This is a genomic window from Nonomuraea sp. NPDC049421 (assembly GCF_040677005.1).
GTDB classification, from domain to species: Bacteria; Actinomycetota; Actinomycetes; order Streptosporangiales; family Streptosporangiaceae; genus Nonomuraea; species Nonomuraea salmonea.
On the sequence record NZ_JBFAQA010000006.1, the window covers coordinates 223,976 to 334,955 of the forward strand.

Consider the following 110,980-nt stretch of genomic DNA (forward strand, 5'->3'; position numbering starts at 1 on the left):
CCGACCCCGACGCGCCCACCGGGCTGATGATCAAGGGCAGGCGCACCGCCGACCTCATCGACGTGCGCTACTACCGCAGGGACAGCGCGGGCTCGCGGCTGCGCGCCGATGACCTCGACCCCGCCCTCATCAGGTCGGCCAGGATCCTGCACGTCTCCGCGATCACGCCTGCCCTTTCGGCGTCGGCGCGCGAGGCCGTACGCCACGCCATGGCCGTCGCCAGAGACGCCGGGGTGCCGATCTCGCTGGACGTCAACTACCGGCGCGCGCTGTGGAGCCCCGAGGAGGCCGGGGCGTGGCTGCGCGAGGTGATCGGCGAGGTGGACGTGCTGTTCGCCACCGAGGCTGAGGGCCGGCTGATCGCCGACGTCGAGGGCGCCGATGAGCTGGCCGCCGAGCTGGCCGGCCGGGGGCCGAAGCACGTGCTGATCAAGTTCGGCGCCGAAGGGGCCATGGAGCTGTCCGGCGGGGCGGTGCTGCGGGCGGAGCCGTACCAGGTGACCGAGGTCGACTCGGTCGGCGCGGGCGACGCGTTCGCGGCGGGCTGGCTGGCCGACTGGCTGGCCGGGGCCAAGCCCGCCGACCGGCTGGCCACGGCGTGCGCGGCGGGGGCGTTCGCGGTCACCTCGCAGGGCGACTGGGAGAGCCTGCCCCGCCGGTCCGACCTCGACCTGCTCCGCAAGCCGGCCGACGGTGTGAGTCGTTAGCGCGTACGTGACCAAGCCTTAACATGTGGGGCATGAGACGCCCCCTCGGAGACCTCGAGTCCACGATCATGGACAGGATGTGGGCCCACCGCAGGCCCGCCTCCGTCCGCGACGTGCTCGAAGACCTCCGCAAGGAGCGCGAGATCGCCTACACCACGGTCATGACCGTGATGGACAAGCTGCACACCAAGGGCCTGCTGCGGCGCGAGCCGGTCGGGCGGGCCTACGTGTACGAGCCCATCGCCACCAAAGAGGCCTACACCGCCGAGCTGATGCGCCACGCGCTGGCGGCCAGCGGCAACCAGGCCGCCACGCTGGTCCACTTCCTCGAACGGCTCACTCCCGAGGAGGCGACCGCGCTGGAGACCGCGCTCCAGGTCGTGCCGCCCGGCAGCCGCCGCGCCTAGCCGTTCCTCCCCCTGTTTTCGTCCCTGCCTCGCGGGCAGGCGGACAGGACGACGCAACGGGGAAGGAAACGGCACGATGACCGACGTTTCGGGCCAAGGCTCACAGCCGGAAGACCAGCGCCCCATCCTCACCAACCGGCAGGGGCACCCGGTCTACGACAACCAGAACCAGCGGACGGTCGGCCCGCGCGGCCCGGCGACGCTGGAGAACTACCAGTTCCTGGAGAAGATCAGCCACTTCGACCGCGAACGCATCCCCGAGCGCGTCGTCCACGCGAGGGGCACGCTCAGCTACGGCTACTTCGAGTCGTACGGCAAGCTCGGCGACGAGCCCATCGCCCGCTACACCAGGGCCAAGCTCTTCCAGGAAGAAGGCAAGCGCACCGACGTGGCCGTGCGCTTCTCCACGGTGATCGGCGGCCGCGACTCGGCCGAGACGGCCCGCGACCCGCGCGGCTTCGCCGTCAAGTTCTACACCGAGGACGGCAACTGGGACCTCGTGGGCAACAACCTGGCCGTCTTCTTCATCAGGGACGCCATCAAGTTCCCCGACGTGATCCACGCGCTCAAACCGGATCCCGTGACGTTCCGCCAGGACCCGAACCGGATCTTCGACTTCATGTCGCAGACGCCGGAGAGCCTGCACATGCTGGTCAACCTGTTCAGCCCGCGCGGCATCCCGGCCGGCTACCGGCACATGCAGGGCTTCGGGGTCAACACCTACAAGTGGGTCAACGCGGCGGGCGAGTCGCGGCTGGTCAAGTACCACTGGATGCCCAAGCAGGGCGTACGCAGCATGACCGAGGCCGACGCCGCCGCCGTCCAGGCGCACGACCTCGGCCACGCCACCAAGGACCTGCACGACGCGATCGAGCGCGGCGAGTTCCCCGAGTGGGAGCTGCTCGTGCAGATCATGACCGACGACGAGCATTCCGAGCTGGACTTCGACCCGCTCGACGACACGAAGGTCTGGCCGGAGAACGAGTTCCCCGCGCTGCCGGTCGGCCGGATGGTGCTGAACCGCAACGTGGACAACCAGTTCGCCGAGAACGAGCAGTCCGCGTTCGGCACCGGCGTGCTGGTGGACGGCCTCGACTTCTCCGACGACAAGATGCTCATCGGCCGGACGTTCTCCTACAGCGACACCCAGCGTTACCGGGTCGGGCCGAACTACCTGCAGCTCCCGGTCAACCAGACCAGGGCCGAGTGCCGGACCAACCAGCGCGACGGCCAGATGACGTACTTCGTGGACACCGGCGGCGAGGACCCGCACATCAACTACGAGCCGTCACTGCGCGACGGGCTGCGCGAGGCGCACTATCCGCACCCCGACGAGGTGGGCCCGGTCATCTCCGGCCGGCTGACCCGCAAGCGGATCCCGCGTACCAACGACTACACGCAGGCCGGGCAGCGGTATCTGCTGATGGAGGAGTGGGAGCGCGACGACCTCGTCCGCAACTTCGTCACCAACCTCAAGCAGTGCGACCGCGCCATCCAGGAGCGCATGGTCTGGCACTTCCTGCTCGCCGAGGACGACCTCGGCCTGCGCGTCGGCGAGGGCCTCGGCATCACGCCGGACGACGTGGCCCACCTGGAGCCGCTGCAGAGCCAGGACCTCACCGACGAGGACCGCAACCGGCTCACCAAGCTGGGCAGGAACGGCCCCCGCGACGTCGAGAACCTGAAGATGACCCACTGCGTGCCCGACGAGCGGGCGGTGCACGCGGAGTCGTAGCTCACCGGTGCGAGCGGGCCCTCGACGCGGGGCCCGCTTCCCGTGCGTCAGGCCGGCCAGCGCTCCACCCGCCGCCATCGCCCGCGCCAGTCGCCGAACCACTGCGCGAACCACGGATGCGCCCCCGCCAGCGGCATGACGTACGCCACCGTCTCCAGGTAGTAGCGCCGCTGGAACCGCCACGGCATCCGCTGCAGTTCCTGCACGTTGCTCACCCGGTCGGCAAGCTTGACCAGCACGGCCTTGGGCGGCGCCTTCACCAGCGAGGCGAGATGGTCCGCCTTCGCCCCGCCCGGCGGCTTCGTCACCCACCGCACCAGCGCCCCCACCTCGGGCCCGAACCTGCGCGCCACCTCCGCCTCGGTGCAGGCCGTGTCCTCCAGGACGTCGTGCAGCACGATCGACACCAGCACGTCCCTGTCGCTCAGCCCCGCGCCGCGCACCGCCACCTCCAGCGCCTCCAGCAGATGCTCGAGGTACGGCCGTCCCGTGGGACGCTGCTGGACCCCGTGCCGGCGCCGGGCGAAGGCGACCGCGTCACGCAGGGCGTCCACGGTGCGCTCCGGGAGCGCCGCGGCCAGCGGGCCCTCCGCGTGCGCCCAGGACGGCCAGCTCGTGAAGATCTCCATCCCGCTCCTTCGTCTGTGATCGTGCCGCGAGCGTGTCCTAGGCTGAGAATATGGCCGAGATCGCGGTGCCCGACGGGCAGTGGACGTTCAATGGCGAATTACTGCGGATCGTCCCCGGCAGCGACAAACGCGTCGATGAGCTGCGCAGGACGCTCGGTGAGGTCGAGGTGCCGCTGGAGGCCATCGCGGGGGCGGCGTTCGAGCCCGGGCGCAAGGGCGGCCACCTCCGGCTGCGGCTGCGCAAGGGGGCCGACGCGCTGTCCGACGTGGTGGCGGGGGCGCTGGCGGCGCCGGCCGATCCGTACCGGCTGGCCGTGCCCAAGGCGCGGGCCGGGGCGGCCGAATACTTCGCCGACGAGGTCCGCGACACCCTGCGGGTCTTCGAGACGCCCAGCGGCCCCTGCGACGACTACCTCCTGCGCGTCCCCGACGTCCCCATCACCGCCACGGCCGGCGACGGCCAGGTGTTCTTCGACGGCGAGCGCATCCGCCTCGAGTGGACCGGCTGGGCCGGCAGCGACAAGGAGAAGATGGGCACGCAGGAGTTCCCGCTGACCGACGTGGCGGGCGTGGAGTGGAAGCCGCAGTCCGGCATGGGCTACGGCACGCTGCGCTTCCGGGTCAAGGGCGGCGGGCCCTCCCTGCCGCCGCAGAAGGACCCGCGCTGTGTGGCGTGGAGCGTGCAGCGCTTCGGCGGCACCACCGCGCTGGTGGCCGCGGCCGTCCTGGCCCGCCTGCCCCGCGAGCTGCCCGAGCTGCCGCCCGCGCCGGCCCCCGACGACGACGTCCACGACGCGGTGCTGCGCCGCCTGGCCGAGCTGGGCCGGCTCCACCAGTCGGGCGTGCTGACGGACGACGAGTTCGCCGCCGCCAAGCAGGCCATGATCCGCCGCCTCCAGGAGTCGTAGCGGTGGCATGAGAGGCTGCTGTGACCCGACATACCGATGAGGAGCTGGTCATGGTGACACCTGACGAGGAGCGCCTGCTGCGCCGCGCGATCGAGCTGGCCGCCGAGGCACGGGAGGGCGGCGACCCGCCGTTCGGCTCGCTGCTGGCCGCCGCCGACGGCACGATCCTGGCCGAAGAGCGCAACAGCTCGCTCACCGACCGCGACATCACCGCCCACCCCGAGCTGAAGCTGGCCCGCTGGGCCGCCCGCGAGCTCGACCCCGGGACGGCGGCGGCCACCACGATGTTCACCAGCTGCCAGCCCTGCGGCATGTGCGCCGGCGCCATCGCCCGCTCGGGCCTCGGCCGGGTGGTCTACGCCCTGTCGGGCGAGCAGCTCGACGGCCTCAAGCCCCCTGGCACCGCCTTCACCGACCCGCCCGCGTCCGGCCCCGCCCTGTACGACGAGGCCCGCACTCCCGTCGAGGGCTATTACCGCTAGGCAGGCTGCGACTCCTCGCTTACGATCGACTACGGAAAGTAACGTTCGATCGTTCGTCCAGGAGGGGCAATGTCCAAAAGGATGTGGATCGCGGCGGCCGGCGCGCTCGCGCTGCTGACGACGGGACTCACCGCGTCACCGGCCGCCGCGGCCAACCACCTCAACTGCCACACCTTCGTCCACGAGAACGACCGCGACCTCGGCATCGCCTCCTGCTCCAACCCGACGGGCGGCACCTGGATCTTCCGCGCCGTGGTGGTCTGCGGCCGCGCCCCCGACGTGGTCGGCGAATGGGTCCGCCTCACCCCCGGCGCATCGGGCCAGTCGCAGGGCTACTGCGGCGGCATCTTCACCAGCGGCGTCGGCGCAGTGGGCGTCGACGAACGCCCCGCCTGACGAACAGCGAAAACCCCAGCTCACTGTGCTGAGCTGGGGTTTTTCTGTAGCGTCCGCCAGCCATCTCCAGCGCGCGGGCCAGACCACAGAACCGTCCGTACTCACGACCCATCATGCTGCACACTCTCCATGGAACTTCAGTTGACAAACTGTACTTGCAAAAGACAAGCTTACTGCTCGTTCGGCCAGCCGGCCGGACCGGCCCGCCCGTAATCCATGGAGCAAGTAGCCCCTCATGACGCAGACGATCCAGCCCTCAGCCGCCCCCATCCGTCCCGCGCGGACAACTCGTCCGGCAGCCCGCCTCCTGCTCGGGTGCGGTATCGCCGCGGGCCCACTGTTCCTTACGGTCGGTGTCCTTCAGGGCGTGTTCCGTGACGGCTTCGACTTCACCCGCAACGCCATCAGCCAGCTCAGCCTCGGTGATCTGGGCTGGATCCAGGAGACCAGCTTCGTACTCACCGCAGCGCTGATCATCGCCGGCGCGATGGGGATGCGGCGGACGCTCGACGGCGGGCCCGGCGGCACCTGGGCGCCCAGGCTCATCGCTGTGTTCGGGACCTCGTTCCTGGTCAGCGCGGTGTTCCCCGCCGACCCCGGCGCGGGCTTCCCCGCCGATGCCCCTGAAGGCCCCGACGCCTCAATCAGCACCAGCGGCATCGTCCACATGCTCGGCGGCATGGTCGGCTACCTGGCGCTGTGCGCGGCGTTCTTCGTGCTGGCCCGCCGCTTCTCGGGCCAGGGCCGACGCGGCTGGGCGGCGGCCTGTCGGATCGTTCCGTTGGCGGTCCTGGCCGGCTTCGCCGGATCCGCGACCAGCGTGCTGGCCTTCTTCACGGGGGCGGCGCTGGGCCTGCTGTGGCTCACCGCGACAACCGCACGGCTCGCCACCGCACCGCCGGCCGAACGGTGAACACGAACCGCTGGACGAGCCGGATGGACAGCGGCGTCGACGGAGGGTGCCGGTCTTTCCGCACGGCGCCCTCTGGTCATGGAAGGTGGGGCCGGCCCACCTCGCGCTCGGTACAGCGCCCGCGGTGACCTTCCCGAACGCAGCTGAACAAGCAAGATGCGAACGCGTGACAGACCTCGTGGCCGCGAGGGGGCACGCGTGCGAGATCCGGAGTGACGATGAGCATGGCGAGCCTGGGGTTGACCGCCGAGCAGGAGCGTCTCTATCGCTACCTGCTGCGCCATCCCCATGCGGACCCAAAGGCGGCCGGGGCCGAGCTGGTCATGCCCGGCGTGCGGCTGGTGCTGGCGGAGCTGCGTTCGCTTGAGCTGGTGGACGGCACGCTGACCGCGCTACCTCCGGCCGCCGCAATCGACGTACTGGTACGGCGACGCATCGAGCAGACACAGCGCCAGCTCACTGAGCTGACCCTCGCCTGGGAGGTGCTCACCGAGCTGACGGAGGAGCACCGTAGCGGCCGGCAGGTCCAACTGGTCGAGCACATCCCTGAGGGCGCGGCTGTCACCCGTCGCATGCGTACGCTGCTGGCCGCCGACCCCGGCGAGTTCGCGCACCTGAAGATCCGCGCCATCAACGCCTCGCCCGGCTACGACGACCGGCCGTTCCGACGGCTGCTGGCGCGCGGGTTACGCAGTCGCACCCTGTTCCCCGCGGACACGCTGGAGAACCGGGACGAGGAGTCGCACGCACGGACCTTGCACGCCCTGGGCGACTTGCACCGGGTGACCACCGAGCCGGTGAGGCACCTGGCCATCGTCAACCGCACGATCGCCTTCGTCCAGGCCGACCCCGCACGGGCGAGTGCGGGGGCGTTGCAGATCCGGCAGCCGGGCGTGGTGATGATGCTGGCCGACGTCTTCGACGGCATGTGGGCGCGAGGCCGTGACCTGGATGACCTGCCGCTGTCACCGATCGAGCAGCAGGTCCTGCACGCGCTGACCCGGCACGACAACGACGAGGCCGCCGCCCGGTCGATCAGCGTGTCGGTGCGCAAGTTCCGCGCGCACGTGGCGGAACTGATGGCCCGCCTGGACGCGGCCACCCGCTTCCAGGCGGCCCTGCGCGCCAAGGAACGTGGCTGGCTGTAGGGGCGGCGCCGGTTGTGATCAGGGCCGGTCAGGGCAAGGTGCGGCTGTAGGCCGTGATCATTCGATTCTGCGGGTGTAGACGACCCGGTCGATGAGGCGTTCCCGCTGCCCCGGCGGGGTGAAGTAGAGATCGAAGGTCGGCCTCTTGCCCATGCCACGGGAGACGATCGGCTTGCTGGACAGCACGTAGTTGGTTTTGGTCACCTTCCAGGTGCCCACCAGCGGATCCAGGGCTTCGTGGAAGCGGCCGGGCGCCAGGTTGTCGATGGGCGCGCTGCCGGACGTGGTGGCTGAGGCGCCTGCCGTACCGGTCAGGGCGATGATGACGGCAGCGGCCGTCCAGGCGAGTTTCCTGATCATGAAGGTTGCTCTCTGAATGCGGCGGCGTGGGTGGTGGCCCACTGTGTGAAGGTGCGGGGCGGGCGGCCGGTGAGGTTCTCCACGGTGGGGTGGACGGTGCTCTCGTCGATGATGTGGCCGCGGTAGAAGCTGAAGAACGCCTGCACGTATGCGATCGGTGTGGTGGCGCTCATCCACGTCCAGGCTTCCTCGTCGGTCTGCGCCTCGAAGCGCAGATCGCGGCCGAGTGCCCGACCGAGGATATGGAGGCGCTCGGCAGGTAGCAGGGCCTCGGGGCCGCTGAGGGAGTAGGCGCGTCCCTCGTGTGCCGGCTCCAGCAGCGCCTTGGCGGCCACCGCCGCGATGTCGGCCGGGTCGATACTGGCGATCGGCACGTCGCCGAAGGCGTCGCTCACGACGTCGCCCGCTCGCAGTTGGGGCAGCCAGCGCAGGGTGTTGGACATGAAGGCGGTCGGCCTCAGGAACGTCCAGGCCAGGCCGGACTCGCGGACGGCCGTCTCGGAGTCGATCATGTAGGCCGAGACGGCGTTGGCGGAGTCGGTGGCCACGGCGGCCTGGCCGGACAGCAGCACCACCCGCTCGACCCCGGCGGTGGCGAACTCGGCGGCCAGCCCGCGCATGTCGCGATAGCCCGGTAGCAGGAACACCGCCCGCACCCCTTCCAGCGCGGGACGCAGCGAGGCGGGGTCGTCCAGGTCGGCCCCGGCCGTCCGCGACAGGCCGCGCACCGGGACGCCGGCCGCGGTGAGCTGCGCGAGCACCTCACGGCCGACGTTGCCGGTGGCTCCGGTGACGAAGATCATCGCAGCGTCCTGCGGAAGTGCGCGGCCACGGTGTCGGCCGAAACCGTCACCTGCGGTTCCTGGTCGTAGAAGTCGAACTGGGTGCCCTGGGTCCACAGGATGTCCTTGGGCCCGGCCAGCCCGGTGTGGAAGCGGCGCGCACCGTCGGGGATCGCGGCGTCCTGGCTGTGCACGAGCAGGGTGGGCTGGGTGATCCGCGAGGCCGGCGCGATGGAGTCGTAGGTGAGCCAGTCCGGCCATGCCATCACCGCGAACCGGTTGGGCCAGGCCGGGATGCCGCCGCGGGCCGGATCGAGGTAGAAGTCGATGGCGTACGGCATGGCCGCCCGCGGGTCCGTGGCACTGACCACCGGCACGTAGTCGATCTCACCGGTCTCGTCGTAGCGTGAACGGGCTTCCCGCCCGGCCTTGATCTTCTCGGCCACCGCCGCCGCGCCCCCGTAGGCGGCCTCGCAGATGGCGGCGTCATGCAGCCAGGGCGCCACCAGCGCCAGCGAGGTCACGCGGGGATCATGCGCGGCGGCGTCGGCCATGTACATCGCCGCCGCGCAGATGCCCAGAGCACCCACCCCGTCGCCCTCGACCGCCGGGTGGGCGGTCAGGAAACCGGCCGCGTTGCGGATGTCGCGGACCTTGCGTGCCGGGTTCTCCACCTCCCGCGGCTCGCCGCCTGAGGCGCCGAAGCCGGTGAAGTCGAACGACAGCGCCGCGAAGCCGCGCTCGGCCAGGCGCTGCGCGTAACGGTCGGCCATCAGCTCCTTGACGCTGGTCCAGGTGCCCGCCACCACCACGCCCGGAGCCCGTTCCACCCCTTCAGGCAGGAACAGGTTGCCGGCCAGGGTGACGCCGTCGCTGTCGAAACTCACGTTCACGCGTACTCCAAGGTCGCTTGGGTGATCAATCCATCGGTGATGTCGAAGTGGTAGTTCGCGCGGAAGCCGCCCACGCCTCCGGGCTGGAAGCGGACCAGCATGCTCACCCCGCCCGCGCGCGGCGTGCTGCCGAGCAGCTCGTACACGCCGCCGATGACCTCGTCGGCCGCCCATCGGCGGATGGCGTCGCGGCCGCGGATCTCCCGGCCGAGGTCGACGACCAGGCCGTCGGGCGCGAAGGCGGCGGCCAGCGCGTCGGCGTCCCGCGCGGCCACCGCGTCCAGGTAACGCCGCGCCGCCGGGTTCAGCTCACGCCGTGCCGCCGGGTCCGGCCGGCCGGGTGAGGCGGCGGGCGCGGGCGGAGATTGGGCGGAGCCGGCGGCACCCGCGCGCAGGAAGTCGCCGCCGGCCACGACTGCGATGCCGCCGACGACGAGGACGGCCACCGCCGTACCGGCGATGACGGGACCCGTCCTCACCGCACGCCGTCGTTCCAGGCCGCGGCCATCACGACCGCGGTGATCCGCCAGCCGCTGCGGGTGCGCGCCAGCTCGAAGCGGTACGTACCGCCCAGCGTCCACGAGGTGTCATCACTTTTGCGATGGGTGGCCTGGAAGGGGGCGGTGCACAACGCGGTGTCGCCGTCGACGACGACCAAGGGGTGGCTCAGCAGGTGCTGGGTGGCCGCGTAGCCGCCGAGCACGGCCTGCCAGCCGCCGACGATCTGCGCCGGGGTGAGCGTGGCCGGCTCGCCCCCGTCAAGGCTCGTATAGTCGAGGGTCACCTGGTCCGCGAACACCTCGGCCAGCTCGGCCCACTGCCGCTGATCGGCATACCAGGCCATCTTGACGCAGGTGTCGATGACGTCGAATCGTTCCATGCGTCCAAGAATGTCGGCCTCGTTCGCCCGGCTGAGAGAGGGAGAAGTTGCAGCGTCGGCTGCAGGTGCCTGCAGCGCCGCCTGCCTCGGCATAGCCGCAACCGGCGAACCGCCTGAAGGCGTGACGTCGTCATGGCGCGGTCGGATGGTCGTCATGGCGCGGTCGGATGATGGAGAGTGGAAGCCTCGTCCGGGAAACGATCACGTCGATCGTGGGAATAGCGATCTTCTTCGCCTCTCCTCCACCCAGGCCGAGCCTCTTCGTGAGCACCCGAACCTCATAGGGCGGTTTCCGGTCATCGATGATGACGACCGTTCCCTCATCGGTCGCCGAAACCCGCCTGGCCGTCAGGGGGTGCACTGGACAGCCTGGCATCGGTCAGCAGAGTGCGTAGGGTCTCGTATCCCTCGATCACGACTGTCTGTCTGTCGGTGCTCATGCCGTTGCCTCTCCTGCCTTGGGGCGGTTGACGGTTCGGGGCAGCAGCGCCAGCAACGCCACCAGGACGAGGGCGGCCGGTGCGCCCCAGAACAACACGTCCGGGATGGCAGCGGCGGTCGCCTGGGGCGCCGGGGCCTGCCCTTGGAGTTCGCGGGTGAGGAGGCTGCCGAAGAGGGCCACGCCGAGCGAGAGACCCAGGCCGCGGACGGACACCGCGGCGGAGGTGGTGGCGGCCAGGTCCGCAGGGGAGACGGCGTTCTGCGCGACAACCACGAGGTTCTGCATCAGCAGCCCGAAGCCGACGCCGAGCACGCCGATCTCTACGGCGAGCAGGGCGTAGGGGGTGTCGGGCTGAAGCAGGCCGAGCAGGGCGAATCCCAGGACCGCGATCAGTGAGCCGGCGAGCAGATAGGGCTTGTACCGGCCGCCGGCGCCGATGCGGGTGCCGGCCAGCGAGGAGACCACCATGAACGTCAGGACGTACGGGTTGAGCGCCAGCCCCGCCTGGGTGGCTCCCATGCCGTAGGCGCCGTGCAGGTAGGTGGGCAGGTAGACGATCGATCCGCCGAGCAGTGCGCCGAGCAGCGCGGTGGCGGGCAGCGCGACGCGCAAGGTGGGGTCGGCGAACAGCCGTAGCGGCAGCAGCGGGTTGGCCGCGCGTCGTTCCCGCCACACGAACAGCGCTCCCAGCACTACCAGGGCAGCGATCAGTGTGAGGATAACGCCGGAGTTCCACGCGTACGTGCGGCCGCCCCATTCGGCCACCAGCAGCAGGCTCACGGTGGCGCCGGCGATCAGCACGGCCCCGGCGAAGTCGATCCTGCCGTCCCCGCCGGTCCTGGGCAGCCGCAGCGCGAACGCGACCAGCGCCATGGCGAGCAGGCCGAGCGGCAGGTTGATGTAGAAGATCCAGCGCCAGCCCCAGGCGTCGGTGATCGCGCCGCCGGCGAGCGGGCCGCCCACGCTGGCGAGGGCGAAGACGCCGCCAGTGAAACCCTGGATCCGGCTGCGCAGGCGGGGTGGGTACAGCTCGGACAGCGCGATCGTGGGCAGCACGAACAGCGCTCCTGCGCCTATGCCCTGCACGGTCCTGGCCGCGATCAGCTGGGGCATCGTCTGGGTCAGGCCGCACAGTGCGGAGCCCGCGACGAAGACGGCGACCGCGGTGAGGAACACCGTACGTCGGCCGAACCGGTCGCTGAGGCGGCCGTACAGGGCTCCGGTCGCGGTCGAGGCCAGCACGTACGAGGTGACGACCCAGCCGATCGCGTCCATACCGCCCAGGTCGGCGGCGATGTCGGGCAGGGCGATGGCCACCACCGTCTGGTCCAGCACCGACAGCAGCATGCCGATCAGCAGGCCGGCCGTGGCGAGCGGCACATTGCTGCCGTCCTTCGACGGGAGGCCGGTGGCGGTCTGCGTGAGATCCGCGGACACCGTGATCAGGCCCTTGCCTGCGCGAACGGGCTGGGCAGGTCGAAGTCGGCGCTCAGCAGGTCCTGGTCGATGACCGCTGCGGCGAGGGTGCCGCCGGCAGCCGCGGCGATGACCGCGGCCATCGGCACCGGCATGCCGGCCCGGCGCGCCATGTCACCTGCGGCGTACACGCCGGGCACACTGGTCTGGCCGAACTCGTTCACCTCCACGCACCCGTCGGCGAAGCTCGCGCAGCCTAGGCGGGCGGCGAGGTCGGAGCGCTGGCGCGGCACGTTGACGACGAACACCGCGTCTCGGGCCAGGGATGGGCCGGTCTCGAACACGATCTGTTCCAGCCGTCCGTCCGTGCCCTCCAGGCGGGCGACGGCCTCGCAACGCACGCCGACACCGTGATTGTCCAGCGTGGCGTGCGCCGCGGGGTCGAGCGGCCGGCCGCCGGTGCAGAGTGTGACGTCGGCGGCGAACCGGCTCAGCTGCAGCGCCAGCCGTACTCGGGCCGGGTCCGTGCCGAGCACGGCGACCTGCTGGTCGGTGCATTCGTAGCCGTGGCAGTAGGGGCAGTGGAAGGCGGAACGGCCCCACAGCGCTTGCACCCCGCTCGGGCCGGGAAGCTCATCGGTCAGCCCGGTGGCCAACAGCAGCCGCCGTGCCTGGGCCGTTTCACCTCCGGACAGGTCCAGTCGGAAGTCGTTGCCGTCCAGCACGCGGACGTCGGTGACCGTCCCCGTCCTTGTCTGTAGCGCCGGGTATCCGGCCAGTTCCTCGCAGCCGAGCTTGCGCAACTCGGCGGGTGGCGTGCCGTCCCGGGTGAGGAAGTTGTGTACGTTCTCGGCGGCGATGTTGCGGCCTTCTCCGGCGTCGACCAGTAGCACCGTCCGGTGAACCCGTCCCAGGGCCAGCGCGGCGGCCATGCCGGCCGGGCCTCCCCCGACAATGATGACGTCGAACATCTCTTGCCTCCATAAAGCGCGATCGCTTGACGTGAAGGCAAGTCTGCAAGTTAATGTCAACATGAAGTCAAGCGAATGGATGCGGATCGGGGAACTCGCGGAGCAGTTCGACCTCGCCCCACATGTCCTGCGCCACTGGGAGGCCATGGGTCTTCTGGCCCCCGCCACCAGAGTCAACGGCCGCCGCCGCTACACCCGCGACCACGTCGTACGCGTCCTGACGATCGTTCGCGCCAAGGCAGCGGGCATGAGCTTGGAGCAGATCCGGGAGATCCTCACCGTCTCCGGACAGGTCGAGCGCCAAGCCCTCCTCCAGCAGCACCACGCGGAACTGGAACACCGGCTACAGGAGATATCGGCCTCCAAGGCGCTGATCGAGCACCTGATGGAGTGCACCGCGGACGACTTCACCCGATGTCCTGCCTACCGGCGGATGGCGGAGAGCGCGGCCGGACTCCACAACCTCGGCAAGGACGGCTGCGTGCTCTGAAACACCGCCTTTCCGCCCGCCGGAAGGCCCCGGCGGCCCGCTGCGGAACGTGATCCGCGAGCCACGGCCCGTACAAGCTTCGTCATGGCCGCCATGATGGCCCGGTGGCGATCGCGCGGCAGAGCCGGTCCGCGTCCCACGCGGGTTCTCCCAGGTCGAGCCGGTCCGGCGCCCGGAACCCGTCCAGCGCCAGGTGAAGGTGGCGCCGCCACAGGGACGGGGCGGCGTGCCGGGTGGCCTCGGCTACCGTGCTGCTCGCCCACAACAGCAGGAAGAGGTCGGCGCCGGTGACGTCCGGGCGGACGACGCCGGCCGCCTGCGCCCGCCCCAGCACCCGTTGCGCGAGCGCGCAGATCTCGCCGTGCGCGGTCTCGGTGCGGTCGTCGCCGGGGAAGCGCCGAGCCAGGAAGTCGGCGAACGCCCGGTCCCCGGCCTGGGCCGTACACAGGACTTCGAGCAGGGTGCGGAAGGCGTGCCACGGATCCTCCAGGTCGAGCGCGGCCTCCACCTCCTCGATCACGTGGCGCAGCTTCGGCTCGAGCACCATGCACAGCAGGTCCAGGCGCGTCGGGAAGTGCCGGTAGAGGGTGCCGACCACCAGGCCCGCCTCGCGCGCGATGCCGTCGAGGGCGGCCTGCGCGCCCTGCCCGGCGAACGCGCGCCGGGCGCACTCGAGCAACCGCTCGCGATTGCGGCGGGCATCCCGGCGAGCGGGCAGCGGGTTCCCCGTGGCAGGCATGAGGTCACCGTAGCAAAATGCGATACGTCTCAACTTTGAGGGTGCTCTCATCTTCGCTACAGTCAGCAGCACAAAAAATGAGAGCACGCTCATTTTCGAGACAAGGAGAGCGACATGGCGAAGCTCGGCGGGAAGGTCGCGGTGATCACCGGCGCAACCTCTGGGCTGGCACTGGCGACGGCGAAGCTGTTCGTCCAGGAGGGCGCGCACGTGGTCATCACCGGCCGCCGCCAGGACCGGCTGGACGCGGCGGTGGCCGCCATCGGCCACGGCGTGACCGGCGTGCTCGGCGACGTCGGCCAGATCTCCGACGCGGCCCGCCTGGCCGAGGTCGTGGCGGCCGAAGCGGGCCGGGTGGACGTGCTCGTCGCCAGCGCCGGCGTCTGGACGTGGAACGAGCACATCGGCGACGTGACCGAGCAGTCGTTCGACGCCGTGTTCGGGGTGAACGTGCGGGGGACGTTCTTCACCGTACAGAAACTGCTGCCATTGCTGTCCGACGGCGCCTCGATCGTGCTCATCGGATCGGGCGCCGCGGACAAGGGCGATCCGGGAACGACCGTCTACGCCGCGAGCAAGGCGGCGCTGCGATCGTTCGCCCGGACCTGGACCACCGACTTGAAGCAGCGCGGAATCCGGGTCAACGTCCTCAGCCCCGCCGCGATCGACACCGCCGCGTTCGCGGACCTCCCGCCGGGGTTCAAGGAGCAGATTGCCTCGCGGGTGCCCGTCGGCCGCCTCGGTGACGAGCACGAGATCGCCACCGCGGCGCTCTTCCTGGCCTCCGCGGACTCGAGCTTCGTCACCGGCATCGACCTGCCCGTCGACGGCGGGATCGGCCAGGTCTGACCACCGGCAAGGCGCCGAAGGCCAAGAGGCGGGGCTCCGTCCGTACCCCCCGCGGGCCTGGGCTCCGCCGCCGGCCCCTGCTCCGGCACCGCTCCCGCCCCGCCTCGGCCAGGCGGTCGCGGCTCGACCTCGCCCGAGCCGCTCCGAGAACCAAGAAACCCCAGCTCAGCGGACTGAACTGGGGTTTCTGCGGTGGTGCGCCGCCAGGGACTCGAACCCCGGACCCGCTGATTAAGAGTCAGCTGCTCTGACCAACTGAGCTAGCGGCGCAACAGGGATAACTGTATCAGCCGCCAAACAGTGCCCGCGCCGCCCGGACTCTCTTCCCTACGCCAGGCGGGCCGACAGCTTCTCGTACGTCCCCAGCACCAGGTCCCAGAAGGCCGGGACGTCCATCGCCGTGGCCACCAGGGCGTTCGCCTGGCTTGCGTCGATGCGGAAGTCGGTGACCGTCATGCCCCTGGTGTACTCGCCCGCCGTCTCCACCTTCACCACGGCGGGCACACAGGTGAACAGGCTCGGGCGCAGCACGTACGCCACCGCGACGGCGTCGTGGATCGCCGGGCCGCCCTCGGCCGAGACCACCCCGTAGTACTGGGCGGCCGGCACCAGCAGGTCCGACAGCCGGCCGAGCGGGCGCATCCGGTCGAGCACCTGCGAGGTCACGGCGGCGGTCAGCGTGACGTCCAGGCCGAACATCTTGACCGTCCACCCTGCCTCGAACACGATCGCGGCGGCCTCGGGGTCGGCCAGCATGTTGAACTCGGCGGCCGGGTTGTGGTTGCCGCGCGTGTACGAGCCGCCCATGATGACGAAGTCGCGGGCCCACTCGACGATGCGGGGCTCGCGGCGTACGGCGAGCGCGATGTTCGTCAGCGGCCCCACCGCGACCAGCGTGATCTCGCCGGGGGCGGCCCGCAGCGTCTCCACGATGGAGTCGACCGCGTGCCCCTCCGACGGCCCCCGCGAGGGGGCGGGCAGCACCACGTCGCCGAGCCCGGTCGGCCCGTGCACGTCGGTGGCCCTGACCGTGCGCCGCAGCAGGGCGCCCGCGCTGCCGGGCGTCACCGGCACGTCGCCGAGCCGCAGGAACTCGCGCAGGGCGAGGGCGTTGGCGGTGGTGAACTCCAGGTCGACGTTCCCGCCGACGGTGGTGATGCCCACCAGGTCGATGTCGTCCGCCGAGCCGGCGGCCAGCGCGAGGGCGAGTGCGTCGTCTATGCCCGGATCGCAGTCGATGAGAACTTTCTTCACTCATCGGAGCTTACGCATGGATCGGGCCGGGCAGTTCCCCCAAATCTGCCCGGCCCGATCGGTGGCGGTCCAGGCCGGCGCTTTCCCCCAAAAACGCCGGCGGTCCCGCACTTTGCGAACCGCGGTCCCCCTCCGCGCTCGCATCGGTGAAGGTCCTCGTGGTCAGTCGCCAGTGCTCCTGACCTGCTCCTACGCTACCGAGACGAATGCAACGGTCGCGTCATAACGGGGTCGAATATCTGTTTAATCCACCTACGGAAGCTCCAACCGAACTTCAGTGCCGTCCTGCAGTGATCTGCTCACCGTGCAGTACTTCTCGTGCACCCGGTGGGCGACCGCGTCGAACACCTCGCCGGCCTCCTCCGACGGGAGCTCGACGTCGTACGTGACCGTCACCGGCCCCAGCTTGTTGGGCTCGACCTTCTCCGACTCGACGGTCATCGCCAGGCGTACCAGCCGGTGACCGCGCTTGGCGGTGAGCGGCTCGACGGTCACGATGTTGCACCCGCCCACCGCCGCCAGCAGCAGCTCGACCGGAGTGAACACGCCCTCCTGGTCTCCGCCGCCTATCGAAACCTCGGCGCCGCGGGCGTTGGTCGCCCGGAATCCGCCCTCTTCAGTCCGCTCCACGCGCACGTTAGCCATGTTTCTAGACCCTACTCAGAATGCTTTCATGTTCGATCCGCAAGGTTGATGACATGGCTAGCGAGGCGAATGCTCATCAGGGGCCGATCCTCTTCTGGAGCGGCGTCGCGATCGCCGAGTTCGGGGCGATCCATCCGGGTTCCGGCCATCCGTCGGCTCCTTCTGCCTACGCCGCCGCGGCGCTGCTCGTCGCGGTCGGCTTCCTCACCGTCGTGGCCGCCGACCACCTCCGCACCGAGGAGGCCAGGCAGCGCCTGCGGCTCGGCGGCTATCTCGCGGGCGCGCTGCTGGTGGCCCACCAGTTCAGCGTCACCACCCAGGCCACGGGCTTCACCCGGGTGGCCTCCCTGCTCCTGTACGCGGCAGCCGCCGTGATGGCACTCCGGAGCCACCGCGTCCCCGGCCGCACGCGGCCGATCCTGCTGATCGCGACCGGCCTCGACCCCCGCGAGCTGGGCGAGCGCCTGGCCGGCGAGCCGGACACCGTCGCGGTCTACCGGACCGAGCGGGTCACCGACGAGCTGCGCGAGCTGCAGTCCCGCTACGGCGTCATCCTCGTGGTGGGCGCCGAGCACGATCCGCGCGTCAAGGAGCGGGTGAGCGCGTCCGGGCTCGGGCGCGAGGTCCCCGACATCGCCGAGCGCGAGGTGGTCGTGGCCGGTCCGCGCCGCTTCCAGCGGTACGTCGGGGGCGCGCTGTCCCGCCTGGCGGTGCCCAGGTCACAGGTTCATTTCAGATCTGAGCTCAAGGCTTAGGCTGAGCATACGAGCGATCTGACAGCGTGGGCGACGGACAAGGAGGCAAGATGACGACTTCCAAGGCCACCGGGTCCGTGACGACTTCCAAGGTCACCGAGTCTGCGACGACTTCCCATATTGCACAAGCCCCGACGGCGTTCCCCGGCAGCAGCCGGGTCGAGACGGTCATGGGCCGGCCGGTCACCATCGACATCCGCACCCCCCTTCCCGCCCGCGAACTGACCCCGCTCCTGGACGACGCGTTCGCCTGGCTGCGCTGGGTCGAGGACACCTTCAGCCCCGGCAAGGAGGACAGCCAGATCAGCCGCCTCAACAGGGGCGGCACCATCGAGCAGGTCCCCGAGCTGATCGAGGTGCTGCACCGCTGCGACGAGCTGAGCGAGGCCACCGGCGGCTGGTTCGACGCCCGCATCAACGGCGTCACCGACCCCTCCGGCTACGTCAAGGGCTGGGCGCTGGAGCGCCTGTCGCGCGCGCTGGTGCAGGCGGGCGCGGGCGACCACCGCATCACGGCGGGTAACGACGTGCGGGTGCGCGGCTCGGCCGCTCCTGGCAGGCGCTGGCGGGTGCCGGTGCGCGACCCGCGTACGGGCGAGGTCCGCAGGACGGTGCGGGCCCACGACCTCGGCATCGCCACCTCGGGCGGGTCCCGCGTGCTCGACCCGCACACCGGCGAGGTGCGCGACGCGCTGGGCGCGGTCACGGTCATCGGCCCCGACCTGGGGCTCGCCGACGCGTACGCCACCGCCATGTACGCCATGGGCCCCGTGCAGGCCCGCCGCTACGCGACCGAGCTGGCCGGGAAGGGGCCGTACGAAACGCTGATCGTGCTGCACGACGGCCAGGAGCTCACCACGCCGGGCTTCGCGACGTACGGCGGCCCCAGGGAACGCCTCGCGGGCTGAGCCGCACCTCCCACGCGTTCAGGCGTCAGGATGTTGACGCAGGTAGTCGAGGTAGACCGGGCGCAGCGCTTCGCCCAGCTTGCCTTCGCCCGCCGCGAGGGCGTCGCTGAGCAGCGCGGAGACCTTGCTGAGGTCGTTGGCGGACTCCGTCGAGTGCCCGCTGGCGGCCTCGGCGGCCGGGATCACTTTCAGCAACTCCCATAGGAACCCCAGGTCCCCGTGGCGTACGGCGTAGCGCACCGCCCGATCGTGCAATTCGGCGGCCGGCAACGACTCGAGCCCGTTCGTGTCCATGTCGGTTCCTCCCCTGCACGCCTCTTCCCCGCGTCGTCCGGCGATAACCGGTGACCACCCGGCGACTACGGAAAGTGATCGGCGGGCATCGTTCTGACGGCGCCCCTATCGAGCACTGATCTCAAGTGGGAGGATCAACCAGCGTGAGATTCATCATCAGAACGCTCGCAGCGGCAGTGGCGCTGTGGGTGGCCATCCAGTTCCTCGACGGCATCTCCGTCGACGCCCCCACGAACTCGGCCCGATACTGGGGCGTCCTGCTCCTGGTGGCGTTGATCTTCGGTGTCGTCAACGCCATCGTCAAGCCGATCGTGAAGGCGCTCGGCTGCGCGATCATCGTCCTGACACTAGGCCTGTTCCTGCTGGTCATCAACGCGGCGATGCTGCTGCTGACGAGCTGGATCGCGGGCGAGTTCGGCATCCCCTTCCACGTCGACAACTTCTACCCGGCCGCCTTCTGGGGCGCGATCATCGTCAGCGTGGTGAGCTGGGTGCTCAGCGCGTTCATCCCCGACGGAGACTGACCCCCACGTTCATGGAGCTCGACGGTGCCGGCCTGACGTGCGCGCGGGTGCACGAGGCCGCCTACGGAGGAGCCCGGGTCGCGATCGCCTCCCTCGATCGGGCCCGGGCCGCGTGGGCCACCGCCCAGGAGCTGACCGGGCCGGTGTACGGCAGGAGCACGGGCGTGGGCGCGAACCGGGACGTCCTGCTGGAGGGCGGCGGCCTCGACCTGCTGCGCAGCCACGCGTGCGGCGCGGGTCCGCGCGTCGATCCGGGCCGGGCCAGGGCGATGCTGGTGGTGCGGCTCAACCAGCTGCTCGCGGGCGGCTCGGGCGTGGACCCGGGGGTGTGCGAGGCGCTGGCGTACGCGATCAACCACGGGTTCACGCCGCCGCTGCGCACGTACGGGGCGATCGGCACCGGTGATCTGACCGCGCTGTCCACGACGGCGCTCTGCCTGCTCGGCGAGCTGCCCTGGGACAGCGCCGAGCCGGTGGACAAGGAACCGCCGCACTACCCGCTCGCCTCCAGCGACGCGTTGCCGTTCATCAGCTCGGGCGCGGCCACGCTGGCCGACGCCGCCATCGCGGTGCACCGCCTGCGCACGCTCATGGAGGCCGCGATCACGGTGGCCGCCATGTCGTTCGCCGCCGTGGACGCCTCTGCCGAGCCGCTGGCCGCCGTCGTGCAGGAGGCGCGCCCGCATCCCGGCCAGGCGGCGGTCGCGGCGGCGCTGCGCGGGCTGGCGTCGCACGAGCCGAGCACCCGCGTCCAGGACCCGTACGGTTTCCGCGCCTTCGCCCAGGTGCACGGTGCCGCCGTGGACGCGCTCGGCAGGGCGGTCACCGCGATCGAGACCGACCTCAACGCCGCCGCCGAGAACCCGCTCTTCGCCGGCTCACTCGCCTGGCACAACGGCAACTTCCACTCCGCGCCCGTGGCGCTGGCGCTGGACGCGCTGCGCCCGGCGCTCGTGCAGGCGGCGCAGCTCAGCGCCGCCCGCCTGGCCACGCTGATGGACCCGGCCTACACCGGCCGGCTGCCCTTCCTCGCCGACCGTCCCGGGGCGTCGGGCATGCTGATCCTGGAGTACGTCGCCCAGGACGCCGTCGCCGAGCTGCGCCACCTCGCCCAGCCGGTGACGACGGGCACCGCGGTGGTCTCGCGCGGGGCCGAGGACCACGCCGGGTTCGCCACCCAGGCGGCCCGCCACACCCTGCGCTGCCTGGAGCCGCTGGAGATCGTGCTGGCCTGCGAGCGCACGGCCGCCGCCCGCGCGCTCGACGCCCCCGCCCCCGACCGCCCGCTCACCGCGGACCTGGAGGAGTCGCGCCGGGCCCTGACAGGAGCTCGAACGTCAGGAGCCTGAACATCAGGAGCCCGAACGTCAGGAGCCTGGACATCGGGAGCCCGAATATCGGGAGCCTGGACGTCAGGAGCGCTGAGCCACCGAGCCGCGCTCGCGCAGCGTCGGCTTCTGGACCACCCGCCGCCGGCGCGCGCCGCCGTCGGCCGCCGCCGAGATGAGCCGCACGGCGGCCCTGACGATGCCGTCGATGTCCCAGTCGACGGTGGTGAGCCCCGGGCTGAGCAGGCCGGACATCGGATGGTCGTCGTAGCCCATGACGGACACGTCGCCGGGGATCGACAGGCCGAGGTCGGCCGCCGCCGCGTAGACGCCGTAGGCGATGGAGTCGCTGAAGCAGAAGACGGCGCTCGGCTGCTCGCCCGACAGCACGCGGTGGGCGGTCGCGGTGGCGCCGGCCAGGTCGTGGGGCGCGGTGGTGAGCTCGATGTCGAGCCCGAGCCGCTCGGCCTCGGCCGTGACGTGGACGTCGGCGGGCCGGTCGGGCGTGCTGGGCCGGGTGGGCGTGAGCACGGCGATGCGGCGGTGGCCGAGGGCGAGCAGGTGCTCGAGGGCGAGCGTGACGCCGCGCCGGTTGTCGAAGACGACCTCGCCCGCCGTGCCGGCGATGGAGTCGCCGATGGCCACCACCGGCACCGACTCGCACAGCTCGGCCCAGAACGCGGCGGCGGGATCGACGGGCTGCACGATCATGCCGTCGACGCGCTGGTCGCGCAGCTGCCGGCCCAGGGCGCGTTCGCGGGCGGGGTCGCCGACCGCGTCGAGGATCAGGGCGTAGCGGTCTTTCTCCCGCAGGCCCCTGCTGATGCCCACGGCCAGCGACTGCTGCCACAGGTCCTCCAGCGAGCCGCAGAGCAGGCCGATCATGCCGGTGCGCCCGCTGGCCAGGGCTCTGGCGATGGGGTCGGCCTCGTAGCCGAGCTCGGCGGCGGCGGCGCGGACCCGCTCCATGGTTTCTTCGGAGACCTGGAGGCCGCGCAGCGCGTAGGAGACGGCCGCCGGCGACAGACCCGTGGCCTGTGCCACCTCACGGATCGTGGCTCTCTTCCGAGGCATTAGGCCAGCCTATTGCGTGACACCGACAGAAGCCGTCTTCCCGCCGGCGCTTGTCGGTCTTGTGGCGGGGGCGCCCATTGACAGCCCTGTAGTGAAGCGGTTCACTGAACCGTATCACTGAAACGGTTCACTCCTCTGGCCGCGCAGGCCGGACGGTTTACATGTATTGTGAGTAGGAAATAACGGAAGGAGGGCCGCGGACGATGAGCATCGACGTGCACCAGCACCTGTGGACACCGGCGTTCATCGATGCCCTGCGCGCCCGTACGAGCCCGCCGTACCTCGACGGCTGGACGCTGGTCCTCGACGGCGAGCCGCCCTACGAGGTGAACCCGGCCGACCACGAGCGGCGTGACACGACCGGCCTGGAGCTGGCCCTGGTGTCGCTGTCGAGCCCGCTCGGCATCGAGTTCCTGCCGCCTGACGACGCCTGGCCGCTGATCGACGCCTACCACGACGGCGCGCTCGCGCTCGGCGAGCCGTTCGGCGCGTGGGCGGCCACCTGCCACAGCGAGCTCGACCCCGACCACCTCGCCAAGGACCTCGACCGCGGCTTCGCCGGCCTGCAGATCCCGGCCACCGCCGTCCCCGACGACCGGCTGCTGGAGGTGCTGACCGCCAGGGACCTGCCGCTGTTCGTGCATCCCGGCCCGGCCGCGCCGGCCCCCGGCACGCCGCCGTGGTGGCCCGCGCTGGTGCCGTACGTGCAGCAGATGCACGCGGCGTGGCACTACTTCCACGCGGTCGTGCGGCCCAGGCACCCCCGGCTGCGGGTCTGCTTCGCGCTGCTCGCCGGCCTCGCCCCGCTGCACTCCGAGCGCCTGATCGCCAGGGGCGGCGGCGGGCGCGGCCAGGTCGACCGCGACTTCTTCGTGGAGACCTCCTCCTACGGCCCGCGCGCGATCGACGCGATCGTCCGCGAGCTCGGCATCGACGTCGTGGTCAACGGATCCGACGCCCCCTACGCCACCGCACCCGACCCCGGGCTCGGCGCGGCCGCCGGTCACGCCGTCCGGGTCGTCAACCCCCGTCGTCTGCTGAACAGAAAGGAGACTCGTACGTGAGCACTGACCGGATCCAGGACGGGGGCACCTGTGCCGGCCTCCCCGAGCGCACTCTCGACCGGCGTGAGTTGCGCGACCTGGTGAACGAGCTGGCCGCCCATCCGGAGGAGTGGCGCGACCAGGTGGACTTCCCCGCCGACGGCGGGCGCCACTACGCCTCCCTCTACCGCGACGCCTACGTGGACGTCTGGCTGCTGTGCTGGCGTCCCGAGGACGACACGGGCTGGCACGACCACGACACCTCCTCAGGGGCGGTGCACGTGGTGCAGGGCGCGCTGCTCGAATGCAATCCGCGCATCGGCGGCGAGCACCTGGAGACGGTGGTGACGGAGGGTCGGTCGTTCTCGTTCGGTCCCGACCACATCCACCGGCTGACCGGCGCGGTGGACGAGAGCGTGTCCATCCACGCGTACTCGCCGCCGCTGTGGCGGCTCGGCCAGTACTCCATCGACGGCACGGGCGTCATGCGCCGCGTCTCGGTCAGCTACGCCGACGAGCTGCGTCCCATCGACGAGACCATCGACGAGCCCGCGGGACAGCCCGTCGGATCAGTCGCCTGACGACGCCCTGGCCTTGGGCAGGAGCACGCAGCAGCTTCCGCAGGGCTCCACGTCGGGCAGCGTGATCCACAGACAGCAGGTCCTGCGGAAGTAGCCGTCGCCGGCGGGCTCGATGAGCCCGTCGAGCGGCGGCCCGATGCGGCGCAGCAGCTCCATGTAGTCGCCCGGCACGATCGTGGTCAGCGGGTGGGCGAACGCCTCGGCCGTCGAGCCCCACAGCGTGCGCTCCCCCACCTTGGCCAGCGCGCCGATCGCCGCCACCAGCGGGCGCTGCGACTCCTCCAGCGCCTCGCGGATGGCGCCTTCGCCGGTCTCCCACCGCACGCTCGTGGCGGCCAGCGTCACCCCGGCGTCCGACACCTTGACGTACGTCTCCCCGAACGGCATGACCGGCACCCGCCCGTCGAGCGCCCACCCGAGCGCCATGGGCAGCGCGTGCCAGTAGCCGTAGGTCTTCCAGAACAGCGCCGCGCCGACGTGGCGCGGGGCGTTCCAGCGCGCGGCGGTCTCGTCCACCAGCCGCGACAGCGGTGTGTACGGCTCGCGCACCAGCTCGGCGACCGGGGTCCACGACGCGTCGGGCTCGATGACGAGCTCGGGCACCACCCCGAGCACCCCGCCGCGCTCGTCCGCCAGCCGGCGAAGGACGTCGGTCAGCACGCGGGGCCCTGCTTGTGAGTCATCGTCTCCAACGTAGCAGGGCGGCCGGCCAGCCAACCGGCCACGAGCTGCACCACCAGCACGCCGAGGCCGACGGTCAGCGGCACCGTCCAGCCGCCCGACACCTCCCGCAGGAAGCCGAACAGCAGCGGGCCCAGCGCCGCGACCACGTAGCCGACGGACTGGGCGACGGCCGACAGCGCGGTCACCGCCGCCGGGTCGGCGGGGCGCAGCGCGATGATCAGCAGGGCCAGCGCGAACGCGGCGCCCTGGCCGACGCCCAGCACGATCATCCACGCCCACGGCAGCGTCGTGGGCGCCAGCAGCACGCCCAGGTAGCCGAGCACGGTCAGCAGGCACGCGCCCACCACGTACGGGACCTGCGAGGCGCGCCGGCCCGCCAGCACGGGCACCGCGAGCGAGGTGCCGACCTGCACCAGGTTCGTCAGGCTGAGCAGGTAGCCGGCCTGGTCAGCGGGGAGCCCGGCCTCCAGGAAGATCGTGGGCAGCCAGGCCAGCATGACGTAGAAGGTGAGGGACTGCAGGCCCATGAGGGCGGTGACGTACCAGGTGACGCGGCTGCGCAGGACGGCGCCGAAGGGGCGGGGGCCGTTGGCGGCCGCCTCCGGCCTGCGCAGCGCCTGCGGCAGCCAGAGCAGCGCCGCCAGCAGCGCGGGCACGGCCAGCAGCGCCGTGACGCCGCGCCAGGAGAACCCGGTGCCGTGCTCGATCGGGATCACCAGCGCGGAGGAGAGCGCGGCGCCGGCGACCACGCAGGAGACGTAGACGCCGGTCATGAGGTTGACCCGGTCGGGGAAGTGCTGCTTGACGACGCCGGGCATGGAGACGTTCATGACGGCGATGGCCGTCGCGGCCAGGGCGGAGCCGAGGTAGAGCAGCGGGGCGCCGTCGAGCCCGCGTACGGCGACGCCCGCCGCGATGACGAGCAGGCCGGCGAGCAGCGTGCGGTCGAGGCCGATCCGGCGCGCCAGCAGCGGCGTGACCGGCCCGAACACGCCCAGGCAGACCACCATGACCGTGGTGATCGCGCCGCCGCCCGCCGGGCTGAGACCCACGTCCTCCATGATCTCGCCGAGCAGCGGGGAGACGCCCGCGATGGCCGGGCGTAGGTTGAGCGCGGCCAGGGCGACCCCGGCCACGAGCAAGGCGGATCTCAGCGACATAGACGACCACTCTCGCATAAGCGCTTGACAACGTTGTCCGCCCCTCCCGAGTAGGAAATGATCCAGACGTGAGACCGACGATGAAGGACGTCGCCTCGGCGGCCGGCGTGGCGCTCAAGACCGTCTCGCGGGTCGTGAACGGCGAGCCAGGCGTCCACCCGGCGACCGCGGAGCGGGTGCGGGCGGCCATCGAGCGGCTCGGCTACAGCCGCAACGAGAGCGCGCGCGTGCTGCGCAGGGGCAGGACCGCCACGATCGGGCTGGTCATCGAGGACGTGGCCGACCCGTTCTACTCGGGGCTGAGCAGGGCGGTGGAGGACGTCGTGATCGAGCACGGCTGCCTGCTGCTCAGCGGCTCGTCAGGCGAGGAGCCGGGCAGGGAGCGCGAGCTGGTCGAGACGTTCTGCGCGCGGCGGGTGGACGGGCTGATCGTGGTCCCGGCCGGCGACGACCACACCTACCTGCGGCCCGAGCTGGAGGCGGGGACGCCGGTGGTGTTCGCCGACCGGCCGCCGGGCGTGGGGCTCGACGTGGACACCGTGCTGGCCGACAACGCCGGCGGGGCGCGGCAGGCCGTACGTCACCTGATCGCGCACGGGCACCGCAGGATCGCCTTCCTCGGTGACGACCCGGCCATCTTCACCGCCGCCGAGCGGCTGCGCGGCTACCGGGACGAGCTGGGCGAGCTGTACGACGAGCGGCTGGTGGCCATGCGGGCGCCGTCGGCCGATGCGGTGCGTACGGACCTGGAGCGGATGTTCGCCCTGGACGAGCCCCCGACGGCGCTGTTCACCGGCAACGGCCGCTACACGGTGACGACGCTGCGGGCGCTGGCGCGGCGGCGGGTGGCGCTGGTCGGGTTCGACGACTTCGAGCTGGCCGACCTGCTCGACCCAGGGGTGAGCGTGGTGGCGCAGGACCCCGCGTGGATGGGGCGGGTGGCCGCCGAGCTGCTGTTCCGCCGCCTGGGCGGCGACACGGGCCGCTCTGAGCACGTCGAGCTGCCGGTACGCCTGATCGTGCGCGGCTCGGGCGAGGTTCCCCCTTGAGGCTTCCCCCTTAAGGCGCAAGGCTCAAGGCGCCGGCACGGCGACGGGAACGGCCGGCGGGCGGAGCACGCGGACCAGCGCGAGCGCGACCAGCACCCCGGCCGCCCCCGACGCGGCCATGGCGTACCCGGGGGCGACCACCTCGCCGAGGGCGCCGATCAGCGCCGCGCCGGCCGCCTGCCCGGTCATCAGCCCGGCCGACTGCAGCCCGAACGCCTGCCCCCGCACCTCCTCCGGCACCGCGTCCACGAACCGCCGCTGCAGCCCGAGCTGGTACGACAGCCCCGCCGCCCCGAGCGCGGCGAGCACCGCCGCCCACCCGATGCCGGGCTGCAGGGCGAAGGCGATCCACGGCACCGCGATCAGCACGGCGAGCGGGAACGACAGCCGCTCACGCAGGGCGGGCGCCGCGAACCGGCCCACGGCGAACTCCCCCGCCGCCATGCCGACGGCCGCCGCCGCGAGCACCATCCCGGCCTGCCCCTGCCCGCCGAGGTACGGCACCACCATGGCCTCCGCCCCCGCCATGCACACGCACGGCAGCCACCCGGCCAGCAGCAGCCCCCGTACCCGGCGATCGGCCAGCAGCCGCCGGTTGACCCGCAGCGTCTGGCGGACCGCGCCCGACTCACCGGCCTTCCGCGCCGCCGTGTACGGCAGCCCGTACCGCAGGACGAGGGCCGCCACCACGGACAACCCTGCGGTGACGGCGAGCGCCCCTGAGGGCCCCGCGACGGCGAGGAACGTGCCGCCCGCGGCCAGCCCGACGACCTGCGCGCTCGCCGAGGCCACGTTGAGCAGCGAGCGCCCGAGCACGAACGCGTCACCGGGCAGCACCTCGGGCAGCATCGCGGCCCGCGCCGCGAAGAACACCGGCGACAGCAGCCCGGAGCCGACGACCAGCGCCAGCATCGCCCACACGGGCAGCCCGGCGTAGGCGAGCAGCAGGCAGGTGACGGCCCTGAGCAGCTCTCCGGCGATCATCAACGCCCGCGCCGGCAGCCGATCGGCCAGGGAGAGCAGGAAGAGCCCGCCGAAGATGTACGGCAGCCACCCGGCCATGTACGCCGCCGCCGACAGCCCGGCCGACCCGGTCCTGGCGTAGACGAGCACGGACAGGGCCAGCATCTTGATCGAGTCACCGGCGATCAGCAGCGCGAAGCTGCCGAACAGCACCCGGAACTCCTTGACGGCGAACACCTCGCCGAACGTCGCACCTTTCACGGCCACGATGCTGCGGCCCGCCCCGAGCGCCGGGCGACTTCTTCGGATATAACCGAAAGGTGGTGGCGATCGCAGTGGGCCCGCAGGACGTGATGGCCAGCAGGTTCGCGATCTCGCCGCTGATCGAGACCATGCACGCGCAGTGGGTGCTGGCCGGACACTACCGGGCGGGCCCCCACCAGGCGTGGGTGGCGCGGTGGCGGGAGACGTACCTGCGGCTGACGCGGGAGCTGCCCGCCCTGCGCGCGGCCGGCGCGATCACCGGCAACAAGGGCAGTGCGAACGTCGACTTCATCGCCCCGCCGCCGACGGCCGTGGACGTGCCGTTCGAGACGGAGCTGGCCGCCGTGCGGGCCACGCCGGTGGCGCGGGCGCACGCGGACATCGAGCGGGTGCTGGCCGAGCGGCCCCCGGTGACGCCCTGGGTCAGGGAGCTGCTGTTCGGGCCCGACGTGGTCGCGCTGGTCGCGCGGGCGTACGAGGCGCTGTGGTCGGAGATCCTCGTGCACGAATGGCCGCGGCTGCGGGCGGTGCTCCAGCGGGACGTGGCCTACCGGGCGGGGCGGCTCGCGGCGTACGGGTGGCAGGCGGCCCTTGAGGACCTGAGCCCGCAGCAGGTGCGCTGGCGGGGCGGGCGGATCGAGGTGAAGCTGCACAGCATGAAAGGCGAGGAACGGCGGCTGGGCGGCAAGGGGCTGCTGTTCCTGCCGTCGGCGTTCATGGAGAGCGTGGGGGCATACCTGGAGGAGGGCTGGCCGTACGCGCTGGTCTATCCGGCCAGGGGCATCGCAGCCGTTCCCGCCGCGCCCGACCGGCGGCTGGCGGCGCTGATCGGCCGCAGCAGGGCCCGCATCCTCGCCGAGCTGGCCGAGCCGGCGACCACCACGCAGCTCGCCGCGCTGCTCGGGCAGAGCGTCGGCACGGTCGGCGAGCACATGGCGGCGCTGCGCGGCGCGGGCCTGATCGCGGGCACCCGCACCGGCCGCAGTGTCGTGTACGCGCGCACCCCGCTCGGCGACGCCCTGATCGGCGGCTAGCCTGTCCCCCGGGACGTGCAGGAAGCACGTGGCTATAGTGGTTGCGCATCAGTTCTGCAAATCTGTTCACCGAGGAGCGCGTGCATGAATGCCGCCGACGTCGCACCCGAGGCGCAGGCCAGATTTCCCCAGGAGCTGATGTACACCGCGGCCCAGCAGTACTACCTGGAGGACGCCACCCAGGGCGACATCGCCAAGCGGCTCGGCGTCAGCAGGGCGACCGTGAGCCGGCTGCTCACCGAGGCCCGCAGGCAGGGCATCGTCGAGATCAGGGTGCACCGCCCGGCCGCACTGGCGGACGGCCCGCTGGCCGCCGAGGTGGCCGAGGCGCTCGGCCTCGACCGCGTCCACCTGGTGCCCAAGGCCAACGGCCCGGCCCTCGGCCCCTGGCTGGCGCCCGGCGTGGCCCGCGCGCTGGCCGGCGCCGGGCTGGTGTCGGGCGACGTCGTGCTGGTCTCCTCCGGCACCACCGTCTACGAGTGCGCCCGCGAGGACCTCGGCCGCCATCCCGGCGTGACCATCGCCCCCGCGGTCGGCGGCCAGGAGGAGCCGCAGCCCTGGTACCAGACCAACGAGACCACCCGCATCCTGGCAGAACGCGTCGGCGGCGTGCCCGCCTACCTCTACGCGCCCGCCCTGCCGGGCCCCGAGCTGTTCTACTCGCTGCAGCACGAGCCGTCGGTGCGCCGGGTGATGGACCTGTGGGAGCGGGCCAAGTGCGCGCTCGTCGGCGTCGGCTCCGCGCCGCTGATGCGGCAGATGGTGCCCTCGCTCATGCCCCGCGACGCCGACAGCCTGCGCCAGGCGGTGGGCGACGTGTGCATGCGCATCTACGACCGCGACGGGGCGCCGGTGACGTATCCGGGCAGCGAGCGGCTGGTCGCGGCCAGGCAGGAGGACCTGCGGCGCATCCCGCACACGATCGCGGTCGCGGTGGGCGCCGAGAAGGTGCTCTCGATCGTGGCCGGCGCCAGGGGCGGCTACTTCAACCAGCTCGTCACGGACACGCCCACGGCGGAAGGGCTCGTCGCCGCCGCCCACCAGCTCTGAACATCTGTGCTGGACAAAGTTTCTGACAGCGCGCTAACGTGAGCCGCACCACAGGGTGTGCGCTCCTGTGCGGGCATCCCTGTCTCGGGGACGGCATGCGTTCAGAAACCTGGCGTAAGTGAGGTAACAACCCGTGAACAGAGCTCAGACGCGGACCTCCGCGTTCGCCGCGGCGGCCGTGCTCGCCACCTCCGTGCTGGCCGCCTGCGGCTCCGGCGCCGGCTCGACCGGCGGGGACACCGCGGGAGGCGGTGACCTGCAGAACGCCAAGGTCGCCTTCCTCATGCCCGACCTCGCGTCCACGCGCTACGAGCTGCAGGACAAGCCGCTGTTCGAGGCGAAGATGAAGCAGCTCTGCCCGACCTGCGAGGTCATCTACCAGAACGCCGACTCCGACGCCTCCAAGCAGCAGCAACAGGCCAACTCCGCGCTCGCCCAGGGCGTCAAGGCCATCGTGATCGACCCGGTCGACTCCGCCGCCGCGGCCACCATCGTCAAGTCGGCCCAGTCGCAGCAGGTGCCGATCATCGCCTACGACCGGCCCATCCCGGCCACCCCCGCCGACTACTACATCTCGTTCGACAACGAGAAGATCGGCCAGCTGATCGCGCAGTCCCTCGTCGACCACCTCAAGGAGGAGAAGGCCGAGGGCGGCATCCTCCAGGTCAACGGCTCCCCCACCGACGCGGCGGCCGGGCTGATCAAGAAGGGCATCCACAGCGCGGTCGACCCCAGCGGCTTCAAGCTGCTGGCCGAGTACGACACCCCCGACTGGCAGCCGGAGAAGGCCCAGACCTGGGTCAGCGGCCAGATCACCCAGTTCAAGGACCAGATCGTCGGCGTGGTCGCGGCCAACGACGGCACCGGCGGCGGCGCGATCGCCGCGTTCAAGGCCGCCGGCGTGAAGGTGCCGCCGGTCACCGGCAACGACGCCGAGACCGCCGCCGCCCAGCGCATCATCAACGGCGACCAGTACAACACGATCTCCAAGCCCATCAAGATCGTGGCCGAGGCGTCGGCGAACGTGGCCTGGGAGTTCATGCAGGGCAAGAAGCCGGCCGGCAAGACCACGCTGTACGACACGCCGTCCGAGCTGTTCGTCCCCACCGTCGTCACCAAGGACAACGTCAAGGAGGTGCTGTTCGACAGCGGCATCATGAAGGCGTCCGAGGTGTGCACCGGCGAGTACGCCAAGGGCTGCGACGAGCTCGGAATCAAGTGATGAGCGTTCTGTCCCTCCGGGGGATCAGCAAGACGTTCGGCGCGGTCGCCGCGCTCACCGGCATCGAGCTCGACGTGGACGCCGGCCAGGTCGTGGCGGTCGTCGGCGACAACGGCGCGGGCAAGTCCACGCTGGTCAAGATCCTGTCGGGGGTGCACCCGCCCGACTCGGGCACGATCACGTTCGAGGGCCGCGAGGTGCACATCCCCACCCCGGCCGCCGCGCACCGGCTCGGCATCGCCACGGTCTTCCAGGACCTCGCGCTGTGCGAGAACCTCAACGTCATCCAGAACCTCTTCCTCGGCCAGGAGATCCGCCCGCTGCGGCTCAACGATGTGGCCATGGAGACCCGCTCGTGGGAGCTGCTGCGCCAGCTCTCGGCGAAGATCCCGAGCGTGCGGGTGCCGGTCGCGGCCCTGTCGGGCGGCCAGCGGCAGACTGTCGCCATCGCGCGGTCGCTGCTCGGCGACCCCAAGGTGATCATCCTGGACGAGCCCACCGCCGCGCTCGGCGTGGCCCAGACCGCCGAGGTGCTCAACCTGGTCGAGCGGCTGCGCGAGAACGGCCTCGGCGTCATCATGATCAGCCACAACATGGCCGACGTGAAGGCCGTCGCCGACACCGTCGCGGTGCTGCGGCTGGGCCGCAACAACGGCGTGTTCGCCGTGGACGAGGTCACCACCGAGGACATCATCGCGGCCATCACCGGCGCCACCGACAACGCGGTGTCCCGCCGGGCCCAACGCGACCCGGCCCAACGCGACCCGGCCCAACGCGACCCGGCCCAACGCGACCCGGCACAGCGCGGCCCCCAACGTGAGCAGGGACAGGAAGGACAGGTGTCATGACCGCCGTGACCACCGACCGCCAGGACGAGCGGCTGCGGCAGAGCGAGGGCCTGCGGGGCGCGCTCTCCGACGTGGTGGAGCGGGCCCGCGGCGGCGACCTCGGCGTCATCCCCGTCGTGGTGGGCCTGATCGTCATCTGGTCGGTCTTCCAGGCACTCAACCCGATCTTCCTGTCCAGCGCGAACCTGGTGAACCTCACGCTGGAGTCGGCCGCCGTCGGCGTCATCGCGCTCGGCATCGTGTGCGTGCTGCTCGTCGGCCAGATCGACCTGTCCGTCGGCTCGGTCAGCGGCCTGTCGGGCGCGGTGCTCGCGGTGCTGTTCGTCGGCCAGGGCCTGCCTGTGTGGGTGGCGATCGCCGCGTCCGTGCTGATGGGCGCGGTCATCGGCTGGGTGTACGGGCAGCTGTTCAACCGGTTCGGGGTGCCCAGCTTCGTGATCACGCTGGCCGGGCTGCTCGCCTTCCTCGGCTTCCAGCTCTACGTGCTGGGCACCAAGGGGTCGATCAACCTGCCGTTCGACTCGGGCCTGGTGAACTTCGCGCAGCTCGACTTCGTGCCCGCCTGGCTGTCGTACACGTTCGCGGTGATCGCGGCCGGCTGGTTGTTCGCCGGCGGCTACCTGCACGCCAGGCAGCGGCGCGAGGCCGGGCTGTCGGCCCGCGGCACGACGACACTGGCCGTGCGGAGCGTGGCGCTGCTCGCGGTGCTGGCGTTCGTGGTCTGGTACCTCGGGCAGACGCGCGGCGTGGGCTGGATGTTCGTCTTCTTCGTGGCGCTGGTGCTGATCATGCACTACCTGCTGTCGCGGACGAAGTGGGGCAGATCCGTGTACGCCGTCGGCGGCAACGTCGAGGCCGCGCGCCGGGCCGGCATCAACGTCCGGGCCGTCTACACCTCGGTGTTCGTGCTCTGCTCGACGTTCGCCGCGGTCGGCGGCATCCTGGCCGCGGCCAGGCTGGCGGCGGCCAACCAGAGCAGCGGCGCGGGCGACGTGAACCTCAACGCGATCGCCGCGGCGGTGATCGGCGGCACCAGCCTGTTCGGCGGGCGCGGCACCGCGTTCGGCGCGCTGCTCGGCATCATCGTCATCCAGTCCATCTCCAGCGGCCTGACGCTGCTCAACCTCGACTCCTCCATCCGGTTCGTGGTGACCGGCGCGGTGCTGCTGCTCGCGGTGATCGTCGACTCGGTCTCGCGCCGGTCCAGGACCTCGCACGGCAGGGCATGATGGCGATCATCTGCGTGGACGCCGGCACCACGGTCATCAAGGCCGTCGGGTACGACGACGCCGGCGCCGAGGCGGCCGTGGCCCGCCGCGCGACCGTGGTCACCAGGCCCGCGCCCGGCCACACCGAGCAGGACATGCACGCCGTCTGGGACGCGGTGGCCGAGACCGTGCGCGAGGTCGCCGCGCAGACCGGCGGCGCCGAGTTCGTCGCGGTCACCGCCCAGGGCGACGGCTGCTGGCTGGTCGACGCCGCGGGCGAGCCCACCGGCCCCGCCATCCTGTGGAACGACGCCAGGGCCGCCGCCACCGTGGCCGCCTGGACGCGCGATGGCCTGGCCGGGACGGCGTTCCGCCGCAACGGCTCGTCGGCCGCCTCCGGGCTGCCGCACGCCATCCTCACCTGGCTGCGCGCCCACGACCCCGATCGCCTCGGCCGCTCCAACGCCATGCTGACCTGCGGCGGCTGGATCTTCTCCCGGATGACCGGGGAGATCGCGGCCGACGAGTCCGACGCCTCGGCGCCGTTCATGGACCTGCGGGAACGGGCGTACTCGCCCGAGCTGCTGCGCATGTTCGGCCTGGAGTGGGCCGAGCGGCTGCTGCCGCCGATCACGCCGACGCCGGTCGCCGGGCTCACCGCGCGGGCCGCCCAGACACTGGGGCTCGCGGCGGGCACGCCGGTGGTCATGGCGCCGTACGACATCGCCGCCACGGCACTCGGCTCCGGCGCGGTCCGCCCGGGGCAGGCGTGCGGCATCCTCGGCACCACGCTGTGCACCGAGGTCATCGCCGCCGCGCCCGACCTCGACGGCCCGCCGACCGGCATCACGATCGCGCTGCCCGGCGGCTACCTGCGGGCCTTCCCCACGTTCGCGGGCACCGAGGTGGTGCAGTGGACGTGCCGCCTGCTGGGCCTGTCGGCCCCCGACGAGCTGGGCGAGCTGGCCATGACGAGCGAGCCTGGCGCGGGCGGGCTGGCGTTCCTGCCGTACCTGTCGCCGGCCGGTGAGCGGGCGCCGTTCTCCGACCCGCTGGCCAGGGGCGCGCTGCTCGGCATGTCGTTCGAGCATGGCAGGGGCCACGTCGCCAGGGCCGTGCTGGAGGGGCTGACCATGGTGATCCGCGACTGCCTGGCGGCGACCGGGGCGGCGCCGACCGAGCTGCGGGTGTGCGGCGGCGGCGCGAACAGCGCGGTCTGGCTGCAGCTCATCGCCGACGTCACCGGGCTGCCCGTACGCCGCTCCACCGACACCGAGGTGGGCGCGCGCGGGGCGGCGCTGGTGGGGATGGCCGCCACGGGCGGGGCGCCGTCGGTCGCCGAGGCGGCGGCCCGGCACGTACGGCTGCGCCAGGCCGTCGAGCCCGACCCCGGCCGCAGGGCACTCTACGACGACCTCTTCGCCGCCTTCCTAGCCCTGCGCGGCGGCACCGCCGAGAACTGGCCGCTGCTGGCCGAGCTGAGGGACCGTACATGAGCGTGTGGATCGGCATCGACCTCGGGACCCAGAGCGTGCGCGCGCTGGCCGTGGCGGGCGACGGGCGGGTGCTCGGCACCGGCAGCCGCCCGCTGAGCAGCCACCGCGACGGGCCGCGGCACGAACAGGACCCCGAGCAGTGGTGGCGGGAGCTGGCCGCGGCCACCCGCGAGGCGCTGCGCGGCGTGCCCGCCGGTGAGCGGGTCGAGGGCGTCGCGGTGGACGCCACCTCTGGAACGATCCTGCTGACCGACGCCGAGGGCCGCGCCGTGACGCCCGCCCTCATGTACGACGACCGCCGCGCCGACGCCACCCGCGCCAACGAGGCGGGCGCCGCGGTGTGGGAGCGCCTCGGCTACCGCCGCATGCAGCCCAACTGGGCGCTTCCCAAGCTGTTGTGGCTGCTGCGCGACGCCCCTCCAGGCTCCCGCGCCGCCCACCAGAGCGACTTCGTCAACCGCCGCCTGGTCGGCCATGAGGTGGCCACCGACCTGAGCAACGCGCTCAAGACCGGCGTGGACCTGATCGACGAGCGCTGGCCTTCCGGCGTGTTCGACGCGCTCGGCGTGCCCGAGGGCATGCTGCCCGCCGTCGTACGCCCCGGCGCCCGGCTCGGCACGGTGTGCGCCGCGGCGGCGGAGGAGACCGGCCTGCCCGAGGGCACCCCGGTGATCGCCGGCACCACCGACGGCTGCGCCGCCCAGCTCGGCGCGGGCGCCAGGCAGCCGGGCAGCTGGAACTCGGTGATCGGAACGACCCTGGTGCTCAAGGGCGTCACCAAGGAGCTGATCCACGACCCGCTCGGCGTGGTCTACTCCCACCGTGCGCCCGACGGCTCCTGGCTGCCCGGCGGCGCGTCCAGCACGGGCGCGGGCGTGCTCTCCCGCGACCTGCCCGGCGCCGACCTCGACGCGCTCAGCCGGCGGGCCGCCGAGCGGTACGGCCGCCGCCTGCCGCCGGTCGTCACGTATCCGCTGGTGTCGCAGGGTGAGCGGTTCCCGTTCGCGGCGCCCGCCGCCGAGGGTTTCACGCTCGGGGAGCCGGCCGACGACGTCGAGCGGTACGCCGCCATCCTGCTCGGCGCGGCCTTCGTCGAGCGGCTCTGCTTCGACTACCTCGACCTGCTCGGCGCGCCCGTGGACGGGGAGATCATCCTGACCGGCGGCGCCACCAGGAGCGCCTACTGGACACGACTGCGCGCCGACGTGCTGGAACGCCCGGTGACGCTGCGCGAGAACGCCGAGCCCGCCCTGGGCATGGCCGTCCTGGCAGGCGGCGACCCGGCCGCCATGATCAGGACGAGCGCCGTCGTCGAGCCGTCGGACGCCGGCGCGCGCGAGCCGTACCTGCGGTTCGTGGCCGAGCTCGAACAACGCGGCTGGCTCGACGGCCGGGCCGCCGCACACGCCCGCGAGAGGACCACCCGATGACCGACCTCGTTCTCGTCCGTCACGGCGAGACCGTCTGGCACGCCGAGAACCGCTACGCCGGGATCAGCGACGTCGAGCTGACCCCGCGCGGCCGCGAGCAGGCCGCCGAGCTGGCGTCCTGGGCGGCGGGAGCGGGGCTGACCGCCGTGTGGGCGTCCACGCTGAGCCGGGCCAGGATCACCGCCCAGGCCGCCGCCGACCAGGCGGGGCTTCCGGTGCGGACCGACGAGCGGCTGCGCGAGCTGGACTTCGGGCAGGGCGAAGGGCTCACCTCGGCCGAGATGAAGGCCCGCTTCCCCGAGGCCAGGGCCGCGTTCGAGGCCGACCCGGCCGGGAACCCGCTGCCGGGGGGCGAGGACCCGTACGAGGCCGCGGGCCGGTTCACCGCCGCGCTCGACGACATCGCCGCCGCGCACTCCGGAGGCCGGGTGCTGGTGGTCGCACACACGACCGCCATCAGGCTCGCCCTGTGCGGGCTGCTGGGGGTGCCGCTCGGCGAGTACCGGCGGCTGTTCCCCCGGCTCGACAACTGCGCGCTGACCGAGCTGCGCCTGTGCGACGCCCGTACGGGACGGGTGGCGATGCTGCAGTACAACTCCCCGATTGGAGCCGTTCGTTGACACTCAAAGTCCTTGCCGCAGGCGACCACTTCGTCAGGAACAGCCTGCTCATCGACGCGCTGAAGAGCGCGGTGCCCGGTGAGCTGGACGTCCGCGAGCTGACGCTGCCCTGGCCGGTCGAGCCGTTCGGCCGGGTGGGCGAGGTGGACGAGGCGTCCGACGTGGAGGACGAGCTGATCGAGGCGCTGCGCGGGGTGGAGGTGTGCGTCACCCAGATGGCGCCGCTGACCAAGCGGGTCCTGGACGCCTCGCCGGAGCTGCGGCTGTTCTGCGTGAGCAGGGGCGGTCCGGTCAACGCCAATCTGGAGGCGGCCTCCGCGGCCGGGGTGCAGGTGACGTTCGCGCCGGGCCGCAACGCGGTGGCCACCGCCGAGCACACGCTCGCCATGCTGCTGGCCGCCACTCGGCGCATCCCGCAGACCCACGCGGAGCTGGCCGCCGGGGTGTGGCGGGGCGACTACTACACCTACGACCGGGTCGGGCCCGAGCTGGAGGGCAACACGGTCGGCCTGGTCGGCTACGGCGCGATCGGCAGCAGGGTGGCCCGCATGCTCGAAGGGTTCGGCGCGACCGTGCTCGTCCACGACCCCTACGTGGACGTGCCCGGCAACGTCGGGCTGCCCGAGCTGCTCGAACGCTCCCTTTTCGTCTCCCTGCACGCCCGCGCCACCCCCGAGACCACCGGGATGATCGGCAAGGCCGAGATCGCCGCCATGCCGGCCGGGTCCGTGCTCGTCAACTGCGCGAGGGGCGCGCTGCTCGACTACGACGCGCTGTGCGACGCGCTCGACTCCGGCCACCTGTTCGGCGCCGCGTGCGACGTCTTCCCCGACGAGCCGATCCCGCCGGGCTCGCGCCTGCTCACGACGCCGAACCTGGTGATGACCCCGCACCTGGCCGGGGCCAGCAAGGAGACGGCGATGAAGGCGGCCGCCATCGTGGCCGCCGATGTGGCCCGCTACGTACGCGGCGAGCCCGTCGCCCACCTCGCCAACCCGAGCTAACCCTTCAGGGCGCCCGCCATGAGCCCGCGCATGAAGAACCGGCCGAGCAGCACGTAGATCAGCATCGTCGGGATCGAGGCCAGGATGGCGGCGGCCATCTGCTGGCTGTACGGGGTGGCCTGCGCGCCCGCGATGTTGTTCAGCATCACGGTGGTGGGCCAGCTCGTCGGCCCGGTGAGGAACACCGCGAACAGGAAGTCGTTCCACATCGAGGTGAACTGCCAGATGATCACCACGGCGATCGCGGGCCCCGACACCGGCAGGATGACCGACCAGTACGCCCGCAGCATGCCGGCCCCGTCCACCCGTGACGCCTCGATCAGCTCGTCGGGGATCGTCACGTAGTAGTTGCGGAAGATCAGCGTGCAGATCGGGATGCCGTACACGACGTGCGCCAGCACCAGGCCGGGGATGCCGCCGTAGAAGACGCCCTGGAGCCCGGTGAATTCGTTGAGCCCGACGAGGAGCTGCACGAGCGGGATCATCACGCCCTGGTACGGGATGAACATGCCGAACAGGAACAGCGTGAACAGCACGTCGGCACCGGGGAAGCGCCATTTGGACAGCACGTAGCCGTTCATGGAGCCGAGCGCGCACGACAGCAGCGACCCTGGCACCGCGAGCAGCACGCTGTTCCACAGGCCGGGGGCCAGCTTCTCCCAGGCCACCCGCCACGCCTCGGTCGTCCACGTCTGCGGCAGGTTCCACGCCTGCCCGGGGTCGGCCTCGGTGAGCGGCTTGAAGCTGGTGACCAGCAGCACGTAGATCGGGATGAGGAAGATCAGGACGAACAGGATCAGCACGACGAGCCGCGCGTACTGGAAGCCCGTCGCCCTGCGCCCGGCCACCGCCGTCATCAACGCCTCTCCTTACGCACCGACCAGATCAGGTACGGGATCACGAAGATCGCCACGCTGAGCACGATGTAGGACGCGATCGTGGCCCCCTTGGCCGGGTCGTGCGAGTCGAACACCGCGACCCACATGAACACCGCGGGCACGTCCGTGATGATCTGCTTGCCGGACACCGCCACGATCAGGTCGAAGACCTTGAGCGAGATGTGCCCGAGGATGATCAGCGCCGAGAGCGTGACCGGCCTGAGCATGGGGAGCACCACGTGCCGGTAGACGCCCCACTCGTTGCAGCCGTCCACGCGGGCGGCCTCGCGCAGCTCCTCGGGGACGCCGCGGAACCCGGCCAGGAAAAGCGCCATGATATATCCGGACATCTGCCAGATCGCTGGCAGCGCCATCGCGGCCATCCCCCAGTCGGGGTCACGGAACCACTGCCACTGCGGCAGCCCGATCCAGTCGAACAGCCGGTTCAGACCGACCGCCCGCTCCCCCGTCCCGGAGTTCATCAGCCACCGCCACACGATGCCGGTCGCGACGAACGAGATCGCCATCGGGAACAGGTAGATCGCGCGGAACGTGCCCTCGCCCCTGATCCCCTTCTCCATCAGGAACGCCAGGAGCCAGCCGAGCAGCAGCGCCCCCAGCACGAAGACGATCGTGAAGACGATCGCGTGGTTCACGGAAAGGTGCCAGCGGGGCTGGTCCCAGATGTCCACGAAGTTCTGCAGCCCCACGAACTTCCCCTCGGACACCTCATCGTGCTTGTCGGTCATCGCCAGGCGGAAGTTCCAGCCCAGCATGCCGTACACGAAGACGCCGATCAGGATGATCGACGGTGTCACGAGGAGGAGCCCGGGCAGCCACGAGCGTGCCCGCCTCACAACAATGACCTCCCACGGGTGCGGCGGGCCCGCGCCTTCGGGCCCGCCGCGCCGTGCCGTTATCGAGCGGCTGTTACTGCGCGTTGGCCGTGGCCGCGTCGGCCAGCGCCTGCTGCAGCGCCTTGACGTCCTTGGTGCCGATGAACAGGCCGACCGCCTCGTTGATCGCGGCCAGCCAGGGCTGGTTCACCGCCACGCCGTGCTGGATGGAGCCGGCGAGCTTGTTGCTCGACCAGTCCTTCAGCGCGTCCGCCAGGTAGTCGGTGTAGAGCGACTGGTCGGCGTCCTTGCGGGCGGGGATGGAGCCCTTCTTCGGGTTGAAGGCGTCCTGGCCCTCCTTGCTGGCGGCCACCTTCAGCCACGCCGTGGCGCCCTCGCGGTTCTTCGCGCCCTTGGGGAGCGTGAAGCTGTCGGACAGCCACAGGTACGTGCCCTCGGTGCCGGGCGACGGCGCCCAGTCGAAGTCCGTCTTCGACGTCTTGCCGAGGCCGCCCTCCGGCGGGTTGTGGAAGTAGCCGTAGGCCCAGTCGCCCATGATGTTGAACGCCGCCTCGCCGTCGGCCACCTGCTTGGCGGCCGGCTGCCAGTCGTCCTGCGGGTCGCCCGCGTACTCCATGATCTTGGCGAAGCTCTGCAGGGCGGTCGTCACCTGCGGGCTGTTCCAGTCGGCGCCCGGCTTGAACAGCGCGTTGTAGGCGTCGGCGCCGAGCGTGCCGAGCAGCACGCTCTCCAGCAGGTGGGTGACCGTCCACTCCGACCCGATGGACAGCGGGATCTTGCCCTTGGCCTTGACCTTCTCCAGCGCCGCGACGAACTCCTCGATCGTCTTGGGCGCGCCCGCGACGCCGGCCTCCTTCAGCACGGCCGGGTTGAACCACAGGACATTCGAGCGGTGGATGTTCACCGGCACGGAGTAGATCTTGCCGTCGACGCTGATCTGCTCCACGAGCTGCTCGGGGAAGACGTCCTTTAGCTTCAGCTCGTCGTAGAGCGGGGTCAGGTCCTCCAGGTTGCCGGCCTTGATGTAGCCCTGCAGCTCGGCGCCCGCGTGACCCTGGAACGTGTCGGGCGGGGTGCCGGCCTGGAGCTTCGACTGCAGCAGCGCCTTGGCCTTGTCGCCTGAGCCGCCCGCCACCGCGGCGTCGAAGAAGGTGTAGCCCGGGTTCTTCTCCTCGAAGATCTTCTTCATCGCCTGCAGGCCGTCGGCCTCACCCGGCCCCGTCCACCAGGAGAAGACCTCAACCTGCTGTTTCCCGCCGCCTTCCGCCGCGGGTGTCTGCGCCGTCTGTCCGCCGCCGTCGCCTCCGCAGGCCGCCAGACCCAGCACGCTGACCATCGTGATCGATACGGCTGCTAACCACCGTCGCACGCCCACACCATCCCTTCGATCCCCCCGAAGGTTTGACTTGACAACGTTGTCAACGTGTGGCTATCAACCCACTTCGTGCCGCGCCGCGTCAAGGGATGGGCGGTAACAGCTCCGCATATTCGGGCCGTCAGGCGACGCGCTCCAGCGTGCCGCCAGGGCCTGCCAGCACGGTGACGCCGAAGTCGTGCCGGGTGCCCGCCAGGTCACCGCCGCCCGCCGCCACCACCAGAGCGCCCTTCGACACGCCGAGCGCAACCAGGGCGAGCAGGTCGCAGCCGCCGTCGGGCCGCCACGTGGTCAGCACCACGTCGGACTCGGAAAGGCGGATGCGGAGATCGAGCTCCGCCATCCGGGCCAGCAGCTCCGCGTGAGAGAGGCGGTGGCCGTCGGCCAGCAGCAGCGCGGGCTGGCTCGCCGCGTCGAGCGCGGGCAGCGCGGTCGGCTCCAGCGTGAGCAGGCAGCGGAAGTCGATCGTGTCGAGCGCGCGGCCCAGCGAGTAGATCTGACGCACCCGCGACTGCTGGGCCGCCTGGACCGCCGACTCGGCCAGGTCAGGCGTGGTGATCAGGGCGCGGGCGTCGCACTCGCGCAGCCGCTCGGCCAGCTCCTGCGCCCCCGCCTCCGCCTCGACCGGCGCCGCCACCCCGCCCGCGGCCACCACGGTGTGCACCGCCAGCGTCTGCGCCCCCGCCGTGGAGACATGTACGCCCACCACCTGGTCACGCCGGGCGCCCCTGCGCACGAGCCCTGAGGCCGCCCTGGTCACCTCGGTCACCAGCCGCCGGTAGCCGTAGACGTGACCGCCCCGCAGATCGACCAGCGCGGGCCGGTCGCCACGCTCGTAGGCCCGGCGGAACACTTCGTGGATCACGGTGCCGGTGGCCGGGGCGGTGGGTCTCATGCCCGCCAACGTACGGCGGGCTCGGCGGGCGAGCATCCACCGATCTATGTAGGCGGATGTGCATTCGGCGACGGGGAGGAACGTGTGGGCGGGCCCGAGCCCTGCGCGACCCGGGCCCGCTGTCACGCGCCCGGGGCCCGGCCCCCACCCCTCCGAGAAGGCCGCTCCCCGTGTGGGCGCGTGACGTCATCGACCGAACGGCTGCGCGGCTCCCCGTTGGGATGAGACGGGGATCGCGCGGCACGGCCGATCACACGAAGAACGGTAGGCGTGCACAATGCCCCCGCACATGCGCTGACATGGCCATTCGACGATGTAAGCCGACGGGCGCCGGGATGTGTAGAGACGTCACCGGCTGCCGATCACCCATGCGGCGATCTGTGTACGTGTGGAGAAGCCCAGCTTCGCGAGCATGTTGGCGACATGCCTGGCGACGGTCGCCGGACTGATCACCAGCTCTTCCGCGATCGCCCTGTTGCTCAGCCCGCGCGCGACCAGCTCGGCGATCTCCCGCTCCCTGGCCGTGAGCCTGCTGTCGCGGCTGACCGGCACGACGGGACGGGCCGGCGGCTCGGGCAGCTCGCCGTCGAGCGCGCAGGCCACCGCCTGCTCGGCCGTCATGGCGGCGCCCTCGGCCCACAGCACGCCGACCACGGCCTCGCCCAGCCGGTCGCGGGCCGGTCGCAGCACGTCCTCGGTACGCGCGTCCGGCTGCCGCCCGCCCAGCGTCACCGCGGCCGCCGCCAGCAGCACCGCCCGCCGGTGGTCGCCCTCCGCCGCCACCAGCACCGCCCACGCGTCCAGCCGCCGCGCGATGCCCGCGCGCAGGCCGGCGTCGCGGCTGAGCGTCAGCGCCTCCGTCAGCCTGGCCCGCGCCTCGGTCAGGTCGCCCTCGTCCAGCGCCACCCTGCCGAGCCCGGCCAGGCAGCTCACGATGTGCTGGCGGGCGTCGATGTGGCGCAGCAGGCGCAGCCCCGCGTCGTAGTGCCGCCTGGCCGCCGCGAGGTCGCCGGAGCACCGTGCCACCTGGGCCAGGCCGATGTGCGCCAGGCTCTGCCCGTAGTGGTTGTCCAGCTCCTCGTGGACGCTCAGCACGTCGTGGAAGTCCCGCCTGGCCTCCTTCAGCCGCCCGTGGTGCAGCCCTGACCGCGCTCTGACGGCCTTGGCCAGCGACCCCAGCACCAGGTCGCCCGAGCGTCCGGTCAGCTCCAGGGCGCGATCCACCAGGGCCTGATCACCGGTGAGCTGGGACAGCACGATCGCCCCCATCGTCTCGCCGTACTCGTCGCCGGCCGCCGCGCACTGCTCGTGACCCGCCCGTACGTACCGCAGCGCCGGCTCGACGTCGCCCGCCGCCAGCGCCAGCTCGCCGCGCAGGATCGTGGCCTGGCCGCGCAGCGCCTGCGGCACCTGCGCGTCGTCGAGGGCGAGCAGCCGGTCGAGCCGCTCGGCCATGTCGAGCTTCCTGCCGCTGCCGATCAGCAGGTAGCGGGTGTCGGCCAGCAGGGCGAGCGCCGTCCGCGCCGCGCCGGTCGCGATCGCCCAGTCGCAGGCCGCGCCCACCTCCGCCTTCAGGCCGTCGAACAGGTTGATGAAGCGCTCGACCACCGGCCACGACGTGCGTACGCCCGGGGCCAGCGCGTGCTTGAACCGCTCCCCCAGCCTCGCCAGTGCCGCCAGGTGCCGCGCGCGCAGCTCGGCCTCCTCGCCCGACCCGGCCAGCTGCTCAAGTGCGTATTCGCGGACGGTCTCCAGCAGGCGGTAACGGGCCTGCCCGGCGATCTCGCCGTCGAGGACGACCAGCGACTTGTCCACCAGGTCGCACAGCCGGGGCAGCACCTCCTCCTCGGTCAGCCCCGGGCCCGCGCAGACCCACTCGGCCAGGTCGAGGGTCCAGGACGAGCGGAAGACGGCGGTCCTGCGCAGCAGCAGGCGCTCCTGGGGGCTGAGCAGCCGGTAGCTCCAGTCGACCGCCGCCCTGAGCGTGCGGTGGCGGGCAGGAGCCGTGCGCGCGCCGCCCGCCAGCAGTGTGAAGCGGTCGTCGAGGCGCTCGACGAGCTGGCGTACGGACAGGACCCTGACCATGGCGGCGGCCAGCTCGATCGCCAGCGGCAGCCCGTCGAGCGCCCGGCACAGCTCCTCGGCCAGCGGCCCGGTCTCGTCGGTCAGCTCGAACTCGGGCCGCGCCGCCGTCGCCCTCGTCACGAACAGCCGCACCGCCTCGCTCTCACCGTCGTCCGGCCTGCTGACGGACAGCGGCGGCACCCGCCACACGGTCTCGCCCGGGACGCGCAGCGGCTCGCGGCTGGTGGCCAGCACGGTCAGCCCCTTGCAGGCGCTCAGCAGGTCCCTGCAGAGCTCCGCGCACTCCCCGATCACCGGCTCGCAGTTGTCGAGCAGCAGGAGCACCCGGCGGTCACCGATCGTCTCCGCGAGGTCGCCGGCGATCCCGAGCGCCGCCGCCACATGCCGCCGCAGCTCCCCCTTGTCGAGATCGGCCAGCTCGACCAGGCAGACGCCCCCGGATCGCGTCGCCGGATGTGCGGTGCCCAGGCGGGAGGCCAGCCGCAGCGCCAGCCGCGTCTTCCCGATCCCTCCCGCCCCGCACAGGGTCACGCACCGGGAGACACCGAGCAGATGGACGAGCTCGTCGAGATCGGACTCCCGGCCCACGAAAGGATTGGGCTCGGCCGGCAGGTTGCTGGGGTCGGCGGTTCGCAGCATCACTGTGAGTGTGACATCAACTACGTTTCGCGCCCAGAGCCCCGCCCACCCCAAAGATCGGACGCCGCGGTCATGAGAGGGCGGCCTGGATGATCGAGCGGGCGATCGTGGTGACGGCGGTGGCCTGGGGGCCGGGGCGTTCCAGGACGACGCCCACCGCGACCTCCGGGGCGCCGGCGGGGGCGAAGGCCGTGACCAGGGCGTGGTCCTCCGCCAGGGGGACGCTCGTCATCGCCACGCGGACGCCGGGGGCCGCCGATCGGGTGCCGCCGCGGCGGGGGGTGGTCGCCATCATGGCCGCGAGGTAGCGGGCGAGCGTCGGGGACATCACCGTCCGGTACGGCGCGGGCGCCGCCCGGCTCACCACCGACCGGTCGGGGAGCCGGACGTCCTCCACCAGGTACGGCCGCATCAGCACCCCGTCGTTGGCCACCGCCGCCGACAGCATGGCCACCATGAGCGGCGTGGCCAGGGTCTCGTGCCGCCCGATGGCCGCGAGCGCGGTCTGCGACCGGTCGGTGGTGACCGGGTAGCGGCTGCCGGTCGCGGCCAGCGGGATCCGCAGCACGCCCGCGTTGAAGCCGAACGCCTCCGCCTGGTCCCGCAGCAGGTCGTGCCCCAGCCGCAGCCCGATGCCGGCGAAGGCGGTGTCGCAGGGCGACTGGAAGGCGTACACGAGCGTCGGGTGGGCGGAGCCGCAGCCGGTGTCGCGGACGTACCCGGACGAGCCGGGCAGCCGCAGCCGCGGCGGCGCGTCCACCAGGGCCGTCGGCGTGTACTCGCCGGACGCCAGCGCCGCCGCCGCGGTCACCAGCTTGAACGTGGCCCCGGGCGGATAGAGCCGGTTGAGCGCCCGGTTGAGCAGCGGCCGGTCGGGCGACTCGCGCAGCCGCCGCGAGGTCAGCGCGAGCCTGAGCCGGTCGAAGGTGGCCAGCGCGTTGGGGTCGTACGTCGGGTGGCTGGCCAGCGCCAGCACCGCGCCGGTCGCCGGGTGGACGGCGACCGCCGCGCCGGGCACCCCCGCGGCGGCGAGCCCGTCGTGGGCGGCCCGCTGCACGCGGTCCCTGATCGTCAGCCGGACGTGGGCGCCCACCCCGCTGCCCGCGCTGACCAGCGAGCGCACCTTGACCCTGGGGTCGTCGCCGGTCAGCACGGCCTGCTGGGCCTGCTCGATGCCGGTCGCGCGGCGCAGCGACACGTGCCCCGTGACGGCCGCGTACCGCTCGCCGAAGGGGTAGACCCGCTGGTAGCGGTAGGGGCCGGCGGTGGTGGGGCGGCTGGTGGCGATGGTGGTGCCGTCGTAGGTGCGGATGTCGCCGCGCGGGTGGGCGTACCTGAGGATCAGCGTGCGCTCGTTCCTGGGGTCGGCGTCGAGCACGCGCGAGCCGAACGACTGCACCAGCGTGATGTGCGCGAGCAGCACGAACAGCATCACCGCGCACAGCATGGCCACGCGGGCCAGGGGCACGTTGATCCACCTCGCCCTCGAACCGGCCATGGTTCGAGGTGTACCAACCGCCCCGCAAAGCGGGAGCTAGAGGACGCTGCGGTAGTAGGAAATCTTGTGGTGGATGTAGCGCTGGCGCTCGACAAGGTTGCCGATCTGCGCCTGCACCGTGCGGTCGTGCTCCTCCAGCAGCTCGATGCGGTCGGGGATGGTGTGGTCGCCGGCGCGGACGAACTCGGCGAAGCGCAGCATCGTGGCGATGGGCATGCCGGTGTCGCGCAGGCAGCGGAGCATGCCGAGCCAGCCGATGTCCTCTTCGCTGAACCTGCGCTGGCCCGCCGCGTTGCGATCGACGCGTTCGAGCAGGCCGATCTTCTCGTAGTAGCGGAGGGTGTCGATGCTGAAGCCGGTCTCTTCGACGACCTCCGCTGGGGTGTACACGCTCACGGGTATCAGGATCCCACCTGGAGTGCGCTCCAGGTCAACCGGATAAGGGCGCTGTTGACATGGAGTGCACTCCAGCTTCCACAGTCATGGGCCATGGACATCGCATTGGGCACCATTCCGTTCGGCACGTCCGTCGGCATGGACGAGACCTTCGCCATCCTCGACCGCTACCACGAGGCCGGCGGCACCAGGATCGACACGGCCAACAACTACCCGTTCTGGGTGGAGGGCTGCTCGGGCGACGAGAGCGAGCTGGCCGTCGGCGCGTGGCTGGCCGCGCGCGGCACCCGCGACGACATGGTGATCAGCACAAAGGTGGGGGCTCGGCCGACCGTGCCGGGCGACGTGACGCTCGACTCGGCGGAGGGCCTGTCGGCCGAGGTGATCGCCAAGGGGGTGGAGGGCAGCCTGCAACGCCTCGGGACGGATCGGATCGACGTGTACTGGGCGCACGTGGACGACCGGGGCACGCCGCTGGAGGAGACGCTGGGGGCGTTCGACGCGGTCGTACGGGCCGGGAAGGCGCGGGCGATCGGGGCCGGCAACATGGCCGCCTGGCGGCTGGAGCGGGCCAGGAACATCTCGGCGGGGCACGGCTGGACGCCGTACACGTATCTGCAGCTCCGGCACACCTACCTGCGGCCGCGGCCGGGCGCCAGGCCGGCCGAGTCCGGTCACCGGCTGGTGAACGACGACACGCTCGACTACCTGGCGGCCGAGCCCGGGATCACGCTGTGGGCGTACAACACGCTGATGTTCGGGGCGTACACGCGGCAGGACCGGCCGATCCCCGACATCTACCATCACCCCGGCACGACGCGGCGGCTGGCCGCGCTGCGCGAGGTGGCGGGCGAGCTGGGCGCCACCGCGAACCAGGTGGTGCTGGCCTGGCTGATCGGCGGCGGCGTGGTGCCCATCGTGGGGGTCTCCACTATGGAGCAGCTGGAGGAGGCGATCGGCGGGGCGCGACTCACGCTGGACGCCGAGCTGCGCGCCCGCCTGGACGCGGCCTGCTAGCTCACTCGCCGGCTCATGAGGGCAGGTGGTCGGTGAGGTAGCGGCGGACGAGCTGCTTGCACTCGGCGATCAGGCCGGGGTCGCCGGCCGGGTCGGCCCTGAAGGCCAGCTTGAGCACCGCGTCGGTGGCCTCGACGGCGACGAGCAGGGCCCGGTCGAGCCCCGGGCCCGCGGGGGCGTGGAGGAGGCCGAGCATCAGGTCGCGCAGGCGCTCGGCCACCACGACGCCGTTCTCCTGGGTCTCGTCGAGCGCCCGCTTGCTGCCCCCGACGGCGGGCCCGCCCGGGGTGAGCAGCACCTCGCCGAAGTCGACGACCCCGAACCCGGGCGTGGTGCGTTTCATGTCCACGAACACGTCGATGGCGAGGTCGGCGAGGTCGGTCCAGTGGCCAGGGCCGGTCTCCTGGATGCGCTGGACGACGCGCTGGAGGAACGCCTCCAGGTTGCGCCGCGCCAGCGCACGCACCAGGCCCTGCTTGTCGTGGAAGAACTGGTAGAAGGTGCCGATCGGCACCTCGGCGCGGCGGGCGACCTCCTTGGTGGTCAGCGCGTCGTAGCCGACCTCGTCGAGCAGCAGCGCGCACTCGTCGAGCATGCGTTCCACGCGCTCGACGCTCCGGCGCTGGGCGGGGCGGCGGCGCAACGTACTGGTCATGTCCCCATCCTGACGTATTTCGGTGAGGCCGAGTCAGGATCTCCGACCTCAGATAACATGAGCCCCACTCAGGTAGGAGGCCCGGGGATGTTTCTGTGGGGTACGGCCACGGCGGCCTATCAGATCGAGGGCGCGACCGACGAGGAGGGCAGGGGCCCCTCCATCTGGGACACCTTCGCCCGCGAGCCGGGCCGCACCCGCGACGGGCACACCGGCGACGTGGCCTGCGACCACTACCACCGCTGGCGCGAGGACGTCGCGCTCATGGCGGACCTCGGTGTCAACGCCTACCGCTTCTCGATCGCCTGGCCGCGCGTGCTGCCCGACGGCGCGGGCGCGGTCAACGGGCGCGGCCTCGACTTCTACGACCGCCTGGTGGACGCGCTGCTGGCGGCGGGCGTGCAGCCGGTGCCGACGCTGTTCCACTGGGACCTGCCGCAGGCACTTGAGGACCGCGGCGGCTGGCTGAACCGCGACGTCGCGGAGCTGTTCGCCGACTACGCCGGCGTCGCCGCCGCCCGCCTCGCCGACCGGGTGCCGCTGTGGATCACCCTCAACGAGCCGTTCGTGCACATGGCCTTCGGGTACGCCATGGGCCTGCACGCCCCCGGCCACGCCCTGATGACCGGCGCCCTGCCCGCCGCGCACCACCAGCTCCTGGCCCACGGCCGCGCGGTGGCGGCGCTCAGGGCGGCCGGCGTGCGCCAGGTGGCGCTGACCAACAACTGCACCCCGGTCTGGCCCGCCTCGTCGCGGGAGCAGGACGTACGGGCCGCCGAGGCGTACGACACCTGCACAACCGCCTGTTCACCGACCCGGTGCTGACCGGCGCCTACCCCGACCTGTCGGCCTACACCGGCGACCTCGGCTTCGTCAGGGACGGCGACCTGGAGACCGTCTCGGCCCCCATCGACGCGCTGGGCGTCAACTACTACAACCCCACCCGCATCGCCGCCCCCACGGACGAGGGCCTGCCGTTCACCGACGCCGGCATCACCGGCCACCCCACGACGGCCTTCGGCTGGCCGGTCGTCCCCGACGGCCTGCGCGAGCTGCTCACCGGCCTGAAGTCACGTTACGGCGCCGCGCTCCCGCCGATCCTCGTCACCGAGAACGGCTGCTCGCAGCCCGACGTCCCCGGCGCGGACGGCACGATCGACGACGCCGGCCGGATCGCCTTCCTCGACGGTCACATCGCCGCGCTGCGCCGGGCCATGGACGAGGGCGTGGACGTGCGCGGCTACTTCGTCTGGTCGCTGCTCGACAACTTCGAGTGGGCCGAGGGCTACCACCAGCGCTTCGGCCTCGTGCACGTGGACTACGCGACGCAGCGGCGCACGCCGAAGCGCTCGTACCACTGGTACCGGGACTTCCTGAAGACTCAGAACACCGACACGTGAACGTGGTCGTAGTGGTTGGCCGTCACGCCGCCGCGGTTGGACATCGGGTCCCAGCCGCCGCCTGAGCGGATGTCGTAGTAGCGCTGCTTCCAGATGATGTACATGACGCCGATGCGGGCGCCGTTCTTGATCAGCCAGGCGGCCAGCGCGTCGCCGTTGGCCGCGTCGGAGCCGGCGGCCATGGTGCCGCCTCTGGACATCATGAAGTCGCAGGCCCGGCCCTTGCCGTGTTCGCCGGGGTCGCCGGGGCGCAGGCAGCCGACGCCGTACTTCATGGGGAAGTTGGCCATGATCTCGGCGCGGACCTGGATCATGCGCTGGGTCAGGCCCTCGGCGCCGCCGGGCTGCTGGAAGCCGTATTTGGCGAGCAGCTTCTCGATGTCGGTGCGCTTGGCCTGGAGCCGCTTGATCTCCTTGGCCATCTTCTCGACCTTCTTGTTGGCGTTGAGCTTGGCCTGCTTGGACTTCTCGATGAGCTTCTCGATGCTCTCGACCCGCCTGGCCCGCTCGTTGGCCATGTACGCCATGTTCGCCGCCTGCCCGAGCACCTTGTACGGGTCGCCGGACGGCGTGATGAGCTGGAGGCCGTCGAGCGGCCCGACCATGTAGGAGGTCTGGGCGATCCGGCTGACCTCCTCCTGGGCGGCCTTGAGCTGGGCCTGGAGGGTGCCGGACGTGGCGCTGGCGCGCTTCACCTGGAGCTTGATGTCCTCCAGGCTCTGGAGCTGGCCGCGGTAGAGCTTTTCGAGCTGGGCCGCCTGCTTGGTGAGCCTGCGCAGCTCGGCGGGTGAGGGATCGGCTGCGGCGGAAGGCGGGGTGGGGAGTCCGAGCAGCCCGGCGAGCACGGCGACGAGAACGGCGAGCCGCCAGATCCTCACACCCGTCCCCTCCCCTCATAGACGGACCGAAACTATAGAAGATGATCTTGATCCCTGTCATCCGAACGACGGAACTGCTGCACCTTTGATGAGGTTTTCTGGCTTTTGTCCGACTTAAGCCCGACCTAAAATTTGGGCCTTCCCGGGAGCGCTCCAAAGGTCTGAGATGGCGATCGATTCCCGTCTCTGCGAAGGGGCAGACCGTGTCTCGATTACTGAAGCTCACCGCGGCCGTCACCCTCGGCCTGGGCACGTCCGTCGTGGTGGTCACACCGCCCGCGCACGCGGCCGTGGCCCCCCTGCCGCCCAGCGACCGCATCGAGCTGTACGAGCTCGACAGCCCGCCGGGCACCGCGCAGCAGCTCAGAGAGAAGGGCTTCGACGTCGTCCAGCAGGAGAACGCGGACGGCAAGGAGCACATCGAACTGACCGCCGACCGTACGGACCTGGACGCCCTGGCCAAGCTCGGCCACCGCCCGGAGCCCGTGCGCAACGCTCAGGGCCAGACCCAGCTGGAGGCCGCGCGGGCGCAGGCCACCGGCGGTTACGCCGTGTTCCGTTCCTACTCCGAGCGCGGCGGCATCGCCGACCAGCTCAAGGCGATCGCCAACGCCCACAAGGACGTCGTCAAGGTCCAGTCGATCGGCAAGACCCTGCGCGGCCAGGACATCCTCGCCGCCAAGGTCACCACGGGAGCCCGATTGCTGCCCGACGGCCTCAAGCCCGCGACGCTCTACTCGGCCACCCAGCACGCCCGCGAGTGGATCGCGACCGAGGTCGACATGCGGCTGCTCACGTACGTGGTCGCGAACAAGTCGAAGCTGCGCGACCTGCTCAACAAGGTCGAGCTGTGGTTCGTCCCCGTCGCCAACCCCGACGGCTACGACTTCACCTTCACCGAGGGCAACCGCCTGTGGCGCAAGAACCTGCGCGACGTGAACGGCGACGGCCAGATCACGACGGGCGACGGCGTCGACCCCAACCGCAACTTCCCGACGAACTTCCACTACGACGAGGAGGGCTCGTCGAGCATCCCGAGCAGCGAGACCTACCGCGGCGCAGGCCCGGCCAGCGAGCCGGAGACCAGGGCCATGGACGGCCTGCTGCGCCGGGTCGGGTTCGAGACGCAGCTCAACTACCACTCCTACGGGCCGCTGCTGCTCTACCCGAGCGGCTTCCAGATCGCCACGGAGACCGCGGACAACCCCATCTACGAGGCGCTGACCGGCGACGACACCCGGCCGGCCGTCCCCGGCTTCGACCCCGACCTGGGCGCCGAGCTCTACACCACCAACGGCGACACCAACGACCACGCCCACGCCAGGTACGGGACTTTGTCGTGGACGCCCGAACTGAACGAGGGCTGCGACGGCTGCGGCTTCGTCTTCCCCGACGACGAGGCGCTGGTGCAGGCCGAGTTCGAGAAGAACCTGCCGTTCGCGCTCGACGTGGCGAAGTCGGCGGTCAACCCGGTCGAGCCGGTCAGCCACCTGGGCAACAGGACGCCCGACTTCGTGCTCGACCCGTTCGAGGTCAGCCACGGCAGGAACCAGGTCGTCCAGGTCAACGCCAAGCGCAAGCTCGGCCCCGTCTTCCTCAACTACCAGGTCAACGGCGGCAGGACGAAGACCACCGGGACCAAGGAGTGGAAGGGCGGCGAGCGGTACGGCAAGGGCTACGACCGCTACTACCACCGCCTGCGCGGCACGATCACCGGCACCGAGCCGGGCGACGAGGTGAAGGTCTGGTTCACCTCGATCGGCAAGAAGAGCGGCAGCTTCACCTACACGGTCGCCTCCGACATCGGCGGCAAGGTGCTGGTGCTCGCCGCCGAGGACGTCACCGGCCCCAGCCCCGCCCAGGAGGGCACCGAGGCCAAGTACGCCGGCGTCTACACCGCCGCGCTCAAGGCCGCCGGCTACAGCACCGACGTGTACGACATGGACAAGATGGGACGTAAGGCCCCGCACCCGCTCGGCGTGCTCAGCCACTACAAGGCGGTGGTGTGGGAGACCGGCGACGACATCATCCCGAGGTCGGAGGGCCAGGTGCCGGGCACCACGTCGAAGGCCGGCGTGGACACCGAGCTGGCCGTGCGCGACTACCTCAACGAGGGCGGCAAGCTGCTGCACGCCGGGAAGTACCCGTCGTACGCGGCCAACTTCAACGGCTCCTACTACTACGAGCCCGACCAGCCGGGCAACCCGGAGTGCACGGTGCCCGACGACCCGCCCTGCATCCCGGTGTTCAACGACTTCCAGCAGTACTGGCTGGGCGCGTACGTGTTCTTCGACGACGCGGGCACCGACCAGGCGACCGGGCAGCCGTACCCGCTGACCGGAGCGGGCGGCGCGTTCGACGGCTTCGCCGCCACGCTGGAGCAGACCCACACCAACTCGTTCGTGGCCACCTCCGCGGTGCTGCCCGCCGCGCGGTTCCCCAGGTTCGCCAGCTCGGCCCCGGTGAAGTGGGGCAGGCCAGGTGGTCCGTTCGACCCGCACACCGGCTCCTGGGACGTCTACAGCGGCATCGCGGACGTCTCCTGGAAGCGGCTGACCACGACGATCGACCTCACCGGCAGGACGAGTGGCGAGCTCTCGTTCTGGACGTCGTACGACACCGAGTTCCACTGGGACTTCCTGACCGTCGAGGCCAGGACGGCGGGCGGTGACGACTGGACCACGCTGCCGGACGCCAACGGCCACACCACCCAGGAGGTCGGTGACAGCTGCCTGGTCGAGAACAGCGGCGGCTGGCGCACGATCCACCCGTTCACGCAGCGCTACCAGGGCGTGGACTGCGAGCCGACCGGCAGCTCGGGCGCCTGGCACGCGGCGTCGGGCAACTCGGCGGGCTGGCAGCAGTGGCGCGTCGACCTGACCCCGTACGCGGGCAGGCAGGTCGAGGTGTCGATCTCGTACATCAGCGACTGGGCCACCCAGGGCGCGGGCGTCTTCCTCGACGACGTCACGGTGACCCTGGACGGCGCGGCGGATGAGACCACCTCGTTCGAGAGCGACCTCGGCGGCTGGGCCGTGGGCGCGCCGCCCCAGGGCACCTCGCCGTCGATCAACAACTGGTTCCGTACGGACCAGGTCTTCGAGGAGGGCGGCGGCGTCACCACGGAGGACACCGTCTACCTCGGCTTCGGCGTGGAGAGCGTGACCGATCAGGCGGCGCGTACGGACCTGCTCAAGAGGTCCATGCGGCACCTGCTCGGCCCCTCGCGTTAGAGCCCTTCGAGGGGTGCGGCCCCGCGCCGCACCCCTCTTGCGTGCACGGACAGAACATGGTTCGGTCACCTTGAGGCACACCTGGAGCAAGCAAGCATTCGGTCAAGCAGGAGGTCCACGTCATGCGCCAGCACGACACGCTGTTCATCGGGGGCGAATGGGTGGCCCCAGCGGGCACCGGGACGATCGACGTCATCTCCCCCCACACCGAGGAGGTCGTCGGCCGGGTGCCCGACGGCACCCCCCAGGACATGGACCGCGCCGTCGCCGCCGCCCGCGAGGCGTTCGACCACGGGCCCTGGCCGCGCATGACGTTCGCCGAGCGGGCCGAGGTGATCGGCCGGCTGGCCGCGATCTACAACGAGCGGCAGGGCGAGATGGCCCAGCTCATCACCGAGGAGATGGGCTCGCCGATCACCTTCTCCAACCTCGCCCAGGCGCCGCAGCCGCTCGGCATGCTGCAGTTCTACGCCGAGCTGGGCAAGACGTTCGAGCAGGAGGAGCAGCGGCCCGGCATCTTCGGGCCGATCACCGTGCGCAGGGAGCCCGTCGGCGTCGTGGCGGCCGTGGTGCCGTGGAACGTGCCCCAGTTCGTCACCATGACCAAGGTCGCGCCCGCGCTGCTCGCCGGGTGCACGATCGTGCTCAAGCCCGCGCCTGAGACGCCGCTCGACGCGTACCTGCTGGCCGAGTGGGCGGCCGAGGCCGGTGTGCCGGCCGGCGTGCTCAACATCGTGGCGGCCGGCCGCGAGGCCGGCGAGCACCTCGTCTCGCACCCCGGCGTGGACAAGGTCGCCTTCACCGGCTCCACCGCCGCCGGCCGGCGCATCGCCGCCATCTGCGGCGAGCAGCTCAAGCGGGTCAGCCTGGAGCTGGGCGGCAAGTCCGCCGCGATCATCCTCGACGACGCCGACCTGAACGCCAGCATGGGCTTCCTGTCGATGGCCTCGCTGATGAACAACGGGCAGGCGTGCGTGGCCCAGACCCGCATCCTCGCCTCCCGGCAGCGCTACGACGAGGTCGTGGACGCCATCGCCGGCATGGTCACCTCGCAGCCCGTCGGCGACCCCGCCGACCCCGCCACCGGCATCGGCCCGCTCGTCGCCAAGCGGCAGCAGGACCGCGTCGAAGGCTACATCAGGGTCGGCATGGAGGAGGGCGCCAAGGTCGTCGTCGGCGGCCTCGACCGCCCGCGCGACAAGGGCTGGTATGTCTCCCCCACCGTCTTCGCGGGCGTCTCCAACGACATGCGGATCGCCAGGGAGGAGATCTTCGGGCCGGTGCTCGCGGTCATCCCGTACGAGGACGAGGCCGACGCCGTACGCATCGCCAACGACAGCGACTACGGCCTGGCCGGCACGGTGTGGACGGCCGACTCCGAGCACGGCATGGAGGTGGCCCGCCAGGTGCGTACGGGGACGTACGGGGTGAACTGCTTCATGCTGGAGACGAACGCCCCCTTCGGCGGCTACAAGGCCAGCGGCATCGGCCGCGAGCTGGGCCCCGAGGGGCTCAACGGCTACCTGGAGTACAAGACGATCGCCCGCCTGGGCTGAGGCCGTGCCTGAGAGGGGCCTCCCCCCCGGAGGCCCCTCTCGGGCGGACCTAGCGCGCCCCCGCGACGCTAGGTCCCGCCGGCGGCGGAGCACCGTGCGTGACGCGACCGCTACGGACCGACCACAGCAGTATGTCCCACGGCAAGCGCAACGACGCTTTGTTCCCCCGGAGACTTTCTCCCGGCGGTTTCCATCCGTACGCCGCAGGATGACGGGTATTACTCAGGAAGGGTGAGTTGTCAGCCACTTGCCGATCCGGCGGATGAGATCGGGGCTCGCCGCCGACTCCGCGTGCCCGAAGCCGGGCTCCACCCACAGCTCCTTCGGCTCCTTGGCGCCCGCGTACAGCTGCTGGGCGTGATCCAGCGGGAAGAAGTGGTCGGCGTCGCCGTGCACGATCAGCAGCGGCACCGGCGAGATGAGCCCGGCCGCCTCGTGCGGCGGCATCGGGATCGGGTCCCACTGCCCGCGCGCGATGCGGGTGCGCTTGGCCACCCTGGCCGCCCACCGGCCGACCGGCTGCTCGATCGCCCAGTGCACCTGCCGCATCGGCCGTGTGCCCCGGTAGTACCAGCGGGCCGGGCCGCTCACCGCGACCACCGCGTCCACGCCGCCGCGCAGCCCCGCGTGCCGCACGGCCACCGCCGCGCCCATGGAGAAGCCCACCACCGCGACCCGCCGGTAGCCGACCACCCTGGCGTGCCTGACCGCCGCCTCCACGTCGAGGATCTCCAGGTCGCCGACCGTGGTCTCGCCGCCCGAGCGGCCGTGGCCCCTGAAGTCGAAGGCCACCACGCCGCCGTAGCGGCTCAGCACGTGGACGATGCGGCGGGCGCTGCGCTCCCGCCACGAGCCGGTGAAGCCGTGCGCCACGACGATGCCGAGATCGGTGCTGGTGGAGGGAGTGTGCGCGGCGTCGATGCGGACGCCGTCCTCGGTTCTGAGCATGACGGGGAAGCTGGGCGCGAACGGCATGACACGAGCTTAGATTCGCCGTCCCCCGGTCCTCGCGCGACCCTCCAGCTCAGGGGTGCCGCGGCACCAGATCGGCCATGCTCACCACGATCCGCACCCGCGACTCCTCGGCCGCGTCGAGCGCCTCGCGGACGTTGGAGATCATCACCCGGGCGCCGCTGTCCAGGATGCGCCGGCGCAGCTCGGCCGCGTCGAGATGGGCGGGCAGCGGCCACACCACGCCGCCCGCGGCGATCACCGCATCGGTCGCCACCAGCAGGTCGGGCCCGACCGGCAGGCAGATGAGCACGGTGTCACCCGCGCGCACCCCGCTGCGCCGCAGCTGGACGGCCGCGACCGCGGACCGCTCGTCCAGCTGCTCCTCGGTGAGCTTCAGGCCGGTGCCGGAATCCACCATCACGATGCGCTCATCCATGGGGAACACCGTAAGGAGGGTGACCTGTGCACACATGGGGCGGAATATGCAGATCCGTATGCAGAAGCGGCCGCTCCCCTTACTGGACGGACCTGGGCTGTTCCGCCGCCCACACCGCGATCTGCGCCCGCGAGGTGTAGCCCAGTTTCTCCATGATGTTGGCGATGTGGCGGGCCACCGTGGCCGGGCTGATCACCAGTTCCTCGGCGATCGCCCGGTTGGACAGGCCGCGGGTGAGCAGGCCGGCGATCTCCAGCTCGCGGGCGGTCAGCAGCGAGCGCCTGACCGGCTCGGCCGGCGCGGGCGCCGCCGCCGGTGGCCGCGCGCCCTCCAGCACGTGGCGCGCCGCGTCGTACGGGCGTATCGCCCGCCCCCGCGACCACAGCGCGGTGGTGCGGCCCTCGCCCAGCTTGGTCCTGGCCCGGCCGAGCAGCTCTTCGATCCTCCTCGTGGCCGCGTGCTGGCCGATCGACTCGCGCAGGACGGCCGCCGCCGCGGCCGCCAGCACCGCGCCCTCGAGGTCGCCCTCGCACTCGGCCAGCACCGACAGCCCCACCAGGCAGCGCGCCACCCCCTGCCGCTGCCCGGTCGCCCGGCCCAGGGCGAGACTGGCGGCCAGCCGCTCGCGGGCCACGCCGAACTCGTGCAGCAGCGCCGCCACCCGGCCGATCCTGGCCAGGCAACGCGCCAGCTCCAGGCCGCCGCCCAGCTCGCGCAGCCACGGCACGGCCCGCTCGTACTGCTTCTTGGCGGTCACCAGGTCACCCCTGGCCTCGGCCACGGAGCCGAGCTGGGCGGCGGTGCGCGCCATGATCCAGCGGTGGCCGTGCTCGCGCGCCCGCGCCAGCGCGTCCTCGCCGAGCCGCTGCGCCTCGCGCAGCCGGCCGCGGACCAGCGCCACCGCCGACAGCCCCGCGAGGCCCGCCGCCTGGTTCCAGGTGTCGCCCGAGCCGACTGCCAGCGCCAGGCCATCCTCCGCGTGGTGCAGCGCCTCCTCCGCGCGGCCCATGCGCAGCAGCACCACGACCATGAGGCTGTGCATGACGCAGCGCGGGAACACCTGGTCGGGAGGCAGCCCGGCCAGGCTGCGCCCGGCCATCTCCAGCGACCTGCCCAGCTCGTCGCGTGCTTCGAGACCATAGGCGAGGTACGCCTGCGAGTGGGCGACCTCCTCGGCCGGCACGTCACCGGTGTCGAGCGAGAGCAGCCGCTCGACCCAGCCGACGATCTCCGTCACGTCGCCGCCCAGCGGCAGCAGGCCCGTGCTCGTCCGGCACAGCCGCAGCCCCATGACCACGTTGCCGGACTCGGCGGCCCAGTCGAGCGCCAGCCGCTGGTCGTCCATCAGGCCGCGGCTCGCCCTGGCCGCCGCCAGCCGGCGCGACCACGGCTGCCTGGGCTCCACCATCTCGACGGCGAAGTGACGCTCCATCAGGTCGCAGAGCACGCGCAGGTGCCGCTCGCGCAGCGCGCCGCGCTCGCCCGCCCGGTCGAGGCGTTCGAGCGCGTACCGCTTGATGGTCTCCAGCATCCAGTAGCGGCCGCGGGCGCCGTCGCAGAGCACCAGTGACTTGTCCACCAGGCCGCCGAGCAGGTCGAGGATCTCGTCGGCCGCGATGGGCGGCGCCGCGCACACCCGCTCGGCCAGCTCCAGGTCGAAGTCGCCGGCGAACACCGACAGCCGCCGCAGCAGCACCTGCTCGCCGGGCGAGAGCAGGTCGTAGCTCCACTCGACGGTCGCGAGCAGCGTGCGCTGCCTGGCGGGGGCCGTGCGCCCGCCGGTGGTCAGCAGCGAGAAGCGGTCGTCGAGGCGGCCCGCTATGCGGGCGGGGCTCAGCACGGTCGTACGGGCCGCGGCCAGCTCGATCGCCAGCGGCAGCCCGTCGAGCGCCCGGCACAGGCGCACCACGTCGGGCAGGCTCTCGGGCCCCAGCCGGGTGCCGGCCGCCGCCGCCCGGTCGAGGAACAGCCGCACGGACTCGGCGTCGGCCGTGGCCTCCTCCGGCACGTCGAGCGGCGGCACCCGCCAGATCAGCTCGCTGGCGATGCGCAGCGGCTCACGACTGGTGGCCAGCACCCGCAGCGACGGGCAGGCCGACACCAGCGCCGCCGCGACCTGCGCCGACCTGTCGACGAGGTGCTCGCAGTTGTCGAGCAGCAGCAGGCAGCGCTGGTCGCGCAGCCGGGCGGTGACGGTGTCGAGCAGCGGGGCGCCCTGCTCCTCCGCCACGCCGAGCACCTGGGCGACCTCCCGCTCGACCAGCTCGGGCCGGGCGATCCTGGCCAGCTCGACCAGCCAGACGCCACCGGGAAAGGACGGCACGAGCCCGGCCGCGACCCGCAGGGCCAGCCGGGTCTTGCCGATGCCGCCCACCCCGCACAGCGTCACCACGCGCGTCTCGCCGATCAGCTCGCGCAGGTCGTCGAGGTCACGCTCGCGTCCGACGAACCGGTTGGGCTCGACCGGCAGGTTGTGCCGGGGGGAATCTGGCATGTGCTCACCCTGCGTCGCGGAAGGATCACACTCTCGCACAGTGTCGCACTTTTCACAGGCCAAGCGAACTGACGACCGCCCTTTCGTCGACGACCCGCAGGGTGGGGTCGCCCAGCAGCCTCCTGGCCAGGTCGTAAGGCGCGACGACCACCGTGGCCCGCCGCTCCTGCGCCAGCACCCGGCAGCCCACCAGGCTCGGCTCGTGGGCCACCACGACGTGGGCGCCCGCCGTCATCGCTAAATCGATCGTGCGCAGGCCGCGGAACGGCTCGCTGACCGCGCTGATCAGCACGTCGTCCTTGCCGACGACCAGGCGGGTGGCGAGCCTGCGCAGGTCGGTCGCCAGCTCGGCGTTGTCGAGCAGCCGGGCCCCGTCGAGTGTGAGCGCGGGCCCGGCCAGCGGGCCGAACTCGACCGCCGCCGGCCCCACCAGCTCGCTGAACGGCCTCGCCCCCGCGACGGGACGGAAGGAGAAGACGAGGTCGGCCTTGACCGCGGCCGGGTCGTAGCGGTCGTAGGTGATCGAGATGCGCGACTCGCCGTGGCTGCCGAGCACGGCGATGCCGCCCGCCCAGGCCACCGCGTGCACCGCCACCGGCAGGGCCGCGCCCAGCGGGACGTCGACGAGCACCCGCTCGCCGTAACGCAGCCCCTGTGCCTGCAGCCCGGCCGCCGCTCTGGTCACCCGTCTGGCGAAGGCCGCGTAGGACAGCACCTCGCCGGTCCTGACGTCGCTCACCGCCGGCTGATCGCCCTGCATCGGTGCCGCCGCCATCACGAGCTCTGTCCAGGTCATGCCGCCAATCTAGGGATCCGGGCCGCACTTGCCATGCGCAGGATTGTGCAGGCCGCTATGTAGTCGCGGTCCGTCGCGGAGGTTCCCGGCTCGCGCCTGCCAGCCGAGGGGATCAACTAGACTTATGAGGTCGCGACTTCGCGCGGCCGCCCCCACGACACAGAGCGAGACGTCATCATGCCTTTGAACAGCCGCGACGACCTGCGGAACATCGCGATCATCGCGCACGTCGACCATGGCAAGACCACGCTGGTCGACGCCATGCTCTGGCAGTCCGGGGCCTTCCGCGCCAACCAGGACGTCGACGACCGCGTCATGGACTCCAACGACCTCGAGCGCGAGAAGGGCATCACCATTCTCGCGAAGAACACCGCCGTCCAGCACGGCGGCATGACCATCAACATCATCGACACGCCGGGCCACGCCGACTTCGGCGGCGAGGTCGAGCGCGGGCTGTCGATGGTCGACGGAGTGGTGCTGCTGGTCGACGCGTCCGAGGGGCCGCTGCCGCAGACGCGGTTCGTGCTGCGCAAGGCGCTGGCCGCGAAGATGCCGGTCATCCTGTGCATCAACAAGGTCGACCGGCCCGACGCCCGCATCAAAGAGGTCGTCGACGAGGTCTACGAGCTGTTCATGGACCTCGACGCCACCGAGGAGCAGATCGACTTCCCGATCGTCTACGCCTCGGCCAAGGCCGGGCGGGCCTCGATGGAGCGTCCCGACGACGGCGGCATGCCCGACTCCGAGGACCTCGAGCCGCTGTTCGACATCATCAAGTCGACGATCCCCGCGCCCACCTACGACCCGAGCGCGCCGCTGCAGGCCCACGTCACCAACCTCGACGCCTCCTCCTACCTCGGCCGCATCGCGCTGTGCCGCATCCACCAGGGCGTCATGCGCAAGGGCCAGCAGGTGGCGTGGTGCCGCACCGACGGGTCGATCCAGCGGGTGAAGATCACCGAGCTGCTGATGACGCAGGCGCTGGAGCGCAAGCCGGCCGAGGAGGCGGGCCCCGGCGACATCATCGCGATCGCCGGCATCCCCGAGATCATGATCGGCGAGACGCTGGCCGACCCCGACGACCCGCGCCCGCTGCCGCTGATCACCGTCGACGAGCCGGCCATCTCGATGACCATCGGCACCAACACCTCGCCGCTGGTCGGCAAGGTCAAGGGCTCGAAGGTGACCGCCCGCATGGTGAAGGACCGGCTGGAGAAGGAGCTGGTCGGCAACGTCTCGCTGCGCGTGCTGCCCACCGACCGCCCCGACGCCTGGGAGGTGCAGGGCCGCGGCGAGCTGGCGCTGGCCATCCTGGTCGAGCAGATGCGCCGCGAGGGCTACGAGCTGACGGTCGGCAAGCCGCAGGTGGTCACCAAGGTCGTCGACGGCAAGGTGCACGAGCCGGTCGAGCGGCTGACGGTCGACTGCCCCGAGGAATACCTGGGCGCGGTCACCCAGCTCCTGGCCGTGCGCAAGGGCCGCATGGAGCACATGACCAACCACGGCACCGGCTGGATCCGCATGGAGTTCGTGGTGCCGGCGCGCGGGCTGATCGGCTTCCGCACCGAGTTCCTCACCGAGACCCGTGGCACGGGCCTGGTGCACCACGTGTTCGACTCCTACGAGCCGTGGTTCGGCGAGCTGCGCACCCGCAACAACGGCTCGCTGGTCGCCGACAGGTCGGGCCCGGTCACCGCGTTCGCGATGCTCAACCTCCAGGAGCGCGGCACGCTGTTCGTCTCGCCCGGCACCGAGGTCTACGAGGGCATGATCATCGGCGAGAACTCCCGCTCCGACGACATGGACGTCAACATCACCAAGGAGAAGAAGCTCACCAACATGCGCTCCTCCACGAGCGAGGAGACCGAGAAGGTGATCCCGCCGCGGGTGTTGTCGCTGGAGCAGGCGCTGGAGTTCATCCGCGAGGACGAGTGCGTGGAGATCACGCCCGACCACGTACGCATCCGCAAGGTCGTGCTCGACGGTGCCACGCGCGGCCGGGCCGCGGCCCGTGCCAAGCGCGCCTGACGCGCTTTTCCCGCAAGCCGCGTTTCGTTTGCTTTATGCCGGCGAAGCGCGGCTTCCTGGTCAGTGACGGCAGTCAACGTGGCGGCTCGGCCACCTGCGATGAAAAAGCCCTTCCGGGTCGCGTCGTCAAGAGATGTTGTCATGGGAACAGCTGTAATCAGGGGGCGATGAACGAGCACGGAAGGCACCCCGAGACCGCGTTCGCCACCTCCGCGGGCTGCCCGCCCTGGCACAACGCGGTGCCCGCGTTCACCGTCAGCCTGCTGCTCAGCCTGCCCTTCGCCATCGTGTACGGCTGGCCGGAAGGCGCCGACCTGACCAGCTTCGTCTTCGACAGCCGCTATCTGCTCACCCTGCCGGCGTTCGGCTTCCTGTACGGCTACTTCTACCCGCGCGTGCGCGGCACCCAGCCCATGACCAAGGCCCTGCACCTGGCCGCCGCCGCGCTGCTCACCGAGCTGCCGTGGGCGCGGGTGCGCACGCTGCGCAGTGTGCGCAGCCTCGCCGCCCCCGCTCTGGCCCTGGTGCCGGCGGCCGGCACCACCGCCGCGTCGTCGGCCGCCGGTCAGACCGTGGACCGGATACTGAAAGGCGACCAGGTGACCATCACCGCTCCCCGCTGACCCTTCAGCGGCGGGACAGCTCACTCCCGCGTACGTGCGTGCACAGCCACTCCACCAGCGGCCCGAAGGCGCGCCACGAGCGCTCGACCCGCGTCCGCACCTCGGGCGTGTGCACCCACGGCTCCGGCTCCCACCGCACCCCCGCGTAGATCGAGCGGTGACGCAGCAGGCCGATGCGCGGATGGTCGTCGTCGAAGCCCCTGGGCCTGGTCTTGAGGCGGTCGCCCATCAGCTCGTAGCCCGCGGTCACCAGCCGCTCGGTGAGCGTCGCCAGCGGCTTGCCCGAGAGGTCTTCGTCGACCGCGGCGCGATAGCGGGCCACCTGGTCGGACGCGCCGGTGTAGACGCCGCCCGCGGCGAAGACGCCGGCCGCGCTCAGCTCGACGTAGTAGCCGATGCCGGGCATCAGGCCGACGAAGGCGCCCTGATGGGTCTTGTAGGGCGACTTGTCCTTGGCGAAGCGCACGTCGCGGTAGGGCCGGAACAGGTGGACCTCACCGAACTCCGGGCCCAGCTCGTCGGCCAGCGCCAGCATGGGCGCCCGCACGGCCTCCTCGTAGAGCTGCTTGTGCTGGGCGAAGTAGGTCTTGGAGTTGTCAGCCTCGAGCCCCTCGTAGAACAGGAACGCCTCGTCGGGGAAGCCGGTGAATCCCATGAGGTCAAGCCTGCCACGAGCCGCCGACAACTCAGCGCTCCGTGTACATCTTCCCCGGTGACGGTGTCCTGCCGTACAGCTCCGAGACGGTGACGAAGGTGAAGCCCCTCCTCGCGAGCGTGTCGAGCACCTTCGGCATGGCGTCCACGGTGGTGCGGTGGATGTCGTGCAGCAGCACGATCGAGCCGGGCTTGGCGTGCGACGCCCGTTCGGCGACGGTCTCGGTGACGCGGTCACGCCAGTCGAGGGTGTCGAGGTTCCACAGGATCTGGGCCAGGCCCTCGCGTCTGGTCTCGGCCGCGACCTGCTCGTCGGTCGACCCGTACGGCGGCCGCATCACCCGCATCCGCACCCCGGTGAGCTGCCGCACGATGTGCTCGGTGTGCCGCAGCTCCTGCTTGACCCGGTGCGGCGGCAGCTCGGCGAGCGGCGGATGGCTCCAGGAGTGGTTGCCGATCTCGTGACCGTCGTCCACGATGCGGCGTACGGTGTGGCCGCCCTTGTCGGCCGCGACCATCTGGCCGATGACGAAGAAGGTGGCTCTGACGTCACGGCTGCGCAGCAGGTCGAGCAGCCGCCAGGTGTGCTCGCCCGGCCCGTCGTCGAAGGTGAGTGCCACGCACTTGAGCTTGGAGCAGTCGAAGTTCCGGCTGCGCGGCCAGCCCGCCTGCATCGACACCAGCCGTTTGGCGAGCGTCACAGGGTCGATGGTGGCGGGCTTGATGGGTGTGACCTTCATGTGCTGGTGCTGGCGTCGCGGCACCGCGTGGGTGACGCAGATGGCCAGCGCGAGCAGGGCCAGCGGCAAGGCCCATACGCGCATGCTTCCCCCCGGAACGCCGCATGCGGGGGCCTATGGATAGTCCTGGACCGGCACCCCCCGCAGTTCCCTGGCCAGGTCGTCCCACCAGAGTGGGATATCGGCCTGCAATTCCTGGAAGCGGCGCGCCACGCGCATGGCACATCCAAGCGGATCCGTACCCAGATGCCGACGTTTCACCGGTCCTTCCTGCCAACGGTAAAAACCATCTCTATAACGTACGACCAGCCCTATCCACACTGAGATGGTCTCGCCGTCTCCCACCTCGTAAGCGCTGGTGACGCCCAGGCCATGAAGCTCCGCCTGGAGCTTCTCCGTCGCCGCTCGAGCCTCACTCACACGTCACCCCCTGCCGACGTCGCGCCCACCGGGCCGCGGAGCACGGTCGGCGCACACTGGGGATGTACCCAGCCACGGGCCTCAGCCGTCCAAAGCATGGAGTAATCATGAAACTCCACCGGGTCATCCGGAGGGCTTTCGCGCTTATTGATCAGGGATCTCAGGCGTCGTTCGCGGCGCGCGGCTCGGCCACGGCCATGACGAACCTGAGGTCCGCATCGCCCTGGTTGGCGTAGCGGTGGGGCCGGTCGGCGGTGAAGAGCACGGCGGCGTCCTCGCCGATCACGTGGCTCTTACCGGCCATGATCAGGGTCAGCTCGCCCCGCAGGACGGTGAGCATCTCGCGGGTGCCGGGCGGGTGGGCGTCGCCGTCGTGGTGCTCGCCGGGGGCGAGGCGCCAGTCCCACAGTTCCAGGATCAGCGGCATGTCGGTGCCGACCAGCAGCCGCGCCTGCACGTCGCCCTGGTCGAAGGTGACCACGTCGCTCTTCTGGACGACCCGCACCATGGGCACGTCGGCCACCTCCACCAGCCGGGCCACGGTGACGCCGAGCGCGGAGGCGATGCGGGTGAGGGTGGACACGCTGGGATTCGTGCGCCCCTGCTCGACCTGGACGAGCATGCCCCGGCTCACGCCCGACCTGGCGGCCAGCGCGTCGAGGGTGAGCCCGCGGTGGGCCCGCTGGGCGCGCACGTTGTTGGCGATGGCCTGGGTGATCAGCTCGGGGTCTTCCATGCCAGTGCAGTGTAGTGAATCTCTCGTGCAGTGCACTGTACTCTGTGTGTTGCACTATTAGTGCAACAGAGAGGACTCCCCCTGGTGACCGTCATCCTGGCAACCGCCTGCGCCATCGTCTACGGCACCGCCGACTTCTTCGGCGGCCTGGCCACCCGGCGCTCGCAGGTGCTCTCCGTCGTCGTGCTCTCCCAGACGGCGGGCCTGGCGCTGGTCCTCGCCCTGCTGCCGCTGCTGCCCGGCACGTACAGCGCCCAGGCGCTCTCCTGGGGGCTCGCCTCCGGCCTCGCGGGAGCGGCCGGGCTGGTGCTGTTCTACCGGGCGCTGGCCACCGGCGTGATGTCCGTGGTGGCGCCCACGACCGCCGTCACCTCGGCCGCGCTGCCGGTCGTGTTCGGCCTGGCCACCGGCGACCGTCCCGGCCCGTGGGCGCTGGTCGGCGTGGTGCTCGCGCTCGGCGCGGTGCTGCTGGTCAGCCAGGACGGCTCGGGCGGCGGGAAGGTCACGCCGCGCTCGGTGCTGATCTCGCTGGCCGCCGGCGCGGGCTTCGGCGGCTTCTTCATCCTGCTCGCCATGGCGCCCGACGACGCCGGCATGTGGCCGCTGGTCGGCGCCCGCCTGTCGTCGGTGTCGGTCGTCGCCCTGCTGGCCCTGCTGACCAGGCGCGGGCTCAGGCCGGTGCCGGGCTCGCTGGGCGTCATCGCGGCGGCCGGCGTGCTCGACATGGCGGCCAACGTGCTCTATCTGCTCGCCCAGCGCGACGGCCTGCTCAGCCTGGTCGCGGTGCTCGTCTCGCTCTATCCCGCCAGCACGCTGCTGCTCGCCAACCGGGTGCTCGGTGAGCGGTTGCGTACCGTCCAGATCACCGGCGTCGTCTGCGCGCTGACCGCGGTGGCGCTCATAGCCGTTGCACAGCACCCCTAGCCTTGCTACGTTTCGCCCGTGCGCCCTGACCGGGCACGTTCCGATGGTGGGTCGTTGAAGCACGTCGCGGTGCCGTACTCCTCGGAGGAGTCCTTCGTGACTCTGACCGTGCCGCGCGTGCGTTCCGCGCTGGACGAAGGCAGGCGCGTGCTGGTCGTCACCGGCGCCGCCAAGCTCGGCCTGCTGACCGCGGCGCTCGGGCCCGACGCCGGCCGCATCGACAGCCGCAACCCCGCCGCCTGGTACGCCCATCCGTACCGGATGCTGGCCGCCTACCACGACTACACCCGCGGCCGGCCCACGCTGGTGATCGGCGAGCCGGCCTGGACGGACAGGAGCGAGCGCGACGTCAGAGAGCTGATCCGGTGCGACTCGGTGCTCAACGCCGCCCTGCACCGCGCGGCCGCGATCGTGATGTGCCTCTACGACGTGCGCAGGGCCCCCGAGCTCGTCGTGGAGTACGGCCCGGTCAATCACCCGGTGCTGCTCGGGTCCGACGGCGAGGTGACGAGCACCCGCTTCGTCCACCCCCAGGACCTCGCGTTCGACGACGACCACGCGCCCCTGCCCCCGCCCGCCCCCGACGCCCGGATCTTCCGCTTCACGGGACGCGAGCTGAAACGCCTGCGCCAGAGCGTCGGCGACTACGCCAGGGCGGCGGGCATGGACCACGACCTCATCACCTCGCTGGTGATCAGCGTGTCGGAGATCGCCGCCAACAGCGTCGAGCACGGCGCCGGCCACGGCACGGTCGCGATGTGGATGCGTGAGGGCGAGCTGATCTGCGAGATCGCCGACCCGGGAGGCGCGCTGGACGACCCGCTGCCCGGTTACATACCACCGGAGCCCGAATCCCCTCGGGGATACGGGCTCTGGATCAGCAGGCAGTTGTGCGACTTGGTGGATCTGCGCGCGGAGGACGGCCTGTTACGGGTCCGCCTCCATCTGAGGGCAAAGACGTGAGTCAGGCGGCCCGCTGCGCGGGCAGGCGTACAGCGCCCTCCTCGCGGGCGTACTCCTCCAGCATCCCCCGAAGCTGGCGGCGGCCGCGGTGCAGCCGCGACATCACGGTGCCGATGGGCGTGCCCATGCGCTCGGCGATCTCCTTGTACGCGAAGCCCTCGACGTCGGCCAGGTAGACGGCCACGCGGAAGTCCTCGGGGAGGGAGCGCAGGGCGTTCATGACGACGTTGTCGGGCAGCCGGTCGAGCGCCTCGGTCTCGGCCGACCGCAGACCGGTGGAGCTGTGCGACTCGGCGGCGTGCAGCTGCCAGTCCTCGATGTCCTCGGCGGCGGACAGCTTGGGCGAGCGCTGCTTCTTGCGGTAGTCGTTGATGAAGTTGTTCGTGAGGATGCGGTGCAGCCAGGCCTTGAGGTTGGTGCCCTCGCGGAACTGGTGGTACGACGTGTACGCCTTCGCCACCGTCTCCTGCACCAGGTCCTCCGCGTCCGCGGTGTTGCGGGTCAGGCGCATGGCGGAGGCGAACAGCTGCGACGTCACGGGCACGACGTCCCGCTCGAACCAATCCTGTCGCTGCTCATCGGTCATGGTGATCAATTCATTCCCCCTTGCGCTATCCCCCGTTTCGGCACAAGCCGCCTGACGGCGGTTCCATCATCGCAAGCCCCTGCTAAGGGGCGCGTTAGCGAGGTCCGCCTGTGGTCAGTAGGGGTTACGTCCATCTGCTCGCGGCGTGCGTGGTCACGTCCACGGCCGGACAAGTCTCATTATCATAACACTACCCACCCAATTCCACAGGAATAGTGGCGAGTGTCACATGGGATAGCGTATGGCCATGAGATTCGTGGACCGGCATGAGACGGGTACACGCCACTGGGTGGCTGAGGCCATACGCAAGGTCGAGGCCGACGCCAACCGTAGTTGCGACACACATCTGCACGTCTTTCCGCTGCCCCCGCAGTGGGGCGTAAACCTTTATCTGAAAGACGAGTCGGTGCATCCTACCGGTTCACTGAAGCACCGGCTGGCCCGCTCCCTCTTCCTGTACGGCCTGGCCAACGGCTGGATCGGCCCCACCACGACCATCGTCGAGGCGTCGAGCGGGTCCACCGCCGTCAGCGAGGCGTACTTCGCCCGGTTGCTCGGTCTTCCGTTCATCGCGGTCATGCCCGCCTCCACGTCGCCGGAGAAGTGTCACCTCATAGAGTTCTACGGCGGGAAATGTCATTTGGTTGACGATCCCGGCGCGATCTATGACGAATCTCACCGTCTGGCCGCCGAGACCGGCGGCCACTTCATGGATCAGTTCACCTACGCCGAGCGGGCCACCGACTGGCGGGGCAACAACAACATCGCTGAATCGATCTATTCACAGATGTCCTTGGAGCCGCACCCCGAGCCGTCCTGGATCGTGGTGGGCGCCGGCACCGGCGGCACCTCCTCGACCATCGGCCGCTACATCCGCTACCGCCGCCACCCCACCCGCCTGGCCGTCGTCGATCCCGAAGGCTCGGCGTTCTACCCGAGCTGGGTCTCCGGCGACACCACGGTCACGGCCCCCGGCTCGCGCATCGAGGGCATCGGACGGCCCCGCGTGGAGCCGTCGTTCCTGCCCACGGTCATCGACCGGATGATCGCGGTGCCGGACGCCCGCTCGATCGCCGCCATGCACTGGACCCGCGAGGTGACCGGGCTCGACGTCGGCGGCTCCACCGGCACCAACATGGCGGCCTGCGTGCAGCTCATCGAGGAGATGCGGGCGGCCGGCGAGCAGGGCAGCATCGTGACGCTGGTGTGCGACAGCGGCGACCGCTACAAGGGCACCTACGGCAACCCCGGCTGGCTGGCCGCCCAGGGCCTGGACGTCGAGCCGCACCTTGAGGAGCTGCGCCGCTTCGTCAACGGCTAGCGTCGACGCCGAACAGCCCGGCCACGTCGTCCAGCATCGCCTGCGCCCCCTGGATGCCCACCGCGGTCATCCAGGTGAGGTCGCTGACCTCGTGCTTCTTTCCCTTGAGCTTGGCCCACAGCGGGTTGCCGGTGAACTTCTCCTTCGGCCCGTCGGAGGCCGGGTCGGGGTAGGTCGCCACGAAGATGTGGTCGGCGTCGAGGTCGCTGATGCGCTCCTGGCTGACGTTCACCGCGATGGCGTCCTGGACGGTGGGCTGGCCCTCGGGGCGCCGGAAGCCGACGTCCTTCATGACCAGGCCCGAGTAGGAGTTCTCGACGTACAGGCGGGTCGTGGGCTCGCCGGCGAAGCGCACGATCGAGATGGTGGGCAGCTCGCCCTCCTTCTCCTTGATCTCCGCGCCGATCGTGGCGGCGCGCTCCTCGTACGCCTTGATCCGGGTCTCGGCGAGGTCCTCCTTGCCCAGGGCCTGGCCCATGAGCCGGAGGTTGTCCTTCCAGATGGCCCCGGTCGTCTCGCTGAACACGGTGGGGGCGATCTTCGAGAGCCGGTCGTACAGCGCCTCGTGCCTGACCTTCGCCGAGACGATCAGGTCGGGCTTGAGCGCGATGATCTTCTCCAGGCTCGGCTGCTCCAGCGTGCCGACCGCGGTGGCCTCCTGCCCATGGCTCTGGACGACCGGGCCGAGGTAGTCGGGCAGCTTCGTGTCGATCGACCGGTACGTCGTGTACCCCACGACCGGCGTCTCCAGCGTCAGCACCGCGTCCACGAAGCTCTGGTCGAGCGCGACCACCCGCTTGGGCTGCGCGGGGATGACCGTCTCCCCCATCGCGTGCCGCACGGTCCTGAACGGCGCCGCGCTCTGCGAAGAGGCGGGACCGGGGTCCGCCGAACCACCGCAGGCGGCCAGTCCCACCAGCAAGACGGCGCCGACCAGCACGCGCAACGGTTTCATCAGATCCCTCTCCCCGAAGTAAGGCAAGCCTAAATTAGGTTAGCCCTGCCTAAGCTGGCATACTTCAGCGGGATCGGGCAAACGTCAGGAGGGCATCGGGTGAGCGCAACCGCCGTCGCCCCGCGCCTTCACGGCATCCAGCGGCGCCGGTTCGGCCTGCTCGCCGCCCTGCTCGCGGCCGTCGCGATCGGCGTGCTGCTGAGCATCACGATCGGGTCCAAGTCCGTGCCGCTCGCCGACGCCTGGCACGCGATCACCGCCCCGACCGGCACCGAGAACGACATCGTCATCCGCTCCCTGCGGCTGCCCAGGACCGCGCTCGGCGTCATGGCCGGCGTCGCGCTCGGCGTGGCGGGCGCCCTCATGCAGGGCCACACCCGCAACCCGCTCGCCGACCCCGGCCTGCTCGGCGTCACGCAGGGCGCCGCGTTCGCCATGGTGTCCTCGATCATCCTGCTCGGCACGTCGAGCCTGCTCGCCTACATCTGGTTCGGCCTCGCGGGCGCGCTCGTGGCCAGCGTCGCGGTCTTCGCGCTCGGCATGGTGGGCGGCAGGGGCGGGCCCACGCCGGTCACGCTGGCCCTCGCCGGCACCGCCGTGAGCGCCCTGCTGTACGCGCTGACCTCGGCCATCGTGCTCCTCGACGAACAGGCGATGGACGTCTTCCGCTTCTGGCAGGCCGGCTCCATCGCCGCCAGAGGCGCCGACGTGGCCTGGCAGGTGCTGCCGTTCATCCTGGCCGGATTAGTGCTCGCGATGATCAACGCGCCCGGCCTCAACGCGCTCTCCCTCGGCGAGGACGTCGCCCGCAGCCTCGGCCAGGACATCGCCATGACCCGCACGGTCGGCGTCGCCGCCGTCACCCTGCTGTCGGGCGCGGCGGTGGCCGCCTGCGGCTCGCTCGCCTTCGTCGGGCTCATCGTGCCCCACCTGGCCAGGCCGCTGTCCGGCACCGACCACCGGTGGCTGCTGCCGTACTCGGGGCTGATCGGCGCCGCCCTGCTCCTCGTCGCCGACGTCATCGGCCGCGTCGTCGCGCCGCCCGGCGAGCTGGAGGTGGGCGTCGTGCTCGCGCTGCTCGGCGCGCCCTTCTTCGTCGCCCTGGTACGCCGCAGAAAGCCCGTACGCCTGTGATGACCACCCTCCCCCTGCGACTCGGCGGCCTGTCCTGGCGGCTGCGGCTGCGCGGCGTCGCCGTCACCGTCACGGGCGCCGTCCTGCTCGCCCTGCTCATGGCCCTGAACATGCGCATCGGCGACATCGACATGACGCTGCCCGAGGTGCTCTCCGGCACGTTCGACGTCAACAGCCCCGCGCACTTCGTCATCATGGAGCTGCGCCTGCCGCGCGCGCTCACCGGCGCCCTCGTCGGCGCCGCGCTGGCGCTGTCCGGCGCGATCATCCAGTCGATCGCCCGCAACCCGCTCGCCAGCCCCGAGATCCTCGGCGTCACCACCGGCGCCTCGGTCACGGTGGTGGCCGGCGTGGTCTTCAGCGGCAGCGTGTACGGCGGCGTCAGCGGCCTGCTGGCCGGCCTCGGCATCCCGGCGCTCGCCCTGCTGGGCGGCCTGATCGGCGCGGCCATCGTGTACGGCCTGGCCTGGCGGCGCGGCCTCGACGGCTACCGCCTGGTGCTGGTCGGCATCGGCGTGGCCGCGGTCTTCACCAACGTCAAGTTCTGGCTGCTGACCGTCGGCGACGTCAACGACACCGGCCGCGCCATGGTGTGGATCAGCGGCTCGCTCAACGGCCGCGGCTGGGAACACGTCGTCCCGACCGCGCTGGCCCTGGTCGTGCTGGTGCCGCTCACCCTGCTCGGCACCCGATCGCTCGACGCCCTGCGCTTCGGCGACGACACGATCACCGCGCTGGGCATCCGTACGAACCTGGCCAGGGCCCTGATGATCCTGGCCGCCGTGCTGCTGGCCGCCGTGGCGACCGCGTCGGCCGGGCCGATCGCGTTCGTGGCGCTGGCCTCGCCGCAGATCGCGCTGCGCCTGGTCCGCTCCGGGCAGCCGCCGCTGTTGTGCTCGGCGGTCGTCGGCGGGGTGCTCACCACGGCCGCCGACCTGCTCGCCAGGTCCCTGTTCTCCCCCATCGAGCTGCCCGTCGGCATCGTCACCGCCGTGCTGGGCGCCCCCTACCTGATCCATCTGATCTGGAGGTCGCGAAAGTGAGACTGCAGGCCGCCGGCGTCAAGCTCGGGTATGGCGAGCGCCTCATCGTGGACGGGCTCGACCTCGGCATCGAGGCGGGCACGGTGACCACCATCATCGGCCCGAACGGCTGCGGCAAGTCGACGCTGCTGCGCGCGCTCGGCCGGCTGCTGAAGCCCCAGGGCGGCGAGGTGCTGCTGGACGGCAAGCGCATCGACAAGATCCCCACCCGCGAGGTGGCCAAGATCCTCGGCGTGCTCCCCCAGTCTCCCACCGCCCCCGAAGGGCTGACTGTCGCCGACCTGGTCGCCAGGGGACGTCACCCGCACCAGACGTGGTACCGGCAGTGGTCGTCCGACGACGAGGGCGCGGTCGCGGCGGCCCTCGACATGACCGGCCTCGCCGACCTCGCGGAACGTCCGCTCGACGAGCTGTCCGGCGGGCAGCGGCAGCGGGCGTGGATCTCCATGGCCCTCGCCCAGGGCACCGACCTGCTGCTGCTCGACGAGCCGACCACGTTCCTCGACCTGGCGCACCAGGTGGAGGTGCTGGAGCTGGTCCGGCACCTGCACGAGGAGGGCGGGCGTACGGTCGTCATGGTCCTGCACGACCTCAACCTCGCCGCCCGCTACGCCGACCGCCTGGTCGCCATGCGGGCCGGCCGGGTGATCGCCTCGGGCAACCCGCACGAGGTGCTCACCGAGGAGCTGCTGCGCGAGGTGTTCGAGCTGGACGCCAAGGTCATCCCCGACCCGGTGGCCGGCACCCCCCTGGTCGTCCCGATCCGCCCGCTCTGAGTCAGCCGTCGCCCGGCTCGGCCAGCGCGGCCCGGACGTCCGCGTCGTCAGGGGCCAGCTCCGCGGCCCTCAGCAGGTCCTGGCGGGCCTGCCCGGTCAGTCCCGCCGCCCGGTACGCCAGCGACCTGTTGAAGAGCAGCTCCGCCGTCTCCCCCAGCTTCAGCGCCCGCGTCAGGTCGGCCACCGCCAGCTCGTTGTCGCCCCGCTCGTACGCCAGCTCCGCCCGCCCCGCCCAGGCCGCCACCAGCTCGGGATCGAGCTCAAGCGCCCGGTCGAAGGCCAGCCGCGACTCCGGGTAGCGCTCCTCGGCCAGCTCGACCTGCCCCAGCACGCACAGCAGGTAGGGGTCGTGCGGGGCCAGCGACAGCCCGCGCTCGACGTCCTGCCTCGCCCGTGCGTAGTCGCCGGCGGCGACGTGCAGGCCGCAGCGGTTGACGTACGCGGGGCCGAAGTCGGGGTCGAGCTCCAGCGTGTGGTCGAGGTCGGCGAGCGCGCCCGCCAGGTCGCCGGCCGCGTAGCGGACCTCCGAGCGGTTGTAGTACGCCTCGGGGAAGGGCGGGCTGAGCCGCATCACGCTCTCGTAGTCGGCCAGCGCCTCGGCCGAGCGGCCCATGGCGTGCAGCAGGTTGCCCCGATCGAGGTAATAGTCGGGGTAGCCGGGGTCGGCGGCGATCGCCCGGTCGTAGTCGGCCAGCGCCTCCTCCCTGCGCCCGCCGACTGCCAGCAGCTGGGCCCTGTTGGCGTACAGGATGAGCTTGTGGATCGGGTGCTCGTCGCGCAGGTGGGTCTCGGCCAGCTCGATCGCCCGCGCCACCAGGTCCATGGCCGACTCGCGGCGGCCTCTCCGCAGCTCGACCAGGGCCTTGCCGTTGAGGTCGAAGCCGAGGTGGAAGGCGCGCTCGCGGGGGTCGGGCAGCAGCGAGGTGATGGTGACGGCCTCGTTGATCCAGGCCAGCGCCTGTTCGGGGTCGCGGGCCGCCGGGTCGTGGTGGCGGACGAGGATCATGGCCGTCGCGTACGCGATCGTCGCGCGGTGCTTGGGGTCGGTGCTCAGCCGCCTGGCCCGGTCGTACAGGTCGCGGGCCTCGTCCTCGCGCTCGATCGCCTCCAGCGCGGCGGCGACCCGCTGCACGAGCACCTGCCAGCGCTCCGGGTCGTCCTCGTACGCCAGCCCGCGCAGCACCTCAAGGCCCGACTCGGCCATGGCGTGGTGGAAGCCCTCGTCGCGGTAGCGGCCGAAGTCGGCCCGCAGCGGCCCCGAGCCGGGCGCCGACGGCCCCTCCTCGACGCGCAGCAGGGCGGGGTCGAGCCGGCGCCGCAGCACGGCCACCAGCTCGGCGTCGGTGTGGTCGGCCTCGCCCAGGTTCGTCACGCGCAGGGTGAGCGGCCCGGTGCGGGTCAGATGATCACGGACGAACTCCGCCAGCCCGTTGGCCACCCGCAGGCTGCGCCGCGCGCCCGGCACCAGCACGCGCTGCCCTCTCGGCAGGTCCTCGGCCAGCGAGCGCCGGCGTGCGGGCACGACGTCCCGCAATGCGGGCGCGGCGGCCCTGATCTCGATGTCGTGCGCGGCGACCAGCTCGGGCGCGCTCTCCAGCGCGGCGGGAACGAGCCGCGTGAGCAGGGCCGAGGCCAGCGTGTACGGGCCGCCGATCCGGCGGTCCGCGTCGATGAGGATCGTCTCCACAGGGGTGGTTCCGCATTGGCCGGCGCCCCCACGGAGACGCCGGCCTGCGCAGCTCAGGCGCTGTGCCTCGGAGCCGCCGCGGCGGTCGGCTTCACAGTTCCTGGCCGGTGGACGACGATCTTCTTCATGAGCGGCCTTTCACGTTCCAATGGGGACCGAACGATCTTTGATGACGATATATGTCAACACAAGAAAAACCGGTCGATCAAGGCTTATCTGGTAAGGGCTCCTTCACCTTGAATTACGGCGTAACCGTAACTCACTCCCCCAAAATCGCGTCCACGAATACTTCGGGGTCGAAAGGCGCCAGATCGTCGGGCCCCTCGCCCAGCCCCACGAGCTTCACCGGCACGCCCAGCTCCCGCTGCACGGAGATCACGATGCCGCCCTTGGCGGTGCCGTCGAGCTTGGTCAGCGCGATGCCGGTGATGTTGACCACCTCGGCGAACACCTGCGCCTGACGCATGCCGTTCTGGCCGGTGGTGGCGTCGAGCACGAGCAGCACCTCGTCGACCGTGGCCTTCTTCTCGATGACCCGCTTGACCTTGCCCAGCTCGTCCATGAGGCCGGTCTTGGTGTGCAGGCGGCCCGCGGTGTCGACGATGACCGTGTCGACCTTCTCCTCGATGCCCCTGGCCACCGCGTCGAACGCCACCGACGCCGGGTCGCCGCCCTCGGGCCCGCGCACGGTGTCGGCGCCCACCCGCTCGCCCCACGTCTGGAGCTGGTCGGCGGCGGCGGCGCGGAACGTGTCGGCCGCGCCCAGCACGACCTTCTTCCCGTCGCCGATGAGCGAACGGGCCAGCTTGCCGGTGGTGGTGGTCTTGCCGGTGCCGTTGACGCCCACGACCAGCACGACCGCCGGCCGCTCGCCGTGCTTCTGCACCCGCAGCGTACGGTCGAGGTCGGGGTTGACCTGGGCGAGCAGCTGCTCGCGCAGCAGGCCGCGCACCTCCTCCTGGCTGCGGCTGCCGAGCACCTTCACCCGGGTGCGCAGCTCCTCCACCATGACCTGGGTCGGCGCGACGCCCACGTCGGCGCTGATCAGGCTCTCCTCGATCTCGTCCCACACCTCGTCGTCGAGGCGGTCGCGCGAGAGCAGCTCCAGCAGGCCACGGCCGAGCGCGTTCTGCGAGCGGGCCAGCCGCGAGCGCAGCCGCACCATGCGGCCCGCCGACGGCGGCGGCGTCTCGACCTCGGGCTCCTTGACGAGCGGCTCGGCCGGCTTGACCTCAGGCGGCGGCAGCGTGGTGGTCGCGCCCTCGGCCTCCTCACCGGCGCCGGCGGGCCGCTTCGCCTCCTCCTCCGGCAGCACCGGGGTCTCCGGCGGCTTGACCGGCGGGGCCGCCTTGCGGCCCGGCCTGAACAGCAGGAACAGACCGCCGACCGCCAGCACGGCGACGACGGCCACGATCACGATCACACCGAGGTAACCATCCACAAGATGTCAGTTTTCCAGATCGTCCGGCATGCTCACGCACAAGGCCACACCGATCAGGCGGACTCTCGCTCCCTGAGCCGCTGGCTGACCACCTGTGTCACGCCGTCACCGCGCATCGACACGCCGTAGAGGGCGTCGGCGATCTCCATCGTGCGCTTGTTGTGCGTGATGACGATGAGCTGTGAGCTCTGCCGCAATTCCTCGAACAGAGTCAGCAACCGCTGCGTGTTGGTGTCGTCGAGGGCTGCTTCGACCTCGTCCATGACGTAGAACGGCGACGGCCGCGCCTTGAAGATCGAGATGAGGAACGCCACCGCGGTCAACGAGCGCTCGCCGCCCGACAGCAGCGACAGCCGCTTGACCTTCTTGCCCGGCGGCCGCGCCTCGACCTCGATGCCCGTGGTCAGCATGTCGGACGGCTCGGTCAGCACCAGCCGGCCCTCGCCGCCGGGGAAGACCCTGGTGAAGATCTGCTCGAACTCGCGGGCGACGTCCTCGTAGGCCGAGGCGAACATCTGCTCCACCCGGTCGTCGACCTCCTTGACCACGGTCAGCAGGTCGCGCCTGGTCTTCTTGAGGTCTTCGAGCTGGGAGTTGAGGAACGCGTGGCGCTCCTCCAGGGCCGCGAACTCCTCAAGCGCGAGCGGGTTGACCTTGCCGAGCTGGTTCATCTGCCGCTCGGCGGCCCTGGCCCGCTTCTCCTGCTCCTCGCGTACGAAGGGGACCGGCGGCTCGCCCGGCACCGGCGCATCGGGCCCGTATTCGGCGACCAGCGCCTCGGCCTCGACGCCGAACTCCTCCAGCGCCCGCTGCTCCATCTGCTCCAGGCGCAGCCGCTGCTCGGTGCGGGCCATCTCGTTGCCGTGGACCCGGTTGACCAGCTTGTCGAGCTCCTGGCCCAGCTCACGGACGCGGACCCGTACCTGCTTGAGCTCGGCGTCGACCGCGACCCTGGCCAGCTCGGCCTCGTCGCGCTCGCGCTCGGCCAGCGCGATCGACTGGGCCAGCGCCGCGAGCACCTTCCTCGCGCCCTTGCTGACGGCCTCGGCCAATGCCGCCTGACGCCTGCGCCTGGCCCGCTGAGCGGCCGCCTGGGCGCGTTCCTCGCGCTCGCGCCGCGCGGCCCGCAGCAGGCCGTCCGCGCGGCCCTCGATGCCCTTGACCCGCTCCTCCGCGGTGCGCACCTGGAGGCGGGTGTCCATCTCGCGCTGCCTGGCCGCCTCGCAGGCGCTCGCCAGCTCGTCGCGCAGGTCGGTGGTGGGCTCGGACTCCAACTCCTGGGCGTATTCGGCCTCGGCCAGCCGGACCTCCAGCTCGGCGAGCTCCTCAAGTCGCTCGGTGCGGGCCTCCTCGGCCCTGGCCACGCTCGCGGTCAGCCGCTCGGCCTCGTCGCGGGCGGCGTTGGCGGCGGCCTCGATCTGGGCCAGCCGCCTGGCGGCCGCCGCGTTGGCCTGGTCGGCCTCGCGCTGGCGGCCCCTGATCTGGTCGAGTGCGCCCTGCGCGGCGCTCACCCCGGCCTGGGCGGTGGTGACGGCCGTCTGCGCCTCGTTGACGCGGGCCTGGCCGGCCTCCAGCGCGGACTGGGCGGCCTGCTCCGCGGCCATCGCCTCGTCCAGCGCCACGGCGCTCTGCTCGGCCCTGGACTCGGCCGCCTCAAGGTCGGCGACGGCCTCGTCGAGCGCGGCCCGCACCTGCAGCACGGAGGTGCCGCCGGTGGACCCGCCGGCCGCCAGGTGGGCGCCGACGAGATCGCCGTCCTTGGTGACCGCCCGCAGCTCGGGATGCCGCTCGACCAGCGCCCGCGCGCCGTCGAGGTCGTCGGTGAGCACCACGCCCGCCAGTACGTGGTCGAGCGCGGGCCGCAGGTGCTCGGGCACCGTCACCAGGTCGGCCACCCACCGGCCACCGCCCGGCGCCGCGCCGCGCGGGTCTCCTCCGTGGCCGTTCGAGAGCGCCACCAGGAGCGTCGCCTGGCCGGTGCTCTGGGTGCGCAGCAGCTCAAGGGCCTCGACGGCCGTGTCGAGCGACTTGACCGCGACGGCCTCGGCGACCGGCCCGAGCACGGCGGCGACCGCCTGCTCGGCTCCCGGCGTCACCTGCATCGAGGCGGCCAGCGGCCCCAGCACCCCGCCGAGGTCGGCGTCGAGCAGCGCGGCCCCGCCGTCGCCCTTGGCCAGGCTCATCTCCAGCGCGTCGCGGCGGGCGGCCAGCGCGGCCACCGCGCGCTGCGCCTCCTGGTCGGCGGCGCGGGCGGTGCTCACACCGGCCTTGGCGGCCTGTACGGCGGCACGCGGCGCGTCGAGACCGGAGCGCGCCTCGTCGGCCGCCGCGCGGGCCTCGTCGGCCACCGCCTTGGCCTCCTCGACGGCGGCCTGCGCCGCGGCCAGCTCGTCGGCCAGCCCGGGATCGACGGCGGGCTCCTCCAGCCGCTGCGCCTCAAGGTCCTCCCTGGCGCGGCGCTCGCGCTCGGCGGCGTCGGCCACGGCCTGGCGCAGGCGGCCGATCTCCTCCTCGGCGGCCCGCGCGCGGCTGCGTACGGAGTCGACCTGGCCGCGCAGCTTGGCCAGGCCCTCGCGGCGGTCGGCGGCGGCCCTGGCGGCCAGCGCGAGCCGCCGCTCCTCGGCGCCCAGCTCGGCCTCGGCCGCGGCCCGCCGCTGGACGGCGTCGTCGAGCAGCTCCTGGGCCTGCTCCAGCTCGGCCCGCAGCAACTGCTCGCGCTCGCGCACCTCTGCGGCCTCGCGCTCCAAATCCTCAGGGTCGCGCCCGCGCCGCTCGATGGCGGCGGCGTCGAGCGCGTGGCGGTGGCGCTCGGCGGCCAGCTGCTCAAGGCCGGTGGTGCGCTCGCGCAGCGAGGAGAGCCTGAAGTAGGTCTCCTGGGCGGCGGCCAGCCGCGGCTGGGTCTCGGCCTCGGCCGCCTCCAGCGCCGCCTCCCGCTGCTGCGCCTCGGCCAGCTCGGTCTCGACCTGCTGCCGCCTGGCCGTGATCGCGGCCTCGTCGGCGGCCTCGCGCTCAAGAGTGGCGCGCAGGATGCACACGTCGTCGGCCAGCAGCCTGAGCCTGGCGTCGCGCAGGTCGGCCTGGATGACGGCGGCCTTGCGGGCGATCTCGGCCTGCCGGCCCAGCGGCTTGAGCTGGCGGCGCAGCTCGGTGGCGAGGTCTTGGACGCGGGTCAGGTTGGCCTGCATCGCGTCGAGCTTGCGCAGCGCCTTTTCCTTGCGCTTGCGGTGCTTGAGCACCCCCGCTGCCTCTTCGATGAACGCCCGGCGATCTTCGGGGCCCGCGTGCAGCACGGCGTCGAGCTGGCCCTGGCCGACGATGACGTGCATCTCGCGGCCGATGCCGGAGTCGGACAGCAGCTCCTGGATGTCGAGCAGGCGGCAGGTGTCGCCGTTGATCGCGTATTCGCTCTGCCCCGACCTGAACATCAGCCGGCTGATCGTGACCTCGGTGTAGTCGATCGGCAGGGCGCCGTCGCTGTTGTCGATGGTCAGCGTGACCTCGGCGCGGCCGAGCGGCGGCCGGTTGGCCGTGCCGGCGAAGATGACGTCCTCCATCTTGCCGCCGCGCAGCGACTTGGCGCTGTGCTCGCCCATGACCCAGGCCAGGGCGTCGACGACGTTGGACTTGCCCGAGCCGTTGGGGCCGACCACGCAGGTGATGCCCGGCTCGAAGCGCAGGGCGGTCGCCGAGGCGAAGGACTTGAAGCCGCGCAGGGTGAGGGTCTTCAGGTACACGAGCGCGACCCCCTCTCCCCGGAACGGACTCGGAAAAGCCTACTGGTCCCGGCCGCCGCGAGTGGGCATCTGCCGCAGGGACCGCACGTGACCGCGCCGCCGTGGGTTCAGGGCAAATAACAAGGGACGCCTCTTCGAGACGTCCCTGGGTCTTGCGCTCCGATCACTCTCAGGTGAGTGCCGGCTCGCGCTCCTGCATGCGGCTGATTGCCTCGTCGCGGGTTTGCGCCGCAAGAGCGTCATTCGTGGCCTGAAGTCGGATGAGTTCTGCCTCCAGATCCCGGATACGCTGCTGCAGGCGGCGCATCTCCGAGACCATTCGAGGGTCAGGACCGCCGACGTGGCCGAGTAGAGCCTTCGCCATGGTAAAGGGTCCTCCACGCTGAGTGACCAGACTGGTTCGCGCACTTCTATTCCGCGGGAGGGGTGCGCGTGGTACCTAACAAGAGTCGCACCGGCAGTGTGGGCGGTCAAGTCGATCGAACCGCTGAGCCCTACTGATGGGCACTCCCGACATACAACTATACCCTATTTGGGCCGTTTAGCGAAACGAGCTACCTTTCCACAAACCCCCCCAAACTACCTCGGGGTTCGCTCCAGCGTTCCACTACTCCATCCACTCTGCCCGGCGTGTCGCAACCTCTGAGCAGCTCCAGGAGCTTGACGCACGCCTCGCGCGGCCCCTCCGCGACCACCTCCACGCGGCCGTCGTCGGTGTTGCGCGCCCAGCCGGTCAGACCGAGTTCCAGCGCCCGCGAACGGGTCCACCAGCGAAAGCCCACACCCTGTACCCGGCCGCGCACCCAGGCGGTCAGCCGGGCATCGGCACCGCTGTCAGGCATCCGGACTCCTCCATGGATCAGGCCACCAGGGCGGGCACCGCGTTCGCGTTCGCGACCGCGGCCTCGTTGAACGCCCTGACGGCGGCCGTCTCACCCGCCTTCGGCCAGGCCAGGCCGAGTATCGAGGCGGGCAGCCCGGTGACCGGCACGAAAGCGACGTCGGGCCTGGCGTGGTGGGCAGCCGTGGGCGTGCAGAAGAGCATGCCGCCCCGGTCGAGCGCCACCTGGGTCAGGCCCTCCTGCGTGGTCGCCACCTTACCGGCCTGCGAAATCGTCCGGCCTGAAGGGGTCCTCGGCGGCGCGATCCGCTCACGCCAGGAGCGCGGGGCGGGGCCGTCCAGCCCGATCAGCGGCACCGAGGCCAGCTCCTCCGCCTCGATGACCGTCCTGCCCGCCATCGGGTGGCGTACGGACAGGCCGAGCCGGTAGGGGACCCGGTTGAGCGGCTCGCCGGTGACCAGGTCGGGCTCGTCCACGGGCAGCAGCGTGAACGCGACGTCCACCTCGCCGGCCCGCAGCCTGCCGAAGGGGTCGGACAGCGGGATCTCGATCAGCTCGACCTCGCTGCCCGGGTTGCCCCGCTCGAACGCCCGCACGCTGCCCGTCACCACGTCGGTCGGCGTGGCCAGGAACCCCACCCTGAGCACCCTCGTCACGCCCCTGGCCGCCGCCCTGGCGCGCCGCACGGCCTGGGAGAGTCCGTCGTAGGAGGGCCGCAGGTCGGCCAGGAACCGCTCGCCGAGCGGCGTCAGGCGGACGCGCCTGCTGGTCCGCTCGAACAACCGGCCGCCGATCCTGCTCTCCAGCGAGCGCACGAGCTGGCTCACCCGGCCCGGCGACAGGTAGAGCCGCTCGGCCGTACGCGCGAAGTGCATCTCCTCGCTGAGGACGACGAAGCACTCCAGCTCCCTGAACTCCATCGGCGCCTCCACACCCGGATCGCTTAGCCTGCCTAAACCAAGCCTTCGGGCTTCGTCATTGTTCCCGCTCCCGGGCCGCACGAGGCTGAGCGGCATGACGATGACCGATGTTCCGAGCGCCGTACGCGCGCGCTGGCTCGCCGTGGCCTCCGTCGCGGTGGGCACCTTCACCGTGGTGACCAGCGAGATGCTGCCCGTCGGGCTGCTCACCTCGATCGCCGCCGACCTCGGCGTCTCGGCGGGCACGGCGGGCCTGGCGATGACGGCTCCCGGGCTGGTGGCCGCCGTCGCCGCGCCCGCGCTGGCGTTCACCACCCGCCGCATGGACCGGCGGCTGCTCCTCATCGGGCTGATGGCGCTGCTCGGGGTGGCGAACCTGATGGCCGCCGCCGCACCCGGCAACGCCGTCATGCTGGCCGCTAGGGTGCTGACAGGGGTGAGCATCGGCGGGTTCTGGGCGTTCGCCGCCGCTCTGGGATCGCGGCTGGTGCCGGAACGCTCCGTGGGGCGGGCCACCTCGATCATCCTGGGCGGGGTGTCGGTGGCGTCGGTGCTGGGGGTGCCCGCGGCGACGTTCGTGTCGTCGTTCGCGGGGTGGCGCAGCGCGTTCGTCGCCGCCGGCGTGCTGGCGCTCGGGTTGCTCGCGGTCCTGGCCGCGACGCTGCCGCCGTTGCGTCCTCCGGCCGGGGAATCGGGGCCCGCGACGCGGGAGAAGCGCTTCTCGTGGCTCTCAGGGCCGCTCATCCTCGTCCTGGTGCTCACCGCCCTGACCATCTCGGGGCACTTCGCGGCCTACACCTACGTACGCCCGTTCCTGGAGCAGGTCTCAGGCGCCGGACCCGCCCTCGTCGGCACCGCGCTCCTCCTGTACGGCGCCGCCGGCGTGGCGGGCAACTTCGCCGCGGGCTCCCGCGCGGCCAGGAACCCCAAGTCCACCTTCATCGTGCTGGTCGTCCTGATGGCCGTGGCCATGTCGGCGCTCCTGCTGACCGGCGTGCCGCCGCTGACCGCGCTGGTCGTCTGGGGGCTCGGCTACGGCGGCGTCGGCGTCGCCCTGCAGCTCTGGCTCATGCGCGAGGGCGGCGGCGAACTCGGCACGGCACTCTACGTCAGCTCGTTCAACGTCTCCATCGCCCTCGGCGCCCTGGCCGGCGGCCGGATCACGGACGCGGCGCCGGTGCCCGCCGTGATGGGGGCGGGCGCCGCGCTCACCGTGGTCAGCGTGGTCGTCGCTGGCATCTGGGGCAGGAATAGGACGACCGGTTCATGAACGCCTCGCGCCTGATGGCCGTGCCGCAGCGGGAGCAGGGCAGGTCGCGGCGGCCGTACACCTCCAGCGAGCGCTCGAAGTAGCCGCTCTCGCCGTTGACGTTGACGTACAGGCTGTCGAACGAGGTGCCGCCCTGCTCCAGCGCCGCGCCCATCACGGTGCGTACGGCGGACACCAGCTCGGCGATCTTGGGCCGGGTGAGCGTCTCGGTGGGCCTGGCCCAGTGCAGCCTGGCGATCCACAGGGCCTCGTCGGCGTAGATGTTGCCGACGCCGCTGATCAGCGACTGGTCGAGCAGGGCCCGTTTGATCTCCGTGCGCCTGGCCCGCAGCCTGCGCGCGAACTCGGCCTCGTCGAACACCGGCTCGAACGGGTCGGGGGCGATGTGCGCGATCGGCGCGGGCACCCCGTCCACCAGCGGCGTCAGCATCACGTGGCCGAACGTGCGCTGGTCGACGAAGCGCAGGTCGGGACCGCCGTCCTCGAAGCGCAGGCGGACCCGCAGGTGCTTCTCCGGCGGCGACTCGGGATCGACGACGAGGAGCTGGCCGCTCATCCCCAGGTGGGCGAGCAGCGCCTCCTCGGCTCCCGACAGCGGCAGCCACAGGTATTTGCCGCGGCGCTCGGCCGACAGCAGCGTGCGGCCCTTCAGCCGGGCGGCGAACTCGTCGGCGCCCGGCACGTGCCGCCTGATCGCGCGCGGATGCAGCACCTCTGCGGCGGCGATCTCGCGCCCGATCACCCATTGCGCGAGGCCGCGCCTGACGACCTCGACCTCCGGCAGCTCAGGCACCTCGAACCTCGTCCTTCGACATCGGGGGGAACGTAAGTCTCACCCTCCGGACAACATCGGACGCCTCCCCGGCCCTTCCCGGCGCCCTGCTCCCGGCCACCCGCACCGGACCCACCATCGTCCGCCACACCGGCTCTCCGCCGAAAGCCCTCCAGCCCCAAAGCCCCCGACCGAAACCCCACCCGCGACCCGAATCCCGTTTTCCAGCCACCCGAAACCTCCCGCTCCCAGCCGCCGAAACCCGGCGAACAAGCACCCCGCACCCGAAGACGCCCAAAGCCGACAAGCGAACTCTCCACCGCTCATGGACCGGTCGGTGGGCGGGCTCGCCTCCGCTCATGGAGCGGTCGGCCAGCGGGGACTTTCACACTGCTCACCGGCTCGCGCCCGCCTCTGCGCGGCTGCCGCGCTGCTCACTGACCCGAAGACCCGGCTCACGCCCGCCTCTGCGCGACCTCCGCGCTGCTCACTGACGCGAGGACCCGGCTCACGCCCGCCTCTGCGCGGCCTCCGCGCCCCGACGTGGGGCCCGCCCGGCCGAGCGGGGTACCAGCGGACCGTGAGGGGTCAGCCGGTGGGCTGGCTTTCGCGTTGTTCGCGGCGGGCGCGGATGCGGGTCCAGGCCGCCTCGGCGGCCTGCTGCTCGGCCTCCTTCTTGCTGCGGCCGGTGCCCGAGCCGTAGGACTCGCCGCCGACCCGCACCATGGCCGTGAACGACTTGGCGTGGTCGGGCCCGCTCTCCTCGACGTGGTATTCGGGCACGCCGAGCGCCTCGGAGGCGGTCAGCTCCTGAAGGGAGGTCTTCCAGTCGAGCCCGGCGCCTAGCGAGGCAGAGCGCACGATCAGCGGGTCGAACAGCAGGTGCACGACCCGGAACGCCTCGTCGAGGCCCTTGTCGACGTAGATGGCGCCGATCAGTGCCTCAAGGGTGTCGGCCAGGATCGACGACTTGTCCCGCCCGCCGGTGCCCTCCTCGCCCCTGCCGAGCCGCAGGAACCGGCCGAGGCCGAGCCCCCTGGCGACGTCGGCCAGCGCGCGCATGTTGACCACCGCGGCCCGCAGCTTGGCCAGCTGGCCCTCGGGCAGATCGGGGTGGTTGCGGTAGAGCGTGTCGGTGACGACCAGGCCCAGCACGGAGTCGCCCAGGAACTCCAGGCGCTCGTTGGTGGGCAGACCACCGTTCTCGTACGCGTAGGAGCGGTGCGTCAGCGCCCGCTCGAGAATGCCGGTGTCCAGCGTGACGGAAAGGACCCGCTCCAGCTCGTCTCTGGCGACCTCCACGGCCACCGGCTTAGGACCTGCGCCCACGTGCTTCCTCCTCGGACATCTTCACATGGCGCGCCGACTGCGGAAGATGCCCGAAAACGTGGTGGGCGTCGGGGTAACGCGTTAGCCCCGGCGTCCACCACGGCCGCGGGCGAACCGCCGCCGCACGCATCTGAGACGGTAACGCCGACCGAGGCACAATGGCACTCGGTCGGCATCACGTCAACTGCTGGCGGATCAGGCGGACGGCTCGACGACCTGACGGCGGTTGTAGGTGCCGCAGGTGGGGCACGCGATGTGCGGCTGCTTCGGCGAACGGCACTGCGGGCAGCTCACCAGGGCGACAGCAGTCGTCTTCCACTGGGAGCGACGGGCGCGGGTGTTGCTCCGCGACATCTTTCGCTTCGGGACGGCCACGTCACTTCTCCTGATCGTTATCTTTGTCGGTAATCAGACCCTGCAACGACGCCCAGCGGGCGTCGATCTTCTCGTGCCCGTGGTCATCGCCGGCCTCGGCCAGCTTGACCCCGCACTCCGCACAGAGCCCCGCGCAGTCCTCGCGGCACACCGGGCTCAGCGGCAGTGCGAGCACCACCGCGTCGCGGAACGTCGGCTCGAGGTCGAGCAGCTCACCGTCGAGCAGTGAGTCCTCCTCCGAGGCGTCCTCGTCGGAGTAGAAGAACAGCTCCTGCAGGTCGACCTGGATCTCCGAGGAGACCGGGTCGAGACACCGCGCGCACTCCCCGGCGAGCGGGGCCTGCGCCGTGCCTGACACGAGCACGCCTTCCATCACTGCCTCGAGCCGGAGATCCAGCTCGACTTCGGCGTCCTTGGGAACGCCGATCATGTCGACGCCGAGATCCACCGGTGCCGGGAGGACCAGGGTCATCTGCCGCATCGTGCCCGGCCGCTTCCCCAGGTCATGTGTGGAGATCACCCACGGGGAGCGGGGGTCGAGGTGCTGAGTCATCCTGCTCTCGCTAGGCATGGCGAAAAGCATCGCCGTCGTACAAGGCCGAAAAGTAAGGATAGCAGCTTGCGACTAGCCTCTGAGCCGCTCAATGAGCAGCTGGTGGACCAGGTCGGGCACGAGACCCGAGACGTCACCACCATACCGGGCGATCTCCTTCACCCGGGACGACGACAGGAACGAGTACTCGGGGTTGGTGGGCATGAACAGCGTCTCGACCCCGGACATCCGGTAGTTGAGCTGAGCCATCTGCAGCTCGTAGTCGAAGTCGCTGACCACCCTGATGCCCTTGACGATGGCGGGGATGTCGTTCTGCTTGCAGAAGTCGACGAGCAGGCCGTGGAACTTGCGCACCTTGACGTTCGGATATTCCTTGGTCACGGTCTGCAGCATCTCGATGCGTTCGTCCACCGTGAACAGGCTGGATTTCTCGACGTTGATGAGGACTGCCACGGTCACCTCGTCGTACAACCGCGCGGAGCGGCCGATGATGTCGAGGTGGCCATTGGTGATGGGGTCGAACGACCCCGGGCAGACTACGCGGCGCAAGACGCCTCCCAGGTCTACGGGTTCCCGGCGGCGCGACCGTACCAAACGGACGCTTCGCCATATCTACGGACCCTCTCCTCAACGTACCCCTTTGGCCACATCAGCGGACCTCCCCGGCTTTCCCTCTCGAAAGCCACCAATCCCTCTTCGACCAGCCAGCCGTTGTCCCGCAGCAGCTCAAGCACCGTCCGCACCTCGTCGTCCGGCACCGCGTAGGGGGGATCGGCGAAGACGATGTCGTACGGCGTGTCGGCTTGCCTGCCGAGCACCCGCTGCACCTTGTCGGCCACCACTCGCGCCCCGGCGAGGCTGAGCGAGTCGACGTTGGCCTTGATCGTGCGCACCGCCTTGGGGTCGGACTCCACCAGCACCGCCTCGGCCGCGCCCCGCGACAGCGCCTCCAGCCCGACCGCGCCCGAGCCGGCGTAGAGGTCGAGGACGCGGGCGTCGCGCAGGCCGTAGAGGGAGTCGAGCGTCAAGAGGATGCCTTCTCTGGCCCTGTCGCTGGTCGGCCGTGTGCCGCGCCCCGGCGGCACCGCCAGCCGCCGCCCACCCGCCGTGCCTGCGATGATCCGCGTCATGTCACCCATTGTCCCGCATGTTCACGCAGGTCAAGAGTGGACAAGTGTCGGCCTCGACTGCGCAAGGGTGATTCACATCGGGCCGGGCGGCCCGCATGATGATTCTGCGGCCTTCAAGGTGACCCACATGAAGGCCGACCGGCGTGATCGTGAGCCCTTCCGCACGCCGGTTCCCTCGGCACCTGACCCGAGGGTGGGCCCAGCCGGGGACGGCATTCGGGGGGAGGCCGTCCCCGGCGGCTGGGCCTGAACTCGCCTCACAAGCACCCGGCCATCGGCCGCTCCGCACCCCCGGCGCGCCGGCCGTTCCCACGGCTCGACCGCCCGCCCTCCACGACCGCCGGCTGCCCCTCCCGCGCGCCTTCCGGCCGACCGGCCTGCCCAACCCCCGCCCGCGGGCAGGCCCGCAACGCGCGCCCTCCGCAGTCGGACGGGCTCATCGGGCCGTCAGGTCTTCTCCAGGTAGTCGGCCTTCTCATCGGCCAGCAGCCGGTCTATCTCCGCGCGCAGGCCCGCGTGCCTGGTCAGATCGGGGTCGTCGGTCAGCAGGGCGGCGGCCTCGTCGCGGGCGGTGGCGATGACGTCCTCGTCGCGCAGCAGCTGCAGCAGCTTCAGCGACGTCCGCTTGCCCGACTGCGCCGCGCCCAGCACGTCGCCCTCACGCCGCTGCTCCAGGTCGACCCGCGACAGCTCGAACCCGTCGAGCGTGGCCGCCACCGCGTCGAGGCGGGCGCGGGCCGGGGTGCCCTCGGGGAAGTCGGTGACCAGCAGGCAGAGCCCGGGCAGCCCGCCCCGGCCGACCCGGCCCCTGAGCTGGTGGAGCTGGGAGACGCCGAAGCGGTCGGCGTCCATGATGATCATGACGGACGAGTTGGGCACGTCGACGCCGACCTCGATGACCGTCGTCGCCACCAGCACGTCGAGCTCGCCCCGCGTGAAGGCCCGCATGATCGCGTCCTTCTCCTCGGGCGGGAGCTTGCCGTGCAGCGTGCCCACCCGCAGGTCGTGGAAGGGCCCCTCGGTGAGCATCTCGGCCACGTCGAGGACCGCGAGCGGCGGCCGCCGCTCGTCGTCGGACGCCGCCATGTCGCCCTCGTCGCCTTCGAGGTCGCCGATGCGCGGGCACACGATGTACGCCTGCCGCCCCAGCGCCACCTCCTCCTTGACCCGCTGCCAGGTGCGCTCGAGGTAATGGGGCTTCTCGGCGGCCGGCACGACGTGGGTGGTGATCGGCGCACGACCGGACGGGAGCTGCGAGAGCGTCGAGACCTCGAGGTCGCCGAAGACGGTCATGGCGACCGTACGCGGGATCGGGGTGGCGGTCATGACCAGCACGTGCGGCCTGGCGTCACCGGCCTTCTCGCGCAGCGCGTCACGCTGCTCCACCCCGAACCGATGCTGCTCGTCCACCACGACCAGCCCCAGATCGGCGAACTGCACGTGTTCCTGCAGCAGCGCGTGGGTGCCGACGACGACGCCGGCCGTGCCCGAGGCCGCGTCGAGCAGCGCGGAGCGCCGCGCGGCGGCCCCCATGGACCCGGTCAGCAGCGTGACCGCGGTGCCGCCGAACATGCCGCCCTGCGCCAGGTCGCCCAGCATCGTGGTGATCGAGCGATGGTGCTGCTGGGCCAGCACCTCAGTGGGTGCCAGCAGCGCCGCCTGCCCGCCGGCGTCGACCACCTGCAGCATCGCCCGCAGCGCCACCACCGTCTTGCCCGCGCCGACCTCGCCCTGCAGCAGCCGGTGCATCGGGTGCGCGGTCGCCAGGTCGGCGGCGATCTCCTCGCCCACCTGGGCCTGCCCCTCGGTCAGCGCGAACGGCAGCCGCCCGTCGAAGTCGGCGAGCATGCCGTCGGAGCGCCGGGGCCGCGGCTTGGCCGGCCACGCGGTCGCCGCCTGGCGCCGCTGGAGCAGCACGGCCTGCAGCACGAACGCCTCGTCGAACTTCAGCCTGTTACGCGCCCGCCCGACCTCCGCGAAGTCCTTCGGCCGGTGGATCGCCACGAGCGCGTCGCCGAGGTCCTGCAGGCCGTGGCGGGCCCGCAGCGCGGCGGGCAGCGGGTCGTCGAGCGGGCCCAGCGTGTCGAGCACGACGCCGACGGCCCGCCTGATGGCCCACGGCGTGAGGTCCTTGCCCGCCGGATAGATCGGCACCGGCGCCGCCGCGAACTCCTCAGCGCTCGCCTCGCCCTCCTCGAACAGCTCGAACTCCGGGTGCGCGAGCTGCCAGCGCGGCTTCGACCGCGCGCCGAACAGCCCCACCTTGCCGGCGAACATGCCGCGCCTGCCCGGCTTGAGCCGCGACTCGGCCACGTGGGAGCCCTTGCCGAAGAACGACAGATAGATCCTGTTGCCGTTGCCGTCGACGACCTCGGCCTCCAGCCAGGTGCCGCCGCGGTTGCGCATCGGCTTGCGCATGAGCCTGGTCACCTCGCCCACCACGGTGACGTGCTCGTCGACCTCGAGCGCGTCGAGCGAGGTCAGCTCGCCGCGCTCGGCGTAGCGTCGCGGATAGTGGCGCAGCAGGTCGCCGACCGTCTCCAGGCCGAGCACGCTGTGCAGCAGCTTGGCGGTCTTCGGGTCGAGCGCCTTCGTCAGAGGCTCGTCGAAACGGCTCACGGCAATAAGTTCTACCGCTTGCGGCCGACAGGAATCCCCAGCGACGCCGGGGATCACTCCACGCCGTCGCGGCGGGGACCGTGCGAAGCACCCAGGGGGCCGGGGATCACTCCACGCCGATGAGGAGCGGGTAGCCGCCCTGCTCGCCGTCGTACACGACGAGGTCCACGTCGGGCCGTGTGCCCGCGACGTGCCGCTCCACCTCGGACGCCGCCTCCCCCGCGCCCTCGCCGGTGACCAGCGTGACCAGCTCGCCGCCGCCCGCCAGCATGCGGTCCACCACCGTGACCGCCACGCCGGCGACCGACTCGCCGATCACGGCCACGTCCCCGCCGATCAGGCCCAGGACGTCGCCGGGCCGGCACACCCCGGCGCTCGTGAACGCCTCCTTGTCCGCCACCGTCACGTGCCCGCAGCGGGTGTGCCCCGCGGCGTCGGTCATCGCCACCACGTCGTCGTCGAAACGCCGCAGCGGATCGTGCACGGCCAGCGCGGCCAGCCCCTGCACGGTCGCCTCCGTGGGCAGCACGCTGACCGTCACGCCCTCCTCGCGGGCGATCTCGGCGGCAGCGGCGGCGACCGCGCGTACGCCGTCGTCGTTCGGCAGCACGGCGACCTCGTCACCGGCCTGCCTGATCGCGGCCAGCAGCGCGGGCAAGGTGGGACGGGTGCCGGGCGCGCGGCGTACGACGATCGCGCCGCACTCCTCGAACAGCGCCGCGATGCCGTCGCCCGCCGCGACCACCACCACGCCGCTGCCACTGCCGCCCTTATGAGTGCGTTCGGCCAGGTACGTGATCCTGATCCGGTACGGCCGCCCCGCCCTGATCCCCGCCTCCACCGCGGGACCGGCTTCGGGGACGTGGACGTGCACGTTCCACAGCCCGTCGCCGCCCACCACGACCAGCGAGTCGCCCATGGCGTCGAGCTCCTCCCGCAGCGCGGCCACCGCCCGGTCGCCGGCGTCCAGCAGGTACATGACCTCGTAGCCCGCGCCCGCCTCCGTCATCGGCGTCACCCGGGAGGTCGGCGCGGGCACCTCGTAGTGCTCGGCGGCGCCGCCCGTGACCACCGTGGCCAGCGTCTCCAGCACGATCGCCGCCCCCGCGCCGCCGGCGTCCACCACGCCGCTGCGCGCCAGCACGTCGAGCTGCTCAGGCGTACGGCCGAGCGCCGCCCGCGCCTCACCCGCCGCCTGCCGCGCCACCTCGGGCAGGTCGCCCTCCACCTCCTGGACGGCCCGCGCCGCCGACTCCAGCACGCTCAGCACCGTGCCCTCGACCGGCCTGGCCACCGCCTCCCTGGCGAGCACCGCCGCTCTGAGCAGCCCCGCCCGCAGGTCGGAGCCGTCCTTGAGCACCTCGGCGAGGCCGCGCAGCGCCTGGCTGACGATCACCCCCGAGTTACCGCGCGCCCCCATCAGCGCGCCGTAGGAGAGGGTCTGCCAGACCACGGCGGCGTCCACGTCCTCGGGCAGCGACTCGACGGCCTCGGCCGCCGACAGCATGGTGAGGTGCAGGTTGGTGCCGGTGTCGCCGTCGGCCACCGGGAAGACGTTGAGCGCGTCGATCTCCGTACTGGCCTGGCCCAGCGCGTCGGCGGCCAGGCGGGCCCAGCGGCGTACGGCGGGCGGGTCGAGGATCTTCATCTGGTGCCTCCGGCTGCGTCCCCGACCTACTGCCCCGGCGGTTCGGCCCCGATGACCGGCGCCGATGGTCCGGCACCGGCCGAGCGAACCGCCTGGATGCGCTACGGTTGTGCGAGGAGAATATCGCCGCCCGGGATCCGGCCCAGATGCTCTGGTTCGCGCCCATCGGCGTGGATCGGATATTCTCTTCTGGCTGGCCGGTCGTCCCGGCATGCCCTCCGCCCGGAAAGCATCAGCGGACAGGGCTACATCGACTGTTTTAAGGAGCGATACCGTGGCTTCCGTCTGCGATGTCTGCCGCAAGGGCCCGACCTTCGGCAACAACGTTTCCCACTCCCACCGCCGCACCCGCCGTCGCTGGAACCCCAACATCCAGACGGTCCGCGCGGTCGTCGGCGGCACGCCGAAGAAGCTGAACGTGTGCACCTCGTGCATCAAGGCGGGCAAGGTCACCCGCTAGTTCATCTTTCGAAGGGCCCGCCTCCCGTTCAGGGAGCCGCGGGCCTTCGCCATGTCCGGCCCCCTTTTCCCAACGTGCCGCCGGAAGAGCCCTCAGCGCCGCCTCCAAGAGCTGGAGGCGGCGTCGTCGGTTCAGGAGCCGTCGCCGCCCACACGCGCCGAGGAGAACGCCACTCAGCGACGCGCGGGCGGGTCCTGCCCCGCGCAGAGGTCATCACCGCACAGCGATGGAGCCACCGACCCACCAGGTGGTGAGATCGGTGGCTCCAGGAGGCCGGGGCCCGCCCGGGGGCGGGGTGGCCGGGCAGGGGTCAGCTGATGGCGCACTGGCCGGCGACCACGCCGCAGTTCTTGGCCTTGGTGCCGCGGCCGGTGGCGGTGAAGGAGACCTCGACAGAGTCGCCGGAGGCGAGCGTCGTGGAGACGTCGAGGATCAGCAGGTCGCCGTCCTGCGTCCACGTGGCGCCCTCCACCTTCACGACCTTGCCGTCCACCGGGACGGAGACCGTCGGGCTCCTGAGGGGCTGCACGGAGTCGTTGGAGAGGGTCAGGTTCGCCTGGTACGTGGTCAGCCGCTGCTTGATCGTCTGCCGGACGTTGAGCGCGCCGGTGTTCGTCAGCGGCGAGTCGATCCCCGAGTCGTTCGCCGGCGGGGTGGACTCGTCGGGGACGACCCCGGTGCCGGTGTCGGCGTCGTCCAGCGTGGACGGCTGCTCGCTCGGCGCCTCGGAGACGGTCTCCTCGGCGTCGGCCGACGGGTCGGCGGCCGGCTCGTCCACCGGCTTCTCCTGCTTCTTCACCCTCGTCTTGGTAGGCGTCGGCGTGGGAGTGGCGGTGCGGCGCGGCGCTCCCGCGTTGTAGGTGGCCGTCGGCGTCGGCCTGCTCGACGGCTCCTCGTCGGCCGCCGTCTCCTCCTCCACCGGCTCGTCCTCGGGCTCGGGCTCGCTCTCCTCGTCCACGGGTCCCGACCCGGCGGGCGCGGGCTTCTGGCTCGGAGCCTGCACGGCGGCGCAGGACGTACCCTCGCACTTGGCCGAGTCGCCGCTGGAGCTCATGAACTTGACGCCCGCCACCGTGCCGCCGAGCACGACGGCCACGGCCGCCACCGACAGCAGCGCCACGCGGCCCTTGCCGGCGCCGGACGGAGCCGCGGCGAGCACGTCGTCGTCACCGCCGCCGCCACCGCGGCCCTTGCGGCGTCCGCGGCGGGCGCGCGGCTCGTCGGCGTCGTCCGGCCAGCCTGAGCCGTTGTCGGGGCCGAGGAAGCCGGTTTCGGCGTTCGCCCACGCGGGGGCCAGCATGGCGGTCGGCTCGCCGGCCACCTTGACGTCGCCCGGCTCGGGCGGGACGCCGGGGGGCGGGTCGAACCGCGCGGTACGGCCGTCGGGCGCGTCGTCGAAGGAGGCGCCGAAGGGGTCATGAGGATCAGCCGGCCCGTCGAAGGGACCGCGCTGATCGTTGAACGGCCCGTGCTGGTCCCCGGGCCCGTCGAACGGGCCACGCTGCTCGGGCCCGTTGAAAGGCCCCTGAGGGCCCGCGGGAGCGTCGAACCGATCCCGCTCGTCCTCGAACTGCATCCGCTGGCCGTCGAAGGGCTCACGCTGATCGTCGAAGGGCTGGTCGTCGAAGGAGCCTCGCCGGCCCCCCGGTGGGTCGAAGAGCCCGCGCTGCTCAGCGGGCGGGTCGAACAGCGCGTCGCCCTGCCCGGGGAACTGCTGCGCGCCCCCGGGGCCGCCGAAGACGGCCGTCTGGTCGGGGGGCTGGTTCCACTCCTGCGGGCGGGCGAACGCCCCCGTCGTCTCGAACGGCCCTGCGTCGTCCATGCCCGGGTCCATCCTGGGGTCACGCCCAGGCTGCTGCGGGTAGGCGCCCGCGGGGTCGTTGGTGGGCACGGCGAAGGCCCCGGTGGTCTCGAACGGCTCCGACTGCGGCGCGCGCGGAGGAGGCCCGTCGGCGCGCCTCGGCATCGGGGCCCACTGCCCCGTCACCTCGGGCTGGTCCGGGAGCGACGGCCAGCCCGGCGGCTCGGCCTGCTCGTCAGGACCCCAAAAAGCGCTGTGCCCCCGTTCGTCCCCGTCTTCGGATCCACCTGTGCCGTGGCGGCCCATGGCTGCCCTTTCTTCCCGGTTACAGTGGCCGCCAATCTTCATAACACCTTTGCTACACCGTTGTCACAGCAATCCCGCTAGTCATACCCCAAAACAGGAAAATTTCACGTAAATCGGGACATCTCATCACCGAAAGTGATCCCACCCGCGATGCCCGATCGCCCGCCCGCGCACCACCACGTCAGAACCCTCGGCGACCCGGCCCACGACCTGCCACGACTCCGGCAACGACACCTCGGCGGGGAACACCGCCGCCAGCGCGTGGTCCTCGCCACCCGACAGCACCCACTCCAGCGGATCGGCCCCCAGCTCCTTGGCCGCCGCCACCACCGGCTCCGCCGTGGTGAACACGGTGAAGGCCGCGGGATCGAGCTCGATCCGTACGCCACTGGCCCTTGCGACGTGCCCCAGATCCTGCAGCAACCCGTCGCTGACGTCCAGCATGGCGCTCGCGCCCAGCTCGGCCGCCTCGACCCCGCTCGCGTACGGCGGGCACGGCCGCCGATGGCCCGCCACGGCCGCCCGCAGCCCGGGGGTGTCCACGGAGACGCCCGCCTCCAGCAGCGCCCACCCGGCGGCGGCGTGGCCGAGCCGCCCGGCCACCGCCACCACGTGCCCCGGCCTGGCCCCCGACCGCAGGACGGGAGCGCGCCCGCCGAGGTCGCCCAGCGCGGTCACCCCGAGGACGACCAGGTCGCAGCGGGTCACGTCGCCGCCCGCCACGCTCGCCCCCACGACCCCGCACTCGTCGGCGAACCCGGCGGTCAGCTCGTCGAGCCAGCTCACCGGCAGGTCGGCGGGCAGGCCGAGGCCGACCACGAGCGAGGTGGGACGGGCGCCCATGGCGGCCACGTCGGCGAGGTTCTGGGCGGCGGCCTTGCGGCCCACGTCGTAGCCGCGCGACCAGTCACGCCTGAAGTGGCGGCCCTCGACCAGCAGGTCCGTCGAGACCGCGACACGCCCGTCGGGGGCGCCGATGACGGCGGCGTCGTCGCCCGGGCCGAGCATCACCGCGGCGCCCTGGGGCAGTTGTGCGGTAATGCGATTTACCACACCGAATTCGCCGAGATCTCCGACTGTGATGACGCACCTCCTGACGCACACAGGGTACGGTGGCCCTTCGGCGTGATCCAATCGCCCGGGAGGACGTGATGGTGCAGGCCTACATCCTTATCCAGACCGAAGTCGGCAAGGCCGCCGCCGTGGCTCGCGAGATCTCCGGGATCCCGGGGGTCACCCGGGCCGAGGACGTGACGGGCCCCTACGACGTGATCGTGCGCGCGGAGGCCAACAACGTCGATGAGCTGGGCAAGCTCGTCGTCGCCCAGATTCAGGCGGTGGAGGGCATCACGCGTACGCTGACGTGTCCGATCGTCCATATCTGAGGTCCCTAGATGCGTGTCGCCGCCGTCCTGCTCGTTCTCCTGACACTCGCCGGCTGCGGCGGCGCCGTTCAGGTCGAGCCGCCGCGTCCTGAGGGCGAGGCGGCGACGGCCTGCGACCGGCTGGCCCCGCTGCTGCCCAAGACGCTCGACGACGAAAAGCGCGGCACGTCCGACCCCGCGTCCCCCTACGTCGCCGTCTGGGGCTCAGGCGTCATCGCGCTGCGCTGCGGCGTGCCGCGGCCGGTCAGGATGGCGCCGACCGACCAGCTGCAGGAGATCGAGGGCGTGGGCTGGTTCGCCGACCCGGAGAAGCCGGCGTTGTTCACCGCCGTGACCGACACCGCGTACGTCGAGGTCACGGTCGGCGGCGAGCACGTGGCGGCCGAGGTGCTCGCCGACCTGTCGGGGCCGATCGCCCAGGCCACCACGCCCAGAGCCTGATCAGCGCAGTCCTGGCCGGCGCTGCAGGGCGAGCTGGATGAGCCGCTCGACCAGCTCAGGATAGGACAGCCCAGAGGCGGCCCAGAGCTGCGGCGCCACCGACAGCGAGGTGAAACCGGGCATGGTGTTGATCTCGTTGAAGATCAGCTTGCCGTCGGGGGTGTAGAAGAAGTCGACCCTGGCGAGCCCCTCGCAGTCGAGCGCCTCGAACGCCCGCACCGCCATCTCGCGCAGTTCCTCGGCCGTCTCCTGCGGGATGTCGGCGGGCACCGTGAGCGACATCTGGTCGGGGTAGTACTTCGCCGCGAAGTCGAAGAACTCCTGCCCCCCCTCGACCCTCACCTCGCCCGGCATCGACGCGGCGGCCCGCTCGTCGCCGGGCGACTGCAGCACCGCGCACTCGATCTCGCGGCCGACGATGGCCGCCTCGATGAGGACCTTGGGGTCGTGCTCCCTGGCCAGCTCGATGGCCGCGGCCAGCTCCGCGCGGTCGCCCGCCTTGGAGATGCCCTGGGACGAGCCCGCCCTCGCCGGCTTGACGAAGACCGGGTAGCCGAGCTCCTCGGCCTCCTTGAGCACGGTCTCGCGGTCGAGCCGCCAGTCGCGCTCGCGGACGACGACGTAGCGGCCGATCGGCAGCCCCGCCGCCGCCATGACGGTCTTCATGTGGGCCTTGTCCATGCCGACCGCGCTGGCCAGCACGCCGGAGCCGACGTAGCGGACACCGGCCATCTCCAGCAGGCCCTGGATGGTGCCGTCCTCGGCGAACGGGCCGTGCATCACGGGGAAGACCGCGTCGACGGCGCCGAGCTCGACGGGGATCGCGCCGGGGTCGTACGCCACGAGGTCACCGCTCCCTGAGGGCAGCGCGAGCGCCGCGCCCGAGGTGTCGACGACCGGCAGCTCGCCGGACTCGATGGCGAACCGCTGGTCGGAAGCGGCCAGCACCCACCTGCCGTCCTGGGCGATCCCGATCGGGATCACCTCGTACTTGGTCCTGTCGATCGCCTCCAGCACGCTGCCCGCCCCCATCAGGGAGACGGCGTGCTCGGAATTGCGACCTCCGAAAACGACGGCGACGCGTGGCTTGCTCATGGTGTCCGAATCTACCGGGGTGTCCCGGTCACAGCGAGCCGAGCACGCCGTATTCAGGTCATTCTCACAACCCGTACCGTTCGGGTTTCGGCGTGCGGGACATCAGCAGCATGCCCGCCTCGGCCGGAGACATGCCGTCGTGCACGACGCCGACGACGACCTCGGTGATCGGCATCTCCACGTCGTGCTTCCTCGCCAGCTCCAGCACCGACTCGCACGACTTGACGCCCTCGGCGGTCTGCTTGGTGGCGGCGACGACCTCGTCCAGCGTCATGCCGCGGCCGAGGTTCTCGCCGAACGTGCGGTTGCGCGACAGCGGCGAGGTGCAGGTGGCGACCAGGTCGCCCATGCCGGCGAGCCCGGCGAAGGTGTGCGGGTCGGCGCCGAGCGCGGCCCCGAGCCGGGAGATCTCGGCCAGGCCGCGCGTGATGAGCATGGCGCTGACGTTGTCGCCCATGCCCATGCCGGCGGAGACCCCGACGGCGAGGGCGATGACGTTCTTCACCGCGCCGCCCAGCTCGACGCCCACCACGTCGGGGTTGGTGTAGGGGCGGAACCACGGCGGCAGGTGGCAGATCGCCTGCAGCCGCTCGGCCACGCTCTCGTCGGTGCAGGCCACGACGGTCGCGGCGGGCTGGCGGTGGGCGATCTCCATGGCCAGGTTGGGCCCGGAGACGACGGCCACCCGCTCGTCGGGCACCTCGGCCACCTCGCGGATCACCTCGCTCATCCGCTTGGTGGTGCCCAGCTCGATGCCCTTCATCAGGCTCACCAGCACGGCGTGCGGCGGGATGTACGGCTTCCACGCCGCGAAGTTGGCCCGCAGTCGCTGGGACGGCACCGCGAGCACCACGAAGTCGGCCCCGGCGAGCGCCCGCCCGGGGTCGGTGGTGGCCCGCAGCGAGGGCGGGAGCGGCACTCCTGGCAGGTAGTCGGGGTTGACGTGGTCGCGGTCGATCGACTCGACCAGCTCCTGCCTGCGACCCCAGAGCGTGACCTCGTTGCCCGCCTCGGCGAGGAGCATCGCGAACGTGGTGCCCCACGAACCCGTGCCGAACACGGCTGCCTTCGTCATGCGCTCACCGCCTGGTCGGATCGTAGGGGGTCTCCGGTGCCTTCTCGCCGCGCAGCTCGGCGAGCTGGGCGGTGACCGCGGCCATGATGTCGGCCGTGGCCTCGCGCAGCACGTCGGCGTGCATCGGCCGGTCGGCGTACTTCGACAGGTCGACCGGCGGGCCCACCGTCACGCGGAACGTCTTACGGGGGAACAGCCTGGGCTTCTTCGCGCCGTACGGCAGCAGCTCGTGCGCCCCCCAGTGGGCCACGGGGATCACCGGGGCGCCGCTCTCCAGCGCCAGCCGGGCCGCGCCCGTCTTGCCGGTCATCGGCCACAGACCAGGGTCGCGGGTGCAGGTGCCCTCGGGGTAGAACAGGATCGCGCAGCCGTCGGCCAGCCGCTCCTCCGAGATGCGCAGCGACCTCGCGGCCTCGCTGCTGCCCCGCTCGACCGGGATGGCCCGCAGCGCGGCGACGGCGTGGCCCAGGAGCGGCACCTTGAACAATCCCGACTTGGCCAGGATGACCGGCCAGCGGCCGTGGTTGTAGAGGAAGTGCGACAGCAGCACCGGGTCGGCCCACGACAGGTGGTTGGCCGCGATGATCACGCCGCCCGTCCTCGGCATGCGATCGCCGTTACGCCAGTCTTTCTTGACCAGAAGCCAGGACAGCGGTTTCACCACGACGACTGCCAGGGTTTCCCAGAAACGCGATGGTCTCGTGGGGCGGCTCATGGTCTCCTCCAAGACGTACGGGATGCGCCCCAAGTCTCCCGGTTGGCCGCGTGGGATGTCGAGGCGCGATGCTTACCCTATGAGCATCCGCTGGTCCCTGGTCATTCCGGTGAAGACGCTGGTCGCGGCGAAGACCCGGCTGGCGGCCGCGACGGGGCCGCACCGCACGCGGCTGGCCGTGGCCGTGGCCTGCGACACCGTGGCCGCCGCGCTGTCCTGCCCGCCCGTCGCCCGGGTCATCGTGGTGACGGCCGACCCCGCCGCCGCGGGGCCGCTCGCCGCCCTGGGCGCCGACGTGGTGCACGACCCCGATCGGGGGCTGAACACGGCGCTGCGTACGGGCGCCGCCCACGCGGTACGCGTCGCGCCCGACGACGCGGTGGGCGCCCTCCAGGCCGACCTGCCCGCGCTGCGTCCCGCCGAGCTGGCGGTGGCGCTGGGGGCGGCGGCCGAGTTCGACCAGGCGTTCGTGCCCGACGCGCTCGACGTCGGAACCACCTTCTACGGGGTGCGCCCAGGCCGGCCCTTCACGCCGCGGTTCGGCGGTGAGTCGCGGGCCAAGCACCTGGCCGGCGGCGCCAAGGAGCTGTGCGTGCCCGGCATCGACTCGGTCAGGCGCGACGTGGACACCCCCGACGACCTGCGCGCGGCGATCCAGCTCGGGCTGGGCAGGCACACGGCCGCGGTGGTGGCCGAGCTGTGGCCGGTTGATCGGGAAGAGTGAGCGCTTAAGCTGGTGGCGTGCAGGCGACCGTACGCAGCTTCGACGAGGCCACCCGTTCCGGCACGGTCTTCCTCGACGACGGTGCCGTGCTCCCCTTCGGCACCGCCGCCTTCGACGCGGGCCCGCTGCTGCTGCTCCGCTCAGGCCAGCGGGTCAATCTCGGCATGAGCGGCGGCGAGATCGGCTACATCACGCTGTCCACGTTCCCGGTGCCCGACGCCTACAAGCCCTGATCCGGACACGCGGACGCCCGGGCCGAGATGGCCCGGGCGTTCGGCGGTCCGCTGTGTTTACTTCTTCTTGCCGATTTTCTTGCCGCCCTCGTTCACCAGTTCTTTGAAATCAGAACCGGGACGGAACTTGGGCGCCCAGCTCTCGGCCACATTGATTTCCGCGCCGGTGGACGGATTGCGCGCCGTGCGGGCGGGCTTGTTCACCATCTCGAACGCGCCGAAGCCCGTGATCGAGACCTTGTCGCCGCCGGCCACGGCCTTCTGGATGGCGTCGATGACCGCGTTGACGGCCTCCGTGGCCGTCTTCCTGTCGCCCACCCGATCCGCGATGGCCTCGACGAGTTCTCGCTTGTTCATGAAAGTCCTGCTCCCCCAGTTACGGCTCGGGGTTCCAGCTCACGAGTTCGACGTAGAAACCCCTTACGGGCTCTGAAAGTAGGCGGGATCGCCGATGAACTCAATCACCTAGCGGGTTTTCTTCACTACGTGGCGTGTCGAAAGCCTCGTCAAGGGCCCGGAGAAACGCCCTGAGGCGCAGCGCCGCTCTTTCCCTGTCGTGCTTCGCCAGGTCGCAGATCGCGAGATAGCGGCGCCCGAGGCGTTCCCTGTGGTCGGCGGGCAGCATGCGGACGCGGCGGTGCGCCTCGCGCAACCGCCGCGCCAGTTCGTCGTCTTCTAGACGGTCGTCGGCAGCCATGGCTGCCGACCATTCTCGTACGCCGCCACTTCGCCCTCGTGACGCAGGGTCAGCCCGATGTCGTCGAGCCCCTCCATCAGCCGCCAGCGGGTGTAGTCGTCGATCTCGAAGGGGACGGCCTCGCCGGCCCAGCGGACCTGGCGTTCGACCAGGTCGACGGTCACTTCGAGCGTGGGTTCCGCCTCGACGGCGGCCTGCAGCTCCTCGACCTTCTCGCCCGGCAGGACGACGGGGAGCAGGCCCATCTTGGTGGAGTTGTTGCGGAAGATGTCGCCGAAGCGGGCGGCGATCACGACGCGGAACCCGTACTGCTGCAGCGCCCAGACGGCGTGCTCGCGGGAGGAGCCGGTGCCGAAGTCGGGGCCGGAGACCAGGATCGAGCCGCCCTCGTAGGAGGGGTCGTTGAGCACGAACGTCGGGTCCTCGCGCCAGGCGGCGAACAGGCCCTTCTCGAAACCGGTGCGGCTGACCTGCTTGAGCCAGACGGCCGGGATGATCTGGTCGGTGTCGACGTTGCTGCGGCGCAGCGGCACCGCCGTACCGGTGTGGGTGGTGAAGGCTTCCATGGAACGTGGTCTCCCTTACAGGTCGGCGGGGGCGGTGAGGCGGCCGGTGACGGCGGTCGCGGCGGCGACCTGCGGCGACACCAGGTGGGTGCGGCCACCCTTGCCCTGGCGGCCCTCGAAGTTGCGGTTGGAGGTGGAGGCGCTGCGCTCGCCCGGCTTGAGCGTGTCGGGGTTCATGCCGAGGCACATCGAGCAGCCGGCCTCGCGCCACTCGGCGCCCGCGGCCTTGAACACCTCGTGCAGGCCCTCCTCCTCGGCCTGCTTCTTGACCATCATCGAGCCGGGCACGATGAGCGTGCGGGTCCTGACCTGGCGGCCGCGCAGGATCTCGGCGGCCGAGCGGAGGTCCTCGATGCGGCCGTTGGTGCACGAGCCGACGAACACGGTGTCGACCTCGATCTCGCGCAGCGGCGTGCCGGCGGTCAGGCCCATGTACTCCAGCGCCCGCTCGGCGGCCGAGCGCGCCACCGGGTCGTCGAAGCTCTCCGGCGCGGGCACGGACTCGCCCAGCGGCAGGCCCTGGCCCGGGTTGGTGCCCCACGTGACGTAGGGGGTCAGCGTGGCGGCGTCGATCTCCACGACCTTGTCGAAGACGGCGTCGTCGTCGGTGCGCAGCGACTTCCAGTATGCGACCGCCTGGTCCCACGCCTCGCCCTTCGGCGCGTGGGGGCGGCCTTTCAGGTACGCGAACGTGGTCTCGTCGGGGGCGATCATGCCGGCCCGCGCGCCCGCCTCGATCGACATGTTGCAGATCGTCATGCGGCCCTCCATGGAGAGCTTGCGCACGGCCTCGCCCCGGTATTCGACGATGTAGCCCTGGCCGCCGCCGGTGCCGATCTTGGCGATGATGGCCAGGATCAGGTCCTTGGCGGTGACGCCGGCCGGCAGCTCGCCGCCGACCTCGATGGCCATCGTCTTCGGGCGGTAGGCGGGCAGCGTCTGCGTGGCCAGCACGTGCTCGACCTCGGAGGTGCCGATGCCGAACGCGATGCCGCCGAACGCGCCGTGCGTGGAGGTGTGGGAGTCGCCGCACACGATGGTCATGCCGGGCTGGGTGAGACCGAACTGCGGGCCGATGATGTGCACCACGCCCTGCCCCGCGTCGCCCATCGGATGCAGGCGGATGCCGAACTCGGCGGCGTTCTTGCGCAGCGTCTCGACCTGGGTCTTGGAGACCGGGTCGGCGATGGGGCCGAGCACGGTCGGCACGTTGTGGTCCTCGGTGGCGATGGTGAGATCGGGCCGCCGCACCTTGCGGCCGGCGAGCCTGAGCCCGTCGAACGCCTGCGGGCTGGTCACCTCGTGGATGAGGTGCAGGTCGATATAGAGCAGGTCCGGTTCGCCCTCCGCGCGACGGACTACGTGTTGCTCCCAGACCTTCTCGGCCAGTGTGCGGCCCATGATCTCCTCCTTGAGAATCATCCGACTTGCTTTCTCATATGTCGAGACTGCAGTATCGGTGTATGGACAACTCTAGCGGAGTCGGAGTACTCGACAAGGCGGTTCTTGTACTCAATGCCCTCGAAGCGGGACCCGCTTCACTGGCCCAGCTCGTCCAGGCCACCGGCCTGGCCCGCCCCACCGCCCACCGGCTGGCGGTCGCCCTTGAGCACCACCGCATCGTGAGCCGCGACACACAGGGCCGTTTCGTGCTCGGCCCCAGGCTGTCGGAGTTGTCCACCGCCGCCGGCGAGGACCGGCTGCTGGCGGTCGCCGCGCCCGTTTTGATGCACCTTCGTGACCTGACCGGGGAGAGCGCGCAGCTTTATCGCCGTCAGGGCGACGAACGCGTGTGCGTGGCCGCCGCCGAGCGCGCCAGCGGCCTGCGCGACACCGTGCCCGTCGGGTCCGCGCTGCCCATGACGGCAGGCTCCGCAGCGCAGATCCTGCTGGCCTGGGAGGAGCCCGACCGGCTGCACAGGGGGCTGCGCGGGGCCAAGTTCACCGCCGCCACGCTGGCCTCCGTACGCCGCCGTGGGTGGGCCCACAGCGTCGGCGAGCGCGAGCAGGGGGTGGCCAGCGTCTCCGCTCCCATAAGGGGTAGCGGCGGCAAGGTGATCGCGGCGGTGTCGGTCTCCGGCCCCATCGAACGCCTCACGAGAGCGCCAGGACGGCTCCACGCGGTGCCGGTCATGGCCGCCGCCGAGCGGATCACCGAGGCCATGCGCCGGACATCATGATCAGCGAAAGGCGTTATTTCGGGAGCCGACAGCCTCGCGGGCACACTAGCCTGAGTGCGTGACAGATCGCATCGAGGTAGCCGCCACTGAGCTGCGACCCCTGCTCGAAGAGTTCATCATGTGGGCGCGTGCGAACGCCCCCGGGAGCGACCCCGAGCTCGTGGGGCCCGCCGCACTGTGGCACCGTCTCGCCTTCTCGCAGGATCTCGGCACGTGGAAGCGCGCCGACCTGCGTAACCTGCTGCTCGACCGCATGCCGAAGGTCGTGGAGGATCCCGACGCCGCCGCCGACGGGATGCTCCCGGCCGTCGACGCCTACCTGACCTTCCTCGACAGCACCGGCCGGCTGGGCAAGGGCTCCGACTCCCTCGCCGATCTGCAGGCCGAGCTCGACGACGTCGAGGACGAGTTCGTCGACCTGATGGAAGAGCTGCTCGACGAGAGCGAGGGCGAGGAGGACGACGACGCCGGCGACCTCGGCGACTTCGAGCCGTTCGCCGATGAGTTGTCCGGGCTCGACACGGTCAGGCTGCGTCCAGACTCCGAGCTGGCCGCCGCCGCCCGCCAGACGCCCCTGGTCGCCAAGGCCCGCGATCTGGCCGTGTGGGTGGGCACAGGGCGCAAGGTGGGCGAGGAGACCTTGCTCACGGACGCGGAGGTCGAAGAGGCGCTGGAGGCCGTCGGCCTGCCCAGGCCAGAGACCGAAGGGCCCGTCTCCGAGTCCGTGCCCCAGCTGTGGAACATCTGGAACCTCGCCGTCGACCTCGAGTTCCTCGAGCCGGGCGAGGGCGGCACCGTCACCGTCCAGGACGACACCGCCGAGTGGCCGTTCGACGACGACGAGGACGTGCTCGACGCGTGGATGCTCGGCCTCCACTCCGTCGACTACGGCGACCCGGAGCTGGACGACGACGACCTCACCATGGCGCTGGCCGGGCTGACCAGGGGCGTGCTCGTCCGGCTGCTGCTGGCCGGCGGCTCGCGCGAGGTCGACGGGCTCGCCCGCGAGCTGGGCGAGGCCGCCGCCGACCTCGACGAGCTGGGCGGCGACGCCTGGGAGGCGGCCGGCGACGACCCGCTGGCGTCCTCCATCGAGTGGCTGACCGGCTACGGCATGGTCGAGCGCGACGGCGACGTGCTGCGTCTCACCCCGCTCGGCACCGAGGGCGTCGTCCACCTCATCGACGACGCCGACATCGAGGTCGACGCCCGCCCGGCGATCGACTCCATGAGCGCCCACGAGCTGCTCGCGCTCAGCGCCGAGCTGCCGGAGGAGGAGGCCGACGCCGAGTTCGCGGCCTGGATGCGGTTGCGCGAGCCCGCCAAGGCCGCCGAGGAGCTGCTGGCCGCCGCGGCCGAGGACGACAGCGACGCGCTCATCAGGGTGCAGGCCGCGAGCGTGGTCGGCACGCTGGGCGAGGCCGCCGTGCCGGCCTGGCAGGCGGCGCTCGACCACCCCTCGCTGCGCCCCTACGCGGCCACCCACCTCAGCCAGCTGGAGGTCGAGGACGCGCCGGAGCCGACGCCCGACGACACCCACTGGCTCATCCTCGACATGTGGACGATCTCGGCCGGGCTCGGCCGCTCCGAGTTCGTCAGTAGCCTGCGCGACATCGGGCCCGACATGGTCAACGACCTGCTCGAGGTGATCTGGAAGATCCCCCACGCGCACGTGGAGGAGCTGCTCGACCTGATCTCCCAGGTGCACCCCGACAAACAGGTGGCCAAGGCCGCGCGGCGCGCGCTCTTCAAGGCCCGCTCGAAGTAGGTTCCGCCGGGTGCCGCCGCGAGGCGGCACCCGGTTTCTTTTTCTCGCGTACGGAAAACAAAAAAGCTCCGGGCTTTGAGCACCGGAGCTGATGTTGCAGACGTAGTCCCGACCGGATTCGAACCGGCGCTACCGCCTTGAGAGGGCGGCGTCCTGGGCCACTAGACGACGGGACCTTCGCGGGCTTGTGACAAGTGGTAGTCCCGACCGGATTCGAACCGGCGCTACCGCCTTGAGAGGGCGGCGTCCTGGGCCACTAGACGACGGGACCCTGTCCACAAGCTGCTGTGCCGGGGGCTTCCCCGGCGACGCAGGTAACTCTACCGCACCTGGAAGACCACACCAAACCGCTTAAGGGCCCATCAGATCGGGCCTGTAGCGGCGGACCCAGTCCCCCATCGGGCCGCGCTGCCACGCCGGGTCGAACTCGCCCAGCGGGATCGTCACCTCCGGCCGGCCCGTCGCCGGGTCCACCGGGACGCGCGCCAGGCGGTCCCGCATCCAGGCGGGGATGCGCGGCGGCACCGCGCGCTCGCCCCAGCCGATGAGCCCGGCCGAGCGCAGCGCCTGCACCCTGGCCCTCGCTCCCCCCGGCCGTCCCATCCTGCGGGGGTCGGCGAGCTGGGTGTCCACGACGTCGATGCGGGTGACGTCGCGCCAGCGCAGCCACACCCTGAACCCCATCCGGTCGACCAGCTCGACGCCCTCGGGCGAGAAGCGGGCCACGGTGCCCTGGGTGAGACGGCGATGCTTGACGGCCAGGACGCCCACCAGCACTCCGGTCGCGATTGCGCCGATCAGGACGCCCAGCGGGGTGCTGTTGGTGAGGATCGCGCCCAGGAGGAGCAGGACGAGGAAGAAGAGGATGAGCGGGGCGATGAACGGAGCGAGGAAACGCGGGAAACCCCCCGCGCGGGGTCGAAACTCCACCATAAGACGCTCAACCCTACCGAACTGCCACCACATGATCACAACCTGCAATCAACCCCCATCCGGCGACCCCGCCTTAGTCCACCAACCGTCCCCCAGAGAGAGGGGTGGACAACCGCCCGGCGAAAGGCCATCGGCAGGCGCGGTTCGCCGACCGTCCCTCAACGAGGTGAGGAGGCCACCGCCCAGCGAGAGGCTGGGGCCGGGGCATCGGCGGGCGTGGTTCGCCGACCGCACCCCAGCCGAGGTGAGGAGGCCACCGCGCGGCGAGAGGTTGTGGCTTGGGCGTCGGCGGGCGTGGTTCGCCGACCGCACCCCAGCCGAGGTGAGGAGGCCACCGCGCGGCGAGAGGTTGTGGCTTGGGCGTCGGTGGGTGTGGTTCGCGGGCCGTTCCCGGCGGTGTCAGTGGGGGAGGAGGCCGCGGCGGTAGGCTTCGCCGACTGCGGCGGCGCGGTCGCGGACGTCGAGTTTGGCGTAGATGTGCAGCAGGTGCGTTTTGATGCTGGCCTCGCTGATGAACAGGCTCGCCGCTGCTTCCTTGTTCGTGGCGCCCGCGGCCACCAGGCGCAGGACCTCCAGCTCTCGCGGACTCAGCTGGCCTCTTGCGGGGCGGCGGACCTGGTCGGCGAGGCGGCCGGCCACGGCGGGGGCCAGGACGGTCTCGCCGCGGCTGGTGGCGAGGACGGCGCGGGCCAGGTCGGCGGGCGGGGCGTCCTTCAGGAGGTAGCCGGTGGCGCCCGCTTCGAGCGCGGGCAGGACGTCGGTGTCGAACGTGGTCAGCACCAGCACCCGGGGGCCCGTCCCGGCCAGGCGGCGGATGGCGGTCATGCCGTCCATGCCGGGCATGCGCAGGTCCATGAGGATGACGTCCGGCGTCAGCTCTCCGGCCAGGCGTACGGCCTCCTCGCCATCGCCCGCCTCCCCCACCACGACGATCCCGGTCTCGGGGTCACGGGTGAGGGCGGCGCGCAGGCCGTCGCGCACGATCGGGTGATCGTCGGCTATCAGCACCCGCACGGACATGGCCACTCCCCCTCGTCGGCTATCAGCACTTCAAACGGACATGACCGCTTCCCCGTGTCGGCTGCCGGCACTTGCTCGGGGATCGCCGCTCCCCCTCGTCGGCTGCCGGCACTCGCTGGGGGATCGCCGCTTCCTCTGTCGCGGTACAGCGTCTCATCAGCGCTCGTCTGACGTGGTGGGTGGGATGGCGGGGACGGCGGCGGCGACGGCGGTGCCGTGGCCCGGCTCGGTCTCGACGGTCAGGGTGCCGCCCAGGACGCCGGCGCGCCGGCGCATGCTGTCCAGGCCGAAGCCGTCAGTCGGCCGCTGCGGCGGGAAACCGAGGCCGTCGTCTCTGATGTCCAGAAGGATGAGTTCGTCGGTGTACGTCAGAGTGAGGCCCGTCCTGGTGGCGTTCGCGTGCTTGACGACGTTGGCCAGGGCCTCCTGAGCGATGCGGAACAGGGCGGACTCCACGTCGGCGGCCAGCGCGACCGGCGTACCGGTGACCTCGAAGCGCAGGTCGACGCCCGCCGTCTCGGCCCACAACCTGGCCATGTGGTGCAGGGCCTGGGGCAGGTCGGTGCGTTCGAGTGGCTGGGGGCGCAGGGCGCTGATCGAGCGGCGGGTCTCGGCCAGGCCGCGCCGGGCCAGCGCGGCGGCCCTGTCGAGGTGCTCGCGGGCCGGCCCCCCGGCGGCGTGACCCGCGGCGTGACCGGCGGCGTCGAGCTGGCCGATGAGGGCCACGAGGTCCTGGGCGAGCGTGTCGTGGATCTCACCGGCCACGCGGTGCCGCTCGTCCAGGACGCCCGCCCGCCTGGCCTGGTCGAGGAGGCGGGCGTTCAGTTCGGCGTTCTCGTCCATGGCGGCGCGCAGGCGCTGGACGAGGCGGCGGCGCTTGTCGTGCTCGGCGGAGACGTACCAGCCGGCGGCCACCAGCGGCAGGGCCACGCCGGCGAGCACCGCGAGCAGGGTGTCGCGCGCGCCCGGCCCGGCCTGTACGGCGACGTTGACCAGGGCCGTCAGCGTGACGCCCGCCATCACCAGCCGGGCCGGGAACATGGCGATCGCCAGCGGGTAGCCGATCGAGGCGAACACGATGAACGCCGGTGCCTTGAGCGTCAGCCCGGCGGCGATGGCCAGGAGGACGAGGACGTGGCCGACGACGAGCGCCCGCTGCCGCTCCCGTACGGGATAGAGCCACGCGACCGGCACCAGCCACACCGCCGCCACCACCGCCAGGAACGGCCACGGCACACTCCCCCACGCCGCCTCCACGCTCAGAGGCCCCTGAGCCGTCCCGGCCGCGAGGGGACCGGCCAGCCAGGAAGGAAGGCCGAGGGTGGTGCCGGCGTCGGCGTTGGGGGCGCCCCCTGGTTCGGCGAGGGCGGTCACCAGTGAGCTGACGGTGAGCAGCGCATAGGCCAGCACGGCGAACACCCACCGCTCACGCCCCTGCCCACCGGCGGCCGGCCTCCGCGACCCGGCACCGCCCCCAGCGGGTGGCGTAAGCGACCCGGCACCGGCCCCAGCGGGTGGCGCAGGCGACCTGGTGCCCTCACCGATGGGCGGGGTTCGCGGGTCGCGGTCGCCGGCGGTGGTTCGTGGGGCGGGGGTGTCGGGGCTGGTCATCAGATACCTCCGAGGAAACTCCCGCCTTCAGGCGGGAGAGGAATCGGACCCCTGCGGAGCAGGACAGGGGCAGCCGGTTCGCCGTCAGGCGAACCGGCGTCGCCGTGCGGCACCGCAGGGTTCGGCAGTGTGTTCGACGGTGGCGATGACCAAGCCACCGGACGAACGATCGAAACCATCCTCGCCGCCGGGCCGGCGGAGCGGTGAAACGCCTGTGGAGCTGGTGTAAGACCTCAACGAGAGTTCCCTTCTCGGGCGGGCGACCGGCGGTGAAGCAGGAAGCCCCACGGGCGACCGTGGGAATCCCCCTCGTTCACGAGGGGGAGGAGGTCAAGGGGTTGAGCTTGGCATGGCATCGACCGATCGGTTGATGGCCGGCGTCCACCGGTTCTCGGGCCGGGTGGGCGATGTGGGGACACCGGCGCCGGCGCGAGCATCGAAGGCATGAACACGACACGCAGAACCGCTCTTCAGCTCGCCGCCGCCGGTGCCGGCGCCCTCGCCTCCACAGCGGTGGTCAAACCCAGGAAGGACGTCACCACGTACGTCTTCGTCTCCGGCTCGAACGGGGTGGCCACGGCCGACCCCGAGCTGACGTTGCGCGGGCACCGCTCCGTGGGGGTGGGACTGCCGGGGCACGGCCCCGAGGAGCAGTTCGTCCGCGCCTACCAGGCGCCGCAGGACCTGGCGGCGCTGGCCACGCTCAAGTCGCCGGTCGCGGGGGTGACGCTCGACGACTACGTGGACGCGACGGTCAAGGTGGTGCGCCAGGTGGCGGAGCACGGGCCGGTGATCCTGGTGGGCGGAAGCCTCGGCGGCGCGACGATCACGAAGGTGGCCGACGCCGTGCCGCACCTGATCGACACCCTCGTGTACGACGCCGCGTACTGCTGCACCCGCCTGCGCTCCCCCAGCGACTACGCCGCCACCCCGGAGGGGAAGGCCAGCCTGGCGGGCACCCTGGCGAGCGGCATCGTGGCCGACCCCGCGGTGATCGGGGCGCTGCGCGTCAACTGGCGCACCAACGACCCGGAGTTCCTGGCCGCGGCCAGGAAGACGTTCATGGCGGACGGAACCGAGGGCGAGTTCCTGGCCCTGCTGAACACCCTGCTGCCGGACGAGAGCATGCAGGTGTCGTCCGCCGACTCCCGGGGCCGCAAGGAGCGGTGGGGCAGGGTGCGCCGGGTCTACATCAGGCACACGAAGGACCGGATGATCCCGCTCGCGCTGCAGGACCGGATGATCAGGGAGGCGGACGCGGCCACGCCGGGCAACCGGTTCAGGGTTTTCTCGGTGGCCGCCACGCACGCGCCGACGGCTCGGGCGTACAAGGAGATCTCGGAAATTCTGCATCGGCTGGCGAAATGAAAAAACGGACGCCTCACCGGGGAGACATCCGTTCATATGCTGGGGTACCAGGACTCGAACCTAGACTAACTGAACCAGAATCAGTCGTGCTGCCAATTACACCATACCCCACCGCTGCGATCTCCTCGCGGAGTGCGCTTTGGCGACGTCCGAAAGAATAGCCCAGCTCCGGGGCTAAGACCAAAACGAATGTCCCGGCCCCCCTCCACCGCTCCCACCGGGTCCCCGTCCATGCCAAGCTGAAGGGGACAAAACACCACGTGGAGGAGCCCAAGCGTTGGCCGAGAATCCGTTCTTCGCCCCTAGCGATCTGCCGTACGAGCTGCCGCCCTTCGCCGCGACCCGGGAAGAGCACTACCTGCCCGCGTTCGAGCGCGGCATGGCCGAGCAGCTCGCGGAGGTCGAAGCCATCGCCGGCAGCAGCGAGCCGCCGACGTTCGACAACACGATCGCCGCTCTCGAACGGTCGGGCAGGATCCTCGACCGTACGGCCACGGTCTTCTTCAGCGTCGCCGCGTCCAACACCACGGACGGCATCATGGAGATCGAGAAGCAGATCACCCCGCAACTGACCCGGCACAGTGACGCGATCCGGCTCAACCGGCCGCTGTGGGCCCGCATCAAGCAGGTCGCCACGGAGGACCCCGAGGAGTCGTGGCTGCTGGAGAAATACCGCCAGGACTTCATCAGGGCCGGCGCCGACCTGTCCGAGCCCGAGCAGGAGCGCCTGCGCGCGCTCAACGAGGAGCTGTCGCGGCTGTCCACCGAGTTCGCGCAGAGCCTGCTCAAGGCGAGCACGGAGTCGGCGCTGGTCGTGACGGACCCGAAGGAGCTCGACGGGTTCGACGAGGCCAAGATCGCCTCGCTGCGCCAGAACGACGGCACGTACGTCCTGCCGCTGCTGAACTTCACCGCCCAGCCGAGCCTGTCCCAGCTGACCGACCGTGACGTACGCCGCCGCCTGTACGAGCTGAGCGTCGGCCGCGCCCCCGGCAACTTCGAGCTGGCGGCCAGGATGGCGGCGCTGCGGGCGGAGCGGGCGCAGCTGCTCGGGTTCCCGACGCACGCCGCGTACACGGTGGCCGACCAGACCGCCAAGACCGTCGAGGCGGTCGAGGAGATGCTCGGTCAGCTCGTCGGCCCCGCCGTGCGCAACGCGAAGAAGGAGGCCGAGGCGCTGGCGGAGCAGGCCGGCTTCCCGATCGAGCCGTGGGACTGGCCCTACTACTCCGAGAAGGTGCGCCAGGCGCGGTACGAGTTCGACGGCGCGGCCATGCGGCCGTACTTCGAGCTCAACAGGGTCTACCGCGACGGCGTGTTCTTCGCGGCGACCAAGCTGTACGGCATCACCTTCGCCGAGCGGCCCGACCTGGGCGGCTACCACGAGGACGTGAGCGTGTTCGAGGTGTCGGACGAGGACGGCGGCCCGCTCGGGCTGTTCGTGCTCGACCCGTACGCGCGGCCGAACAAGCGCGGCGGCGCGTGGATGAACAACCTGGTCGACCAGTCGTTCCTGTTCGGGCTGAAGCCGGTCGTCATCAACAACCTCAACGTCACCAAGCCGGCCTCGGGGCCGACGCTGCTGACGTACGACGAGGTCAGCACCGCCTTCCACGAGTTCGGCCACGCGCTGCACGGGTTGTTCTCGCAGGTGCGCTTCCCCCGCGTGTCGGGCACGAGTGTGCCGCGCGACTTCGTGGAGTACCCGTCGCAGGTCAACGAGATGTGGGTGACCTGGCCCGAGGTGCTGGC

The 110,980-nt window shown here is 71.5% G+C and carries 107 protein-coding genes, 4 tRNA genes and 1 pseudogene (2 of these 112 cut by a window edge); 48 read left to right on the forward strand and 64 right to left on the reverse strand.

What is annotated here, in order from left to right:
- The 3 genes from AB0K18_RS13190 to AB0K18_RS13200 form a co-directional block, all read left to right on the forward strand.
- A protein-coding gene (locus AB0K18_RS13190; RefSeq protein ID WP_364914113.1) for a sugar kinase crosses the window boundary here: on the forward strand, window positions 1-707 show its 3' portion. 238 nt of this gene lie to the left of the window's left edge; 707 of the gene's 945 nt are visible here — the last part of the coding sequence; its start codon lies beyond the left edge, outside the window; the stop codon is at window positions 705-707.
- Window positions 708-739: 32 nt separating this feature from the next.
- Window positions 740-1,114, forward strand: coding sequence for a BlaI/MecI/CopY family transcriptional regulator (locus tag AB0K18_RS13195; protein ID WP_364914115.1), 375 nt, complete (start codon window positions 740-742; stop codon window positions 1,112-1,114).
- Window positions 1,115-1,190: 76 nt separating this feature from the next.
- Entirely contained in the window at window positions 1,191-2,849 is a 1,659-nt protein-coding gene (locus AB0K18_RS13200; protein ID WP_364914117.1) for a catalase, read from the forward strand.
- A 47-nt stretch (window positions 2,850-2,896) separates the two neighbouring features.
- On the opposite strand, the gene AB0K18_RS13205 is transcribed toward AB0K18_RS13200, so the two are convergent.
- A complete protein-coding gene (locus AB0K18_RS13205; RefSeq protein WP_355426850.1) occupies window positions 2,897-3,478 on the reverse strand; it encodes an HD domain-containing protein in 582 nt (193 codons plus the stop codon).
- 50 nt (window positions 3,479-3,528) lie between these two features.
- On the opposite strand from AB0K18_RS13205, the gene AB0K18_RS13210 reads away from it, so the two are divergent.
- The 5 genes from AB0K18_RS13210 to AB0K18_RS13230 all read left to right on the forward strand — a co-directional run bounded on the left by AB0K18_RS13210 (window position 3,529) and on the right by AB0K18_RS13230 (window position 7,325).
- A complete protein-coding gene (locus AB0K18_RS13210) occupies window positions 3,529-4,386 on the forward strand; it encodes a DUF4429 domain-containing protein (RefSeq protein ID WP_364914118.1) in 858 nt (285 codons plus the stop codon).
- Between the two features lie 50 nt (window positions 4,387-4,436).
- Complete coding sequence (locus AB0K18_RS13215) at window positions 4,437-4,868, forward strand: nucleoside deaminase (RefSeq protein WP_364914120.1); 432 nt, start codon at window positions 4,437-4,439, stop codon at window positions 4,866-4,868.
- A gap of 69 nt (window positions 4,869-4,937) precedes the next feature.
- The gene (locus AB0K18_RS13220) at window positions 4,938-5,264 is read left to right on the forward strand and encodes a hypothetical protein (RefSeq protein WP_364914122.1); all 327 of its coding nucleotides are present in this window, start codon (window positions 4,938-4,940) and stop codon (window positions 5,262-5,264) included.
- 235 nt (window positions 5,265-5,499) lie between these two features.
- A complete protein-coding gene (locus AB0K18_RS13225) occupies window positions 5,500-6,177 on the forward strand; it encodes a DUF998 domain-containing protein (protein ID WP_364914123.1) in 678 nt (225 codons plus the stop codon).
- A 218-nt stretch (window positions 6,178-6,395) separates the two neighbouring features.
- Window positions 6,396-7,325 carry a hypothetical protein gene (locus AB0K18_RS13230; protein ID WP_364914125.1) on the forward strand — a complete coding sequence of 310 codons (930 nt, stop codon included), beginning with the start codon at window positions 6,396-6,398 and terminating at the stop codon, window positions 7,323-7,325.
- 57 nt (window positions 7,326-7,382) lie between these two features.
- Here the strand turns inward: AB0K18_RS13230 and AB0K18_RS13235 are convergent, their stop codons facing one another.
- From AB0K18_RS13235 to AB0K18_RS13265, 7 genes are all read right to left on the reverse strand, one after another.
- Window positions 7,383-7,685 carry a hypothetical protein gene (locus AB0K18_RS13235; RefSeq protein WP_364914127.1) on the reverse strand — a complete coding sequence of 101 codons (303 nt, stop codon included), beginning with the start codon at window positions 7,683-7,685 and terminating at the stop codon, window positions 7,383-7,385.
- Entirely contained in the window at window positions 7,682-8,488 is an 807-nt protein-coding gene (locus AB0K18_RS13240; RefSeq protein WP_364914129.1) for an NAD(P)H-binding protein, read from the reverse strand. The genes AB0K18_RS13235 and AB0K18_RS13240 overlap by 4 nt, the downstream gene beginning before the upstream one ends.
- A complete protein-coding gene (locus AB0K18_RS13245) occupies window positions 8,485-9,360 on the reverse strand; it encodes an alpha/beta fold hydrolase (RefSeq protein WP_364914131.1) in 876 nt (291 codons plus the stop codon). The genes AB0K18_RS13240 and AB0K18_RS13245 overlap by 4 nt, the downstream gene beginning before the upstream one ends.
- Entirely contained in the window at window positions 9,357-9,839 is a 483-nt protein-coding gene (locus tag AB0K18_RS13250) for a nuclear transport factor 2 family protein (RefSeq protein WP_364914132.1), read from the reverse strand. Before AB0K18_RS13250 ends, AB0K18_RS13245 begins: the two co-directional genes overlap by 4 nt.
- Entirely contained in the window at window positions 9,836-10,240 is a 405-nt protein-coding gene (locus tag AB0K18_RS13255; protein ID WP_364914134.1) for a nuclear transport factor 2 family protein, read from the reverse strand. The genes AB0K18_RS13250 and AB0K18_RS13255 overlap by 4 nt, the downstream gene beginning before the upstream one ends.
- Before the next feature lie 436 nt (window positions 10,241-10,676).
- The gene (locus AB0K18_RS13260) at window positions 10,677-12,119 is read right to left on the reverse strand and encodes an MDR family MFS transporter (protein ID WP_364914136.1); all 1,443 of its coding nucleotides are present in this window, start codon (window positions 12,117-12,119) and stop codon (window positions 10,677-10,679) included.
- A gap of 5 nt (window positions 12,120-12,124) precedes the next feature.
- Window positions 12,125-13,069, reverse strand: a complete 945-nt coding sequence (locus tag AB0K18_RS13265; protein WP_364914138.1) for an NAD(P)/FAD-dependent oxidoreductase — start codon at window positions 13,067-13,069, stop codon at window positions 12,125-12,127.
- A 61-nt stretch (window positions 13,070-13,130) separates the two neighbouring features.
- On the opposite strand from AB0K18_RS13265, the gene AB0K18_RS13270 reads away from it, so the two are divergent.
- Window positions 13,131-13,559 carry a MerR family transcriptional regulator gene (locus tag AB0K18_RS13270; RefSeq protein WP_364914140.1) on the forward strand — a complete coding sequence of 143 codons (429 nt, stop codon included), beginning with the start codon at window positions 13,131-13,133 and terminating at the stop codon, window positions 13,557-13,559.
- Window positions 13,560-13,641: 82 nt separating this feature from the next.
- On the opposite strand, the gene AB0K18_RS13275 is transcribed toward AB0K18_RS13270, so the two are convergent.
- The gene (locus tag AB0K18_RS13275; protein ID WP_364914141.1) at window positions 13,642-14,298 is read right to left on the reverse strand and encodes a TetR/AcrR family transcriptional regulator; all 657 of its coding nucleotides are present in this window, start codon (window positions 14,296-14,298) and stop codon (window positions 13,642-13,644) included.
- 114 nt (window positions 14,299-14,412) lie between these two features.
- Between AB0K18_RS13275 and AB0K18_RS13280 the strand changes: the two genes are divergently transcribed.
- The gene (locus AB0K18_RS13280; RefSeq protein ID WP_364914143.1) at window positions 14,413-15,147 is read left to right on the forward strand and encodes an SDR family oxidoreductase; all 735 of its coding nucleotides are present in this window, start codon (window positions 14,413-14,415) and stop codon (window positions 15,145-15,147) included.
- 193 nt (window positions 15,148-15,340) lie between these two features.
- On the opposite strand, the gene AB0K18_RS13285 is transcribed toward AB0K18_RS13280, so the two are convergent.
- From AB0K18_RS13285 to AB0K18_RS13295, 3 genes are all read right to left on the reverse strand, one after another.
- Window positions 15,341-15,417 (reverse strand) — tRNA-Lys (locus AB0K18_RS13285).
- Window positions 15,418-15,474: 57 nt separating this feature from the next.
- Complete coding sequence (locus AB0K18_RS13290; RefSeq protein ID WP_364914145.1) at window positions 15,475-16,401, reverse strand: nucleoside hydrolase; 927 nt, start codon at window positions 16,399-16,401, stop codon at window positions 15,475-15,477.
- Between the two features lie 252 nt (window positions 16,402-16,653).
- On the reverse strand, window positions 16,654-17,046 hold the full coding sequence (locus tag AB0K18_RS13295; RefSeq protein WP_364914147.1) for an OsmC family protein: 393 nt from the start codon (window positions 17,044-17,046) through the stop codon (window positions 16,654-16,656).
- A gap of 53 nt (window positions 17,047-17,099) precedes the next feature.
- On the opposite strand from AB0K18_RS13295, the gene AB0K18_RS13300 reads away from it, so the two are divergent.
- Both AB0K18_RS13300 and AB0K18_RS13305 read left to right on the forward strand, forming a co-directional pair.
- A complete protein-coding gene (locus tag AB0K18_RS13300; protein ID WP_364914149.1) occupies window positions 17,100-17,801 on the forward strand; it encodes a hypothetical protein in 702 nt (233 codons plus the stop codon).
- A gap of 50 nt (window positions 17,802-17,851) precedes the next feature.
- Window positions 17,852-18,709, forward strand: coding sequence for an FAD:protein FMN transferase (locus AB0K18_RS13305; protein ID WP_364914151.1), 858 nt, complete (start codon window positions 17,852-17,854; stop codon window positions 18,707-18,709).
- A gap of 18 nt (window positions 18,710-18,727) precedes the next feature.
- On the opposite strand, the gene AB0K18_RS13310 is transcribed toward AB0K18_RS13305, so the two are convergent.
- On the reverse strand, window positions 18,728-19,003 hold the full coding sequence (locus AB0K18_RS13310; protein ID WP_364914153.1) for a hypothetical protein: 276 nt from the start codon (window positions 19,001-19,003) through the stop codon (window positions 18,728-18,730).
- 143 nt (window positions 19,004-19,146) lie between these two features.
- Between AB0K18_RS13310 and AB0K18_RS13315 the strand changes: the two genes are divergently transcribed.
- The gene (locus AB0K18_RS13315) at window positions 19,147-19,527 is read left to right on the forward strand and encodes a phage holin family protein (RefSeq protein WP_364914155.1); all 381 of its coding nucleotides are present in this window, start codon (window positions 19,147-19,149) and stop codon (window positions 19,525-19,527) included.
- Window positions 19,528-19,538: 11 nt separating this feature from the next.
- Window positions 19,539-20,876, forward strand: coding sequence for an aromatic amino acid ammonia-lyase (locus AB0K18_RS13320; RefSeq protein WP_364914156.1), 1,338 nt, complete (start codon window positions 19,539-19,541; stop codon window positions 20,874-20,876).
- A 63-nt stretch (window positions 20,877-20,939) separates the two neighbouring features.
- Here AB0K18_RS13320 and AB0K18_RS13325 read toward each other — a convergent pair whose 3' ends face one another.
- Entirely contained in the window at window positions 20,940-21,899 is a 960-nt protein-coding gene (locus AB0K18_RS13325) for a LacI family DNA-binding transcriptional regulator (protein ID WP_364914158.1), read from the reverse strand.
- Window positions 21,900-22,132: 233 nt separating this feature from the next.
- Here AB0K18_RS13325 and AB0K18_RS13330 point away from each other — a divergent pair, with 233 nt between their 5' ends.
- Window positions 22,133-22,993: an amidohydrolase gene (locus AB0K18_RS13330; protein ID WP_364914160.1), complete on the forward strand. Its 861-nt coding sequence runs from the start codon at window positions 22,133-22,135 to the stop codon at window positions 22,991-22,993.
- Window positions 22,990-23,553 (forward strand): cysteine dioxygenase family protein, encoded by a 564-nt coding sequence (locus AB0K18_RS13335; protein WP_364914162.1) that lies wholly within the window; start codon window positions 22,990-22,992, stop codon window positions 23,551-23,553. Before AB0K18_RS13330 ends, AB0K18_RS13335 begins: the two co-directional genes overlap by 4 nt.
- Here the strand turns inward: AB0K18_RS13335 and AB0K18_RS13340 are convergent.
- The gene (locus AB0K18_RS13340; protein ID WP_364914164.1) at window positions 23,542-24,213 is read right to left on the reverse strand and encodes a (2Fe-2S)-binding protein; all 672 of its coding nucleotides are present in this window, start codon (window positions 24,211-24,213) and stop codon (window positions 23,542-23,544) included. The two genes, AB0K18_RS13335 and AB0K18_RS13340, sit on opposite strands and share 12 nt — an antisense overlap.
- On the reverse strand, window positions 24,207-25,397 hold the full coding sequence (locus AB0K18_RS13345; protein ID WP_364914166.1) for an MFS transporter: 1,191 nt from the start codon (window positions 25,395-25,397) through the stop codon (window positions 24,207-24,209). The genes AB0K18_RS13340 and AB0K18_RS13345 overlap by 7 nt, the downstream gene beginning before the upstream one ends.
- 80 nt (window positions 25,398-25,477) lie before the next feature.
- Between AB0K18_RS13345 and AB0K18_RS13350 the strand changes: the two genes are divergently transcribed.
- Entirely contained in the window at window positions 25,478-26,446 is a 969-nt protein-coding gene (locus AB0K18_RS13350) for a LacI family DNA-binding transcriptional regulator (RefSeq protein WP_364914368.1), read from the forward strand.
- A gap of 24 nt (window positions 26,447-26,470) precedes the next feature.
- On the opposite strand, the gene AB0K18_RS13355 is transcribed toward AB0K18_RS13350, so the two are convergent.
- Window positions 26,471-27,670 carry an MFS transporter gene (locus tag AB0K18_RS13355; protein WP_364914168.1) on the reverse strand — a complete coding sequence of 400 codons (1,200 nt, stop codon included), beginning with the start codon at window positions 27,668-27,670 and terminating at the stop codon, window positions 26,471-26,473.
- Window positions 27,671-27,732: 62 nt separating this feature from the next.
- On the opposite strand from AB0K18_RS13355, the gene AB0K18_RS13360 reads away from it, so the two are divergent.
- From AB0K18_RS13360 to AB0K18_RS13400, 9 genes are all read left to right on the forward strand, one after another.
- Window positions 27,733-28,707, forward strand: coding sequence for a DUF5937 family protein (locus tag AB0K18_RS13360; RefSeq protein ID WP_364914170.1), 975 nt, complete (start codon window positions 27,733-27,735; stop codon window positions 28,705-28,707).
- 84 nt (window positions 28,708-28,791) lie between these two features.
- Window positions 28,792-29,757: a sugar-binding domain-containing protein gene (locus tag AB0K18_RS13365; RefSeq protein ID WP_364914172.1), complete on the forward strand. Its 966-nt coding sequence runs from the start codon at window positions 28,792-28,794 to the stop codon at window positions 29,755-29,757.
- A 133-nt stretch (window positions 29,758-29,890) separates the two neighbouring features.
- Window positions 29,891-30,979, forward strand: a complete 1,089-nt coding sequence (locus tag AB0K18_RS13370) for a sugar ABC transporter substrate-binding protein (protein WP_364914174.1) — start codon at window positions 29,891-29,893, stop codon at window positions 30,977-30,979.
- Window positions 30,979-31,827, forward strand: a complete 849-nt coding sequence (locus AB0K18_RS13375) for an ATP-binding cassette domain-containing protein (protein WP_364914176.1) — start codon at window positions 30,979-30,981, stop codon at window positions 31,825-31,827. Before AB0K18_RS13370 ends, AB0K18_RS13375 begins: the two co-directional genes overlap by 1 nt.
- Window positions 31,824-33,056 (forward strand): sugar ABC transporter permease, encoded by a 1,233-nt coding sequence (locus AB0K18_RS13380; RefSeq protein WP_364914178.1) that lies wholly within the window; start codon window positions 31,824-31,826, stop codon window positions 33,054-33,056. Before AB0K18_RS13375 ends, AB0K18_RS13380 begins: the two co-directional genes overlap by 4 nt.
- Window positions 33,053-34,531 carry an FGGY-family carbohydrate kinase gene (locus AB0K18_RS13385; protein WP_364914180.1) on the forward strand — a complete coding sequence of 493 codons (1,479 nt, stop codon included), beginning with the start codon at window positions 33,053-33,055 and terminating at the stop codon, window positions 34,529-34,531. Before AB0K18_RS13380 ends, AB0K18_RS13385 begins: the two co-directional genes overlap by 4 nt.
- Window positions 34,528-35,961 carry an FGGY family carbohydrate kinase gene (locus tag AB0K18_RS13390; RefSeq protein WP_364914182.1) on the forward strand — a complete coding sequence of 478 codons (1,434 nt, stop codon included), beginning with the start codon at window positions 34,528-34,530 and terminating at the stop codon, window positions 35,959-35,961. The genes AB0K18_RS13385 and AB0K18_RS13390 overlap by 4 nt, the downstream gene beginning before the upstream one ends.
- A complete protein-coding gene (locus AB0K18_RS13395; protein ID WP_345389086.1) occupies window positions 35,958-36,581 on the forward strand; it encodes a histidine phosphatase family protein in 624 nt (207 codons plus the stop codon). Before AB0K18_RS13390 ends, AB0K18_RS13395 begins: the two co-directional genes overlap by 4 nt.
- Entirely contained in the window at window positions 36,578-37,585 is a 1,008-nt protein-coding gene (locus AB0K18_RS13400) for a 2-hydroxyacid dehydrogenase (RefSeq protein WP_364914184.1), read from the forward strand. Before AB0K18_RS13395 ends, AB0K18_RS13400 begins: the two co-directional genes overlap by 4 nt.
- Here the strand turns inward: AB0K18_RS13400 and AB0K18_RS13405 are convergent.
- The 7 genes from AB0K18_RS13405 to AB0K18_RS13435 form a co-directional block, all read right to left on the reverse strand.
- Window positions 37,582-38,442: a carbohydrate ABC transporter permease gene (locus AB0K18_RS13405; protein ID WP_364914186.1), complete on the reverse strand. Its 861-nt coding sequence runs from the start codon at window positions 38,440-38,442 to the stop codon at window positions 37,582-37,584. The genes AB0K18_RS13400 and AB0K18_RS13405 overlap by 4 nt on opposite strands.
- Entirely contained in the window at window positions 38,442-39,281 is an 840-nt protein-coding gene (locus AB0K18_RS13410; protein WP_364914188.1) for a sugar ABC transporter permease, read from the reverse strand. Before AB0K18_RS13410 ends, AB0K18_RS13405 begins: the two co-directional genes overlap by 1 nt.
- Before the next feature lie 112 nt (window positions 39,282-39,393).
- The gene (locus tag AB0K18_RS13415) at window positions 39,394-40,689 is read right to left on the reverse strand and encodes an ABC transporter substrate-binding protein (RefSeq protein WP_364914190.1); all 1,296 of its coding nucleotides are present in this window, start codon (window positions 40,687-40,689) and stop codon (window positions 39,394-39,396) included.
- 127 nt (window positions 40,690-40,816) lie between these two features.
- Complete coding sequence (locus AB0K18_RS13420) at window positions 40,817-41,590, reverse strand: AMP-binding protein (RefSeq protein WP_364914192.1); 774 nt, start codon at window positions 41,588-41,590, stop codon at window positions 40,817-40,819.
- Between the two features lie 348 nt (window positions 41,591-41,938).
- Entirely contained in the window at window positions 41,939-44,314 is a 2,376-nt protein-coding gene (locus tag AB0K18_RS13425) for a LuxR C-terminal-related transcriptional regulator (protein ID WP_364914194.1), read from the reverse strand.
- 70 nt (window positions 44,315-44,384) lie between these two features.
- The gene (locus tag AB0K18_RS13430; protein ID WP_364914196.1) at window positions 44,385-45,812 is read right to left on the reverse strand and encodes a penicillin-binding transpeptidase domain-containing protein; all 1,428 of its coding nucleotides are present in this window, start codon (window positions 45,810-45,812) and stop codon (window positions 44,385-44,387) included.
- Window positions 45,813-45,848: 36 nt separating this feature from the next.
- Window positions 45,849-46,208 (reverse strand): MerR family transcriptional regulator, encoded by a 360-nt coding sequence (locus tag AB0K18_RS13435; RefSeq protein ID WP_364914198.1) that lies wholly within the window; start codon window positions 46,206-46,208, stop codon window positions 45,849-45,851.
- A 93-nt stretch (window positions 46,209-46,301) separates the two neighbouring features.
- On the opposite strand from AB0K18_RS13435, the gene AB0K18_RS13440 reads away from it, so the two are divergent.
- On the forward strand, window positions 46,302-47,225 hold the full coding sequence (locus AB0K18_RS13440; RefSeq protein WP_364914200.1) for an aldo/keto reductase: 924 nt from the start codon (window positions 46,302-46,304) through the stop codon (window positions 47,223-47,225).
- Between the two features lie 13 nt (window positions 47,226-47,238).
- On the opposite strand, the gene AB0K18_RS13445 is transcribed toward AB0K18_RS13440, so the two are convergent.
- Window positions 47,239-47,880, reverse strand: coding sequence for a TetR/AcrR family transcriptional regulator (locus AB0K18_RS13445; protein WP_364914202.1), 642 nt, complete (start codon window positions 47,878-47,880; stop codon window positions 47,239-47,241).
- A gap of 87 nt (window positions 47,881-47,967) precedes the next feature.
- On the opposite strand from AB0K18_RS13445, the pseudogene AB0K18_RS13450 reads away from it, so the two are divergent.
- Window positions 47,968-49,280, forward strand: a pseudogene (locus AB0K18_RS13450) (GH1 family beta-glucosidase).
- Here the strand turns inward: AB0K18_RS13450 and AB0K18_RS13455 are convergent.
- Window positions 49,262-50,158: a hypothetical protein gene (locus tag AB0K18_RS13455; RefSeq protein ID WP_364914204.1), complete on the reverse strand. Its 897-nt coding sequence runs from the start codon at window positions 50,156-50,158 to the stop codon at window positions 49,262-49,264. The pseudogene AB0K18_RS13450 and the gene AB0K18_RS13455 sit on opposite strands and share 19 nt — an antisense overlap.
- Before the next feature lie 203 nt (window positions 50,159-50,361).
- Between AB0K18_RS13455 and AB0K18_RS13460 the strand changes: the two genes are divergently transcribed.
- Together AB0K18_RS13460 and AB0K18_RS13465 are read left to right on the forward strand one after the other, a co-directional pair.
- On the forward strand, window positions 50,362-53,391 hold the full coding sequence (locus AB0K18_RS13460; protein ID WP_364914206.1) for a M14 family zinc carboxypeptidase: 3,030 nt from the start codon (window positions 50,362-50,364) through the stop codon (window positions 53,389-53,391).
- A gap of 122 nt (window positions 53,392-53,513) precedes the next feature.
- Entirely contained in the window at window positions 53,514-54,947 is a 1,434-nt protein-coding gene (locus AB0K18_RS13465; RefSeq protein ID WP_364562010.1) for an aldehyde dehydrogenase, read from the forward strand.
- A gap of 222 nt (window positions 54,948-55,169) precedes the next feature.
- Here AB0K18_RS13465 and AB0K18_RS13470 read toward each other — a convergent pair whose 3' ends face one another.
- The 4 genes from AB0K18_RS13470 to AB0K18_RS13485 form a co-directional block, all read right to left on the reverse strand.
- Window positions 55,170-55,922: an alpha/beta fold hydrolase gene (locus AB0K18_RS13470; protein ID WP_364914208.1), complete on the reverse strand. Its 753-nt coding sequence runs from the start codon at window positions 55,920-55,922 to the stop codon at window positions 55,170-55,172.
- Window positions 55,923-55,971: 49 nt separating this feature from the next.
- Complete coding sequence (locus AB0K18_RS13475; RefSeq protein WP_345389116.1) at window positions 55,972-56,337, reverse strand: AMP-binding protein; 366 nt, start codon at window positions 56,335-56,337, stop codon at window positions 55,972-55,974.
- Window positions 56,338-56,416: 79 nt separating this feature from the next.
- On the reverse strand, window positions 56,417-58,831 hold the full coding sequence (locus AB0K18_RS13480) for a LuxR C-terminal-related transcriptional regulator (protein ID WP_364914210.1): 2,415 nt from the start codon (window positions 58,829-58,831) through the stop codon (window positions 56,417-56,419).
- Window positions 58,832-58,883: 52 nt separating this feature from the next.
- Window positions 58,884-59,627: an AMP-binding protein gene (locus AB0K18_RS13485; protein ID WP_364914212.1), complete on the reverse strand. Its 744-nt coding sequence runs from the start codon at window positions 59,625-59,627 to the stop codon at window positions 58,884-58,886.
- A gap of 177 nt (window positions 59,628-59,804) precedes the next feature.
- On the opposite strand from AB0K18_RS13485, the gene typA reads away from it, so the two are divergent.
- A complete protein-coding gene (gene typA / locus AB0K18_RS13490) occupies window positions 59,805-61,655 on the forward strand; it encodes a translational GTPase TypA (RefSeq protein WP_364914214.1) in 1,851 nt (616 codons plus the stop codon).
- A gap of 167 nt (window positions 61,656-61,822) precedes the next feature.
- Window positions 61,823-62,278 (forward strand): hypothetical protein, encoded by a 456-nt coding sequence (locus tag AB0K18_RS13495; protein ID WP_364914216.1) that lies wholly within the window; start codon window positions 61,823-61,825, stop codon window positions 62,276-62,278.
- A gap of 4 nt (window positions 62,279-62,282) precedes the next feature.
- Here the strand turns inward: AB0K18_RS13495 and AB0K18_RS13500 are convergent, their stop codons facing one another.
- The 3 genes from AB0K18_RS13500 to AB0K18_RS13510 form a co-directional block, all read right to left on the reverse strand.
- The gene (locus AB0K18_RS13500; RefSeq protein ID WP_364914218.1) at window positions 62,283-62,933 is read right to left on the reverse strand and encodes a DUF2461 domain-containing protein; all 651 of its coding nucleotides are present in this window, start codon (window positions 62,931-62,933) and stop codon (window positions 62,283-62,285) included.
- A gap of 31 nt (window positions 62,934-62,964) precedes the next feature.
- Window positions 62,965-63,756, reverse strand: a complete 792-nt coding sequence (locus tag AB0K18_RS13505; RefSeq protein ID WP_364914219.1) for a polysaccharide deacetylase family protein — start codon at window positions 63,754-63,756, stop codon at window positions 62,965-62,967.
- A gap of 496 nt (window positions 63,757-64,252) precedes the next feature.
- Window positions 64,253-64,828, reverse strand: coding sequence for an XRE family transcriptional regulator (locus AB0K18_RS13510; protein WP_364914221.1), 576 nt, complete (start codon window positions 64,826-64,828; stop codon window positions 64,253-64,255).
- Window positions 64,829-64,912: 84 nt separating this feature from the next.
- On the opposite strand from AB0K18_RS13510, the gene AB0K18_RS13515 reads away from it, so the two are divergent.
- Window positions 64,913-65,752 carry a DMT family transporter gene (locus AB0K18_RS13515; protein WP_364914223.1) on the forward strand — a complete coding sequence of 280 codons (840 nt, stop codon included), beginning with the start codon at window positions 64,913-64,915 and terminating at the stop codon, window positions 65,750-65,752.
- 54 nt (window positions 65,753-65,806) lie between these two features.
- Entirely contained in the window at window positions 65,807-66,715 is a 909-nt protein-coding gene (locus AB0K18_RS13520) for a sensor histidine kinase (RefSeq protein ID WP_364914225.1), read from the forward strand.
- A gap of 1 nt (window position 66,716) precedes the next feature.
- On the opposite strand, the gene AB0K18_RS13525 is transcribed toward AB0K18_RS13520, so the two are convergent.
- Window positions 66,717-67,301 (reverse strand): sigma-70 family RNA polymerase sigma factor, encoded by a 585-nt coding sequence (locus tag AB0K18_RS13525; RefSeq protein WP_345389138.1) that lies wholly within the window; start codon window positions 67,299-67,301, stop codon window positions 66,717-66,719.
- Window positions 67,302-67,548: 247 nt separating this feature from the next.
- On the opposite strand from AB0K18_RS13525, the gene AB0K18_RS13530 reads away from it, so the two are divergent.
- Entirely contained in the window at window positions 67,549-68,622 is a 1,074-nt protein-coding gene (locus AB0K18_RS13530) for a PLP-dependent cysteine synthase family protein (RefSeq protein ID WP_364914227.1), read from the forward strand.
- Here AB0K18_RS13530 and AB0K18_RS13535 read toward each other — a convergent pair.
- Window positions 68,612-69,577, reverse strand: a complete 966-nt coding sequence (locus tag AB0K18_RS13535) for an iron-siderophore ABC transporter substrate-binding protein (protein WP_364914228.1) — start codon at window positions 69,575-69,577, stop codon at window positions 68,612-68,614. The two genes, AB0K18_RS13530 and AB0K18_RS13535, sit on opposite strands and share 11 nt — an antisense overlap.
- Before the next feature lie 99 nt (window positions 69,578-69,676).
- Here AB0K18_RS13535 and AB0K18_RS13540 point away from each other — a divergent pair, with 99 nt between their 5' ends.
- From AB0K18_RS13540 to AB0K18_RS13550, 3 genes are read left to right on the forward strand one after another with little or no spacing between them, the layout of a single operon-like run.
- The gene (locus AB0K18_RS13540) at window positions 69,677-70,711 is read left to right on the forward strand and encodes an iron ABC transporter permease (protein WP_364914230.1); all 1,035 of its coding nucleotides are present in this window, start codon (window positions 69,677-69,679) and stop codon (window positions 70,709-70,711) included.
- On the forward strand, window positions 70,711-71,754 hold the full coding sequence (locus AB0K18_RS13545; protein ID WP_364914232.1) for an iron chelate uptake ABC transporter family permease subunit: 1,044 nt from the start codon (window positions 70,711-70,713) through the stop codon (window positions 71,752-71,754). The genes AB0K18_RS13540 and AB0K18_RS13545 overlap by 1 nt, the downstream gene beginning before the upstream one ends.
- Complete coding sequence (locus AB0K18_RS13550; protein ID WP_364914234.1) at window positions 71,751-72,530, forward strand: ABC transporter ATP-binding protein; 780 nt, start codon at window positions 71,751-71,753, stop codon at window positions 72,528-72,530. Before AB0K18_RS13545 ends, AB0K18_RS13550 begins: the two co-directional genes overlap by 4 nt.
- Window position 72,531: 1 nt before the next feature.
- On the opposite strand, the gene AB0K18_RS13555 is transcribed toward AB0K18_RS13550, so the two are convergent.
- From AB0K18_RS13555 to AB0K18_RS13580, 6 genes are all read right to left on the reverse strand, one after another.
- A complete protein-coding gene (locus AB0K18_RS13555) occupies window positions 72,532-74,217 on the reverse strand; it encodes a tetratricopeptide repeat protein (RefSeq protein ID WP_364914236.1) in 1,686 nt (561 codons plus the stop codon).
- Between the two features lie 259 nt (window positions 74,218-74,476).
- Window positions 74,477-75,658, reverse strand: coding sequence for a signal recognition particle-docking protein FtsY (gene ftsY / locus AB0K18_RS13560; protein WP_364914238.1), 1,182 nt, complete (start codon window positions 75,656-75,658; stop codon window positions 74,477-74,479).
- 53 nt (window positions 75,659-75,711) lie between these two features.
- Window positions 75,712-79,392: a chromosome segregation protein SMC gene (gene smc, locus AB0K18_RS13565; RefSeq protein ID WP_364914240.1), complete on the reverse strand. Its 3,681-nt coding sequence runs from the start codon at window positions 79,390-79,392 to the stop codon at window positions 75,712-75,714.
- A 169-nt stretch (window positions 79,393-79,561) separates the two neighbouring features.
- Window positions 79,562-79,756, reverse strand: a complete 195-nt coding sequence (locus AB0K18_RS13570; RefSeq protein WP_106249247.1) for a hypothetical protein — start codon at window positions 79,754-79,756, stop codon at window positions 79,562-79,564.
- Window positions 79,757-79,946: 190 nt separating this feature from the next.
- Window positions 79,947-80,234 carry an acylphosphatase gene (locus AB0K18_RS13575; RefSeq protein WP_355428421.1) on the reverse strand — a complete coding sequence of 96 codons (288 nt, stop codon included), beginning with the start codon at window positions 80,232-80,234 and terminating at the stop codon, window positions 79,947-79,949.
- A 17-nt stretch (window positions 80,235-80,251) separates the two neighbouring features.
- Complete coding sequence (locus AB0K18_RS13580; RefSeq protein ID WP_364914242.1) at window positions 80,252-81,154, reverse strand: LysR family transcriptional regulator; 903 nt, start codon at window positions 81,152-81,154, stop codon at window positions 80,252-80,254.
- 94 nt (window positions 81,155-81,248) lie between these two features.
- Between AB0K18_RS13580 and AB0K18_RS13585 the strand changes: the two genes are divergently transcribed.
- Window positions 81,249-82,424, forward strand: a complete 1,176-nt coding sequence (locus AB0K18_RS13585; protein ID WP_364914244.1) for an MFS transporter — start codon at window positions 81,249-81,251, stop codon at window positions 82,422-82,424.
- Here the strand turns inward: AB0K18_RS13585 and mutM are convergent.
- The 8 genes from mutM to AB0K18_RS13625 form a co-directional block, all read right to left on the reverse strand.
- Entirely contained in the window at window positions 82,372-83,217 is an 846-nt protein-coding gene (gene mutM / locus AB0K18_RS13590) for a bifunctional DNA-formamidopyrimidine glycosylase/DNA-(apurinic or apyrimidinic site) lyase (protein ID WP_364914246.1), read from the reverse strand. The two genes, AB0K18_RS13585 and mutM, sit on opposite strands and share 53 nt — an antisense overlap.
- A gap of 567 nt (window positions 83,218-83,784) precedes the next feature.
- Entirely contained in the window at window positions 83,785-84,498 is a 714-nt protein-coding gene (gene rnc, locus AB0K18_RS13595; RefSeq protein WP_364914370.1) for a ribonuclease III, read from the reverse strand.
- Between the two features lie 222 nt (window positions 84,499-84,720).
- Window positions 84,721-84,900 carry a 50S ribosomal protein L32 gene (gene rpmF, locus AB0K18_RS13600; RefSeq protein WP_082535183.1) on the reverse strand — a complete coding sequence of 60 codons (180 nt, stop codon included), beginning with the start codon at window positions 84,898-84,900 and terminating at the stop codon, window positions 84,721-84,723.
- Between the two features lies 1 nt (window position 84,901).
- The gene (locus tag AB0K18_RS13605; RefSeq protein ID WP_364914248.1) at window positions 84,902-85,453 is read right to left on the reverse strand and encodes a YceD family protein; all 552 of its coding nucleotides are present in this window, start codon (window positions 85,451-85,453) and stop codon (window positions 84,902-84,904) included.
- Window positions 85,454-85,525: 72 nt separating this feature from the next.
- Entirely contained in the window at window positions 85,526-86,002 is a 477-nt protein-coding gene (gene coaD / locus AB0K18_RS13610) for a pantetheine-phosphate adenylyltransferase (RefSeq protein ID WP_364914250.1), read from the reverse strand.
- A 14-nt stretch (window positions 86,003-86,016) separates the two neighbouring features.
- The gene (gene rsmD / locus AB0K18_RS13615) at window positions 86,017-86,583 is read right to left on the reverse strand and encodes a 16S rRNA (guanine(966)-N(2))-methyltransferase RsmD (RefSeq protein WP_364914252.1); all 567 of its coding nucleotides are present in this window, start codon (window positions 86,581-86,583) and stop codon (window positions 86,017-86,019) included.
- Window positions 86,584-87,030: 447 nt separating this feature from the next.
- Window positions 87,031-89,202 (reverse strand): ATP-dependent DNA helicase RecG, encoded by a 2,172-nt coding sequence (recG, locus tag AB0K18_RS13620; RefSeq protein ID WP_364914254.1) that lies wholly within the window; start codon window positions 89,200-89,202, stop codon window positions 87,031-87,033.
- Between the two features lie 106 nt (window positions 89,203-89,308).
- A complete protein-coding gene (locus tag AB0K18_RS13625; RefSeq protein WP_364914256.1) occupies window positions 89,309-90,850 on the reverse strand; it encodes a DAK2 domain-containing protein in 1,542 nt (513 codons plus the stop codon).
- Between the two features lie 274 nt (window positions 90,851-91,124).
- On the opposite strand from AB0K18_RS13625, the gene rpmB reads away from it, so the two are divergent.
- Complete coding sequence (gene rpmB, locus AB0K18_RS13630) at window positions 91,125-91,310, forward strand: 50S ribosomal protein L28 (protein WP_043618345.1); 186 nt, start codon at window positions 91,125-91,127, stop codon at window positions 91,308-91,310.
- A 310-nt stretch (window positions 91,311-91,620) separates the two neighbouring features.
- Here the strand turns inward: rpmB and AB0K18_RS13635 are convergent, their stop codons facing one another.
- On the reverse strand, window positions 91,621-93,276 hold the full coding sequence (locus tag AB0K18_RS13635; RefSeq protein WP_364914258.1) for a hypothetical protein: 1,656 nt from the start codon (window positions 93,274-93,276) through the stop codon (window positions 91,621-91,623).
- 267 nt (window positions 93,277-93,543) lie between these two features.
- Window positions 93,544-94,521, reverse strand: coding sequence for a thiamine-phosphate kinase (locus tag AB0K18_RS13640; protein WP_364914260.1), 978 nt, complete (start codon window positions 94,519-94,521; stop codon window positions 93,544-93,546).
- A 47-nt stretch (window positions 94,522-94,568) separates the two neighbouring features.
- Here AB0K18_RS13640 and AB0K18_RS13645 point away from each other — a divergent pair, with 47 nt between their 5' ends.
- A complete protein-coding gene (locus tag AB0K18_RS13645; RefSeq protein ID WP_345389169.1) occupies window positions 94,569-94,802 on the forward strand; it encodes an Lrp/AsnC ligand binding domain-containing protein in 234 nt (77 codons plus the stop codon).
- A 9-nt stretch (window positions 94,803-94,811) separates the two neighbouring features.
- Window positions 94,812-95,243 (forward strand): DUF3515 family protein, encoded by a 432-nt coding sequence (locus AB0K18_RS13650; RefSeq protein WP_364914262.1) that lies wholly within the window; start codon window positions 94,812-94,814, stop codon window positions 95,241-95,243.
- Here AB0K18_RS13650 and AB0K18_RS13655 read toward each other — a convergent pair whose 3' ends face one another.
- The 3 genes from AB0K18_RS13655 to AB0K18_RS13665 form a co-directional block, all read right to left on the reverse strand.
- Window positions 95,244-96,338, reverse strand: coding sequence for a D-alanine--D-alanine ligase family protein (locus tag AB0K18_RS13655; RefSeq protein WP_364914264.1), 1,095 nt, complete (start codon window positions 96,336-96,338; stop codon window positions 95,244-95,246). It abuts the gene before it with no gap.
- Window positions 96,339-96,402: 64 nt separating this feature from the next.
- Window positions 96,403-97,413 (reverse strand): NAD(P)H-dependent glycerol-3-phosphate dehydrogenase, encoded by a 1,011-nt coding sequence (locus AB0K18_RS13660; RefSeq protein WP_364914266.1) that lies wholly within the window; start codon window positions 97,411-97,413, stop codon window positions 96,403-96,405.
- Between the two features lie 4 nt (window positions 97,414-97,417).
- On the reverse strand, window positions 97,418-98,020 hold the full coding sequence (locus AB0K18_RS13665) for a lysophospholipid acyltransferase family protein (protein WP_364914268.1): 603 nt from the start codon (window positions 98,018-98,020) through the stop codon (window positions 97,418-97,420).
- Between the two features lie 187 nt (window positions 98,021-98,207).
- Between AB0K18_RS13665 and cofC the strand changes: the two genes are divergently transcribed.
- Both cofC and AB0K18_RS13675 read left to right on the forward strand, forming a co-directional pair.
- A complete protein-coding gene (gene cofC, locus AB0K18_RS13670; RefSeq protein ID WP_364914270.1) occupies window positions 98,208-98,852 on the forward strand; it encodes a 2-phospho-L-lactate guanylyltransferase in 645 nt (214 codons plus the stop codon).
- Between the two features lie 17 nt (window positions 98,853-98,869).
- On the forward strand, window positions 98,870-99,085 hold the full coding sequence (locus AB0K18_RS13675) for a hypothetical protein (RefSeq protein WP_364914271.1): 216 nt from the start codon (window positions 98,870-98,872) through the stop codon (window positions 99,083-99,085).
- A gap of 57 nt (window positions 99,086-99,142) precedes the next feature.
- On the opposite strand, the gene AB0K18_RS13680 is transcribed toward AB0K18_RS13675, so the two are convergent.
- The 4 genes from AB0K18_RS13680 to leuC form a co-directional block, all read right to left on the reverse strand.
- Window positions 99,143-99,442 carry an HU family DNA-binding protein gene (locus AB0K18_RS13680; protein WP_355428372.1) on the reverse strand — a complete coding sequence of 100 codons (300 nt, stop codon included), beginning with the start codon at window positions 99,440-99,442 and terminating at the stop codon, window positions 99,143-99,145.
- Between the two features lie 100 nt (window positions 99,443-99,542).
- Window positions 99,543-99,782, reverse strand: a complete 240-nt coding sequence (locus tag AB0K18_RS13685; RefSeq protein WP_364914273.1) for a hypothetical protein — start codon at window positions 99,780-99,782, stop codon at window positions 99,543-99,545.
- Window positions 99,761-100,348, reverse strand: coding sequence for a 3-isopropylmalate dehydratase small subunit (gene leuD / locus AB0K18_RS13690; protein WP_355428367.1), 588 nt, complete (start codon window positions 100,346-100,348; stop codon window positions 99,761-99,763). Before leuD ends, AB0K18_RS13685 begins: the two co-directional genes overlap by 22 nt.
- 15 nt (window positions 100,349-100,363) lie before the next feature.
- The gene (gene leuC / locus AB0K18_RS13695) at window positions 100,364-101,749 is read right to left on the reverse strand and encodes a 3-isopropylmalate dehydratase large subunit (RefSeq protein ID WP_364914276.1); all 1,386 of its coding nucleotides are present in this window, start codon (window positions 101,747-101,749) and stop codon (window positions 100,364-100,366) included.
- Between the two features lie 62 nt (window positions 101,750-101,811).
- Between leuC and AB0K18_RS13700 the strand changes: the two genes are divergently transcribed.
- Window positions 101,812-102,528: an IclR family transcriptional regulator gene (locus AB0K18_RS13700; RefSeq protein ID WP_355428362.1), complete on the forward strand. Its 717-nt coding sequence runs from the start codon at window positions 101,812-101,814 to the stop codon at window positions 102,526-102,528.
- A gap of 58 nt (window positions 102,529-102,586) precedes the next feature.
- A complete protein-coding gene (locus AB0K18_RS13705; RefSeq protein WP_364914278.1) occupies window positions 102,587-104,296 on the forward strand; it encodes a hypothetical protein in 1,710 nt (569 codons plus the stop codon).
- A 103-nt stretch (window positions 104,297-104,399) separates the two neighbouring features.
- On the opposite strand, the gene AB0K18_RS13710 is transcribed toward AB0K18_RS13705, so the two are convergent.
- The 5 genes from AB0K18_RS13710 to AB0K18_RS13730 form a co-directional block, all read right to left on the reverse strand.
- Window positions 104,400-104,472: transfer RNA gene (locus AB0K18_RS13710), tRNA-Glu, on the reverse strand.
- A 19-nt stretch (window positions 104,473-104,491) separates the two neighbouring features.
- Window positions 104,492-104,567 (reverse strand) — tRNA-Glu (locus AB0K18_RS13715).
- Window positions 104,568-104,647: 80 nt separating this feature from the next.
- Complete coding sequence (locus tag AB0K18_RS13720) at window positions 104,648-105,229, reverse strand: hypothetical protein (protein WP_364914280.1); 582 nt, start codon at window positions 105,227-105,229, stop codon at window positions 104,648-104,650.
- Window positions 105,230-105,628: 399 nt separating this feature from the next.
- Window positions 105,629-106,249 carry a response regulator transcription factor gene (locus AB0K18_RS13725; protein WP_364914282.1) on the reverse strand — a complete coding sequence of 207 codons (621 nt, stop codon included), beginning with the start codon at window positions 106,247-106,249 and terminating at the stop codon, window positions 105,629-105,631.
- Window positions 106,250-106,405: 156 nt separating this feature from the next.
- Window positions 106,406-107,659: a sensor histidine kinase gene (locus AB0K18_RS13730; protein ID WP_364914284.1), complete on the reverse strand. Its 1,254-nt coding sequence runs from the start codon at window positions 107,657-107,659 to the stop codon at window positions 106,406-106,408.
- A 645-nt stretch (window positions 107,660-108,304) separates the two neighbouring features.
- On the opposite strand from AB0K18_RS13730, the gene AB0K18_RS13735 reads away from it, so the two are divergent.
- Window positions 108,305-109,228 (forward strand): alpha/beta hydrolase, encoded by a 924-nt coding sequence (locus tag AB0K18_RS13735; protein ID WP_364914286.1) that lies wholly within the window; start codon window positions 108,305-108,307, stop codon window positions 109,226-109,228.
- 39 nt (window positions 109,229-109,267) lie between these two features.
- On the opposite strand, the gene AB0K18_RS13740 is transcribed toward AB0K18_RS13735, so the two are convergent.
- Window positions 109,268-109,339 (reverse strand) — tRNA-Gln (locus tag AB0K18_RS13740).
- 166 nt (window positions 109,340-109,505) lie between these two features.
- Between AB0K18_RS13740 and AB0K18_RS13745 the strand changes: the two genes are divergently transcribed.
- Window positions 109,506-110,980, forward strand: the 5' portion of a protein-coding gene (locus AB0K18_RS13745; protein ID WP_364914288.1) for a M3 family metallopeptidase. It continues 496 nt past the right edge of the window; only the first 1,475 of its 1,971 coding nucleotides appear in the window; the start codon lies at window positions 109,506-109,508; its stop codon lies beyond the right edge, outside the window.

What these genes read in the sequence shown, in the direction of transcription:
- AB0K18_RS13625 (WP_364914256.1), bottom strand. Translation starts at nt 90,850, where the DNA reads ATGAAGATCCTCGACCCGCCCGCCGTACGCCGCTGGGCCCGCCTGGCC.
- AB0K18_RS13510 (WP_364914221.1), bottom strand. Translation starts at nt 64,828, where the DNA reads ATGGAAGACCCCGAGCTGATCACCCAGGCCATCGCCAACAACGTGCGC.
- AB0K18_RS13235 (WP_364914127.1), bottom strand. Translation starts at nt 7,685, where the DNA reads ATGATCAGGAAACTCGCCTGGACGGCCGCTGCCGTCATCATCGCCCTG.
- AB0K18_RS13405 (WP_364914186.1), bottom strand. Translation starts at nt 38,442, where the DNA reads ATGACGGCGGTGGCCGGGCGCAGGGCGACGGGCTTCCAGTACGCGCGG.
- AB0K18_RS13485 (WP_364914212.1), bottom strand. Translation starts at nt 59,627, where the DNA reads ATGACCTGGACAGAGCTCGTGATGGCGGCGGCACCGATGCAGGGCGAT.
- AB0K18_RS13605 (WP_364914248.1), bottom strand. Translation starts at nt 85,453, where the DNA reads ATGACTCAGCACCTCGACCCCCGCTCCCCGTGGGTGATCTCCACACAT.
- AB0K18_RS13310 (WP_364914153.1), bottom strand. Translation starts at nt 19,003, where the DNA reads ATGGACACGAACGGGCTCGAGTCGTTGCCGGCCGCCGAATTGCACGAT.
- AB0K18_RS13350 (WP_364914368.1), top strand. Translation starts at nt 25,478, where the DNA reads ATGAAGGACGTCGCCTCGGCGGCCGGCGTGGCGCTCAAGACCGTCTCG.
- AB0K18_RS13295 (WP_364914147.1), bottom strand. Translation starts at nt 17,046, where the DNA reads ATGGCTAACGTGCGCGTGGAGCGGACTGAAGAGGGCGGATTCCGGGCG.
- AB0K18_RS13535 (WP_364914228.1), bottom strand. Translation starts at nt 69,577, where the DNA reads ATGAAACCGTTGCGCGTGCTGGTCGGCGCCGTCTTGCTGGTGGGACTG.
- AB0K18_RS13220 (WP_364914122.1), top strand. Translation starts at nt 4,938, where the DNA reads ATGTCCAAAAGGATGTGGATCGCGGCGGCCGGCGCGCTCGCGCTGCTG.
- AB0K18_RS13480 (WP_364914210.1), bottom strand. Translation starts at nt 58,831, where the DNA reads ATGCCAGATTCCCCCCGGCACAACCTGCCGGTCGAGCCCAACCGGTTC.
- AB0K18_RS13545 (WP_364914232.1), top strand. Translation starts at nt 70,711, where the DNA reads ATGACCACCCTCCCCCTGCGACTCGGCGGCCTGTCCTGGCGGCTGCGG.
- rsmD (WP_364914252.1), bottom strand. Translation starts at nt 86,583, where the DNA reads ATGACGCGGATCATCGCAGGCACGGCGGGTGGGCGGCGGCTGGCGGTG.
- AB0K18_RS13470 (WP_364914208.1), bottom strand. Translation starts at nt 55,922, where the DNA reads ATGCCGTTCGCGCCCAGCTTCCCCGTCATGCTCAGAACCGAGGACGGC.
- AB0K18_RS13685 (WP_364914273.1), bottom strand. Translation starts at nt 99,782, where the DNA reads ATGGCTGCCGACGACCGTCTAGAAGACGACGAACTGGCGCGGCGGTTG.
- AB0K18_RS13445 (WP_364914202.1), bottom strand. Translation starts at nt 47,880, where the DNA reads ATGACCAGTACGTTGCGCCGCCGCCCCGCCCAGCGCCGGAGCGTCGAG.
- AB0K18_RS13700 (WP_355428362.1), top strand. Translation starts at nt 101,812, where the DNA reads ATGGACAACTCTAGCGGAGTCGGAGTACTCGACAAGGCGGTTCTTGTA.
- AB0K18_RS13735 (WP_364914286.1), top strand. Translation starts at nt 108,305, where the DNA reads ATGAACACGACACGCAGAACCGCTCTTCAGCTCGCCGCCGCCGGTGCC.
- AB0K18_RS13210 (WP_364914118.1), top strand. Translation starts at nt 3,529, where the DNA reads ATGGCCGAGATCGCGGTGCCCGACGGGCAGTGGACGTTCAATGGCGAA.
- AB0K18_RS13390 (WP_364914182.1), top strand. Translation starts at nt 34,528, where the DNA reads ATGAGCGTGTGGATCGGCATCGACCTCGGGACCCAGAGCGTGCGCGCG.
- AB0K18_RS13195 (WP_364914115.1), top strand. Translation starts at nt 740, where the DNA reads ATGAGACGCCCCCTCGGAGACCTCGAGTCCACGATCATGGACAGGATG.
- AB0K18_RS13265 (WP_364914138.1), bottom strand. Translation starts at nt 13,069, where the DNA reads ATGTTCGACGTCATCATTGTCGGGGGAGGCCCGGCCGGCATGGCCGCC.
- AB0K18_RS13305 (WP_364914151.1), top strand. Translation starts at nt 17,852, where the DNA reads ATGACGACTTCCAAGGCCACCGGGTCCGTGACGACTTCCAAGGTCACC.
- AB0K18_RS13320 (WP_364914156.1), top strand. Translation starts at nt 19,539, where the DNA reads ATGGAGCTCGACGGTGCCGGCCTGACGTGCGCGCGGGTGCACGAGGCC.
- AB0K18_RS13465 (WP_364562010.1), top strand. Translation starts at nt 53,514, where the DNA reads ATGCGCCAGCACGACACGCTGTTCATCGGGGGCGAATGGGTGGCCCCA.
- AB0K18_RS13300 (WP_364914149.1), top strand. Translation starts at nt 17,100, where the DNA reads ATGGCTAGCGAGGCGAATGCTCATCAGGGGCCGATCCTCTTCTGGAGC.
- AB0K18_RS13365 (WP_364914172.1), top strand. Translation starts at nt 28,792, where the DNA reads ATGAATGCCGCCGACGTCGCACCCGAGGCGCAGGCCAGATTTCCCCAG.
- AB0K18_RS13655 (WP_364914264.1), bottom strand. Translation starts at nt 96,338, where the DNA reads ATGAGCAAGCCACGCGTCGCCGTCGTTTTCGGAGGTCGCAATTCCGAG.
- AB0K18_RS13240 (WP_364914129.1), bottom strand. Translation starts at nt 8,488, where the DNA reads ATGATCTTCGTCACCGGAGCCACCGGCAACGTCGGCCGTGAGGTGCTC.
- AB0K18_RS13530 (WP_364914227.1), top strand. Translation starts at nt 67,549, where the DNA reads ATGAGATTCGTGGACCGGCATGAGACGGGTACACGCCACTGGGTGGCT.
- AB0K18_RS13720 (WP_364914280.1), bottom strand. Translation starts at nt 105,229, where the DNA reads ATGGTGGAGTTTCGACCCCGCGCGGGGGGTTTCCCGCGTTTCCTCGCT.
- AB0K18_RS13330 (WP_364914160.1), top strand. Translation starts at nt 22,133, where the DNA reads ATGAGCATCGACGTGCACCAGCACCTGTGGACACCGGCGTTCATCGAT.
- leuC (WP_364914276.1), bottom strand. Translation starts at nt 101,749, where the DNA reads ATGGGCCGCACACTGGCCGAGAAGGTCTGGGAGCAACACGTAGTCCGT.
- AB0K18_RS13500 (WP_364914218.1), bottom strand. Translation starts at nt 62,933, where the DNA reads ATGGGATTCACCGGCTTCCCCGACGAGGCGTTCCTGTTCTACGAGGGG.
- typA (WP_364914214.1), top strand. Translation starts at nt 59,805, where the DNA reads ATGCCTTTGAACAGCCGCGACGACCTGCGGAACATCGCGATCATCGCG.
- AB0K18_RS13385 (WP_364914180.1), top strand. Translation starts at nt 33,053, where the DNA reads ATGATGGCGATCATCTGCGTGGACGCCGGCACCACGGTCATCAAGGCC.
- AB0K18_RS13475 (WP_345389116.1), bottom strand. Translation starts at nt 56,337, where the DNA reads ATGGATGAGCGCATCGTGATGGTGGATTCCGGCACCGGCCTGAAGCTC.
- AB0K18_RS13495 (WP_364914216.1), top strand. Translation starts at nt 61,823, where the DNA reads ATGAACGAGCACGGAAGGCACCCCGAGACCGCGTTCGCCACCTCCGCG.
- AB0K18_RS13230 (WP_364914125.1), top strand. Translation starts at nt 6,396, where the DNA reads ATGAGCATGGCGAGCCTGGGGTTGACCGCCGAGCAGGAGCGTCTCTAT.
- AB0K18_RS13645 (WP_345389169.1), top strand. Translation starts at nt 94,569, where the DNA reads ATGGTGCAGGCCTACATCCTTATCCAGACCGAAGTCGGCAAGGCCGCC.
- AB0K18_RS13215 (WP_364914120.1), top strand. Translation starts at nt 4,437, where the DNA reads ATGGTGACACCTGACGAGGAGCGCCTGCTGCGCCGCGCGATCGAGCTG.
- AB0K18_RS13660 (WP_364914266.1), bottom strand. Translation starts at nt 97,413, where the DNA reads ATGACGAAGGCAGCCGTGTTCGGCACGGGTTCGTGGGGCACCACGTTC.
- AB0K18_RS13280 (WP_364914143.1), top strand. Translation starts at nt 14,413, where the DNA reads ATGGCGAAGCTCGGCGGGAAGGTCGCGGTGATCACCGGCGCAACCTCT.
- AB0K18_RS13635 (WP_364914258.1), bottom strand. Translation starts at nt 93,276, where the DNA reads ATGCCGAGGCGCGCCGACGGGCCTCCTCCGCGCGCGCCGCAGTCGGAG.
- AB0K18_RS13665 (WP_364914268.1), bottom strand. Translation starts at nt 98,020, where the DNA reads ATGCCGAGGACGGGCGGCGTGATCATCGCGGCCAACCACCTGTCGTGG.
- AB0K18_RS13425 (WP_364914194.1), bottom strand. Translation starts at nt 44,314, where the DNA reads ATGCTGCGAACCGCCGACCCCAGCAACCTGCCGGCCGAGCCCAATCCT.
- AB0K18_RS13570 (WP_106249247.1), bottom strand. Translation starts at nt 79,756, where the DNA reads ATGGCGAAGGCTCTACTCGGCCACGTCGGCGGTCCTGACCCTCGAATG.
- AB0K18_RS13345 (WP_364914166.1), bottom strand. Translation starts at nt 25,397, where the DNA reads ATGTCGCTGAGATCCGCCTTGCTCGTGGCCGGGGTCGCCCTGGCCGCG.
- AB0K18_RS13255 (WP_364914134.1), bottom strand. Translation starts at nt 10,240, where the DNA reads ATGGAACGATTCGACGTCATCGACACCTGCGTCAAGATGGCCTGGTAT.
- AB0K18_RS13270 (WP_364914140.1), top strand. Translation starts at nt 13,131, where the DNA reads ATGAAGTCAAGCGAATGGATGCGGATCGGGGAACTCGCGGAGCAGTTC.
- AB0K18_RS13225 (WP_364914123.1), top strand. Translation starts at nt 5,500, where the DNA reads ATGACGCAGACGATCCAGCCCTCAGCCGCCCCCATCCGTCCCGCGCGG.
- AB0K18_RS13525 (WP_345389138.1), bottom strand. Translation starts at nt 67,301, where the DNA reads ATGACCGATGAGCAGCGACAGGATTGGTTCGAGCGGGACGTCGTGCCC.
- AB0K18_RS13580 (WP_364914242.1), bottom strand. Translation starts at nt 81,154, where the DNA reads ATGGAGTTCAGGGAGCTGGAGTGCTTCGTCGTCCTCAGCGAGGAGATG.
- AB0K18_RS13725 (WP_364914282.1), bottom strand. Translation starts at nt 106,249, where the DNA reads ATGTCCGTGCGGGTGCTGATAGCCGACGATCACCCGATCGTGCGCGAC.
- AB0K18_RS13440 (WP_364914200.1), top strand. Translation starts at nt 46,302, where the DNA reads ATGGACATCGCATTGGGCACCATTCCGTTCGGCACGTCCGTCGGCATG.
- AB0K18_RS13275 (WP_364914141.1), bottom strand. Translation starts at nt 14,298, where the DNA reads ATGCCTGCCACGGGGAACCCGCTGCCCGCTCGCCGGGATGCCCGCCGC.
- AB0K18_RS13205 (WP_355426850.1), bottom strand. Translation starts at nt 3,478, where the DNA reads ATGGAGATCTTCACGAGCTGGCCGTCCTGGGCGCACGCGGAGGGCCCG.
- leuD (WP_355428367.1), bottom strand. Translation starts at nt 100,348, where the DNA reads ATGGAAGCCTTCACCACCCACACCGGTACGGCGGTGCCGCTGCGCCGC.
- AB0K18_RS13505 (WP_364914219.1), bottom strand. Translation starts at nt 63,756, where the DNA reads ATGCGCGTATGGGCCTTGCCGCTGGCCCTGCTCGCGCTGGCCATCTGC.
- AB0K18_RS13380 (WP_364914178.1), top strand. Translation starts at nt 31,824, where the DNA reads ATGACCGCCGTGACCACCGACCGCCAGGACGAGCGGCTGCGGCAGAGC.
- cofC (WP_364914270.1), top strand. Translation starts at nt 98,208, where the DNA reads ATGAGCATCCGCTGGTCCCTGGTCATTCCGGTGAAGACGCTGGTCGCG.
- AB0K18_RS13420 (WP_364914192.1), bottom strand. Translation starts at nt 41,590, where the DNA reads ATGAGACCCACCGCCCCGGCCACCGGCACCGTGATCCACGAAGTGTTC.
- AB0K18_RS13375 (WP_364914176.1), top strand. Translation starts at nt 30,979, where the DNA reads ATGAGCGTTCTGTCCCTCCGGGGGATCAGCAAGACGTTCGGCGCGGTC.
- AB0K18_RS13200 (WP_364914117.1), top strand. Translation starts at nt 1,191, where the DNA reads ATGACCGACGTTTCGGGCCAAGGCTCACAGCCGGAAGACCAGCGCCCC.
- AB0K18_RS13430 (WP_364914196.1), bottom strand. Translation starts at nt 45,812, where the DNA reads ATGGCCGGTTCGAGGGCGAGGTGGATCAACGTGCCCCTGGCCCGCGTG.
- AB0K18_RS13395 (WP_345389086.1), top strand. Translation starts at nt 35,958, where the DNA reads ATGACCGACCTCGTTCTCGTCCGTCACGGCGAGACCGTCTGGCACGCC.
- AB0K18_RS13575 (WP_355428421.1), bottom strand. Translation starts at nt 80,234, where the DNA reads ATGCCTGACAGCGGTGCCGATGCCCGGCTGACCGCCTGGGTGCGCGGC.
- AB0K18_RS13650 (WP_364914262.1), top strand. Translation starts at nt 94,812, where the DNA reads ATGCGTGTCGCCGCCGTCCTGCTCGTTCTCCTGACACTCGCCGGCTGC.
- AB0K18_RS13680 (WP_355428372.1), bottom strand. Translation starts at nt 99,442, where the DNA reads ATGAACAAGCGAGAACTCGTCGAGGCCATCGCGGATCGGGTGGGCGAC.
- AB0K18_RS13585 (WP_364914244.1), top strand. Translation starts at nt 81,249, where the DNA reads ATGACGATGACCGATGTTCCGAGCGCCGTACGCGCGCGCTGGCTCGCC.